This window comes from Bradyrhizobium sp. SZCCHNS3052 (assembly GCF_032484495.1).
Taxonomy (GTDB): domain Bacteria; phylum Pseudomonadota; class Alphaproteobacteria; order Rhizobiales; family Xanthobacteraceae; genus Bradyrhizobium.
Map to the genome: position 1 here is coordinate 56161 of NZ_JAUETB010000002.1, position 107895 is coordinate 164055.

Here is a 107895-nt window from a genome sequence, read left to right on the forward strand (position 1 = left end):
AGCCCTTGGCTTCCAGCGCCGCGCAGAAATTCCAGTAGTTCAAGCCCGCATCCATCTCGCCGTCGGCCAGCTTGGCGGCCAGCAGCGGCGGCGCGCCGTAGGTGATCGTCGCCTGCGATTTCAGATCGACGCCGTCGCGCTTGAGCGTGGCCTGCAGCAGCAGCCAGCTCTTGTCGAGCGGGCCGCCGGCCACCGCGAGCTTGCGTCCCTTCAGATCGGCAAGCGTCTTGATCGGTGAGGTCGCCGGCACCATCACGGCGCCGAGCGCGCTCGAATAGGGATAGAAGGTGAGCTTGGCGCCGAGCGCACGCTCGCGCGACACCCATAGCCAGTCCGACACCATGATGTCGGCGTTGCCGGCCCGCAGCGCGATCTTGCCGGCCTCCGGGCTCGCGAGCTCGACCGCATCGATCGCGATATCCGCCTGCTTGTCGAGCTGGCGGGCGCGGATCACGGCCAGCTCCCAGGCGAAGGTGCCGGTCTTTTGCACCGCAACCTTGACGGTCTCGGCGGCGCAGCATGCCGTGACCGGCAGCAGGGCGCAGGCGACAATCGCCATCAACAAACGACCGATCTGCGTCATGAGCCCGTCTGCATTTCCTCGAGAGGTGTTCTTTTCAGCCTCATTCCCTTAGCATAGCTTCGGCTGCGATGCCGCGGAGGACTGTGATGCGTAGTGCTGTTCCGGTAGGACCGATTGTCGCCACTCTCATTGCCACGATTGCGCTGTGCGGGCCGGCTCGTGCCGAGGAGCTCAACGACTATCCGACCTCGGCGCGGGCCGAATATGTGTTCGGCTGCATGAAGGCGAATGGCGAGACCAGGGAGGCGATCGCGCAGTGCTCCTGCTCGATCGACGTGATCGCTTCGATCATTCCCTATGAGCGCTACGTCACGGCCGAGACCGTCCTCAGCATGTCCCAGGTGCACAGCAATCTCGGCACCCAGTTCCGCACGTCCGAGCAGGCCGCCAACGCGCTGAACGATCTCCGCCGGGCGCAGGCCGAAGCCGAAGTGAGATGCTTCTGAAGCGCTGCCGCTCTGCCGCATCAAGTTCCTGAACCGTCGGCCGGCCAATCGTGCTCGAACACGTGGCCCTGCGTATCCTTCGCCTCCGCATGGAATTGCTTGGCACCGTTCGACACGTAGGTGAAGCGGATGTTGGGATCCTCAGAGATCGAGATGCCGCCTTCGACCGACAGCACCAGACTGCCGTTCTGCGACAGTGTCAGCCGGTCGATGAAGAAGGCCGGAATGTAGAGCTGCGTCACCTGATCCATCTGGAGCCCGGAATTGTTGGGATGCCCGACCATGACCTGCGCTTCGCGGATGCCGCTCGTGGCGCCGTCGCTGCTTTGCGTGAACTGCCGGTAGCGCATCTGGCCGATGCGCGCCTTGGCCTCGTCCGGATTCTTCGCCGCCGGCGCCGAGCAGCCTCCGGACGCCTTGACGAAGGTCTTGACCACATAGAGCTGACCATCCGTCAGCTCGGCCACGGCATGCACATCCGTGTAGTTGTTGACGCGGACCCGCGTCGAGATCGCGGTCACATTGGCGTCCGCGCCAAGCGTGAACTTGGCCGCCATCGGCGCGGGATTCTGGTCGATCACCAGCGTGATGGTCTTGATACGGCGCTCGTCGGCGGGCGACAGCTTGCTGCGCAGGGTGACCGGAACGACCGAGGCATCCTCGGCGCGCGTCGGCATCTCGATCGACAGCACATTGGTGCCGTCCTGCATCGCCTTGTTGTTGAAGATGTCCTGGACCAGTCCCGGCCAGGGATCGTAACCATCAGCGGCCTTCGCAGGTGCGAACGCAAACGCGAGGCAGGCCCCGAGAAGCAGGGTGGACGGCAGGTGGAGCCGGATCATGGCGCAATCCTCCTCGGGCAGTCGGGTGAATTAACAATCATAGCGCGTTGCCGCCCTCATTCCCATTCCATTTCCGAGAATGCCGCCGTTGCGTTGCGGGCATTGTAGTCGTCGAACAGCTCCCATTTGCCGCGCTCCGATCCCGCGGCCCCAGCGGCGTCCGCGATCGGCCTGCCTGCCTTGATCAGCCCGCGAACGTCGTGGGCCAATGTATCGAGGTAGCGACGCTCGTCACTGAGCGCCAGTGGCCACGGGCTGACAGGGCCATGGCCGGGAACGACGCGCTCGGCCGGGATGGTCGCGAGCGCGGCCATGTCGGCGATCCAGCCGCGCAGGCTGCCATCCATCACCGGGATGTGACGCAGGAATACGAGATCGCCGGCGAACAAGGTCCGGCTGCGGTCATCATAGGCGGACAGGTCGCAGTCGCTATGAGCGGTACTCCAGGCCTTGAGCGTGAGGGTACGGCCGCCGAGGTCGAGCATCATCTCGTCGTCCACGAGGATCGACGGGGGGACGAGACGGACCTCGTCGATCAGCTCGGCGCCCATCAGGCGCCGGAACGCCTCGATGTAGTGCGGTCCGCGCATTGCAAGCGCGCGCGGCAGGTTCTTGGCGCCGACGAAGCGCGTGCCGTCGCCCTCGAATGCCGCGTTGCCGAATGCGTGATCCGGATGGGCGTGAGTGTTGATGACGTAGCGCACGGGCTTGGCGGTACGGGCGCGGATCGCTGCCAGCAGCGCGCGGCCTTCGCGGACGCTGCCGCCGGTGTCGATCACGGCGACCGCGTCGTTGCCAACGATGAAACCGACATTGGCGATGGCGCCCTCGTTCGCCGCGTTCATCAGCGCGGTCTGGCCGATGTGAACGAACACGCCGGGCGCGATCTCGCTGACCTCGAGTTCCGGCGGCATGGCAAGAGCGGCGCTGCCGAGCGCCAGCGCCCCCCAGGCGGTGATCGCGATGATCAGTTGTCTCACCATCGGCTTGCCTTGCTCGCGTGAGAGGTGTGCGTCAGGCGATGGACGTTGCGGTGCAGCAATGGGTCAACTCTTCGCGATGACGGCGGCTGTTGCACCGGAGCGGCCGGCGGCCTAGCATTTTCAAAAATACCACGATGCGTTCGATAGGGATGAAAATACGGATGACGAAGCGTCACAACCTTGCCTGCTCGCTGGCCGTTGCCGCGGGGCTCACTCTGCTCGGACCGGCCGCCGCTTTCGCGCAGAGCAATGATGGCCTGGACCTGTCGATCGAGCTGGTCGATCCCAAGGTGCTCAGGGTCTGCGCCGATCCGCGCAACCTGCCGTTCTCGAACGAGAAGGGCGACGGCTTCGAGAACAAGCTGGCCGAGCTCTTTGCCGCCAAGCTGCAGAAGAAGGTGGACTACACGTTCTTCCCGCAGGCCACCGGATTCGTGCGCATGACGCTCGGCTCGCACCGTTGCGACGTGATCATGGGCTTTCCCCAAGGGGACGACCTGGTGCAGAGCACCAGTCCCTATTACCGGACGGCCTATGCGATCGTGACCAAGCCGGGCTCCGATCTTGCCGATGTGACGACGCTGGAGGATGCCAAGCTCAAGGGCAGGCACATCGGCATCGTGGCGGGCACGCCGCCGGCAACCAATATGGCGCTGGCCGGGCTGATGCCGACCGCAAAGCCCTATCCGCTGATGATCGACACCCGCGTCGATTCCTCGGCAGAGGCGATGATCAACGATCTGAAGTCCGGCGAGATCGATGCCGGCGTGCTGTGGGGGCCGATGGCCGGCTACTATGCCAAGCAGGCGAGCCCGCAACTGCATGTCACGCCGCTGGTGAAGGAGACCAGCGGGCCGAAGCTGATCTATCGCATCGCCATGGGTGTCCGTGGCGCGGACCAGAACTGGCGCCGTCAGCTCAACAAGCTGATCCAGGAGAACCAGGGGGAGATCAACAAGATCCTGCTCGATTTCGGGGTGCCGCTGCTGGACGAGAGCAATCATCTGATCACCGCCGAGGCTGCGGCGAAGCCATGATCGGTCGGCTCAGCGCTGCGGCATTGGCAGGCGTGCTGCTGATCGCCGCGGCGGTGCGGGCCGATGATCTCGTGCCGGAGCCGGACAGCTATCGCACCGAGAACTATCGCGCGCCGGTGCCGACGACCCTGAGCGGAGCGCGCGTGCTGTCGACGCGGGAGACCGAGGCGATCTGGCGCGCGAAGTCCGCCGTCTTCGTCGATGTGTTGCCGCGGCCGCCCAAGCCGAAGAACCTGCCGGCCGGGACGGTGTGGCGCGAGCAGCCGCGCCTGGACATTCCCGGCAGCATCTGGCTGCCCGACACCGGCTACGGGGTGCTGGCGCCCCAGACCGAGGACTATCTGAAGCGCGGCCTTGCCCGCGCTTCCGAGGGCGATTTGAGTCGTCTGCTCGTGTTCTACTGCCTCGAGGATTGCTGGATGTCGTGGAATGCCGCCAAGCGCGCGCTGACCTATGGCTACCGCAACGTCGCGTGGTATCCGGACGGGACCGACGCCTGGAGCCGCGCCGACCTGCCGCTGCAGCAGACGCAGCCCGAGCCGCGGCCTGAGGAGTGAGCGGAGAGGGCGGCGGTAGCGCATCAAATCAGCTACTCCATGTCCTGCTGGATCTCGCGCGCTAGGGCGAACAGGCGCTGGTCGATCGCGGTCGGGACCTCGCAGACGAACTTCATCACGCGACGCCGGTCCTCGAAGATGCGCGTCTCCCAGTTCAACTGGTTGGTCATCTCCTCGACCTTGGCCTGATCCGGGTTGGGGCCGCTGTGCATCTCCTGCAGCGCGATGGTGTCGCCGCGCACCTTGTCGACGGCCTCGCGCTGCTTGCGCATGACGCGCTCGAGGCCGTTCATCACCGATGTCCGCTGCGCGTTCAGCGTGTCGAACAGCCCGGCGAACAGCAGCTTGCCCTTGCGTATCTTCTCCTCGGCCGTACCGGTGAGGAAATCGGCGACGTCCTTCTGGGCCTGCTCCAGCGGGATACGGCGCGCGGCAAGCTTGGCGACGAGCTCGGCCACCTTCGCATCGTCCTTCCAGCTCGCGCCGACATCGTCGATCGGCGGGCCGGACCACACGGCGGCGATCGAGATCTCCGGCACCTTGGCCTGCGGGCAGGGCCAATCCGGATAGCGCGGATCGGCGGCCTGCGCAGCACCTGCCGACGCAGCGATGGCGACGGCCGCCAGTGTCGTTCTGAACCTCATGCCTCGCCTCCGGGACCGCGCCTGACAAACCCCCGCGACGGATCGTAGGCCAGGATCGCGCCGATCATGAAGACGGCGGTGCAGCCGCCGACCACCGCGAGCGAAACCCAGTTCAGCTTGCCATATAGCGCGAAGCGGATGAGCTCGACCGCGTGGGTGAAGGGATTGGCTTCGCAGAGATAAGCCAGCCAGGGACTGCCTTCCTCGACCCGCCAGAGCGGGTAGAGCGCCGATGAGGCGAAGAACATCGGAAAGATCACGAAGTTCATGACGCCGGCGAAATTCTCGAGCTGCTTGATGCCGGAGGAGATCAGCATGCCCAGCGCGCCGAGCATCAGGCCGGACAGGATCAGCGCCGGCAGCACCGTCAGATAGCCCATCGGCGGCGGGGTGATGTCCCAGAACCAGGCGATGGCGAGAAACGCATAGACCTGCAGCACCGAGACGGCGGTGCCGGCGAGCAGCTTGCAGAACAGCAGATAGCCGCGCGGCAGCGGGCTCACCAGCAAGGTGCGCATGTTGCCCATCTCGCGGTCGTAGACCATCGACAGCGACGACTGCATGCCGTTGAACAACTGGATCATCGCCATCAGGCCGGGCGCGATATAGACCTCGTAGGGGATATAGGTCTCGTAGGGCGGGATGATCGAGATGCCCAGCACCTGGCGGAAGCCGGCGGCGAAGATGAACAGCCAGACCAGCGGCCGTACCAGCGCCGAGACGAAGCGCTCGCGCTGATGCAGGAAGCGCAGGCCCTCGCGCCAGACGATGCCGGTGAGGCAGGTGATGTATTCGCCGGCCGAAAAGCCGCTGCGTGTGGGTGTGGGCGCGTGCACGGTGGTGACGGTCATGGCTCGGAGCTCCGCGCCGGACTGGCCTGGGTCGTCAGCCGCGCGAACGCCGCGTTGACGTCGGTCGCACCGGCCTCGGCGATGACCTGCGGGACGGGCCCGCGCGCCAGCACGCGGCCCTGATGCAGCACGACGAGATCATCGGTCGCGGCGATCTCGTCGAACAGATGCGTCGCCCAGAGCACGCCGATGCCCTGCTCGGCGACGAGCTGACGGACATGGCCGACGATGTCGGCGCGGGCCTTGACGTCGAGGCCGACGGTGGCCTCGTCGAGCAGCAGGAGGCGCGGCCGGTGCAGCAGGGCGCGAGCAATCTCCAGCCGGCGCATCTGGCCGCCGGAGAGGTCGCGCACCTTGCTGCCGGCGCGGTCGGCGAGGCCGATGCGCGCCAGCAGCTCCTCGCTGCGCGCGCGGGCCTCGCGGCGCGAGATGCCGTGCAGCGCGGCGTGGTAGAGCAGGTTCTGCGTCAGCGACAGATCGAGGTCGAGCGTGCGCGGCTGGAACACGACGCCGAGCAGCCGCAGCGCCTCGCCCGGCGTGCGGCCGATGTCATGGCCGAAAATGCCGATCTGGCCGGTCTGCACTGCGAACAGCCGGGTGATGAGCGAGAACAGCGTGCTCTTGCCGGCGCCGTTGAGACCGAGCAGGGCGGTGAAGCTCGCAGGCTGGACGGCGAAGCTGACGTCGTTGAGCGCCTTGCGTGCACCGTAGGAATGGCTGACGCCGGCGACCGACAGCGCCGGCACCTGGTCGGAGGCCGGCTGCGGGGTGGCGCCTGTGGCGTCGAGAGCGGGTGCGTTCTGCGTCGTCATGGCTGTGCAATCGTGATGCCCCAGGGCAGCTCGCCGACCTGGATGGTCTTGATCACCTTCTGCGCGGCGACATCGATCACCGAGACATCGTTGGAGACGCCGTTGGTGACCAGAAGATATTTCTCATCCGGCGTGAACTCCATGTGCCAGACGCGCTGGCCGACCAGGAGATATTTCTTCACCTCGTGGGTGGTGCCGTCGACGATGGCGACGCGATTGGCGGGGCCGAGCGCGACGAAGCCGGTCTTGCCGTCCTTGGTCAGGGCGATTCCGACCGGCTGGATCGCCTCGCTGCGCAGGCCGGGCACGGCGAACTTGATCTTGCCGGTGACCTCGCGCTTGGCGGGGTCGATGATCGAGACGGTGCCGCCAATCTCGGCCGAGACCCACAGCTCCGAGCCGTCGCTCTTGAACTCGGCAAAGCGCGGCCGCGCATCGACCAGCACGTTGGCGACGATCTTGCGGGTCGCCGTGTCGATGAAATGCGCCATGTTGGTGGTTTCGGAGGTGCAGATCAGGATCTTGCCGTCCGGACTGAGCATCATGCCCTCCGGCTCGACGCCGACCTGGACGTCGCCGATGCGGACGCGCTTCTCGAGGTCGAGCACCGTGACCGTGTTGTCGTTCTCGTTGGCGACATAGAGCGTCTTGCCGGCGGCGTCCTGCGCGAACAATTCGGGATCGGGGCCGGAGGGCAGGGTATCCACCACCTCCATCTTCTTGGCATCGATCACCTGGATGGTGTCGTCGTCGCCGACTGCCACCATCACGAACTTGCCGTCGCGCGTGAACGCGATCCCGCGCGGCCGCTGGCCGACCTTGATGGTCTTGGTGACCGTCCAGGTGTCGGTGTCGATGACGGAGACGGTGTTGCCCTTCTCGTTGGAGACGAAGGCGACGTAGGCGGAGGCGGAGGCTGCATGGGCCATGACGAGTGCGGCGATGAGCAGGCTGACTGCTGTGCCGAAGCGCTTGCAAAGCTGCGATCGCCCTTCGGGACGCGCGTGTGCGGAAGGCTCCACACCAGCACGCATGTCGGCCCGGCATATCGGACTAGGCATTCTCATCAGCATGGTTCGATCCGACATCATTGCAGCTTGCACTTGGTTTCGGGGCGGTCGACGCCGAGCGTGTCGAGTTCGGAGACCTGGTGCAGAAAGCCCTCCTGCGGCGAGACCGAGACGATCATGCGGCCGTCGGCCAGAAGGATCGGCTGGCGCAATTGCAGGTTCCAGTCGCGCAGGGAGAGGCGGGTGCCCTTGAAGGCGGCGATGGTGAAGTTCGGGCCCTTGAGGTAGTCGGCCATCGTCTTGGCGTCGCCGGAGTTGGTGCGCGAGGCGGCCTCGCCGACCATGCGCACGGCCATCCAGGCCTGCATGTCCAAGGCGTCCATGCGGCGCGAGGCGAGCTTCATGAAGCGGTTCTGCAACTGCGTCGCCCCCCACTGGTCCTGCGCCGGATCCCAGCTCGTCGGCCGCAGGCCGGCGGAGCCCGCGACGGGGCGCGGATCCCAGGTGCGGTAGGGCAGATAGTTGGCGAACACCTCGCTCTCGTCGGCGGTGACCAGCACGTCATAGGCCGGCGCCTTCTGCGTGAACACCGGCATCTGGCGCTGGATCAAGGTCACGCCGCTGTCGGTGCGGCGCGCGCCGCCGGTGTCCTCGAAGGTCCGCTCCTCGACGATCTTGGCGCCGAAGCGGGTGGCGGCGCGGCGCAGCGCGTCGGCGAACAGTCTGTCGCTGTCGTGCGAGCCGGTGACGAGCAGCCAGCGCTTCCACTGCTTCCAGACCAGATATTGCGCCAGGCCGTCGGCCAGCATCGAGCGCGTCGGTGCGACATGGATGACGTTGGCGCGGCAGTCCTGCTCACGCAGGCGGTCGTCGGTGGCGCCGACATTGAGCAAGGTGACGCCGCGGCCCCGCAACGCATCTGCGGCCTTCAGCACCGCATCCGCCGGCAGGTCCACGAGGACGAATCCCGTCTTGCCGGCGAGCTCATTGGCGGCCTGCGCGGCGTCCTCGTCATCCTTGACGCGGCGGTCGATCAAAGTGAAGCGCTGGTTGAGGAACTTGCCGGTGGTGTTGTTGTCCTCGATCGCGAGCTTCGCGCCGGCCACGCCATCATCGGCCGCAGGCTGGTCGAGCGGCGACAAGGTCTGCGGCAAGCTCGCGCGGCCGAGATAGCCGATCGCGATGTCGACCGGATCCGCCGCGCTGGCGGCGGTTGCGGCGGCGATGAGGCCGATCGCGCCCATCAGAGATCGGGCCAGAACTCCCAGGACCACACGTCCTCCCATTGTTCCCTCGTCCTTGTCCGGCGAGGTTTCGCCTTGCAAGATGAACGAATTGGCCTAGCTTTCAACCCCACTTTTGGCCGCTGTCGCGTCATTTCGGATCACGACCTTGAAACCTGCCGTTCTCCCCGCGTTCCTGATCCTGATGTCTGCGACATCAGTGCATGCCGAGCCGACCAAGGTGGCGGTGTTCGACTTCGAGCTGATCGACACCAGCCTGCAGGGCGAGGTGCAGGGCCCGCGCCAGGACGAGCAGAACAGGCTGGCGCATGCGGCCGAGCAACTGCGCGCGGCGCTGCAGGACTCCGGACGTTTTCGCGTGCTCGACATCGCTCCCGTCAACGATGCGGCGCACCACAGCAATCTGCAGGCTTGCGGCGGCTGCGACGTCAAGCTCGCGGGCGACATCGGCGCCGATCTCGCCATCACCGGGACGGTGCAGAAGGTCTCCAATCTCATCCTCAACATGAACATCTATCTGCGCGACGTTCATACCGGCAAGCCGGTCGCGGCGATGACTGCGGATATGCGCGGCAACACCGACGAATCCTGGACGCGCACCATGGCTTGGCTCGTCCGCAACCGCCTGCTGGCGCCGAACTACGGCGCGCCGCAGGCGCAGTAGCTGACGAGATATGACGGTGCATTCTCGCGGCGAATGACGCCCGAGCTTTGCGTGCCGGTCGCCCCTTGGAAAACAAGAGGCGCAGGGAAGGCCGGGAGCCTGCCGCCCCCATGGCCCGCCTGCGACAAGAAATGCAGGCGGCAGGTACCACAGGTTCGGCTGGGACATCCCGGCCCTCCCTGCGCGGATGGTCTTAACGGTTGCTTCGCGTTCTCCCCGGTGCGCCGGGCGTTCTGGTCACCGTGCGCGACGACGCGCTGTGAGCGCGCCGCCGCGGAGGCATCGGCATCGGGATGCCAGGACCACGCGACTTGGCCGTACGCCGTGACGCGTTCGTCCGCACGCTCTCACGGGGCATGTGATGCCCTGAGCATGCTGCGCGCCGCCGGCGTCCACCGCATCCCACCTCCACGTTCGTGACGACCGCGATACGCCCTCTCGACGAGGCGGGATGGCGCTAGACAATCACGATTTCCGGAAAAACGAAAGTGAAATTTTTGTTGCCGCCGGGCTGGACACTGGGATCGCCTTGTGGCGCCGAGCGAAATCCCCGTCGTCGCGCACGTGGAATCCGGGCGCCGGGCACGACAAGAACGCCTCGACGGGCGCGTCATCGCACCCGTCGGGCAAATCACGTCCGCGGCTGATATCAGCGTGCGAGCCGCGCCGCGTGCCAGCGCAGATGATCGGCCATATAGGTCGAGATGAAGTAGTAGCTGTGGTCGTAGCCCTCCTGCTTGCGCAGCAGCAGCGGGATGTGGGCCTTGTCGCAGGCCGCCTTGAGCAGCTCCGGGCGCAACTGCTGGGTCAGGAACTGATCGGCGGTGCCGACATCGACCAGCAGGTCGGAGACGCGCGCGCCGTCCTCGATCAGCGCCACCGCGTCGTGCTTGCGCCACGCCGCCTTGTCGGCGCCGAGATAGCCGCCCAAGGCCTTCTCGCCCCACGGCACCTGCGAGGGCGCGACGATCGGCGAGAACGCGCTGGCCGCGCGGTAGCGGTCCGGGTTGCGCAGCGCCACCGTGAGCGCGCCATGGCCGCCCATCGAGTGGCCCATCACCGACTGGCGGCGCGGATCGACCGGGAAGTTCGCCGCGACCACGCTCGGCAGCTCCTCGGTGACGTAGCTCCACATCCGGTAGTTCTTCGCGAACGGCGCCTCGGTCGCGTCGACATAGAAGCCGGCACCGAGGCCGAAATCATAGGCATTGTTGGGATCGCCCGGCACGCCGTCGCCGCGCGGCGAGGTGTCGGGCGCCACGAAGACCAGGCCGAGCTCGGCGCAGGCGGCACGAAACTCGCCCTTCTCGGTGACGTTGGCGTGGGTGCAGGTCAGGCCGGAGAGATACCAGACGACCGGCAGCTTCGCGCCGTCGGCATGCGGCGGCACGAACACCGAGAACGTCATCTCGGTCTTGGTCTCCTGGCTGGCGTGGCGGTAGACGCCCTGGACGCCGCCATGGGACTTGTTCTGGGAGACGGTCGTGAGGGTCATGGGATCACCTGTTCGGCAATGATGTCGGGCCGCTGGCGCGCGTGCCGCCAACGCGTGTCAGGCTGCGTCGTTCAATCGGGACGAGTCAAGCGACGCCGTTCTCGATCGCCAAACGCACCAACTCGCCGGATGTTCGCACGCCGAGCTTCTGGCGGATGATCGAGGAGGTGTTGGCGACGGTCTTGTAGGACGAGTGGATCAGCCAGGCAATCTCCGACAGGCTCTTGCCGGCGCTGAGCAGGCGAAGGATCTCGAGCTCCCGCGAGGTCAGTTTCGCCAGCGGGCTCTGCGCAACCGCGGCGCCCGCGAAGGCGATGCTGCGCGCGATCGCAGGCGGCAGATAGCTGCCGCCGCGGGCGACCTCGCGGATCGCCTCGGCGAGATCGTTCGGATCGCCGCTCTTCGAGACGTAGCCCTTGGCGCCGATGTCGATGGCGCGCGCGGCGAACACCGGATCGTCGTTCATGCTGAACATGATCAACCGGGCATTGGCATCGTGGGCGAGGATGCGCCGCGCGAGCTCGAAGCCGGAGACGGTCGGCAGGTTGATGTCGACGACGCAGACGTCCGGCCGGCGCGCGATGAAGCTGGCTTCGCCGCTCTCGGCATCGGCGGCTTCGAGCAGCTCGAGGTCCGGATCGGTCGAGAGCAGGGCCCGGCAGCCTGATGCCACAATGGGATGGTCATCGACGATCAGTACGCGCATGGCCTTGGGGTCCCGGACTTCCAACTCGCGTCATTGTTGCGATGCATCATGGATGCATGCTGCGCGATATTGCATGATGTTGCAATTAGATCGCCGGCGGATTTGTCTGTCAATGTGAGTGCGTATGAAACACGGTGGCCGTGAGGCGGAGAGAATGTGGCAGAATTGGTCGTTGCGGACCCGCATCAACGTGCTGCTGGCGCTGCTGCTGACGCTGGGCCTCGCCATCAACATCGGCCGTCTCGTGCTGGAGGCGGCGCCGCGCGTGCTGGCGGAGGACCAGAGCGTCATCCGCCTGACGCGGGCCTTTGTCGAGACCATCATGGACGAGGTCAACGACGCGCCGGATCCGAGCGCGCGCCTCGATCGGATCGTCGGCGATCTCCGACAGCTTCGTCACGTCAGCGTGAGACGGCAGGGCATGCCGGTGCAGACCCCGCCCTCTCCGGGCGTCGGCCGCGCGGCGCCGGCATGGTTCATCGCACTGGTGCATCCCGACAAGACCTCGGTGAGCATGCCGGTCATCGTCGCGGGGCGGAGCGAAACGCTGGTGATCACGTCGCACCCCGACGACGAGATCGCGGAAATCTGGGACGGCATCGTCACCCAGCTCGTCGTCGGCTCGCTGGTCGGGCTGGCGCTGTTTGCGATCACCATGCTCGTGGTCGGTCGCGCGCTGGCGCCGCTTTCGGATCTGTCGGACGCGATGAGCCAGATCGAGGCCGGCGCCTACGATACCCGCGTCAAGCCGGGCGGCGCGCCCGAGCTCGCGGCGCTCTGCGCCAAGCTCAACCATCTCGCCGGCGCGCTCGGTGAGGCGGTGGAGGAGAAGCGCCGCCTGGCCGAGCGCACGGTGTCGCTGCAGGACCACGAGCGCAAGGAGATCGCGCGCGAGCTGCACGACGAGTTCGGGCCGCATCTGTTCGCGCTGCGCGCCCATGCCAGCGCGCTGATGCGATTGCCGGACGCTGCGACGCTCGACGTCGCGGCGATGCGCCGTCACGGCCAGGCGATCCTCGACCAGGTCAACGCCGTGCAGCAGTTCAACCGCCGCATCCTCGAGCGGCTGCGGCCCGTGGGTCTCGCCGAGCTGGGCCTGCGCGAAGCGCTCGGCGCATTGGTGCGGCTGTGGCGGGAGTCGCGGCCCGAGGTCGCGATCGAGACCAGGTTCACCGACACGGTCGCGCGCAGCAATGAGACGGCGGAGCTGACGATCTACCGGGTGGTGCAGGAAGCGCTGACCAACGTGTTCCGCCACGCCGAGGCCACCACGGTCGACGTCACCATCGAGCCGCTGCAGCAGACGACGGCCGGTCATCGCCGCAGCTACACGCGGGTGCGCGTCCGCGACGACGGCCGCGGGTTCAGCCCGGAGCACAAGCTCGGATTCGGCCTCACCGGCATGCGCGAGCGGCTGCTGGCGCTCGGCGGCACGCTGACGGTGGCTTCTACCGGCACGGGCGTCACGATCGAGGCCATGGTGCCGGCGGATGCAGCGTGAGCCGTGGGCTAGGAACCAACGATCGGACGGCGCATTCAACGAGCTACTTGCAAGGGGCGTGAGCCGCAATCCGGAGCACGCGCCGGCAGCTCGCGGTGATCAGATGTCCAGAACCTTGCCTGTGCTGAGCGGCGCAGCCCTGCTGGCCGCGCTGTCGTTCCACAATGCCGTCGCGCGTGACGACGGCCGCTACGCCGACTCGCCGCTCAAGGGCTGGTTCGACAGCCTCAAGAGTGGTCGCGGCCCGTGCTGCTCGGACGCCGACGGCTTCGCGGTGTCCGATCCGGATTGGGACCTCGAAGGCACGCATTACCTGGTGCGGCTCGACGGTCAATGGATCGTCGTGCCGGACGATGCGGTCATCACGGAGCCCAACCGTGCCGGGCGCACCATGGTGTGGCCGATCAAGGGATCACTCGGCACTTCCATCCGCTGCTTCATGCCGGGCAATCTGAGCTGAAGAGGCGGTGCGCCGCGTTCTCTCGCCGCGCCGCTGCGGCGGATCGCCCGTGCGCGCCGTGCCTTGGAACTTCGTCTCGTTCGGATGATTGCCACGCAAGGTCATGCCACCGAGGCAGCCGCATGCGAGGGAGAACCATGGACCGGACCAGCGACACTGAACTTCAGGAGAGGATTCGCAGGCGCGCTCACCAGCTCTGGGAGCAGGCCGGCCGGCCCGACGGCCGCGAGGATGAGTTCTGGTATCAGGCCGAGCGTGAGATCGGCGAGATGAGCGAGCTTCACGACGAGGCGACGGCGCCGCCGCCGACGATCCTGCCGGGGTGAGTGCGAGCAGAAAAAGGACGAACTGATGAGCAAGGAAACGCCGAAGGACGATCCGCGCCAGGAAAGCGACTGGGGCTCGATGAAGCAGACCGACAAGCCCTGGGCCGAGAAACCCGAGAAGGAGCAGCGCTCGGAAGCGGCGAAGGACCTCGAGAAGTGGGGCGAGAGCAAAACGCATTGAGGTGGGCGGAGATGCGCCGCTCTCGCGCGATCGATGAACTCCAGGAGTGTTGAGGAAGGCCTCGTTCAACCCGGCCGTCGTTGCGGGCCGCAGCGCTGCCTCTCTCTGCCCTTCAAGGGAAGGAGGGAGGGGGCGGCCGCAGCCGGGACCATGGCCCGTATCGCCTCAGCAAGGATGAGATGAACAACGCCGAGATGAAGGCGTCTCTCCGTTGACGGGGACCCGTGCCGTCACGCGGTGTGACCCGGATCGACATCATCCGGCGTCTTCTTGTCGCGCTGCGGCGTCATCTTCGCCGGATCCGCTGCGCCCGGCACGCCGCGCGGGCCGAGCTGATCGCGCTGGATGTCGTCCTCTGAGCGGTCGGGCTCGCGTCCGTTGATGGGGAGGTCTTTTGCCATCGCCTGATCCTCTCGCTGTTCGCATCAGGGCAATGCGCGCGGTGTGCTCACGTTCCGAGCGATCCGCGCGCCGCGGCGGCAGGAACGCCGCCCCGGCGCTGCGATTGAAGCTGCAGCAACCTGCAGGAGATCAAGATGTCCGATCATCATCCCAAACCGCCGTTTCCGCCGCAGTCACAGGCCATGCCGGGAACGACCGCGGCGATGCAGCCGCGGCCCGACCATGGCGAGGCCAGCTACAAGGGCTCGGGAAAACTGACCGGCAAGAAGGCCGTCATCACCGGCGGCGACAGCGGCATCGGCCGTGCGGTCGCGATCGCCTATGCGCGCGAGGGCGCCGACATCCTGATCGCCTACCTGCAGGAGCACGATGATGCCAGGGAGGTGAAAGCGCTGGTCGAGAAGGAGGACCGCAAGGCGGTGCTGATGCCCGGCGACATCCAGGACCCCGCGCATTGCAGGGCCATCATCCGGCGCGCCGTCGATGAGCTCGGTGGCGTCGACATTCTGGTCAACAACGCCGCCCATCAGGCGACGTTCAGCGACATCGGCGACATCTCGGACGAAGAATGGGAGACGACGTTCCGCACCAACATCCATGCGATGTTCTATCTCGCCAAGGCGGCCGTGCCGCACATGAAGCCGGGGAGCGCGATCGTCAACACGGCCTCGGTCAATTCCGACATGCCCAATCCGACGCTGCTCGCCTACGCCACCACCAAGGGCGCGATCCAGAACTTCACCGCGGGTCTCGCCCAGATGCTGGCCGGTAAGGGCATCCGCGCCAACGCGGTGGCGCCTGGTCCGATCTGGACGCCATTGATCCCCTCGACCATGCCGGAGGAAAAGGTGAAGACGTTCGGCCAGCAGGTGCCGATGAAGCGCCCCGGCGAGCCGGCCGAGCTGGCCACCGCCTATGTGATGCTCGCCGATCCCCTGTCGAGCTACACGTCGGGGACGACGGTCGCCGTCACCGGCGGCAAGCCGTTCATCTGAGGACCGGTGCACATCGTCTGCTGTCGCATTTGTCCGACATCCGACAAGTCCGTACGTCGGCACGTCATGCGCGTGCCGGTGCTAAGCGGCGGACATCATCGCGCACGGCGCGGGCTCGGCCTGCACCGGCCACACCGCCGCAGCGGCCGTATCACCCTGCCGCTCGTCGAGAATCCGCTTCACCGAGCGCGAGCAGAGGCCGCATTGGACCATGCAGCCGAGACAATCATACACTTGCGCCGGCGAGCCGAAGACGATGTCGGCCGCCGTGACGATGTCGCGAATGGCCGTGTCGCTGATGACGTTGCAGGAACAGATGATCATGGCTGTTGCTCGCTCCTGCAAACGATAAGCAACCGGGATGCCAAGGTCGGCGCGCACGGCGCGGGCTAGTCAGAATCGTTCGAAGCGACCTGATGCGCGGGCACGCTTGCGGTCGTCCCGATGCGGTTCGCGGCATGCAGCCGTATTGCGGCCAACGTCGCCTGGGCGAGCGCCTGTCCCTGCGCATCGATCCCGGTCCACTGCGCATGACGGCCGCGGGAATCGATCTCGGCGAGCGCGACGCCGGCCGGCACGTCGCTGCCGTCGCGGACGATGCCGCGCAGGATGCCGTCATAGGGGGCCGTGACCGGTGCGCCGGAGAGATGGCCGATCACGAAGCCCTTGTAGATGCGCGTGCCGATCTCGATCGGGGTATGCCATCGGCCCTCATGCGGCGAATGCACCAGGCGCTCGACACCGACGAGCGCGCCGACGTCATCCGTTGCCAGCGTCCAGCCCTCGCGCACGATCTGGCCGAGCCGGCCCGGCCGAGTCTCGATTGCGATATCGCAATTGGCTGATGGCGAGAAGCCCGGACCGATGCCGATCGAGAGCCGCGTCATGCCGCGCAAATTCGGGGTCACCGCGCGCCGCTGCATCCGCGCGTCGATCAGGACGTCGATGGTACGGACCGGCAGGAGATCGAGCAACCCGAGTGGAGTGACAAGGACGTGCCGGGGATTGCCGAGCGCCTTGAACACCTCCATCGTGCTCTCGATGCGCTCGCCCGTCACGTTCTCGATGCGGACCGTGTCGCCGAACAGGGCGTCGTGAAACGCCATCTTACGGCGCATGACCGGCGGATTGGGATCATGCGACAGCACCACGCAGAAGCCCGCACGATGCAGATGCACGCCGATCGCCGACGCGACATCGTTGGTCCCGAGGACCACGGCGAAGCGCACTGCATTCGTCCCCATGTCCTGGTCCATACGGTGTTGGCGTCTCGTGGCTGTCGGTCGTGCGACTGACAAGCGGTCTTCCAGTTCGAATGATCAGATCCGTCGAGCAAGAGTTGGACCATCAGGCATCGTTCTGAAAACGATCGCTCTGTGAAGGTCCTGCAAAGGACGCGGCACAAAAGCCGACGCTGGATGTGTCCAGAACCCGCCAATCTGTCGCGAACCCGACAGGAAAAGCTGCTTTGCCCGCCGTTTTCGCTGGCCCGGAATCTGCACAGCCGGCGCATGGCGATACCCCTGGTATTTCCGATCGTTACGGAGCCTGCGCCCAGATCACGTCTGAGGTAAAGGCAGCAGCCGAAGCTTGGCAGCCGGCGTCCTGGTGGCGTTGCGGCGCAGGATCAGGACGGATGAGGTGAGCCTCGATCTCGACCAGGACGTCCGCGAACCCGTCATGGAGGCGGCTCAGACCATCACGGCGTGCCCGTTCCATCGAGACGTGGCGGCCGCCGAGCGGCCCGCGCGCGCCGAGCAGAAAACGCTCGTGCTGACCGGGGGCTCGCGCGGCATCGGTCATGCGACCGCAAAGCTGTTCTCCGACGCCGGCTGGCGCATCATCACCTGCTCGCGCCAGCCGTTCGACGGCGGCCGCTGTCCGTGGGACGCCGGTCCCGACAACCACGTCCAGGTCGATCTCAGCGATCGCAAGGCGATCCCGCGTGCGATTGCCGACATCAGGCAGCGGCTCGACGGCGCGCCGCTGCATGCCTTGATCAACAATGCGGCGATCTCGCCGAAGGCCGAGGACGGTGGCCGGCTGGATTCGCTCGCGACCTCGGTCGAGACCTGGATGACCGTCTTTCACGTCAACTTTCTCGGACCGATCCTGCTCGCGCGCGGGCTGTTCGAGGAGCTGAAGCGCGGGCAGGGCGCGGTCGTCAACGTGACGTCGATCGTCGGCACCCGCGTCCATCCGTTTGCGGGCACCGCCTATGCGACCTCGAAGGCGGCGCTCGCCTGCCTGACCCGCGAGATGGCGCACGATTTCGCGCCGCACGGCATCCGCGTCAACGCCATCGCCCCAGGCGAGATCAAGACCGAGATGGTGTCGCCGGAGACCGAGGCGCGGTTCTCGCCGCTGATTCCGATGCGCCGGATCGGCGCGCCGGAAGAGGTCGCCAAGGTGCTGTTCTTCCTGTGCTCGGATGCGGCGAGCTACGTGACCGGCGAGGAGATTCAGATCAATGGGGGGCAGCACCTCTAGGTTGATCACCGCCGCGCGCGGCCGACACGCGGATGTGAACGCGTCATGCCGTGGCTGGCCGCAAGGAGACGAGCGGCGGGCCGCAAGTGGAAAGTTGGTGTTCAGGTGTCGTCCGTTGCGATCCGGTCGCAAACAGGCCAGCGGATGCGCAGCTATCAGGTGTCGAGTAGACAACGCGAAATCGTCAGGCGCACCGTTTTGCCGCCCGTGCGGACGTGCAATGCACGCATCGCGACGGGTGTAAACTAATTTGTTAACATCATGAAAGCCTGCAGCTTTTCTGGCCTGTCCGTTGCACACTACTTCTGCGGCAATGCAGCAAAGTTAGGCACGACAATCATCTGCAGTTAAGGGAGGATGTTAGAACACCTACAATCACGGGCGGCTTCACCAAGGCGTTCGTGACGATCAGAGAAGCGACCATGGTCCAAACGGAAACACGTCAGGTCGAAGCTCAGGACGTCAGGTCCAACGCCGTGCCGATCCCGCTCAGCGAGATCGCGCTGACCGGAATTTTCGAAATCTCGAAAATCCTCGCCGCGCCGACGCGGCTGGAGATCACCCTCGCCAACGTCGTCAACCTGCTGCAGTCCTTCATGCAGATGCGCCACGGCGTGGTGTCGCTGCTCGCCGATGACGGCATTCCCGATCTCGCAGTCGGGGCCGGGTGGAGCGAAGGCAGCGATCAGCGCTATCGCGAACGTCTGCCGCAGAAGGCGATCGACCAGATCGTCGCCACCGCCGTGCCGCTGATCGCGGAGAACGTCGCCGATCATCCCGCCTTCAGCGCCGCCGACGCGGTCACGCTCGGCGCCTGCGCCGACACCCGCGTCTCCTTCCTCGGCGTTCCCATCCGCATCGACCAGCGCGTCGTCGGCACGCTGACGATCGACCGTGTCTGGGACGGCCGCGCCGTGTTCCGGCTCGATTCCGACGTCCGCTTTCTGACCATGGTCGCCAACCTGATCGGCCAGACCATCAAGCTTCATCGGGTCGTCGCGCGGGACCGCGAGCGGCTGATGGCGGAAAGCCACCGGCTGCAGAAGGAGCTGTCGGAGCTGAAGCCGGCGCCGAAGGATCGCAAGAAGGTGCTGGTCGACGGCATCGTCGGCGACAGCCCGGCGCTGCGCGCACTGTTGGAAAAGATCAACGTCGTCGCCAAGTCGAATGCGCCGGTGCTGTTGCGGGGCGAATCCGGCACCGGCAAGGAGCTGGTGGCGAAGGCGATCCATGAACTGTCCAATCGCGCGAAGCGGCCGTTCATCAAGATCAACTGCGCCGCATTGCCGGAGACGGTGCTGGAGTCGGAGCTGTTCGGCCACGAGAAGGGCGCCTTCACCGGTGCGATCAACGCGCGCAAAGGCCGCTTCGAGCTGGCCGACAAGGGCACCTTGTTCCTCGACGAGATCGGCGAGATCTCGCCGGCGTTCCAGGCCAAGCTCTTGCGGGTGTTGCAGGAGCAGGAGTTCGAGCGCGTCGGCGGCAACCAGACCATCAAGGTCGATGTCCGCATCGTCACCGCCACCAACCGCAACCTCGAGGAGGCGGTGTCGCGCAACGAGTTCCGCGCCGACCTCTACTACCGGATCAGCGTGGTGCCCATCAAACTGCCGCCGCTGCGCGAGCGTCGCAGCGACATTCCGCAGCTGGCGCGCGAGTTCCTGCGCCGCTTCAATTGCGAGAACGAGCGCGATCTGACGTTCGACGTCAGCGCGATCGAGGTGCTGATGCATTGCGGCTTCCCCGGCAACGTGCGCGAGCTGGAGAACTGCGTGCAACGGACCGCGACCATGGCGACGGGCTCGGCGATCGGTATGGACGACTTCGCCTGCAGCCGCAACGAGTGCATGTCGGCGATCCTGTGGAAGGGCAACACGGTGACCCCGCCGCCGCCGCGCGGCCAGCCGATCGTGCCGCTGCCGATCCTGCCGCGGACCTCGGCGCCGGTCGAGGCTCCCGTCGAGTTGCCGGCGATCGATGCCGATGACGGCGAGTATTCCGATAGTTCGGAGGGCGGCGCCGTGCCGGAGCGCGACCGAATCGTGCAGGCGATGGAGCGGTCCGGCTGGGTCCAGGCCAAGGCCGCCCGCCTGCTCGGCCTCACGCCGCGTCAGATCGGCTACGCGCTGAAGAAGCACAACATCGAGGTCAAGCGGTTCTGAGCGGCGCGGCTTGATGGGATCGAAGGGCGCGCAGTAGCGCGCCCTTCTTCGTTTGGACTTTGACGCTCCGGCGTTGCCCCAATCTCCTCCGTCATTCCGGGGCGACGCACGCGCGAAGCGCGACGAGCCGGAATCCATTTCGCCGCGCGATCTGCCGCACGGTGGATTCCGGGCTCGTGCTGCGCACGCCCCGGAATGACGGAGGAGCGACCTGGGTCACGACCGGCGTTCGCGCGCGAGGTGACATCGGACAATTGCGCAGTGAGACCTCGACTCCGACGACACGCTGCTCCCGCCCTGTCGCACTTGCGACATGCTGTCGGGAGAGCGACAGCTCGCCGCGACCTGCGACGTTTAGAATCCTCCTTAGAAATCAACCAAATGCTCTCTGGCACGGCGCTTGAAAGATATCGCGCGAATGACATCGCTCGATGTCGCACGGATCGCGGGGAGCTGCACATGGCCTACAAGATCATCGCCTCACAATGCACGGTCTGCGGGGCCTGCGAGTTCGAGTGCCCGAATGCGGCCATTCGGCTCAAGAACGACATGTACATCATCGATCCGAAGAAGTGCACGGAGTGCGAGGGCCACTTCGATGCGCCGCAATGCGCCGCCGTCTGTCCGGTGCCGGACACCTGCGTCCCCGCTTGACGCGGGCCGCGGCGGAAACATTGCAAGCGGAGTGAGAGATGGCAGCGGTTCAGGAGACCATTGATCGGGTCAAGGGCATCGACGTCGATCAATATCGCTACGGGTTCGAGACCGTCATCGAATCCGAGAAGGCTCCGAAGGGGCTGTCGGAAGACACCATCCGCTTCATCTCGGCCAAGAAGAACGAGCCGGCCTGGATGCTGGAATGGCGGCTGGAGGCGTATCGCCGCTGGCTGACCATGACGGAGCCGAGCTGGGCGCGTGTCGGATACCCGAAGATCGACTATCAGGATCTCTATTACTACGCGGCGCCGAAGCCGAAGAAGAAGGTGGCCTCGCTCGACGAGATCGACCCGGAGATCCTCAAGACCTACGAGAAGCTCGGCATTCCCCTGCGCGAGGTCGAGATCCTCGAAGGCGTCGAGCGCCCGGCTGGAGGCGCGGAAGCCGACGCCGATGGCGAGGCGGCCACGCCGCGCAGCAAGATCGCGGTCGATGCCGTGTTCGATTCGGTCTCGGTGGCGACGACCTTCAAGGAGGAGCTGAAGAAGGCCGGCGTGATCTTCATGCCAATCTCCGAGGCGCTGCGCGAGCATCCGGACCTGGTGCAGAAATATCTCGGAACGGTCGTGCCGACGACCGACAATTATTTCGCGACGCTCAACTCGGCGGTGTTCTCCGACGGTTCGTTCGTCTACATCCCGCCGGGCGTGCGCTGCCCGATGGAGCTGTCCACGTATTTCCGCATCAACGAGCGCAACACCGGCCAGTTCGAGCGCACGCTGATCATCGCCGACAAGGGTGCCTACGTCTCCTATCTCGAGGGCTGCACGGCACCCCAGCGCGACGAGAACCAGCTGCACGCCGCCGTGGTCGAGCTGGTCGCGCTGGATGATGCCGAGATCAAGTACTCGACGGTGCAGAACTGGTACCCTGGCAATTCGGAGGGCGTCGGCGGCATCTATAATTTCGTCACCAAGCGCGGCGACTGCCGCGGCACCAATTCCAAGATCTCCTGGACCCAGGTCGAGACGGGATCGGCGATCACGTGGAAATATCCGAGCTGCATCCTGCGCGGCGACAATTCCAGCGGCGAGTTCTACTCGATCGCGATCTCCAACGGCTTCCAGCAGGTCGACAGCGGCACCAAAATGATCCATCTCGGCAAGAACACGTCGAGCCGGATCATCTCCAAGGGCATCGCCGCCGGAAAGTCGCAGAACACCTATCGCGGCCTCGTCAGCGCCCATCGCAAGGCCTCTGGCGCCCGCAACTTCACCGCCTGCGATTCGCTGCTGATCGGCGACAAATGCGGCGCGCACACCGTACCCTACATCGAGGCCAAGAACTCGTCGGCGGTGTTCGAGCACGAGGCGACGACGTCCAAGATCTCTGAGGACGTGCTGTTCTACTGCATCCAGCGCGGTCTGTCGCAGGAAGAGGCGGTTGGGCTCGTCGTCAACGGCTTCGTCAAGGACGTGCTGCAGCAGCTGCCGATGGAGTTCGCGGTCGAGGCGCAGAAGCTGATCTCGATCTCGCTGGAAGGTTCGGTTGGATGACGGCGTCGCGCGGCGACAACATCACAAGGAGTGTTCGATGACGGCCTTGCTCGAAATCAAGGGGCTCCATGCCGAGATCGCCGGCGGACGGAAGATCATCCAGGGCCTGGACCTGACCGTGAACAAGGGCGAGATCCACGCCATCATGGGGCCGAACGGTGCCGGCAAGTCGACGCTGTCCTACGTGCTCGCCGGCAAGCCCGGCTACGAGGTCACCGCCGGTGAGGTCTATCTCAACGGCGAGGACCTCTTGGCAATGGAGGCCGATGAGCGCGCCGCCAAGGGCGTGTTCCTGGCGTTCCAATATCCGCTGGAGATCCCGGGTGTCGCGACCTTGACGTTCCTGCGGGCCGCCTTCAACGCCCAGCGGAAGGCGCGCGGCGAAGAGGAGCTGTCGTCGCCGGATCTTATCAAGCGCGTGCGCGAGATCGCCAAGACGCTCAACATCGACGCCGACATGCTGAAGCGGCCGCTCAATGTCGGCTTCTCCGGCGGCGAGAAGAAGCGCAACGAGACCCTGCAGATGGCGCTGCTGCAGCCCTCGCTCTGCGTGCTCGACGAGACTGACTCCGGTCTCGACATCGACGCGCTGAAGGTGGTCGCCAGCGGCGTCAATGCGCTGCGCTCGGCCGAGCGGGGCATGATCGTCATCACCCACTATCAGCGGCTGCTCGACTACATCGTGCCCGACATCGTTCACGTCTTCGCGGCGGGCCGCATCGTCCGCACCGGGACCGCGGACCTCGCGCGCGAGCTCGAGGCGACCGGTTACGCCCAGTATCAGAGCGAAGCGGCGTAGGGCGGAGCACGAGCATGGGCGTCGCGATCCGCAAGACCAAGGCCGAGCTCGGGCTGGCCGATCTGTACCAGGGCGCCCGCCGTTATCTGCCGGGCGGCGAGGAGATCACGGCGGTGCGCGCCGCCGCTTTTGACCGCTTCAACGCGGTCGGCCTGCCGCATCGGCGCGTCGAGGCGTGGCGCTACACCGATCTGCGCACGCAGATGAAGGAGGCCAAGCGGCTGGCCTCGCTGCCCGATGACGCCGCCAAGACCAAGGCGCGCGAGGCGAGCGACCTGTTCGCGGGCACTGGCTTCCGCAAGCTGATGATCGTTGACGGTGCCTTCGTGCCCGAGCTGTCCGACCTCGCCGATCTCGGGCCCGGCCTCACCATCCAGCCGATGGCCGACGCGCTCGCGGCCGACAAGCCGCTGCTGTCGCAGCGGCTCGGTCCGGTCGTGCCGGACGACGATCCGGCGCTGGCGCTCAACACCGCGCTGGCTGCCAATGGCGTCGTGATCCTGGTGGCGCCGGGCACGGCGCTGAGCCGGCCAATCCACGTCGCGTTCGTCACGACGAACTGGGTCGCAACCTCGATGTACACGCGGTCGCTGGTCAATATCGGAACTGGGGCCAGCGCCACCATCGTCGAGTCGCATCAGGGGCCCGACGGCAGCGAATATCAGGTCAACACCGCGATGCAGCTCGTCGTCGGCGACGAGGCGCGGATCGACCATGTCAAGGTGACCCGGGAGGGCAACAGCGCGCTGCACATCTCCTCGCTGCTCGCCAATATCGGCGCGCGCGCGACCTTCAATCAGCTCGGCTTCGTCGCCGGTGGCAGCCTGGTGCGCAGCCAGCTGTTCGTGCACATCGCGGGCGAGGGAACCGTAGCCGACATCCGCGGCGGATCGCTGCTGTCCGGCGCCCAGCATGCCGACACGACCTTGGCGATCGAGCATGCCGCCGAGAACTGCCAGAGCCGCGAGACCTTCAAGGCTGTCGTCGGCGACACCGCGCGCGCGGTGTTCCAGGGCAAGATCACGGTCAGCCCCGGCGCGCAGAAGACCGACGCCAAGATGATGTCACGGGCGCTGCTGTTGTCCGACGAGGCCGAAGCCGACAGCAAGCCGGAGCTCGAAATCTTCGCCGACGATGTGCAATGCGGCCACGGCACCACGACCGGCGCGATCGATGACGAGCTGCTGTTCTATCTGATGGCGCGCGGCATTCCGCCGAAGGAAGCCAAGGCGCTGCTGATCCAGGCCTTCGTCGGCGAGATCATCGAGGGCGCTGCCAATGAGAGCGTGCGGGCGGCGCTGACGGAGGCGATGCTGGGCTGGCTCGGACAACGGGAGTAGGTGATGCATGCAGCGGTGCAGGGAAGCGGCTACGACGTTGGCCGCATCCGCGCGGATTTCCCGATCCTCGGCATGCAGGTCCACGGCAAGCCGCTGGTCTATCTCGACAACGCCGCGTCAGCGCAGAAGCCGCAGGCGGTGCTTGACCGGATGAACCAGGTCTACACGTCCGAATACGCCAACGTGCATCGCGGCCTGCATTATCTCGCGAACGCCGCCACCGAGGCCTACGAGGGCGCCCGCGCCAAGGTCGCGGCGTTCCTCAATGCCGAAAGTCCGGAGCAGATCATCTTCACGCGCGGCGCCACCGAGGCGGTCAATCTGGTGGCGCAGACCTTCGGGCGCGAGCGGATCGGGCCGGGCGACGAGATCGTGCTGTCGATCATGGAGCACCACGCCAACATCATCCCCTGGCATTTCCTCCGGGAGCGGCAGGGCGCCGTGATCAAATGGGCTCCCGTCGACGGCGACGGCAACTTCCTGCTCGACGAGTTCGAGAAGCTGCTGACGCCGCGCACCAGGATGGTGGCGATGACGCAGATGTCGAACGTGCTCGGCACGGTGGTCCCGGTCAAGGAGGTCATCCGCATCGCGCATGACCGCGGCATTCCGGTGCTGATCGACGGCTCCCAGGCCGCCGTGCACATGGAGGTCGACGTCAGGGATCTCGACGCGGACTTCTACTGCATCACCGGGCACAAGATCTATGGCCCGACCGGCATCGGCGCGCTCTACGGCAAGCGTGAGCTGCTGGCGGCGATGCCGCCGTTCAACGGCGGCGGCGAGATGATCCGCGAGGTGTCGCGGGACCGGGTCACCTACGGCGATCCGCCGCACCGCTTCGAGGCGGGCACGCCGCCGATCGTGGAGGCCGCCGGGCTGGGCGCCGCGATCGACTACGTTGCCTCGATCGGCAAGCAGCGCATCGCGGCGCATGAGCATGATCTCGTCACCTACGCCACCGAGCAGCTGCGCGAAATCAACTCGCTGCGCATCATCGGCAACGCCGCCGACAAGGGCGCGATCGTCTCGTTCGAGATGCAGGGCGCCCACGCCCACGACTTCGCCACCGTCATCGACCGCTCCGGCGTCGCGGTCCGCGCCGGCACCCATTGCGCCATGCCGCTGCTGGAGCGTTTTGGCGTCACCGCAACCTGCCGCGCGTCGTTCGCGATGTACAACACGCGCGAAGAGGTGGATGTGCTGGTCCGTGCGCTGAAGAAGGCACAGGAGTTTTTTTCGTAGAGGCGCCGTTTCCTACGCGTAGTGATCGCGAAGAAGCGCTGCTAGTTGATGCGCCCTCTCCCCTTGCGGGAGAGGGCAGCACCGCTACCAGCCCTAGAATTGCTCGGGTGAGGGGTTGTCTCCGCGAGCCATGACTTTCTGAGTGCGCCGAGAGAACCCCTCACCCGGCGGCCTTCGGCCGCCACCCTCTCCCACAAGGGGAGAGGGTGCAGCGAGTTCGCCGCGATACGCGCGATCAATCAAAGCAGCAATCAACCAACTAAACCTATGCCGCCGCAGCCATCGCCGCCTGCGCATCGGCCTTGATGCGGCTGACCATCGAGCGGAAGCCGTTGGAGCGCTGGGGCGTGAGATGCTCGCGCAGGCCCAGCTTCTCGAACAGGGCGATCGGATCGGCGGCGAGAACGTCCGGCGCGGTGCGGCCGGAGACCATCGCCAGGAGGATCGCGACCAGGCCACGCACGATGTGCGCGTCGCTGTCGCCGACGAACTGCAGCACCGGCGTTGCGGCGTCGTGCCGCACGGTGGTGGCGAGCCAGACCTGGCTGGTGCAGCCTTGCACCTTGTTGCCATCATTGCGGTCGATGTCAGGCAGCGGCGGCAGGCCGCGGCCGAGCTCGATCACGTAGCGGTAGCGGTCGTCCCAGTCGTCGAGCAGCGCGAAATTCTCGACGATGTCCTCGATGTCCGGTATCCCCGGCGTCGCAGTCTGGGTCATCCTCAACATCATCCTCTCCTCGTCATCGGCCGATCTCCGTAGATGCGGGGCCAGCTATGCCGTCATGTCAGGCTCGCTGCCGCGCCGCGCCAGCACGGAATCGACCGCGTGCGTGACCCCGTCGAAGGTGATTGGCTTGGCGATGATGGCTTCCGCGCCCTGCCGCAGGCCGGCCAGCGCGAGCGGCGACCGGGGCGATCCCGCGACCACGATGATGCCGGCCTGATGCATCTTCCGGGCGAGCATGCCGACCGTCTCGGCGCCGTCGTCCTCCAGGATGCTCATCCCGATGAGGACGGCGTCGGGCGAGGTCCGTGCCGCCTTGGTCAAAGCGTCGGCGGTCTCCGCGAAGGTGAAGGTCTCGTGACGCTCACTGAGAATGTAGCCGAGCGCCGAGCGGATCACCTGATCGGCTTCAATGACAAAGACGCGCGCCTTGCTCGCCATCAAAAGTACTCCTGCTGGCCCGTTCGAAAGCGGGTTTGATCTGCATCAAGCAAACTCCGTACCGCCGCTCCTGACCGGCCCCCCGCGAGCGCTCCGCGGTGTTCTCTACGGAAGCGCCGCTCGGAGCCGCGGCGGCATGTGTCGTTTCGGACAGCACGGCGCGGGAGCGTCGGGTGGAAACCCCCGATGTCGGATTTGCAACAAGTCCATCCTAGCGCCGAGCTTGGCCGCATCTCTTTCAAAACATGGCCTTTTTAACGATTCCAAAGCTCTGGCACAGCCGTTGCAAAACTGGGCTCAGGCAATGGTTGAGGGCTGAGTGCACGCCGACGCTTCGGACGAGCGATGCTCTCCTTCCCAATAACCCGTCTGCCGGTTCTGGAGAGAGGACGCGGTCTCGCGATGCAAGGCGCATGCGGGACATTGGCAATCGGTTGATGGAGAGCAGAATGTCATCACTTCGACAAATCGCATTCTACGGCAAGGGCGGCATCGGCAAATCGACGACGTCGCAGAACACGCTCGCGGCGCTCGCCGAGATGGGTCATCGGATCCTGATCGTCGGCTGCGACCCCAAGGCGGATTCGACCCGCCTGATCCTGCACGCCAAGGCGCAGGACACGATCCTGAGCCTGGCCGCTGCCGCGGGCAGCGTCGAGGACCTCGAGATCGAGGAGGTCATGAAGGTCGGCTATCGCGACATCCGCTGTGTCGAGTCCGGCGGTCCGGAGCCCGGCGTCGGCTGCGCCGGCCGCGGCGTCATCACCTCGATCAACTTCCTGGAGGAGAACGGCGCCTACGAGGACATCGACTACGTGTCCTACGACGTGCTCGGCGACGTCGTGTGCGGCGGCTTCGCGATGCCGATCCGCGAGAACAAGGCGCAGGAGATCTACATCGTGATGTCCGGCGAGATGATGGCGATGTATGCCGCCAACAACATCTCCAAGGGCATTCTGAAATATGCGAACTCCGGCGGCGTGCGCCTGGGCGGCCTGGTCTGCAACGAGCGCCAGACCGACAAGGAGCTGGAGCTGGCGGAGGCTCTCGCCAAGAAGCTCGGCACCCAGCTGATCTACTTCGTGCCGCGCGACAACATCGTGCAGCACGCCGAGCTGCGCCGCATGACCGTGCTGGAATATGCGCCGGATTCGGTCCAGGCCGGGCACTACCGCTCGCTGGCGCAGAAGATCCACAACAACGGCGGCAAGGGCATCATCCCGACCCCGATCACGATGGACGAGCTCGAGGACATGCTGATGGAGCACGGCATCATGAAGGCCGTCGACGAAACCCAGATCGGAAAGACTGCCGCCGAACTCGCCGCAACGGCGTAACCGCCACCGGTGCTCCGGCCCTTCATCTCCAAGGGCCGGATCACCTCCGCAACCGATCATCGAGGAAAGCCAGATGAGCGTCACCGAGAAACAAAGCGTCGCCGAGATCAAGGCGCGCAACAAGGAACTGATCGCCGAGGTCCTGAAGGTCTATCCGGAAAAGACCGCCAAGCGCCGCGCCAAGCATCTCAACGTGCATGAGAACGGCAAGTCGGATTGCGGCGTCAAGTCGAACATCAAGTCGATCCCCGGCGTCATGACCATCCGCGGTTGCGCCTACGCCGGCTCGAAGGGCGTGGTGTGGGGCCCAATCAAGGACATGATCCACATCAGCCATGGCCCGGTCGGCTGCGGCCAGTACTCCTGGGCGGCGCGCCGCAACTACTACATCGGGACGACCGGCATCGACACCTTCGTGACGATGCAGTTCACCTCCGACTTCCAGGAGAAGGACATCGTCTTCGGCGGTGACAAGAAGCTCGCCAAGATCATGGACGAGATCCAGGAGCTGTTCCCGCTGAACAACGGCATCACCGTGCAGTCGGAATGCCCGATCGGCCTGATCGGCGACGACATCGAGGCCGTCTCCAAGGTCAAGTCGAAGGAGTATGACGGCAAGACCATCGTCCCTGTGCGTTGCGAAGGCTTCCGCGGCGTCTCCCAGTCCTTGGGTCACCATATCGCCAACGACGCGATCCGGGACTGGGTGTTCGACAAGCTCCCGGCCGATGCCGCGCCGCGCTTCGAGCCGTCGGCCTACGACGTCGCGATCATCGGCGACTACAACATCGGTGGCGACGCCTGGTCGTCCCGCATCCTGCTCGAGGAGATGGGCCTGCGCGTGATCGCCCAGTGGTCGGGCGACGGCTCGCTGGCAGAGCTCGAGGCGACGCCGAAGGCGAAGCTCAACGTGCTGCACTGCTACCGCTCGATGAACTACATCTCGCGCCACATGGAAGAGAAGTACGGTATTCCGTGGTGCGAATACAACTTCTTCGGACCGAGCAAGATCGCCGAATCGCTGCGCAAGATCGCCAGCTATTTCGACGACAAGATCAAGGAAGGTGCCGAGCGAGTCATCGCCAAGTACCAGCCCCTGATGGACGCCGTGATCGCCAAGTACCGGCCGCGCCTCGAAGGCAAGACCGTGATGCTGTTCGTCGGCGGTCTGCGTCCGCGCCACGTGATCGGCGCCTACGAGGATCTCGGCATGGAGGTCGTCGGCACCGGCTATGAGTTCGGCCACAACGACGACTATCAGCGCACCGCTCAGCACTACGTCAAGGACGGCACGCTGATCTACGACGACGTCACCGGCTACGAGTTCGAGAAGTTCGTCGAGAAGGTCCAGCCGGACCTGGTCGGCTCGGGCATCAAGGAAAAGTACGTGTTCCAGAAGATGGGCGTACCGTTCCGCCAGATGCATTCCTGGGACTACTCGGGTCCCTACCATGGCTATGACGGGTTCGCGATCTTCGCCCGCGACATGGACATGGCCATCAACTCGCCGGTCTGGAAGATGGCCAAGGCGCCCTGGAAGCAGGCGCCCAAGCCGTTGCTTCAGGCAGCCGAGTAAGCACCGCCGCCCACGGCCTGGCTCTCCTTCGGCGGAGAGCCAGTGCTCCCTGATCGACACAGGAACATAGAGAGGGTTATCCCATGACGCAGAGTGCCGAACATGTGCTCGATCACTTCGAGCTTTTCCGTGGTCCCGAATACCAGCAGATGCTGGCGAACAAGAAGAAGATGTTCGAGAATCCGCGCGATCCCGCCGAGGTCGAGCGCATCCGCGAATGGGCCAAGACACCCGAATATCGCGAGAAGAATTTCGCCCGCGAGGCGCTGACCGTCAACCCGGCGAAGGCCTGCCAGCCGCTCGGCGCCGTGTTCGTTGCCGTCGGCTTCGAAAAGACGCTGCCGTTCGTGCACGGCTCGCAGGGCTGCGTTGCCTACTATCGCAGCCATCTGTCGCGCCACTTCAAGGAGCCGAGCTCCTGCGTGTCGTCGTCGATGACCGAGGACGCAGCCGTCTTCGGCGGCCTCAACAACATGATCGACGGCCTCGCCAACGCCTACAACATGTACAAGCCGTCGATGATCGCGGTCTCCACCACCTGCATGGCGGAAGTCATCGGCGACGACCTCAACGCCTTCATCAAGACCTCCAAGGAGAAGGGCTCGGTTCCCGCCGAGTTCGATGTGCCTTTCGCCCATACGCCTGCCTTCGTCGGCAGCCATGTCACCGGCTACGACAATGCAATGAAGGGCATTCTCGAACACTTCTGGGACGGCAAGGCCGGCACCGCGCCGAAGCTGGAGCGCGTTCCCAACGAGAAGATCAACTTCATCGGCGGTTTCGATGGCTACACCGTCGGCAACATCAAGGAAGTGAAGCACATCTTCGAGGCGATGGGGATCGAGTACACGATCCTCGGCGACAATTCGAACGTGTTCGACACGCCGACCGACGGCGAGTTCCGTATGTATGATGGCGGCACCACGCTGGAGGACGCGGCCAACGCGATTCACGCCAAGGCGACGATCTCGATGCAGCACTTCTGCACCGAGAAGACCCTGCCGTTCATCAAGAACCACGGCCAGGAGGTCGTCTCCTTCAACCATCCGGTCGGCGTAACCGGCACCGACGCCTTCGTGATGGCGCTGTCACGCATCACCGGCAAGGAGATTCCGGAGCAGCTCGCGCTCGAGCGCGGCCGCCTGGTCGACGCGATCGCCGATTCCAGCGCCCACATCCACGGCAAGAAGTTCGCGATCTACGGCGATCCGGATCTCTGCCTCGGCCTCGCCGCGTTCCTGCTCGAGCTCGGCGCCGAGCCGACCCATGTGCTCGCCACCAACGGCAACAAGGATTGGGCCGAGAAGGTGCAGGCCGTGTTCGACTCGTCGCCGTTCGGAAAGAACTGCCACGTGTATCCCGGCAAGGACCTGTGGCACATGCGCTCGCTGCTGTTCACCGAGCCGGTCGATTTCCTGATCGGCAACACCTACGGCAAGTATCTGGAGCGCGACACCGGCACGCCGCTGATCCGCATCGGCTTTCCGATCTTCGATCGTCACCACAAGCACCGCTATCCGGTGTGGGGCTATCAAGGCGGCCTGAACGTGCTTGTCACGATCCTCGACAAGATCTTCGACGAGATCGACCGCAACACCAACGTGCCCGCCAAGTCGGACTACAGCTTCGACATCATCCGCTAGGACACGGCGCGCGGCGGTCCCTCAAGGGCCGCCGCGTCTCGATCTGGACGACGAGGCTCATGGGGAAGGCACTGAAAGCCTGAGCCTCCTCGGCCAAAAGACGCGCAGAAGGTCCGCCAACAGGAGAAGCCGATGAGCTCGCTGTCTGCCACGATCCAGAACGTCTTCAACGAGCCGGGTTGCGGCAAGAACGCCAACAAGTCCGAGGCCGAGCGCAAGAAGGGCTGCACCAAGCAGCTGCAGCCGGGCGGTGCGGCGGGCGGGTGCGCGTTCGATGGCGCCAAGGTCGCCTTGCAGCCGCTGACCGACGTCGCGCACCTCGTGCACGGACCGATCGCCTGCGAGGGGAATTCCTGGGACAACCGCGGCGCGGCCTCGTCTGGCTCGCAGATCTGGCGCACCGGTTTCACGACCGACATCAACGAGACCGACGTCGTGTTCGGCGGCGAGAAGCGGCTGTACAAGGCGATCAAGGAAATCATCGAGAAGTACGATCCGCCGGCGGTCTTCGTCTACCAGACCTGCGTGCCCGCCATGACCGGCGACGACATCAATGCCGTCTGCAAGGCGGCCTCGGCCAAATTTGGCAAGCCCTGCATCCCCGTCAACTCGCCCGGCTTCGTCGGCCCGAAGAATCTCGGCAACAAGCTCGCCGGCGAGGCGCTGCTCGACCACGTCATCGGCACCGTCGAGCCGGAGGTCACAACGCCCTACGACCTCAACATCATCGGCGAATACAATCTCTCCGGCGAGCTCTGGCAGGTGAAGCCGCTGTTCGACGAACTCGGCATCCGCATCTCCGCCTGCATCTCCGGCGACGGCCGCTACAAGGACGTCGCCTCGTCGCACCGCGCCCGCGCCGCGATGATGGTGTGCTCCAAGGCGATGATCAACGTCGCCCGCAAGATGGAGGAACGCTACGGCATTCCGTTCTTCGAGGGATCGTTCTACGGCATCCAAGACTCCTCGGACTCGCTGCGCGAGATCGCGCGCCTCCTGGTCGAGCGCGGCGCGCCGGCCGATCTGCTGGACCGCACCGAGGCGGTGATCGCGCGCGAGGAGGCCAAGGCCTGGGCGGCGATCGAGCCGTTCAAGAAGCGGCTCACCGGCAAGAAGGTGCTGCTGATCACCGGCGGCGTGAAGTCGTGGTCAGTCGTAGCGGCGCTGCAGGAGGCCGGCATGGAGCTGGTCGGCACCTCCGTCAAGAAGTCCACCAAGGAGGACAAGGAGCGCATCAAGGAGCTGATGGGCCAGGACGCGCACATGATCGACGATATGGCGCCGCGCGAAATGTACAAGATGCTCAAGGACGCCAAGGCCGACATCATGCTCTCGGGCGGCAAGTCGCAATTCGTGGCGCTGAAGGCGGCGATGCCCTGGCTCGACATCAACCAGGAGCGCTCCCACGCCTTTATGGGCTATATCGGGATGGTGAAGCTGGTCGCGGAGATCGACAAGGCGATCTACAACCCGATGTGGGAGCAGCTGCGCAAGCGGGCGCCCTGGGAGCAGGCCGACAGCAACTGGCAGGCCAGGGCGATTGCCCAGGTCAATGCAGAAGCGGCGGCGCTGGCGGCCGATCCGGTCGCCGCGGAAGCCGCGCGACGCGCCAAGAAGATCTGCCACTGCAAGTCGGTCGATCTCGGCACCATCGAGGACGCGATCAAGGCCCATGGCCTCGCCGATGTCGCCGGCGTTCGCGAGCACACCAACGCCTCGGGCGGCTGCGGCGCCTGCGCCGGCCGGGTCGAGGACATCCTGGCGACGTTCAAGGCGCCGGCCGAGCTGCTGCAGGCGGCGGAGTAGGGCGGCGCTCATGGCCAAGGTCACCATTGGAAAGAAGGCCTGCGCGGTCAATCCGCTCAAGATGAGCCAGCCGATCGGCGGCTCGTTCGCCTTCCTCGGCCTGCGCGGCGCGATGCCGCTGCTACACGGCTCGCAGGGCTGCACCTCGTTCGGCCTGACCTTGTTCGTGCGCCACTTCAAGGAAGCGGTGCCGATGCAGACGACGGCAATGAGCGAGGTCGCCACCGTGCTCGGCGGCTATGAGAATGTCGAGCAGGCGATCCTCAACATCCATAAGAAGCAGAAGCCGGAGATCATCGGCATCTGCTCGACCGGCGTCACCGAGACCAAGGGCGACGACGTCGACGGCTACATCAGGTTGATCCGCGAGAAGCATCCAGAGCTCGCGAATTATCCGCTGGTCTACGTCTCGACGCCGGACTTCAAGGACGCGTTCCAGGACGGTTGGGACAAGACGGTCGCCAAGATGGTCGAGGTGCTCGTCGACAAGCCGACCTCGACCCGCCGCGATCCGGCGCGGGTCAACGTGCTGCCGGGCTGCCATCTGACGCCGGGGGATATCGAGGAGCTGCGCACCATCATCGAGGATTTCGGTCTGGAGCCATCGTTCCTGCCGGATATCGGCGGCTCGCTCGACGGCCACATCCCCGACGAGTTCACGCCGACAACGATCGGCGGCATCGGCCTGGAAGAGATTGCGACCATGGGCAGCGCGTCCTGGACGATCGCGATCGGGGCGCAAATGAAGCGAGCGGCGGAAGCGATGCAGGCCAGGACCGGCGTGCCGTATCGGCTGTTCGAGCGGCTCTGCGGGCTGCTGCCGAACGACGAGTTCATGACGTTCCTCAGCGAGATCTCGGGACGCCCGGTGCCGGCGAAATATCGCCGGCAGCGCGGCCAGCTCGCAGACGCGATGCTGGATGCGCATTTCCACATTGGCGGCCGCAAGCTCGCTGTTGGCGCCGAGCCGGATCTGTTGTTCGACGTCGCGAGCATGCTGCACGACATGGGCGCGCATGTGTCGGTGGCGGTCACCACGACGCAGTCGCCGGTGCTCGAGCGGATGCCCTGCGATGAAGTGCTGATCGGCGATCTCGAGGATCTCGAAAACCTGGCAAAGGAGCGCGACTGCGGCTTGATGCTCACGCATTCGCACGGCCGCCAGGCCGCCGCCCGCCTCAAGATCCCGTTCTACCGGATCGGCTTTCCGATGTTCGATCGGCTCGGGGCAGGGCATCTCCTGACGGTGGGCTATCGCGGCACGCGCGATCTGATCTTTGCGCTCGCCAATCTGATCATCGCCGATCGCGAGGACAACCATCAGCCGACGCCCGACACCTGGCTCGATCCCTGGAAGGACCTCGAACAGGCATCGATCGACACCGCCGTCGTGGCGCCACTGCATTGACGTTTCAGGAGAAAGGACCGACGACATGAAAGTCGCATTCGCTACCCAGGATCTGAAGCGCGTCGACGCCCATTTCGGCTGGGCCAAGAACATCGCGATCTACGATCTCGATCCCGAGGGCTACCGCTTCATCGAGAAGGTCGAGTTCGACGGCGATCTCAAGGAGGATGGCAACGAGGACAAGCTGGCGCCGAAGATCGAGGCGATCAAGGATTGCGCGATCCTCTATGTCGCCGCGATCGGCGGCTCCGGCGCAGCGCGCGTCGTCGCCAACAACATCCATCCGATGAAGGTCACCCAGCCCGAGGAGATCACCGATCTGCTCGGCAAGCTGCAGGCGGTGCTCAAGGGCACGCCGCCGCCCTGGCTGCGCAAGGCGCTGGCCAAGGGCCAGGAACGCGCGCTCGATTTCGAGGAATGAGGAAACCATCATGTCCGATACCGCGGTAGCCGTCGAAACCGTCCCCGCCGAGCAGCGGCCCTTCGTCAAGGAGCTGATCAAGGTGTGGCGCGCTCAGGACACCCATGGCGCATGGGAGGGCAAGAAGGACATCGACCTGCTCGAGCCCTACATCCTGGACAAGGAGAAGCGGCGGGCGCTGCCGATCATCGGCGATCCCGATCCGGAGACGATCTGGCGGCTGGAGCTGTTCTTCAATGCGGTCGCGCTGTCGATCGAGAAGGCCACCGGCGTCATGATCTCGCCGATGCTGAAGATGAGTCACGAGGGCTTCGGCCGCATGGTGCTGATCGGCGGCCGGCTGATCGTCGTCAACAAGCAGCTGCGGGACGTGCACCGGTTCGGCTTCGACAATCTCGGCAAGCTGGCCGACGAAGGCGACAAGTTCGTCAAGGCCGGCGTCGAGATGATCGAGAAGTTCAAGGACGTCGCGAACTACTGAACGGCGAGGATGAGAGAGATGAGCGACCTGGATACCCTGAAGGCCGAGATCAAGAAGCTGTCGGCACGCGCCATGGATGCCAAGATGAACCTGCACGACCTGTCGGAGGAACTGCCCATCAACTGGGACCAGATCCTGCCGACGGCGCAGAAGGCGCATGACGCGTTCGCCGAGCTGGAGAAGAAGCGGGCCGAGCTGAAGAAGCTCGAAACCGCGTAAGCCCGATTTGAGGATCCGTCATCATGTCCAACGCAACCCGTGACGGTCGCGACTGGCGGCCGGACTATCTGGTCGCCATCGATCCGGCCAAGTGCATCGGCTGCGGCCGCTGCTACAAGGTGTGTGGCCGCGAGGTCATGACCCTGAAGGGCATCAACGACGAGGGCGAGTTCGTCGAGCTCGACGACGACGAGGATGATGAGATCGAGAAGAAGATCATGGTCATGAACGACACCGGCGCCTGCATCGGCTGCGGCGCCTGCGCCCGGGTCTGCCCGACCAACTGCCAGACCCATTCGGCGGCGGCCTGAGATTGTCGAGCGTGCTGCCATGATGCGGATGGAGGCGAAATTCACGATCGGCCAGGTGACCCGGCACCGCGTCTACGATCTGCGCGGTGTCGTGTTCGACGTCGACCTGTCGTTCTCCGAGGAAGAGGGCTGGCGCGCCATCACCATGGACGCCAGGCTCGACAAGGAGCAGCCGTTCTACTACCTGCTCGCCGAATGCGGCGACAGCAGCTACATCGCCTACGTTCCCGAGCAGAACCTGGTGGCTGATGCCTCGGGCGAGCCGGTGAAGCATCCCGATATCGGCGAACTGTTCGATGTCGACGATGAGGGCAGCTATCGCTACCGCGGGCGGATCTTTCAGTAGATCTTGCCACTGCCGTCATTGCGAGGAGCCGCAGGCGACGAAGCAATCCAGAGTTCCTTGTGCCGCCCTGGATCGCGTCGCTGCGTTCGCGATGACGGAGACTTGTGTTGGCCACGATCTATCCGCTCGTCATTCCGGGGCGCGCGCCTCGCGCGCCCCGGAATGACGGTCGAGAGATGAGGGCCAGGCCGAAAGCGGGGACTTTTACTCGATCCCCTGTTCCCTGGCCTTCCACATCGCCGCGATCCGGAAGCGCTCGTTGATCGCGGCAGGGTTGGCGAGGATCTCGGCCTGGGCGGCGGCGAACGCGCTCTCGACGATCGCTGCCTCGTCCTTGGTCAAAGTGATGCGGCCGGCCATGTGAGTCGCGTCGGGCGCGGCCTCCCAGATCTTGCGCCGGTTCGGATGCAGCTTGACCTCGACCAGCTCGAACGCCTCGAGCTCGCCTTCGAGGCAGATGGCGAGGCCAATCACCTCGACCTTGCGGCCGTCCTGCGTGGTCTTGACCAGAGTCTTTGCCATGCTCGTGCTCCCGTCGTTGAAATCACGCCGCGACCGGCGTGTCGTCGAGCTGGCTCCATTCCGCCCAAGCGCCGTCGTAGACGGCGGCGTTCGGAACGCCGAGCCGGTAGAGCGCCAACGCCAGCATGCAGGAGGTGATGCCCGAGGCGCAGGTGGTAACGATCGGCTTGTTCAGATCGACGCCCGCGGCCGTAAAGCGTGCGGTGAGCGCGTCGGGCGCCAGCAGCACGCCGGAGTCCGGATCGACCAGATCGGCCCAGGGCAGGTTGATGGCACCTGGAATGTGGCCCTGGCGCTTGAAGGTGAACACGTCTGCCTGCGTGCCGTCGAACTTGCCGGGCCCGCGCGCATCGATGAGTTGGCCGCCGGCCTGCAGCAGGCGACGCACGTCGGCCGAGGTCGCGACCAGGCCGGGCTGGAAGCTGGCTGTGAAGCTCGCGGGTTCCGGGCGCACCGGCGTCATCTCCGCCGGCCTCTTCTCCTTGGTCCATTTGCCGAAGCCGCCGTCGAGCAGGGCGACGTTGTCGTGCCCGAATACGCGGAACATCCACCACACGCGGCCCGCGGCCGAGCCGCCATAGTGACGGTCGTAGACGACGACGCGATCGGCATTGCTGATGCCGAGCAGCCCGACCTTGTGGGCGAAATCGCCCGCTGACGGCAGCATGTGCGGCAGCGGGTTGGACTTGTCGGCGACCTGGTCGATATCGAAATGCACTGAGCCCGGCAGGTGCCGGCCGCGGTATTGCGTACGGCCGTCCAGGTTGGTGCTCGGATGGTGCCAGGTGCAGTCGAGGATCTTGGTGGCGGGATCGGAAAGATGTTGTGCCAGCCAGTCGGAGCTGACCAGGGTGCTCGAGGGATCCGTGCTCATGCATGCGCTCGCGATTTGAAGAGCCAACAGGATGACTGACGCGCTTGCGGGCGTCAGAGCGTCTTCGGCATCGGATAGCCCGGGCGTGGATGCGTGTCGTAGTATTCCGGACGCTCCGGCCAGCCGCCTTCGGCGACGATCTTGAAGGTCGCGACCGTGACCGGCGCGCCGGGCGAGCACGACACTTCGGTGAACTTGATTTCGCGCTCGCCTGGGCCGGCGGAGAAATCGGCGACGGTAGTACCGTCCGCCTTGCGCGCCCGCGCAAAGCCGGGCGTGCCGACGGTGGCCGCCGGCACGGACGTCGCGACGAAGTTCGGCTGCTCGAGGCCATCCACCGCGGCGCCGAAGGCGGGCGAGCCGAACGTGAAGGTCGCGAGCACGCCGCTGCGGTCGACCGGCTTGTCCGCGGTGATCGGACGCGCCACCGAGTAGACCGTCAGCGTGCCACCCTCCATTGCCGCCTTGATGTCGTCGAGCGAGCTCTCGACGAATTCCAGTGCCACGTTCATGTCGATCTCCTTACAAAGAGGCGCCTTTGCAGGAGAAATTTTCAAGTTCTGTGCCAGTCTATCGCAGCAGCAAAGAAGGCGAGGCGGACAGGCGGAGTTGCGCGAATCTTGCAACGCGGCTCGCAAGCGAGCCGACCGTCGCTCCTGCTGCGCCGAAGCGGCCGTGTCGGAGATGCGCCAGACATCGATGAGGCCCGACATGACGACCGACGTCGCCTACGCCATCTGCAGCTTCAACGACATTCCGAGCCGCCGCGCCATGGGCTTCCAGCTCATGATCGTCGCGGAGGACGGCAGCCACCGCCCGTGGCCGATCTTCGTGATCCGCTGGGGCAAGCAGGTGTTCGGCTATCTGAACATGTGCCCGCACGACAAGGTCAATCTCGACTGGGAGCGCAATCAGTTCCTGGACGGCAACGGCCTTCGCATCCTCTGTGGCAAGCACGGCTCGCTGTTCGAGATCGGTACCGGGCTCTGCGTCGATGGCCCGTGCAGGGGCGAGAGCCTGACGCCGGTCGCGCTGAGCGTGCTGGATGGCGACATCTGCGTGACCGGCGTGACCCTGGTCGAGGATGACGAGGAAGAGGGTGAGACCGGCCTGCAGTGTGAGGACGGCTGAGGCGGCGATCGCGGTGAAGTCCCGACGGCAACTGCCGGGACTTCATCTTGAATTTGAAGAAACGGACGGTCTCAGACTGGCCGGTTCTCGTTGCGGTTCTTGACCGGCTCCATCCTTGCCAGTGCATCCGCGTAGGGCACGAGATCGTAGTTCTCGCTGAAGTCCTTGGCGGCGTCGAGCACGTAGTCGAGCTTGCCGGCGGTATCGAGCTTCTTGATGTCGTTCTTGTCGATCGACAGCAGCTCCAGCATCTCCTTCCAGACCGTGGATTCGTCGCAAGGCAGCACGTAGAAGGTGATGTCGTCGATCTTGATGCGGTACTTCGCCAGCAGATCGATGTTGTTGCAGAACATGAAGTACTTGCCGTCCGGCGTCAGCAGGCCCTTGAGCACCTCGGCCGCGGTCTCGAGATAGGCCAGCGAGTGGATGTAGCCGACGAGCACCGGGATCGTCGATGCGCCGTCCTGCGCGATCGTCAGCACCTGCTCGATCGAGAAGTCCGGCGGACGCTTCTCGTCCGCAACCTGGGTCTGGAACTTCAGCGCGATATCGCCGCGGAAGCCGAACCGTCCCGGCTTGGTGGTCGGCGCCTTGAGAACGGCGTTCAGCAGCCGCCCTTCCTTGTCGAGCTGCGCGAGCGCGGTGGTCTCGATCGCAACCGTCTTCTCCAATGTCGTCATCAGCAATCCCCTCGCATGTCCTTGTCAGCCGTTCGCCGCACGGCGCGGTCGAAAGGGACGTGATGCAAATTGTCTGCCGGTGTGTGTGGCGGCTTCATTTGCTTGGTTCTTTTGCCTCTCGCGCCGGTGATTGTCGGGTTTGCGCCCCGACATCGCGCCGACTCCCGCGCGACACGGCGTGAACAGCGCCTGTCGGAAAGCCGACACGCGTCGGAAACGCCACAGCGACAACATGAAAAGTTGAGGTCTTTCAGGCGATTGCTGCATGGCATGAGACTTGCCAATTCCGTTCACAACAGCCGAATGGGAAAGGCGAGACGATGATGATCAACCTGACCGACAGCGCCATCAATGCGGTCCGCAACGCGATCACGACCTCCGACAAGCCGGTCGACGGCCTCAGGATCATGGTCGAAGCCGGCGGCTGTGCCGGGCTCAAATACAACATGGGCCTCGTCAGCGGCAGCGAGCCGGAGGACACCGTGATCGAGCGCGAGGGCGTGCGCGTGCTCGTCGATCACAAGAGCCTCGAATATCTCGAAGGCACGACGATCGATTTCGTCATCGCGCTGGAGGGCTCCGGCTTCACCTTCGAGAACCCGAATGCCAAGTCGAGCTGCGGCTGCGGCAAGTCGTTCGCTTGAGTCTTCGCTCGATCATCCAACACGCGAGAAGTGAAACCATGCTGGTCGAATCCCAGGGCATCGTCGAAGCGCCGTCGCAGATGAGCGAGCGCGAGCGGATCATCCGGGCCGTGATCGAGGAGGTCCGTCCGAACCTCAAGCGCGACGGCGGCGATTGCGAGCTCGTCGAGATTGACGGCAACAAGATCATGGTCAAGCTCGCCGGCGCCTGCATCTTCTGCAAGCTCGCCAGCGCGACGCTGGAGGGCATCCAGGCGCGCATGATCGAGAAGCTCGGCGAATTCGTTCGCCTCGTTCCGGTGGCCGGCGCAGCCAAGGCGCGGCATTAAGGAGCGGCCTTGCGTCCGGTCTATCTCGACAACAACGCGACGACACGAGCCGATCCGGAGGTCGTCGCGGCGATGTTGCCGTTCTTTACGGACCAGTTCGGCAATGCTTCGTCCTCGCATGCCTTCGGCAGCGAGGTCGCCGGGGCCGTGAGGCATGCGCGCAAGAGCCTGCAGGCGCTGCTGGGCGCCGCCTTCGACCACGAGATCGTCTTTACCTCCGGTGGGACGGAATCCGACAACACCGCGCTGCTGTCGGCGCTTGAGACGCAGGACGGTCGCGACGAGATCGTCACGACGGCGGTGGAGCATCCCGCAATCCTGTCGCTCGTCGAGTATCTCAGCGGCAAGCGCGGCCTCACGGTGCATCTGATCGGCGTCGATGCGGCCGGCCGGCTCGATCTCGAGGCTTACAAGCGCGCGCTCGGCCCGCGCACGGCGATCGCCTCGGTGATGTGGGCCAACAACGAAACCGGCACGCTGTTTCCGGTGTCCGATCTGGCCAGGCTCGCGCATGAGGCCGGCGCGCTGTTCCACACCGACGCCGTGCAGGCGGTCGGCAAGATCGCGATCGATCTGAAATCCGCTGGCGTCGACATGCTGTCGTTGTCCGGCCACAAGCTGCACGGCCCCAAGGGCATCGGTGCGCTTTATGTTCGGAAGGGCACACCGTTCGCGCCGCTGCTGCGCGGCGGCCCGCAGGAGCGCCGCCGGCGCGGCGGCACCGAGAACGTGCCGGGCATCATCGGGCTCGGCAAGGCGGCCGAGCTGGCGGCAAAGCATCTCGCGGACGAGCAGGGCCGCGTCCGCGCGCTGCGCGACCGGCTGGAGCAGGGCATCCTCCAGAGCGTCGGCCATTGCGTCGTGCTCGGCGACCTCGCTGCGCGGCTGCCGAACACCTCCAACATCGCCTTCCAGCATCTCGAGGGCGAGCCGATCGTCATGCGGCTGAACCAAGCCGGTATCGCCGCCTCGCTCGGCTCGGCCTGCGCCTCCGGCTCGATGGAGCCGTCGCACGTGCTCCGCGCGATGAACGTGCCGCCGGACCTGCTGCGCGGGGCTGTCCGGTTCTCGCTGTCGCGCGACACCACGGACGACGACATCGATCGCATGCTGCAGATCCTGCCCGACATCGTCGGCCGGCTGCGCGAGACCTCGCCGGCCTGTCTGCAGCATCGTCAATCGCCCTCGACGGACGCCCTTCGCCCTACGGAGCTCACGCAATGAAAGTCATGATCCGCCGCTCGCCGGAAACGGGCTTGTCGATCTACGTCCCCAAAAAGGATCTCGAGGAGCCCATCGTCGAGTCGGAGCACGAGTCCTTGTGGGGCGGCTGGATCCGCATCGCCAACGGATGGGTCCTCGAACTGCCGCAGATGGCCGCCGACACGCGGCTGCCGATCACGATCAACGCGCGCAAGCGCGGTGGCGAAGGGGACGAGTGATGAATGCGCCGCTTCCTCATATCGACATCGTCAAGCAGGCCGATGCCGAGGCCCTGCTCAAGGACGTCGTCGCCGGACTGAAGGCCGGCAAGGTCGTCCCGTTCCTCGGTCCCGCCGTGTCGGAGCAGTCCGGCGCCACGGTGCCGATGAATCCCGAAGCGCTGGCTGCGTTCTTCGGCACCAAGGTGGCGCTGCCGCGCCGAGCCAAGGGCAATGCGTGGGCTTCAGCCCAGCACATCGAGAGCACGCGCCACCGCTCGACGGTGACGGCGCTGATGGCCGAAGCCTTTGCCGCGCCCGTTGCACCGACACCGCTGCAGCAGCATCTGGCGTCGCTGCCGCTGCCGATGATCGTCGACAGTTGGTATGACGGCGCAATGCGAGCCGCGCTCGCCGGGCGCGGCGATTGGGGCGAGGTGCAGGGCATCACGCGGGCCGGAATCGGCGAGGACCGCTGGTATCGCTTCTACGACGCCGCGGGCGCCGAGAGCGATCGTGAGAAGGCCGCAAGCTGGACTACGCTGCTCTACAAGCCGCATGGCGGGACCACGCCAGCCAGGAACTTCCTGATCACCGACGCCGACTATGTCGAGGTGCTGACCGACATCGATATCCAGACACCGATACCCGACACGGTCAAGGACCGGCGCACCGACCGCACCTTCCTGTTCATCGGCTGCCGCTTCAACGACCAGTTGCTGCGCACCTATGGCCGCCAGGTCATCAAGCGCTCCGGCGCCCATCACTACGTCCTGGTCGAGCCCGACTCATTGTCGAAGAACGAGCTGAAGTTCTTCATCGCCGAGCGGTTGACGCCGATCGCGATTCCGCTGGCCCGCGCGAGCGAGATCATCATCGGCGGCTGAGCGAGACCACGACACCGGAAATCGAACAGCGTGGCCGCAAGCTGCGCTGTTTTGCCGTTCGTCCTGTGTCCCAATTCGAGTCTGTAACGTTTCTAACAACGCCCGAAACGAGAGCCTTTCGCATGTTGGCAAGGCGACAGGCGCGATGATTTGGCTAAGGCGTTGATAGTCTGACGAAATGATCTTGTCCGCGGCGTGGCACGCGAGTTGCTGAACCCTAGCCCAAGGCGGTTTGCGGCTCGCCAGCAACGTTAAGGAGCGGACATGGACGCGTCAGTGCAGCACGAACAGGCGACGATACCGGACGGCGACAAGCTGAGCTCGGTGATGCAGACCATCGCGGAACACAAGGGTTGCGGCACCTCGGGCGGCAGCGGCAAGGCGAGCTGTGGCTCGGGCGCCGGCGAGAACGACCTGCCGCCGGAGATCTGGGAGAAGGTGAAGAACCATCCCTGCTACAGCGAGGAGGCGCATCATCACTACGCGCGCATGCACGTCGCCGTCGCGCCCGCCTGCAACATCCAGTGCAACTACTGCAACCGAAAATATGACTGCGCCAACGAGTCGCGTCCGGGCGTCGTCAGCGAAAAGCTGTCGCCCGAGCAAGCCGCCAAGAAGGTGCTCGCCGTTGCCTCGACCATTCCGCAGATGACCGTGCTGGGCATTGCCGGCCCTGGCGATCCGCTCGCCAATCCCGAGAAGACGTTCAAGACCTTCGAGCTGATCGCGCGCACCGCCCCCGACATCAAGCTCTGCCTGTCGACCAACGGTCTCGCGCTGCCCGACCACGTCGACACCATCGCCGGCTTCAACGTCGACCACGTCACGATCACCATCAACATGGTCGATCCCGAGATCGGCGCCAAGATCTATCCCTGGGTTTTCTGGAAGCACAAGCGCTACACCGGCGTCGAGGCGGCCAAGCTGCTCACCGACCGCCAGTTGCAGGGCCTGGAGATGCTGACCGAGCGCGGCATCCTCTGCAAGGTCAACTCGGTGATGATCCCAGGGGTAAACGACAAGCACCTCGTCGAGGTCAACAAGGCGGTGAAGTCGCGCGGCGCGTTCCTGCACAACATCATGCCGCTGATCTCGTCGCCGGAGCACGGCACCGTGTTCGGCCTGACCGGCCAGCGCGGTCCGACGGCGCAGGAGCTGAAGGCCCTGCAGGACGAGTGCGAAGGCGAAATGAACATGATGCGGCATTGCCGCCAGTGCCGCGCCGACGCCGTGGGCCTGCTTGGCGAGGATCGCTCGGCCGAATTCACCACCGACAAGATCATGGCCATGGAGGTGAACTACGACATCGACAGCCGCAAGGCGTACCAGGAGGCGGTCGAGAGCGAGCGCGTCGCCAAGGTCGTCGCCCGGCAGGAGGAGCTTGCCTCGCTCGCCGGCCAGTCGAGCGACATCAAGCTGCTCGTCGCGGTCGCGACCAAGGGTTCGGGCCTGATCAACGAGCATTTCGGCCACGCCAAGGAGTTCCAGGTCTACGAGCTCTCCACCGCCGGTGCCAAGTTCGTCGGTCACCGCCGCGTCGACCTGTACTGCCAGGGCGGCTATGGCGACGAGGACAGCCTGGAGACCGTCATCCGCGCCATCAACGACTGCCATGCGGTGTTCGTGGCCAAGATCGGCGGCTGCCCGAAGAGCGACCTGCAGGCCGCGGGCATCGAGCCGGTCGATCAGTTCGCCCACGAGTTCATCGAGAAGTCCGCGATCGCCTGGTTCAAGGACTACCTCGACAAGGTGAACAGCGGCGAAATCCAGCACGTCGTGCGCGGTGACGCCGAAATTCGCCAGGGCGCCCTGATTTCGGCGGCGTGACACCAGACCCCGGCGACGCTGTTGCGTCGCCGGGCCCCTTCGACAGGAGCCTTTGATGACCTTGAAGATCATTGCCTCGCAGTGCACGAGCTGCTCGGCCTGTGAACCCGAATGTCCGAACGTGGCGATCTCGGAGAAGAACGGCACCTTCGTGATCGATCCGAAGAAGTGCACAGAATGCATCGGCCATTTCGACGAGCCGCAATGCGCGGCGGTCTGCCCGGTCGACAACACCTGCGTGATCGACAATTCGTTCCCGCGCTACCAGCCGCCGGCTTGAGGGAGACCGAGATGAACTTCACCCTCACGCCTGCCGCGCAGAAATTCATGCGAATGATGCTGCGAACCGACGGTACCGCGGGCTCCGGCTTCCGTCTCGCGGTGTCGCCCGGCGGCTGCTCCGGCCTTGCGGCCGATATCAGCGTGCTCGCCACGCCGCAGCCCGGTGATGCCGTGGTCGAGCGCGACGGTGTCAGGCTGTTTCTGCCAGCGGAAAGCCGCCTGCTGCTCGACGGTGTGACCATCGACTTCGCGGATACTGCGACGCAGACCGGCCTCGTGTTTCACGATCCGAAGCAGGTTTCGTGCTCGACCCACGCCTTGAAGGCGCTGGAGCACTAGGACAGCTCGCCATGCCCACCGATGCCCGGCCCAGCTCTCAGACCGCCATCGAGGACGCGTTGCTCGCCGACGCGCTGCTCGGCGGCGGCCTGCCGGAGGAGGCCGAGTATCATCTGTGGCAGGCGGGCCAGAGCTATCATCTCGACGAGGTCGCGGAGACGCACCTGAAAGAGGCGGAAGCGCTGGCGCCTGGGCATGCAGCGGTCCTGATCGGCTTCTACCGGTTCTATTTCTACAAGGGACGGCTCGCCGACGCGCTGCGCATCGCCAAGCGATGCCTCGCCAAGGCGGCCGCCGAAAACTGCTTGCCGCCGCACTGGCGCGACGTTCGCGCCGGTCATGCCGAGTTCGGCAGTTATGACAACATGCTGCCGCGCTTCTTCATGTTCACCTTGAAGGGATACGCCTATTTGCAGATGCGCCTCGGCAATCTCGTCGAGGGACGGCTCGCGGTGCAAAAGCTGCTCGAGCTCGATCCCAGCGATAAGATCGGCGCACGCGTCCTGCTCGAGGTGGTCGACCGGGTGGAGCTCGACGATGAATGACGACATCGACGAGGCCATCGACTGGCAGGGCAACGAGATCAGTTGCACGGGCTGCGAACACGCGCAGCTCAACGCATCCGGCGGCTGTCGCCTTCGGCACGCCTGCGTGCACGACCGCTACGCCCGCCGCATCGACCGCTTCTTCAACTGGAATCCGGCGCTCGCCAACGGCTACGTCAAGCATCCGCATTTCGAGGTGCGGGCTATCGCGGCGAAGCATGCCAGCCCGTTCTTTCTGCCTGCGCTGCTCGACGATCCCGAGGAGACGGTGCGCTGGAACGCCGCGCGGCGGTTGCCGAAGCGGCTGGTGCTCCGGCTGCGCCATGATCCGCATCGCGAGGTCCGCATTCGAATCGCGACCGTGCTCGATCCGGAAGACCTGATGCCGATGATGATGGACGACGACTATTACGTCCGCCTGGTCGTGGCGCGCCGTATCGTGCCGTCCGTGCTTGGCCGCATGATGGGGGACCCGGAGGCCGAGGTACGCCGCGTCGTCGCGCGGCGCATCCCCAGCGACTGGCTGCTCGGCATGATCAGTGACCCAGATCCACGGGTGCGGCTCGAGATCGCCGAGCGCCTCGCGCCGGATCTCCTCACCGCGATGCGCAAGGACGCCGACTGGCGGGTGCGTCACGAGGTTGCGAGCCGGATCGCGCTCAGTGAACTCGCGGAGCTTGCACGCGACGAGGACCCGCTGGTGCAGGAGATGGCGCGCGACCGGCTCGCGAACCGCTTCGGAGCTGCCATGGAGAAACCGGCATGAGCAACATCGTTCGTGACAGCGAGGTCGTGGAGTTGTCGGCGCCGCCGTACTTCACGTTCGGCGAGAAGGTCAAGGCCAAGCGCACGATCCGCAACGACGGCACCTACGCAGGCAAGGAAATCGGCGAGATCCTCGCGAAGAAGGGCGAGATCGGCTACGTCGTCTCGATCGGAACCTTCCTGCAGCAGTTCTACATCTACGGCGTCGAGTTTCTCGAAAGCGGGAACCGCGTCGGCATGAAACGCAAGGAGCTCGAATCCACCGTGCCCCGCGGGGAGACCGAGGACGAGCTGCCACTGCCGGGAGCATACAAGTCATGATCGAGCCACGCCTGCCGAAATATCAATGGGGCCAGCGTGTCAAGGCGCTGATCGACCTCGTCAATGACGGCTCGTTCCCGAACGCGCCGGCCGAAGCCAAGCTGGTCGGAGTCGGCGATATGGGTGAGATCGTCCAGGTCGGCACCCACACCGAGGCGAACATGCCGATCTATCTCGTCGAGTTCGGCGAGCAGCTCGTCGTGGGCTGTCTCGAAGAGGAGATCGTCCCGGTTGAGGTGCGATGATCCACGATGGCTGCAACCGCGCTCAAGCCCAGCTTTGTCCTGCCCGCGCATCCCAATGAGTTGGATCGCAAGCGGATCGCGCGCGCGCTGAAGTCACGCAAGCGCTACCGCTATGTCGAGCCGACGGTGTCGCCGGTCGACGAGGGTTATCACGTCCGCAGTCCTTGCTGCTCGCGGAACATCGACAAGGACGGCGGGGTGATCGACGTCGCGCTGCTGCGTCATGATCCCGCGAATGCGATGTGGAAGCTGTTCTGGAGAGATCACGCGCAGGGGACGTGGGAGCTGCATAGTCTGCATCGGCGGTTGACCGCAGCGGTCGACGAGCTGAACGCCGACCCTGAGCGGATCTTCTGGCAGTAGAGCGAAGAGGACGGTTGACATGGCATTGGCCGAACAGGAATTGAATGAGATCGCGCAGGTCCTCGAGCGACCCGACGCCTGCAGCGCGGCCTTCGGCGAGCTGCGCCGCCGCTTTCCAAGGCTGGTACTGACACGTTGTGACGCGTCCGATGTCACGGAAGCGCCGTTCCGCAGCTATCCGGCATTCGACCTGCATCTGCTCGACGCCAGCGACCACTGCGCGGGTGTGACCGATGACCTTGCCAAAGCCACCGGCCTGATCCTGGCCAAGCGGAGCTGAGCATGACCAAGCCCTATCTGGTGCATGACGCCGATCGGCAGGAGCAGGATGAAGCGGAGCTTACGCCGGTCGAGGCGAGCTTCATTCCGCTCTCTGATCCCGACATTACCACGGCGGAGATTGCCGCCGTGGACGCCGCGCTGCGATCGCCGCGGCTGTCCTGCGGTCCGCTGGTCGAGGAGTTCGAGGCGGCATTCGCAAGCTATCTCGGGCGCAGATACGCCATTGCCGTCCCGAGCGGAACGCTTGGCCTGGTCCTGGTCCTGAAAGCGATGGGCATCGGATCGGGCGACGAGGTGATCGCGTCGTCGTATTCGTTCCGCGAGATCGCGCATGCCATCAGCATTGTCGGCGCCAAGCCGGTGTTTGCGGATATAGATTACTACTCGGGCACGCTGGCGCCGAGCAAGATCGAGGCGCGCATCACGGAGCGGACAAAGGCGATCCTGGCCGGCAACACCAACGGCCATCCGGCCAAATGGTCGGAGCTGCAGGCGATCGCGAAGACCCGCAATCTGCCTGTCATCGAGGATTCGACCGAGGCCATCGGCTCGAAATACAGGGGGGCGCTGGTCGGTACATTCGGTACGGCCGCGGTGTTCGATTTCTCGCAGCCTTTCGCGCTCACCTGTGGTGAGGGTGGCATGGTCGTCACCGACGACGTCGACATCGCGGTGGCCGTGCGTCGGCACCGTTCGCACCGGCTCGACGAGCGCGCATCGGTCGTGGTCAGCAGCAGCGCGTCGCACCAGGCGGTGATGAGCGACGTGACCGCCGCGCTCGGGTTGGCGCAATTGCGGCGGATCGACGAGATCCTCGAGCGGCGCAAGCTGATCGAGCAGATCTATTACAGCGAGGTGCAGTCGTTCGAGGGCATCAAGGACCCCTATGTCGGGCCCGATGTCACCGAGGTGAACTGGTTTCTCTACCAGGTGCATCTGGGCACGCGGTTCTCGAAGTCGAGCCGGGATTCGATCGTCGAGGATCTCAGGGTCGAACAGGTCGAGGCCGTGGCCTATTCGAATCCCCTGCATCTGCAGCGGCATTATTTCGACATGGGCTATCGCCGAGGCGATTATCTCGTGACCGAGAAGGTCGCCGATCGTGTGGTGGCCCTGCCGTTCCACGTTCATCTCGCCACGGATCAGATCGCCTTCATCGTCGCGACCATGAAGGACGCCTCGGTCAATGTCGGGGCGGGCGCCGCGATCTACTGAGAAGTTCTAAGTTCAAACCGAAAAGGAGAATCCAAGTGGCGACATTGACGGTAATGCCCTCCGGCAAGACGATCGAGGTGGGCGAGGGCACCACCATTCTGGCAGCGCTGCTCGGCGCCGAGGTCGAGATCCCGCACAAATGCGAGGGCCAGGCAAAGTGCGGTTCCTGCCACATCTTCCTGCAGGAGGGACGCAAGGGCGTGTCGAAGGTCACCAAGCTGGAGAACGAGAAGCTCGACACCATCGTCGGCGTCGGCTCGAAGTCTCGCCTCGCCTGTCAGGCGACCATTCTTGGCACCGAGAACGTCAAGATCGAACTCCTGGGCTTCGGCTCGGGCCTGTAACAGGAGGATCACATGGACAAATTGACGCTTCATGTCCGCTTTGCCAATGATGGCACGGTCGCCGAGATCAGCGAGCGGCCGGTCGAGCTGACGCCGCAGCAGTGGTTCGACAAGCTCAGCGAGGCCATCGGCATGAAGGCCTATCAGACCTTCGCCGGCGGCCGCGGCGTGTTCAAGGTGGCTCGTGAGCAGATCGAGGCCCTGAAGACCGCGGCTGTTTCGTGACGCGGTTGGCAGCATGAGCACCGATGCGGGACAGGCGTGCCGATTCTTCGTCTCCTACACGGGCGTCAAGCTGCCGCTGCGGCTGGTGACTGCGATTGCGCCGGAGCAGCTGTCGAACCGCAACACGTTCATCCGCGGCTATTTCGATGCCGCGGGCGTGCTGACCGGATTCGAAAAGATCGTCTATGGCGAGATCGAGCTCACGCACAGCTACAGCTACCATGCCAGCGGGGCGTTGAGCCGGGCCGAGATCGTCATGCTCGACGAGGATCCGGTGACGCTGAATTTTGACGAGACCGGCGCGCCCATCGCCGGTCAGGATGCGTCGGTGAAGGAGGCCTCGTGACTGTCGCCAAGCTGATCGAGGCTCTTGCCAGCATGCCGAAGGACGCTATCGTGCTGATGGACAGCGGCGGCGGATTGTCGCGTGTCGATGCGCTTCAGCTTGTGGACGAGCAGGGCCCGGGCGCTCCGGCCGAGGTGATCCTGCAGCCGAGCTTGGATGAGTAGAGGGCGGACTGGTCGGATGGCGGACGCTGGGACTTCAGAGACCGGAACTCCGGACGCAGGGCCGGTCGCGACCCCCTATGAGCGGATCGGCGGAGCGGTTGTCGTGGACCGTCTCGTCGAATCCTTCTACCACCGAATGGATACGCTGCCGGAGGCCAAGGGCATCCGCGACATGCACGGCCGCAATCTCGGGCCGATCAAGCACATCCTGAAGCGCTATCTCTCCGAATGGCTGGGCGGCCCCAAGCTTTATTCGCCCGAGAAGGGCCATCCGCGGCTGCGCCAGCGTCACATGGGCTTTGCCATCGGCAATGCCGAGCGCGACGCCTGGCTGCTGTGCATGCGCGGCGCGCTCGAGGAGACTGTCAGCGACGTCAAGGCCCGTCAGGATGTCGACGCCGCCATGACCAAGCTCGCCGACTGGATGCGCAACCACGCCGGCAACCCGCACGATGCTCGGGCCGCGCGGCCGTGAGCCGGCGGTGACGTCATCGCGAGGAGACGAAGGCGACGAAGCAATCCAGAGTCGCCCGCGTTACCCTGGCTTGCTTCGCTGCGCTCGCAATGACGGAGAGGGCGTGACACGTAGGCTGGACCAAGCGAAACGCGCCCACCGGCGGTCTCGCCTGCAAGATGGACCAGAAAAAGATGGACCAGAAAGGTGGGCACGGCGATCTTCCGACGGTGCAATTCACTGCCGTCCGTGGCGCCTTTGCCCACCTTACGCAATCCAGCTAATACAACGGCACGCCGAAGAAGGTCTCGTCGTCGCCGCCCCAGGCGCGGTGCAGCGCCAGGGCGTTCTGCCATTGCATCATCTCGACCTCGCTGGCATTGCGATGCGTGATTCTGCCGTCCGGCACCTCGGCAAGCAGAAAAGGCTTGCCGTTGCGGATGAAGCGGTTGAGATCCTTGGTGTCGTTGGGGCGCACGACGCAACGTGGCCGCTCGTCGATCAGGATGGTGGTCGGCAGCATCGCGGTGCTCTCACTCCATCGGATTGTCAATCGGCCAGCGGTCCCATGTCGTCGTCGGCTTTCTTCTTCTTTTTCTTGTCGGTCTTGGCGAGCGCATAGGCGCCGGCGTTCTTCAGCGTGATCGGCGGCTGCCCGACGACATATTGCGAGATCCACGCCAGGGTCCGGTCATGTGCCAGCGCAGCTGCAGATTCATCATAGGTCTCGCCGTCACCGTCGAACGCATGCGCGGCATTCGGATAGGAGAACGCGCTGACCTCGGGATGATAGGCGCGGAACATGGTCACCTCCGCGAACGGCACGACGATGTCGGCCTCGCCGAAATGGAGCAGCGTCGGAATCTTGCGCTTGGCGCCGGCCGCGTTGACGACACCGGTCGCGTAGTAGCTCACTGCGCAGGCCACGCCGGAGACGCGGTTGGCCGCGTCATAGGCGAGACCGCCCCCGGCGCCGAAGCCGACCACCGCCACCTTGCCGCAGTCCTTGACGCTGTCGACCGTTGACTGGATCTCGGCGAGCAGCGGTGCTGCCGGATCCGGCACGCTCTCGGCCGGCTCGCCCTCCGTTGCCGCTTCGATCGCGGTGGGAGGCGACAGCTCCGGCGCGATCACGACATAGCCGCTCGCGGCGAAAGTATCGGCGACCTTGCGTAGTTTGCCGGCAGCGTCGGCGCCGTCCGGCAGGACGACGATCGCCCCCTTTGGCGCGTCGGCGGGATCGGCACGAAACGCCTGAAAGGTATGGCCGTCGCTGGCGGTCAGCTTGATCGTGCTCGCCGTAGGCATGTGATGCTCCTGCTTCCGTTGCGCGGTTGGCGCGCGTTACAACAAACCCAGCTCCAGGGCGGTCTCTTCGGACATGCGCGACTTGTCCCATGGCGGCTCGAAGACAAGGGTGACCTTGACCGACACCACACCGTCGACGGCCTGTACGGCGTCCTCCACCATTCGGACGATCTCGCTTGCGACCGGACAGCCGGGCGCCGTCAGGGTCATGTCGATCTCGACCGCGCCGCCGCCCTCGTGCGCGATTCGATAGACCAGCCCGAGATCGTAGACGTTCACCGGAATCTCCGGGTCATAGACCGTTCGCAACGCTGCAATCACGCTCTCGGCTGCACTCTGGGAGCCGGTCGCTACGGCGTTCTGCGCCGGGGAAGGAGGGGGCGGGGCGTGCATGGTCATCATGCGTTGGTTCCTCTCATGATCCTGGTTCGCACCGGGGGATGGTCGTTGGAATTCGAGTCATGTTTCGCTCATGCATGGCGTCGCCTCATTCCGAACCGAGCCCCTCGGCCAGCGCGGCGACGACCGGCCATCCGACGGCGCCGGTGGGATCGAGTCGCCGCAGCGCCGCGAGCATTTCGGCTGCTCCGTCGGAATCAGTCTTGCGCAGATGGATGAAGGCTAGGGCCTTCAGCGTGTAGAGCGCGAAGCGGCCGGCGCCATCCGGCAGCGGATCATGCGGCGTCCAGTGCCGCCAATCCCGTGGCCAGCCGGCCTGGCGCGCCGCTTCCGCAAGGCCCAGCTCGGCGACCGCCTCTGCCTCGTCGAGATGGCCTTGATAGGTGTGAATCTTGTACAGACAGAAGTAGGTCGGAAGCTGCTGCGGAGCGGCCGCCAGCGCCTGGCGAAACAGCCGATCCGCCTGCGCGTGGTCGCGGCGATACGCCGCCACGCCCTGTTGCAAAAGCGCATCGATCTCTTGCGGCAGATCGCCGAAGTTGATCGTGTCGGGTTCGCTGACGAGTTCGAGCATCTGCATTGACCTCGATCAAATCACTGCAAGACGCGGACCGTTTTCGCGCGGGTGCAGCAGCGCCGGAGCCGGTACGAGGCGGGCGGAAGAGCGGGCCGATGTTGGATTTTGCACGTCGCCTCTTCGCTCCGCCGCGGCCGATGTCGCAAAGACGACGCAACGCTTGGCGAATTGGCGTGGACGCGTCGTCAGATGCCGGCGAGACGGCGATTGCGGCGAGCAAATCACTGGTTCGGAGCTTGCATGAGGCCTTCATCAATCCAGCGGGAGTGGCAGCGATGGCGATGGCAGCAACGGACATCGAGCGTCTGATCAAGGAGGCGTTCCCGGATGCCGTCGTCGTGATCGAGGATCTGGCGGGCGATGGCGACCATTATTCGGCGCGCGTCACCTCACAGGCTTTCGCCGGGAAGAGCCGGGTGCAACAGCATCAGATGGTCTATTCGGCTCTCAAGGGCCAGATGGGCGGCGTGCTGCATGCGCTGGCGCTCGAGACGTCATTGCCGAAATGATCGTTGCGGCCGGGCTGATCGGTCGCATTCAGGGAAAGGATCCAGTCTATGTCGACATCCGAACGCATTCAGAAGCTGATCGACAGCAATGACATCGTGCTGTTCATGAAGGGCGTGCCGGCGGCGCCGCAATGCGGCTTCTCCGCCGCGGTGGCACAGATCCTGGCCAAGCTCGACGTGGCCTACGAGAGCGTCAACGTGCTCGCCGATCCCTTCATCCGCGAGGGCATCAAGGAGTTCTCCAACTGGCCGACCATTCCGCAGCTCTATGTGAAGGGCGAATTCGTCGGCGGCTGCGACATCGTGCGCGAGATGTTCCAGGCCGGTGAGCTCGCGACCCTGCTCGCCGACAAGGGCATCAAGGCGTCTGCGTCATGAGCGATGCCGATGTCGCCGAGGCGGATGACGCATTCGAGATTCCGCAGCTCTACAAACATCACGCCTTCGTCTGCCTGACGCAGCGCCCGCCCGGGCATCCGCGCGGCAGCTGCGGCGCGCTCGGCGTGCAGCCGCTGTGGGACCGGCTGACCAAGACCATCGAGGCGCAGCGGTTGACGGATATCGGCGTCACCGCCGCCGGCTGCTTCGGCTTCTGCAGCGCCGGACCGATGATGGTGGTCTATCCGGACGGCGTCTGGTATCGACCGACCAAGCCGGAGGATATCGACGAGATCGTCGAATCCCACTTCAAGCAGGGCAAGCGTGTCGATCGCCTGGTCATGGTGTTGAAGCGCTGAGCTTGCAGAATGGAGCCGCTCAACGCGGCTCAGGACAAGGTGTCGACCCATCCGGACGCGTGCAGCCCTGGACATCCTCCAGACCGTCGCCCTGCCGAAGCAGCGAGATCACGGGTTCACGATCGAAGCCGGCGCAGCACCGGCCGCCGGCTTCGATCAATGGCCGGCGGATCAGCAGCGGATCCTCGAGCATCAGGTCGATGGCCGCGACGGCTTCGATCGTCTCTGGCTCGATCTCTCCCGATCTCACGCGCGGCGAGGCCGGATTGAACCAGGCCCAGACGGGGGTCCCGGCGAAATATGTGCGCAGCCTCTCGCCCGTCCAGGGTTCGGTCAAGAGGTTCCTGGCGATGACATCGTGGCCTGCTCGCGTCAGCATCAGCTTCTGCCGGGCGTTGGTGCCGCAGCCCGGCTTCTCGTAGAAGACGACGGTCGTCACGTCAGGCGCCGCCGAGCTGGACCAGCTGCGCGCCGCCGGCGCGGCCGAGAATGGTGTCGACCTTCTTGCGCACCGACTCGATCGTGAGCGGCTTGACCACGGCGCCATGCGCGCCGGCCTTGAGACCTTCGATCGCGATCGCCTCGTCGGCCTTGGCGGTCACGATCAGAATGCGCACGCCCTTGAACTTCGCCAGGATCTCGCGGACGAGCTCGGGGCCGCGTTGCTTCAGGAAGGAAACCCCGAGCAGCACCACGTTCGGTGCCAGCCAGTCGACGCCCTTCTCGTACGCCTCCTCCGGCGTCGCCAATTCGTGGGTCTCGATTTCATCGTGCAACATGAACTGCAGGGCCGCGCGCGTGATCTCGTCGTCGTCGATCACGAACACGCGCCGCTGGTCCACTGCCTTGGCCGTCTCCACTCCGATCTGCATTGCATCCTCCTCAACGTTGTCAGCGTCTGTGCCGCAGGGCTGCAGAGGGGATCTAGCAAATCTCGTTCCGGGCACCGCCCGGCTGAAAAGCTACCGCTGTTGTGTCGTTTCGGACAGCGCCGCGCGTCGTCGCATCTTGCGAAGCATTCCGATGTCGGGTTTGCAACAACTCGCAATCGCGCCCGGATTGCTCCGCATCTCCTTTAAAACATGATCGTTTTGGCCCTGTGCGCGTGCTGGCACAGCCGTTGCAAAACCGGGTTCAGGCAATGGTTGAGGGCTGAGTGCACGCCGACGCTCCGGACGAGCGATGCTCTCCTTCCCAACAACCCGTCTGCCGGTTCGTACACACAGAGGACGCGGTCGCGCCTCGCGAGCAGCGCGGGCGCGACATTGGCAATCGGTTGATGGAGAGCAGAATGTCATCACTTCGACAAATCGCATTCTACGGCAAGGGCGGCATCGGCAAATCGACGACGTCGCAGAACACGCTCGCGGCGCTCGCCGAGATGGGTCATCGGATCCTGATCGTCGGCTGCGACCCCAAGGCGGATTCGACCCGCCTGATCCTGCACGCCAAGGCGCAGGACACGATCCTGAGCCTGGCCGCTGCCGCGGGCAGCGTCGAGGACCTCGAGATCGAGGAGGTCATGAAGGTCGGCTATCGCGACATCCGCTGTGTCGAGTCCGGCGGTCCGGAGCCCGGCGTCGGCTGCGCCGGCCGCGGCGTCATCACCTCGATCAACTTCCTGGAGGAGAACGGCGCCTACGAGGACATCGACTACGTGTCCTACGACGTGCTCGGCGACGTCGTGTGCGGCGGCTTCGCGATGCCGATCCGCGAGAACAAGGCGCAGGAGATCTACATCGTGATGTCCGGCGAGATGATGGCGATGTATGCCGCCAACAACATCTCCAAGGGCATTCTGAAATATGCGAACTCCGGCGGCGTGCGCCTGGGCGGCCTGGTCTGCAACGAGCGCCAGACCGACAAGGAGCTGGAGCTGGCGGAGGCTCTCGCCAAGAAGCTCGGCACCCAGCTGATCTACTTCGTGCCGCGCGACAACATCGTGCAGCACGCCGAGCTGCGCCGCATGACCGTGCTGGAATATGCGCCGGATTCGGTCCAGGCCGGGCACTACCGCTCGCTGGCGCAGAAGATCCACAACAACGGCGGCAAGGGCATCATCCCGACCCCGATCACGATGGACGAGCTTGAGGACATGCTGATGGAGCACGGCATCATGAAAGCCGTCGACGAAACCCAGATCGGAAAGACTGCCGCCGAACTCGCCGCAACGGCTTAAGCAGTCTTGGTACCGGCCTTCCTCCCGTCGGAAGGCCGGTACCTCATCGCATGTCCCGCCGGCAGGCGGCAGGGGATCACGCTATGACCATCGCAATCGTGGGCGTCTCGGAGTCCGTTGCCGCTGGCCTGCAACCGTCGCCGCGCAACGGCTCCTTCGAAGAGGACAGGCGGCACCACGGCCGCCAGATTTACCGCCTGCTGACCGGCGTCGATCCCGACGATGCGCTGATCGACAGCGACATCGGTTTCGACCGTCACGTCATCGCATCGATCCTCGCCGTTTCAGCGATGGAGCACGGCGCGCTGGCGGAGCGAGCCGGGCTTTCGACCGTCGAGCTGATCGCACTGCTGGCGCAGCTGTTTCCTGCAGCCTCGATCGACTCCTCATGGCTGCCGATCACCGGGGCCGTGGCCGCGCCGGACGACGACGAAATCGCGATGGTGCGCGATCTGCTCGCCGCGCAGCGCTCCACGGACGGCGAGGTCGGCCGCTGGCTCGCAGCCATGGTGGCGCGTCGCGCGATGGAGCCCAACCATCTCTGGGAAGACCTGGGCCTGCGCGAGCGCTCCGAGCTGTCGCGGCTCCTGACGCGTCATTTCGCGCCGCTCGCAAGCCGCAACACCAAGAACATGCGCTGGAAGCGCTTCTTCTACCGCATGCTGTGCGAGGACGACGGCTTCGTCATGTGCACGACGCCGGTCTGCACCCAGTGCAACGATTTCGCGCTCTGTTTCGGCGAGGAGAGCGGCGAGAGCCGGATGGCCGAGCGGCGACGCGATGTGGCGCTGCAGGAGGCGGCGGGCGCCGCGATGTGAGTTCGAGGACCGTGACGATGTTGATGGACAGCCAGCTTCGATCCCCGTGCAACTCCGATGGCGGACCTTGTCCCCAGGCAGAGACCTGCGAAGCTGGCGAGATCCTGATGCGTCGATGCGAGGACGCGCTGCGTCGGGCCGGGTTGCGTCCCACCCAGCAGCGCCAGCAACTGAGCCGGATTCTGTTCGGCAGCGGTGACCGCCACATCACCGCCGATGCGCTCTATGGCGCCGCCGTCGCCACCGGCATGAAGATCTCGCAGGCCACCATCTACAACACGCTCAATCAGTTCGTGGAGCTCGGGCTACTGCGGCAGATCGGCGTGGACGGCTCGAAATCGTTCTTCGACACTAATACGACCGTGCATCCGCACTTCTTCTATGAGGACGAAGGCGAGCTCGTCGATGTGCCCGAGCATGTCGCGTTCGAGCAGCTGCCGGAGCCGCTGCCGGGCTATCGCATGGAGCGGATTGACATCGTCATCCATCTGCGCCGCAGGCGCCACGCCTGACGGCAGCGCAGGTCGCCGCGGCTTGGCGCTGGGCGACCGAGTCACTTCACCTCGACGTCCGATTCCCGACCCTGTTACGAATCCGACAATCCGTCTTCACGCAAAAAGTGAAGTAAATTCAATTGATTAGATTCGGGTCCGGCGATGGCATGGCCGTTGCTGAGTGAATTGCTGGCCGTGATGGAGCGTCGTGCTTCTGGCGGCCTCACACAGGTTGCGACGGAGCGAGTGAATGCCAGACGTCTCCGGACAGCGCGGGCCCAGGAATGCCCGAGAGGCCGGCTCTGCCCACGGGGGCACGGTCTCGGGGAGCCCGATGCCCCGGGTCATCCTGAACGATACCACGCTCCGCGACGGCGAGCAGGCGCCGGGCGTCGCCTTCGCCCTCGGAGAGAAGGTCGCGATCGCCCGTGCGCTCGCCCGTGCCGGTGTTCCCGAGATCGAGGCCGGCACGCCGGCGATGGGGGTCGACGAGATCGCTGCGATCAGGGCGATCGTCGAGGCCGGTCTGCCCGCGACCATCATCGGCTGGTGCCGGATGCGCGAGGCGGATGTCGATGCGGCGATCGCGGCGGGCGTCTCGATGGTGAATGTCTCCGTCCCGACATCCGATGTGCAGATCGCCGCCAAGCTCGGCGGCAGCCGCAGCGCCGCGTTGGAGCTGGTCAAGCGCGTGGTCGGCTATGCGCGGAGCCGCGGACTGGCCGTTGCCGTCGGCGGTGAGGATTCGTCGCGCGCCGATGTCGGCTTTCTCGCCGAGGTGATCGCGACCGCGAAGTCGCTCGGCGCCCGGCGCTTCCGCGTCGCCGATACCCTGAGCGTGCTCGATCCCGACGCGACGTCAGCGCTGGTCGGCGCCTTGCGAGCGGCCACGGACCTGGAGATCGAGTTTCACGGCCATGATGATCTCGGTCTTGCCACCGCCAACACGCTGGCGGCGGTCAAGGCGGGCGCGACCCATGCATCGGTCACCGTGATCGGCCTCGGCGAGCGCGCCGGAAATGCTCCGCTGGAGGAGGTCGCGGTCGCGCTGCGGCAGCTCTACCGGCGCGAGACCGGCATCGTGCTGGCCGAACTCGATCACGTCGCCAATGTCGTGGCGGCCGCCGCGGCGCGCGCCATTCCACTCAACAAGGCCATTGTCGGCGAGCACGTCTTCACCCATGAATCCGGCATTCACGTCGACGGGCTGCTGAAGGATCAGCGCACCTATCAGGCCCTCGATCCGGGACTGTTCGGCCGCTCCAACCGGATCGTGATCGGGAAGCATTCCGGGCTGTCGGCGATCACCTCGCTGCTGTCGGATCTACGCCTGCCGGCGAGCGTCGACCAGGCCCAGCGCATCCTGGCGCGCGTGCGCAGGCATGCCGTCACTCACAAGGGGCCAGTGCCGAAAGAGGCCGTTGCGGCCATCTGGCGCGAAGTCTGCGATCACCCGCTGGCGAGCTTTGCCTGATCATGAGCGACATCGTCGACACACCCATTGCAAAGCCGATCGTCGCCGAGCTGAGCCGGCCCTCGCTGCTCCGCCTGATCCGCGAGGACATTGCGTGCGTCCGTTCGCGCGATCCGGCGGCGCGCAGCGAAATCGAGACGCTGCTGACCTATCCCGGCATTCACGCGCTGATCTGGCACCGCCTGGCGCATCGGCTGTGGATCCGCGGCTGGCGTTTTCCGGCGCGCTTGTTGTCGTGGCTCGGACGTTTCCTGTCGAATGTCGACATTCATCCGGGCGCCGAAATCGGCCGCCGCTTCTTCATCGATCATGGCGCCTGCGTCGTGATCGGCGAGACCGCGGAGGTCGGCGACGATGTCACGTTGTATCACGGCGTCACCCTGGGAGGTACGTCGTGGTCGCCAGGCAAGCGGCATCCGACGCTGGACAGCGGTGTCGTCGTCGGCGCCGGCGCCAAGATTCTCGGACCGATCACCATCGGTCCGCGGACCCGCGTCGGTGCCAACTCCGTCGTCATCCAGAGCACGCCGCCCGACGTCACGGTGGTCGGGATCCCCGCCAAGGTGGTGCGGCCTGAGTTCACCCATCGGCGGACCGTCGGACGGATCGATCTGGACCATCATTTGATGCCTGATCCGGTCGGTGAAGCCCTTTCCGTGATGCTGGACCGGATCGAATTCCTCGAGGCGCAGCTCGCTCACACCAGGCAGAGGATGCGTCAGGGACCGCCGCCTCCGGCGCCGACCTCTCTCTGCGAGGTTGATCCGATTTCGAGTCAAGGAGCAAAGCAATGACTGCGGCAACGCCGAACGTTCTGGACGAACTGAAGAAGACCTCCGCGGCCGAGGAGTTCTTCAAGCTGCTCGGTGTCGACTACGATCCCAAGGTGCTCAACGTCTGCCGGCTGCATATCCTCCGCCGGATGGGGCAGTACCTCGTCAGCGAGGACTTCTCCGGCGTTTCCAGTGAGGACGTCGCAGCCCGCTGCAAATTGTTCCTGGAGCAGGCCTATCAGGACTTCCTCGTCTCGACGCCGCTCGATCAGCGGGTGTTCAAGGTGCTCAAGGAGGCGGTGGCGCCGCCGAAGCCGGCTCCAAAGCCGTTCGTGTCGCTGACGACGCTCAAGTAGCGCATGAACTGACGATCGCTCCCGCGCGCGCCGCCAGCACGACTGGCGGCGCTTCTGCGTTCAAGCGAGCCGTGCGCTTTCAAGTTCCTGTCGCATTCCCGACGCGTGTTGCTTGCGACGTGTCGGACCTCGTCGGCAAGTTTTCAGAAGCAGATCGGGTTCATGCGCCAAGGTGTTGAATCCGTGCCAATAATCATCGCGGCCGAAACTGGTACGACAATTGCTGTCCTGATCGCAGGACTACACACCCGGAGTGATCGCATGCATATCGTCGTCTGCATCAAGCAGGTTCCGGACTCCGCGCAGATCCGCGTTCATCCGGTGACCAACACCATCATGCGCCAGGGTGTGCCGACCATCATCAACCCTTACGACCTGTTTGCGCTCGAGGCGGCGCTGCAACTGCGCGACAAGTTCGGCGGCGAAGTGACGGTGCTGACCATGGGACCGCCGTCCGCCGAGGACTCGCTGCGCCGGGCGCTGACCTACGGCGCCGACCGCGCCGTGCTGCTGACCGATCGCTTCTTCGCTGGCGCCGATACGCTGGCAACCACCTATGCGCTGGCGACAGCCATTCGCAAGGTCAGCGAGACTTTTGGCGCGCCCGACATCGTGTTCACCGGCAAGCAGACGATCGACGGCGACACCGCCCAGGTCGGCCCGGGCATCGCCAAGCGGCTGGGCCTGCTGCAGCTGACCTACGTGGCGAAGATCCGCGAGGTCGATCCTGTCGCGCGCACCATCGAAGCCGAGCGCCGCTCCGAGGGGGGCGTTCAAGTGCTGAAGACCAAGCTGCCGTGCCTGGTGACGATGCTCGAGGCGACCAACGAGATCCGCCGCGGCGCCATGGCCGATGCGCTCCGTGCGGCGCGCGCTCAGATCGTCACCTGGAGCGCCAAGGACGCCGGCGTCGAGGACATCTCGAAGTGCGGCTTGAAGGGCTCGCCGACCATCGTGAAGCGGGTCTTCGCGCCGTCGGCCCGGGCGGAGAAGGCAACCATGGTCGACTTCTCGAACCGCGCGCCGGCCGACGCGCTGATCGAGGAATTGTTCAAGCGGCAGCCGAAGCTCGAAGCCGAGCTGACGACGTCAGCGCACGGCTTCTGATCCAAACGGCTTTTGACGGACCAAGGGACGACGACCATGAGCGAACCCACCAAAGCACCGCCCGCCGCAGCCGGTCGCGCCGCGACCAAGAAGGAGCTGCCCGAGCATTTCAAGGCCTACAAGCACGTCTGGGTGTTCATCGAGCAGGAGCGCGGCCAGGTCCACCCGGTATCCTGGGAGCTGATGGGCGCCGGACGCAAGCTCGCCGACAAGCTGAAGGTCGATCTCGCGGCCGTCGTGATCGGTCCTCCCGGAGAAGCCGTGCAGCACGCTGCCGCGGAGTCGTTCTGCTATGGCGCCGATCTCGCCTACATCGTCGCGGACGGCGTTCTCACCGACTATCGCAACGAAGCCTACACCAAGGCGCTGACCGACGTCGTCAACACCTTCAAGCCGGAGATCCTGCTGCTCGGCGCCACCACGCTCGGCCGCGACCTCGCCGGCTCCGTCGCGACGACGCTGCTCACGGGTCTGACCGCCGACTGCACCGAACTCGACGTCGATGCCGACGGCTCGCTGGCTGCGACGCGTCCGACCTTCGGCGGCTCGCTGCTCTGCACGATCTACACGCTGAACTATCGGCCGCAGATGGCCACCGTCCGCCCGCGCGTGATGTCGATGCCGGACCGCGTCGAGAAACCCGCCAGTCGCATCATCGAGCACAAGCTCGGTCTCGTCGAGGAGGACATCGTCACCAAGGTGCTGTCCTTCATTCCGGATCGCGATTCCGCCAAGTCCAATCTCGCCTATGCCGACATCGTCGTGGCGGGCGGGCTCGGGCTTGGCTCGCCGGAGAACTTCCAGCTCGTCAAGGGGCTCGCCGCGGTGCTCGGCGCCGACTTCGGCTGCTCGCGGCCGCTGGTGCAGAAGGGCTGGGTGACCTCGGATCGCCAGATCGGCCAGACCGGCAAGACCATTCGGCCCAAGCTCTACATCGCCGCGGGCATCTCCGGCGCGATCCAGCATCGGGTCGGTGTCGAGGGCGCCGACCTGATCGTTGCCATCAACACCGACAAGAACGCGCCGATCTTCGACTTCGCGCATGTCGGCATCGTCACCGATGCGATCCGGCTGCTGCCCGCGCTGACGGAGGCATTCCGCGCGCGTCTGTCGCCGCATTCGCGCGATCGCATCGCAAGCTAGGCACCAGAGAGGGAGCAGGGCAGTGATCGAGGAACGTTTCGACGCGATCGTCGTGGGTGCCGGCATGGCCGGTAATGCGGCTGCGCTGACCATGGCCAAGCGCGGCATGAAGGTGCTGCAGCTCGAGCGCGGCGAGTATTCCGGCTCCAAGAACGTGCAGGGCGCGATCCTCTACGCCGACATGCTGGAGAAGCTGATTCCGGACTTCCGCGAGGAAGCGCCGCTGGAACGCCATCTGGTCGAGCAGCGCTTCTGGATGCTCGACGACAAGTCGCATGTCGGCCTGCACTACAAGTCGGACGACTTCAACGAGGAAAAGCCGAACCGTTACACGATCATCCGCGCCCAGTTCGACAAATGGTTCTCGTCCAAGGTCAAGGAGGCTGGCGCCACCGTGCTGTGCGAGACCACCGTGACCGAGCTCGCGCAGGATGCCTATGGCAAGGTGATCGGCGTCAGAACCGATCGGCGCGATGGTGAGATCCATGCCGACGTCGTCGTGCTGGCCGAGGGCGTCAACGGCCTGCTCGGAACCCGCGCCGGCCTGCGCGAGCGGCCGAAGCCGGAGAACGTCGCGCTGGCGGTCAAGGAGATGCACTTCCTGCCGCGCGAGACGATTGAGGCGCGCTTCAACCTGAAGGGCGACGAGGGGGCTGTCATCGAGGCCGTCGGCACGATTTCCCGCGGCATGACCGGCATGGGCTTCATCTATTCCAACAAGGAGTGCATTTCGCTCGGCATCGGCTGCCTCGTCTCCGACTTCCAGAAGACCGGCGAGACGCCCTACGGCCTGCTCGAGCGGTTCAAGCAGCATCCGTCGGTGGCGCCGCTGATCGAGGGGTCGGAAGTCAAGGAGTACTCGGCGCACCTGATTCCCGAGGGCGGCTATAACGCGATCCCGCAGCTCTGCGGCGATGGCTGGGTGGTGGTCGGCGATGCCGCCCAGCTCAACAATGCCGTCCACCGCGAGGGATCCAATCTCGCAATGACCTCGGGGCGTATCGCGGCCGAGGCGATCTTCCAGGTCAAGTCGCGCCGCGATCCGATGACCAAGGAGAACCTCGCGCTCTACAAGAAGATGCTGGAGGACTCCTTCGTCATCAAGGACCTGAAGAAATACAGGGACATGCCGGCGCTGCTGCACAACCAGTCGCAGAATTTCTTCCTGACCTATCCGCAGCTCGTCTCCAAGGCGATGCAGAACTTCGTGCGCGTCGACGGCACGCCGAAGAAGGAGAAGGAGAGCAGCACCGTGCGCTCCTTCGTGAATGCAAGGTCATGGACCGGCCTGTTCGGCGACGCCTTCAGGTTTGCTCGGGCGTGGCGATGATTGGTGAATGAACGCAACAGCTCAGGCGAGGGAGATCAGACATGAGCACGGACGTCGCAGTCAGGGTCGAAGACAAGCTATTCTACAATCGCTATCAGGTCGATCCCGGCCGGGCCCATATCAAGGTCCGTCCGCATACCACGCCGACGCCGCAGTTGAAGGCGCTTCTCAAGGCCTGCCCGGCACGCTGCTACGAGCTCAACGACAAGGGCCAGGTCGAGATCACAGTCGACGGCTGCATCGAATGCGGCACCTGCCGGGTCATCGGCGAGGCCAGCGGCGACATCGAGTGGAGCTATCCGCGCGGCGGCTACGGCGTGCTGTTCAAGTTCGGCTGACGCCGTCGAATCACGCCGGTCGACGGGGTGCCGCAAACGCAGCGCCGGATCATCAATCCTGTATTGTGTTTGATATAGGTCATTGAGTTCTGGCACGCGTTCTGTTTACATTGAGCGGCAGCAACGAGGCTGCAACGGATGAGGAACAGCACGTGAAGCTGAGCGCGCGAAATGTCTTGCCGGGACGAATCATCTCGGTTGAAAAGGGAACGACCACCGCCCACGTCAAGGTGGAGCTCGCCCCGGGACTAACAGTCTTCTCGGCGATCACCAACGAGGCGGTGGACGACCTCGCGCTTGCCGTCGGCGACAGCGTCTCCGCCGTCATCAAGTCGTCGGATGTGATGATCGGCAAATAGGAGCGTAGCGCCGAATTGCTGCGCCGATCAGCCGCGCGACGCCTGTCGCGCGCGCAGGTCGAGCCACCAGGTTTCCATCGCGGAACGCGACGGCTGGAGCAGCGTGCCGAAATCGCCCGCAAAGGTCCGCCAGTCGTCGATGCATTTCTGAGGCACCGCCGTCAGCACCGGGATCCCGGACGTGATTGCGTCGGCCAGCTCGCCGCGCAACCCGCTTCCGGAAGCCTCCTGCTTGGAGAACTTGTTGATCACGATGAGGTCGGCATGGGCCGCGATGGCGCGGTGAACGGCCATGCCGGCTTCGGCAAGGCCCGCGGTGTCGAGCTTGCAGGCCGTCGATCCGGTGCCGAGGTCCTGACAGATCGAGATCGTGTCGCCATTGGCGAGATCGATCACGTCCATTCCGCTTTTCTTGCCGACTTCGTCTCTCGTATTGCGCTGAACGATGCCTCCGACGCGGACGCCCCGTTGCAGCAGCTCCTGGGCAAAGGCGTCCAGCAAGGCATCGGCGTCGTCGCCCGGTCCGTAGAGAATGGCGGCGAGACGGGGCTGATTGGGCTCAGCGGAAGCAGGAAGATCATGCGGGATCATGCGGGGCCTGGCGATCGGGGGCGGGCGGCGACCAGGGTTTATATAGAGGATGCAGCCTGTGGAGAAAGAGCAGATGTCGCGCGCGCCGACCACCGCTACGCACCATGATCTGGAAGCGCTGCTCCGCGACGATGTCCCCTATGGCGACCTGACGACGGAGACGCTCGGAATCGGCGCCGAGCCGGGCCTGATGCACTTCGCTGCGCGCGGTCGCATGGTATTGGCCCTGGCCGAGGACGCGGCGGCCTTGATCGAGCTCACGGGCTGCCATGTCGAATTGTTCGCCGGCAGCGGAATGGTGCTGGAGGAGGGGGCCCCGATCCTCCGTGCAGAGGGCACGGCGGCCGGCCTGTTGCGGAGCTGGAAGGTGGCGCAGACGCTCATCGAGATCTGGTCAGGCGTCGCCACCGGGGCGGCTGCGATCGTCGGCGCGGCGCGTGCGATCAGGCCTGGCATTGCGGTCGCCTGCACGCGCAAGAACGTCCCCGGAACCAAGCCGTTCGCCGTTGCCGCGGTGAAGGCGGGTGGCGCGGTGATGCATCGGCTCGGCCTGTCGGAGACGGTGCTGGTGTTTCCGGAACACCGGGCGTTTCTCGGCGATGCGCCGCTTGCCGATGTCGCCGAGCGGTTGCGGCGGAGCGCGCCGGAGAAGCGGCTCGTGATCGAGGTCACCACGGTCGAGCAGGCCGTCGCCGCCGCCGTGGCCGGCTTCGACGTCATCCAGGCCGAGAAATTTCCGCCTGCCGAGATCGCTGCGCTGGCGGAGCGGATCGCCATCAGCGCGGCGCTGCCGCGGCGGCCGATCATTGCGGCCGCGGGGGGCGTGAATGCGCAGAACGCCGCCGCCTATGCTGCGGCGGGGGCGGACATGCTGGTCACCTCGGCGCCCTACCTCGCGTGTCCCTGCGACGTGCAGGTGCGGATCAGCCCTGCCTCGGCCGCGGCTTGACCGCACGACCCGGCTACTGCGGGTGCCGCGGAGCGGCGCGCTTCTGGCGGTTGGCTCGCCATTCCATGAACTCACGGAACAGCCGCGGATCGGCCGAAACGCCGCTCGCCTGCAGATCATTGGCCTGCGCGTTGGCCCCCAGCATCTCGGGAGGCGGCGTATTGCGATCGAGCCAGTCCTGTGCCGTCTTGAACCGTGTCCAGCCGGCGATCGGCGCCAGCGGCGCCACCTCCTGCCATTTCGGATGATAAGGCGGCCGTTGCAGCGTCTGCATGTTGCTGAAGAAGGCTTCGACCAGCAGAGACAGCCGGCGGTGACGGTCGCTGCCCGCCGGCCAGTTGAACGACGCCAGCACGGCCTCGGCCGCGATCGTGTTCACCGGCGCCGAGGCGCCGACGAGGTTCGGATAGTCCTCGGCGGACAATTGCGCCGGCAGATAGTCGTCGTGCAGAGCCTTGTCGTAGTCGACGGGCACCAGATGCAGATTGGGATCGCTGACCTGGCTCAGCCATTGCACCGGCTTGCCCTCGACCGTGATGATGGCGTCGATGTCGCCCTTGCGCAGCATGTCCAGCGCCAGCCGCGGCTCGATATAGAGCAGATGTGGCCTGATCCCGAGGCGCTCGAACACGTTGATCGAGGTGACGAAGGTGCCGCCGTCGGGCAGGTCGACGGCGATGGTCTTGCCGTCGAGCTCGCTCAGGCTGGCGATCGATCTCGGCGCCAGCACGTGCATCTCCTCGTTGAACAGCTTGGTGACATAGACCAGTTGTTCGCGGATGTTGTTGGCGAAGTCCTTGCGCTCGAGAAAGGCCAAGGTGTCCTTGCGGATGATGCCGGCGTCGACGCCGCGCAGCAGCAGGATGTCGGCGACCGATTGCACCGAGCCGCGGCCGATCACGGGAAGGATGCGCAGCTCCGTCCCCTTGTCGAGCGCGGATGCGAGGTCCGCGCCCATGTTGGCGTAGGTGCTGCCAAACGAGCCGGTCATCAGCGTGACGGTATTGGCATTCAGCTGGTTGGCCAGATCGCGCTTCGCCGTGCCGTAACGGAAGATGGTCTTGAAGGAATCGCTGACGCTGCCGGGATCGATACCGCTCCGGACCGGACCGAAGCGCTGCCACTTGCCGCCGGTGAACTGCATCATCTGCATCTGCTCCAGCGGCGCGTGATCATGGGGGCTGGTGTTGACGGTGATGCCGGGCGTCAGCATCGGCAATTTGAGGCTCTTCAGGGATGCCGCCTGCCTCATGATGTTGTCGCGCGACAGGTCGTCGCCGCAATTCCGCAACACTGCGACCATCGCGTTTGCCGCGAGGTAGCCGAAGGTCGCAAGACCATTGCTTCTAGGTACGTCGGGCAGATAGCGGTCCATGAATGCGGACCATTCGCGGTAGGATGGATCGCCTGCGGCCGCGGCCTCCTCGCCCTCGTAGTAGTAGCCCGCGGACAAGATGCCTTCGGCATTCTGCAGGCCGGCCGGCTGCATCACGGCGGAGACCGATTCCGAGACCGTCGAGATGATGTGGTCCGGACGCCAGCCGAGCTCGGCCGCGCGGCGGATCGCCATCACGGCGAATTTGGGCGTGGTCACGTCGAAGAAGATGTCGGCGCCGGATGCCTTCAACGTGGCGATCTGCTGATTGACGTTGGCGTCCGTCACCTTGTAGGTGACTTCCGCGACGATCGGAAGCTTGCCACCCAGGCCGTCCTTCAATCCCTTGACGTAATCCTTGCCGAAATCATCGTCCTGATAGAGAATCGCGATCTTGCCGCGGCTGTGGGTCTCCAGCAGGTACTGGGCATAGACGTGCGCCTCGGCCTGGTAGCTCGGCTGAAAGCCCATGGTCCACGGAAAGTCGTGGGGCTGGTCCCATTGCGAGGAGCCTGATGCCACGAACAATTGTGGGACTTTGTTGGCGTTGAGATAAGGGCGGACCGCCAGGTTGGGAGCCGTGCCCAGACTGGCGAACATCAGGAGGACGTTGTCCTCCTCGACGAGCTTGCGGGTCATCTCGACCGTCCTCTGCGGCGCATAGCCGTCGTCGTAGGAAATGAAGTTGACGCGCCGGCCGTTGATGCCGCCCTCGGCATTGATCTTGTTGAAGTAGGCCGCGATCGTCTTGCCGATGACGCCATAGGCGAGAGCCGGGCCGCTATAGGGCATGGTGTTGCCGATGCGGATCTCGTTGTCCGCGGCGACCGCTTGATGTCCGGTCAGCGCCAGCGGAGCGGACAGAGCCAGGGCGAGGCATGCGGCTGCTCGAGGGTGGCTGTTCTTTGCATCCCGCGGTTTGCGATGTCGGCTCCATCTGGCGGCCAAGCAGGCGCGAACTGCAGCATGGATGCCGTGCATCATCAGTCCTCCCATCGATATTTGGTTCTTGGGCGCAGCAGATCGCGGCCGACCGTCTCGCAGGGAGCGGTCCGGGTCGCGTCTCGAGCGCTCCGAGATGTATGCGTTAGCGCGCAGCCGAGATGCGTCGGCTGGCTTCCGGCGATCCTTGCTCCGCAGCCCTGAGATACCAGGCACGCGCCTTGGCTGCGTCGGGAACAGCACCGAGCAACCGCGATTTCGTCAGTTCGGCCGGGTCATAGGTGCGCGCGAGCAGAAGGGAGGCGTCCGCAATTCCGGCGTCGGAAAGCCGCGTCAGGATCAGGCGCGCGCTGGCGACGTCCCCCGCGGCGAGCAGGTCGCGTCCGCGCTTCATCAGAGCATCGACCTCGTCTCGCGGCAGTGGAACGGTCGGGCGAGGCGAGGCCATCGGGAGCGCAGCGGAGGGCGGCGAGACCGCCGGTGCCGCGGCGGCCGGCGCTGGCGACGTCGGCGTCGAGGGCCATGGCCGCATCGCCAGTTCTGTACCGCTGGGAGCCGCGAGCGCGGCGACCGTCTGCGGCGGGTCGTCCTGGGCGACCTTGGCTTCCGCAGGATCGATCTGGGCCAGGCTTTCCAGCACGGCGGTTGGCATGATCGGGCTCTTGCCACCCGGTGTCGCTGCGCCGTTGTCGAAGGAGACCATGTTGACCACCATCATGGCGATGGAGGCCGCGATGCCGACGGCGGCACCGATCTTGACGATGCTGCTGAGCCGCAACGATCTGTCCGGATCGTCCGGCGGCAGGGGCATCACCACGGGATCGAGCTTCGCGCTCCAGGCGCGGTGGGCCTCCTCATCGTCGAGGTCAAGGGCCGCTGGCCGCGCCGGCAGGGAGCTTGGCCGGGACACCAGATGATGCGGCAGGGGGATGCCGTCGGCGGGCGGATCGAATGCCGTCGGGCCGGCCTCCGTCTGGCGGCGGCGCGGCGCATATCTGCGGAGCTCTTCGTTCGCCCAGGGCGGCGCTGGTTTCGCCGGATCGTTCTGATCTGGAGCACTCATCACTAGCCTCCTGTCTCCGACGAACGGGTCGTGGGAGATAGCTTCAGGACGTCGGGCGCGCGCGGTCCAACCGAAGCGCACATGATGCGACATCGGGGACATTGCATCAACGCTTCCGTCGAGACCGACAGGTCCGGTTTCCTTCCGACATGCACGCCATTGTTTTCGCGCGCCCTGGTCACAATCGATGTTGCTTGGTCCCTAAGCTGATCAATGTTCTTGTCGGGAAGGGTGAGTAGGTAAGGCTATTTGATGGAAATTTCCCGGCGCGCCGCATCGGTGATTACGCGCAATGCGCGAGATCGGGGGCGAGTTCTGCGCTTTGCGGAAAGATCGGTTGGAGTATCAGGATGCCGCAGCCATCTCGACTTTGCCGCGAGGTCAGGGGCTTAGCGGACCGAGGAGTTGCAGGCGCGCCGGGAAATTCTGCAACTCAGGCGAGAAATGGCGAAAAACAAATGCGGCCGGACAATGCCGGCCGCATTCACATATCCGATCGATTCTTATTCCGCCGCCAGCGCGACGGACACACCAGCGGCTTCGATCGCAACGGCAACCGACTGGATGATGGCGGCAAAGCGCACGGCGGTCTGGATCGTGGCCGCGGGCACGCCCGCATCCTGCAGGACCTTCTCGTGCGAATCGATGCACGTGCCGCAGCCGTTGATGGCGGACACCGCGAGCGACCACAGCTCGAAATCGGCCTTGGCGACGCCGGGGTTGGCGATGACGTTCATCCGCAGCCGGGCCGGCATCGTCGCGTACTCCTTGTTCGAGGCAAGGTGCACGAAGCGGTAGTAGACGTTGTTCATGGCCATGATCGCGGCGGCCGATTTCGCCGCCGCCAAAGCGGCGGGCGACAGCTGCGCGGCCGCAACCGATTCGAAGGCCGCAACGACGCTCGGATTGCGAGTCGCAATCGCGCAGGCGACGAACAGGCCGTACTTGGCCTGCGGCGACAGCGTCTCGTCGGAGACCATGGACGACAGGTTGAGCCTGACGTCCTTGGCGAAGTCCGGGATCTGGTCCTTCAGCTGCTCGATCGACATGATCAGGCGACCTTCAGGGTCTCGCCGCCGACTTCGCGGTTGCACGGGCAGAGCTCGTCGGTCTGCAGCGCGTCGAGGACGCGCAGCGTATCCTTCGGAGCGCGGCCGACATTCAGGTTGGTCGCATAGACGTGCTGGATGGTGTTGTCGGGATCGACGATGAAGGTGTAGCGGTAGGCGACACCGTCGGGCGAGCGGACGCCGAGGCCGTCGATCAATGCGCCCTTGGTGTCGGCGAATTGCCAGATCGGCAGCCTGTGCAGATCCTTGTGGTCGCGGCGCCAGGCGAGCTTGCAGAACTCGTTGTCGGTCGAGCCGCCGAGCACGACGGCATCGCGGTCCGCGAAGTCCTTCGCCAGGCGCGCGAACTCGGCGATCTCGGTCGGGCAGACGAAGGTGAAATCCTTCGGATAGAAGAAGATGATCTTCCACTTTCCAGGGAAGCTGGTCTCGGTCAGGGTCTCGAAGGCGCTCTCGCCCTTCTCCTCCTGAAGATGAAAGCCGGGTTTCACGCCGACGATTTCAAACGATGGCAGCTTGCTTCCGATTCCGAGCATTGGGGCACTCCAAGAAAATTATTGCGCTGCAATAGCGAGGCGCATTGTGCATTGCAAGCGATATGCCATTCGTTTTTAGTATCAGTGGATTGTCGAAAACCCGACACGTGGCGGCAACATGCTGCGAGTGCGAGGCCGTGGCGATGGGGAGCTTTTGGATGGAGCTGGCTTGGAGCGTCGGCTTCGTGACGTTGCGATCGGACATCGGGCGACGACAGCCGGAGCGCGCGCGTCGTCGCCACGGCAAAATGAGGTTGATATCCGCTTGGTCGAAGCGCCATGCGACGTCGTGTTGACGGTCTCGACGACGCCCGACGTGCAATTTCTTTGTGCGGCCGAAGTGGCAAAATTGACATTATCGCCTTCGTCGCGATGCACGTTTGACCACGGCGACTCGCTAAGCGGCATCAAGGCGACAAGCCGTCGGCAGATCACGGCGCGGCACGGTGCAAGGTGTCGCGCGGCGCACAGTGTTGTCAGCTTTTCGGCAGATCGCGTCTGTTATTTCGCCTTGCTGCGCGATGACCCGACCATAGTCTCCTCGCAGATTTTCATCGGCCTGGGAGGAGTTCATCACCATGAGCGAAACTGTCTCGGCACCAAATGCAAGCGCGAGCCTGTCGATCGATCGACGATTTCTCGCGACCTCAGCCGCGCTCGCGGCAGGATGGGGAGCCCTGCCGCGGGAGCGCGCCGACATCTCGCCGCCACTCTCGGTCTTCGACCGCGAGGCGCCGCCGCACTATGCAGGCCATGCCGAGCTGACGCCGCTATCCCCCCTGGACGACCGTGAGCGGCCAGTCTCCGATGATGCGGAAACGTTCGTGGGCATTGGCCTGGCGGAACAGCACAATCCTGTCGATCCGAAGCTCTGTCAGTGACAGTGCCGCGAATCTCTCCTGCAACATCGTCAGGATCGGCCGGCGCCGTTCGTCGGACAGCCGGCAGGTCAGCGTCATGTGGAAGCGGAAATCCTCCATGACATAGGGATAACCCCAACGATCGAGATGATCGCGCTGCCGTGGTGTCAGCAGATCCGGCTTGCGCCGAGCACGGTCGTCGGCCGTCATCGGAGCGCGAAATGGCTCAAAGGCCTGGACACAATCGGCCGCGAGCTGTTGCAGCGCCGGCGACGGCTCGCCGGGGATCATCGCGATGAAGCCGCTGATCGCGTCCACGATCGGACGGATGGCCGGGACGGCTCGCGGCGTGGCCGCGAACGCGGCACAGGCGCTGCGGAGCGCGGCTTCGTTCTCCGCATCGGACAGCTCGAACGGAGCCTTCAAGGTCGCGTGAAAGCCGTATTTGCGCGGGTCTGCGGTCAGCTCAGCCCAGTCTGGAACCGCGCGGACGATCTCGCTCGGAAAGCTGCGGTCATCGCCGCTCCACGCGTCGTATCCGAGCAGGCTCGCGCCGAATTCCGTCAGGTCGGCTGTTGCTGGTGGAGCATAGTAGATCGCATAGCGCGGAAATTTGGCCATGGTTCGCTACTCCGCCGCCATGGCACGCGCCGGCCGGGCGTTCAGCCGGTCGGTCTCGGTGAGATAGACCAGCCGGCCGGACGCGATCACGGCGACGACATGGGGGCGCAACGGCACGCGGTCGTCGACCAGAATGATATCGGCGCGGCGGCGCTCGGCGAGCATGCCGCGGTCCGCCAGCCCGGCTGCGCGTGCAGGGCCGCCCGAGATCAGATCCCAGGCGCGCGCCAGCGGAAGAACGCCGTCGGCTGCAAGCCGGTACGCTGCCAGCAGCGGCGCTGGATAGTAGTAGTCGGAGGCCAGCACCGAGCAGAGGCCCTTGGCGATCATGTCGCTGGCCTTCGTCCACCCGGTATGGCTGCCGCCACGGACGACGTTGGGCGCGCCGAATACGATCGCGTCGCCGCCCTGGGCGGCCTCGCGCGCAGTCTCCTCGTTGACCGGAAACTCTGCGATGGTCACGCCCTGGCTGCGAAACGCCTTGCGCATGGCCGGGCTGTCGTCGTCGTGCGACAGCATACGGACACCAGCCTTGCGAGCGATCTCGGCCAGCCGCGCGATCGAGGCCGGAACGGCATCGGCGCGAGAGGCGATGCGCGCGACCAACTGGTCGAACTCCGCGCCGGGCAGGCCGGCGCGGTCGACCATGCGCTGGCGCTTGTGCGGCTTGTCCAGACTCGCCACCGTCGAATCCATGTGGTCGTTGAAGGCGAACAGGTCGACGCGCCGGTCGGCGAGCCACCTCCCGATCTCCTCCTCGTCGTCGAGATTGAAGGTCTCGTGGCGCAGATGGAAGCGCGTGTCGGCTGCGAGCCGCGGGCGCAGCGCTTCGATCGATTCGAGCAGGCGCCGCGCATTGTCGGCGCTGCGCAGGCCCGGCTCCCACGACCAGGTCGTCGCGTGAAAGACCGTGGTGATGCCATTGCTGATGGCCTGGCGGTCGCTGTCGATCAGCGCAACGTCAGTCGGGAAATCGACCCCGGCGCGCGGCATCATCTGGCGCTCGAACGCATCGCCGTGAATGTCGACGATGCCGGGGAGCACGGTGAGTCCCTCCGCATCGAGTTCGAGACCCGACCGGCGTCCCGGTGTCCCGACGCCGGCGACGATGCCGCCGGATATGATCAAGGAGGTGTCGACGAGGTCAGTATCGACGAGGCAGCGGCCCCGCGAGATGGAGATATCGGTCATGGGGCGGCACTCTGCCGCACCGCGACGCGCGCGTCGAGGGCAGGCTCGTATTTGTCGAGAAACGCGGTGATCGCGAGCTTGCGGAAATCCGGCAGCGCCGCGCGCAGCGCCTCGTGATTCCAATTCCACCACGCCAGATCCAGCAGCCGCTGCTCGACCTCGCGCGGAAACCGGCGCTTGATCGGGCGCGCCGGATTGCCGGCGACGATGGTATAGGCCGCAACGTCCTTGGTGACGATGGCGCCGGCCGCCACGACCGCGCCGGTGCCGATGTTGCGGCCCGGCAGCACGATCGCGCCATGGCCGATCCAGACATCGTGTCCGATCTGGACATGATGCTCTCTCCGCCAGGCGAAGAACTCCGCATCGTCCGGCTCTCCTGGGAAATAGGCGCTGGCGCGATAGGTGAAATGGGCCTGCGTCGCCCGCTGCATCGGGTGGTTGCCCGGATTGATCCGGGTCATCGCCGCGATCGAGCAGAACTTCCCGATCCTCGTGTAGGTGATCTGGGAATCGTTGACCACATAGGAGTAGTCGCCCATCGTCACCTCCTGCAGGATGGTGCGGGCGCCTATCTCGCAATAGGCGCCGAGCGTCACGTCCTGGAGCTTGGCCGAAGGGTCAACTGTAGGTTCAATCGAAAGCGACTTGCCGGCCATCTCGCGTCCTGTCTCTACGCCTGTGAGGGTGTTGGATCTCCCTTATGACAGAGGCGTGACATCTGCATGACTGCGGCCAGCGTGTGGACGGATGTGGCGCCGCAGTGTCCTTGTCACATAACTGTAGAATCCAGACGTTAGCGATAGGCCAAAGCGAGGCGTCTGGAGAATTCAATGCTGGTGGTGGATGGCCTGACGTGCCGTTTTGGCATGAAAGCCGCAGTCGACAATGCATCCTTCTCTGTTGCACCGGGCAGCTTCGTCGGCGTGATCGGGCGTTCCGGCGCCGGCAAGTCGACCCTGCTGCGGTCCATCAATCGCCTGAGCCCGGTGAGCGGCGGCCGCATCCTCTTCAAGGATCTCGACGTGACGGCGCTGCGCGGCCGTGACCTGCGGCAGTGGCGCGCGCGCTCGGCGATGATCTTCCAGCAGTTCAATCTGGTCGGCCGATTGGACGTGCTGACGAACGTGCTGATGGGGCGACTGGCCGAAATCCCGTCGTGGCGCTCGCTGGCGCAGCTCTGGCCAGCGGAGGATGTCGCCATGGCGCTGTCGGCGCTCGAGCAGTTCGACATGGCCTCCCTCGCCGCGCAGCGCGCCGATCAGCTCTCGGGCGGGCAGCAGCAGCGCGTCGCGATCGCGCGCGCGATGGTGCAGAACCCCGAGATCATTCTCGCAGACGAGCCGATCGCCTCGCTCGATCCCCGTAACACCAAGATCGTGATGGACGCGTTGCTGCGCATCAACAAGCATTTCGGCATCACCGTCGTCTGCAATCTGCATTCGCTCGATCTGGCGCGCAGCTATTGCGATCGCCTGATCGGCATGGCGACCGGACGGATCGTGTTCGACGACGTGCCGTCGGCGCTGACGGCGCAGATCGCACGTGAACTCTACGATCTCGAGGCGGACGAGGTGATGGGTTCGATCCATCCGGCACCGGCGGCAACGGTGCCGGTACTCGGCGAAGCGGCCGTGGCCTGAGACGCGGATTTCTGCAAGCTCGAGCTTCCGCATGGCGCGGGGGCGAGACCTGTTACTTACTGCAACAAGAGGGCATGTTATGATCAATCGTCGCATCGTTCTGGCGGGCGTCGCTGCGCTGGCTTTCACGGCCTCGGCGTCAGCCGAGGACTGGAAGGCGAAGTATCCTGAGCTGACCTTCGCCGTGGTCCCGGCAGAGAACGCCTCGGGTGTCACCGAGCGCTGGACGCCTTTCGTGAACTATCTCTCGAAAGAGCTGGGCGTGAAGGTGACGCTGCGTATCGCCAACGATTATGCGGCCGTGATCGAAGGCCAGCGCGCCGGCAACATCCACATCGCGAGCTATGGCTCGGCGTCGTTTGCCCGCGCCCGGCTCACCGGGGTCAAGACCGATGCCTTCGCCAACGACATCAACTCCGACGGCAGCACCGGCTACTATTCGGTGTTCTTCGTCAAGGCGAGCAGCCCGTACCGGAAGGTCGAAGACCTCAAGGGCAAGAATCTCGGCCTCGTCGATCCGAACTCAACGTCGGGCAACAACGTGCCCCGCTTCGAGCTCAACAAGATGGGCGTGACCGACGCCGAGACGTATTTTGGCAAGGTTGTCTTCACCGGCAGCCACGAGAACGCGGTGCTGGCCCTGTCCCAGGGGACTGTCGACATCGCGGCCAACCAATGGACGAGCGACAACGATTCGACGTTGGCCCAGATGCTGACCAAGGGCATGCTGAAGAACGCTGACGGTTCGCCGATGAAGAAGGACGACTTCCGCATCATTCACAAGTCGGCGCCGATCATCAACGGCCCCTACGCCTACAACACGGACCTGCCGGACGATCTGAAATCGGCGATCGCCAAGGCCTTCTTCGATGCGCCGATCAAGGACAAGGCCGCCTTCGACCGTCTCTCCGACGGCCAGAAGAAGGGCTTCCACCCTGCCACGACGAAGGACTGGGATGGCACGATCGACCTGATCAAATTCGTCGACAGCCTGCGCAAGAAGGCGTCCTGATCGACGATCCATCGATGGTGAGCCGGGTCTCGTGGGGCCCGGCTCGTCCGTTGAAGAATCCCTCACACGTCCGAACCAAGAGCAGCACGAAGCCGATGGCTGTTGCCGTTTCGATCCTTCCGAGCCAGCAGCTTGCGGCTCTGAACGAGACCTATCGGCGGGCCGTTTCGCGCCGTCGATTGCGTCTTGCCCTGTCCGCCATGGTATTCCTGGCGGTGCTCTTCGCCGCGGCCATCGGTGCCGAGGTCAATCTGCGGACGTTCTATACCTACTTCGGCAACTTCATCAGCTACTTCGATCGCATCTTCACGCTCGACGACGGGCAGCGGGTCTGGACCAATCTGCCCGAATGGTTCTGGGGCTTCAAGAAGTGGATCAAGCTTCTGGCAGAGACGCTGCTGATCAGCTACGTCGGCACGATGGCCGGAATGCTCGTCGCATTCGGTCTCAACTTCCTCGCCGCCGAGAACACCTCGCCCGCGCCGTGGATCCGCTTCACGGTGCGCCGGCTCCTGGAATTCGCCCGCACCGTTCCGAGCGTCGTGTTCGCGCTGATCTTCGTCATTGCTTTCGGGCTTGGGCCGATCCCGGGCGTCCTCGCCATCGCCCTTCATTCGAGCGGTGCGCTCGGCAAGCTGTTCTCCGAGGTCGTCGAAAACGCCGACATGAAGCCGGTCGAGGGCGTGCGCGCCACCGGCGCGAGCTGGCTGTCCTGCATGCGCTTTGCCGTGCTGCCCCAGGTCATCGCCGGCTTCTCCAGCTACACGCTGCTGCGGTTCGAGATCAACGTGCGCGAGGCGTCCGTGATGGGCTTCGTCGGTGCCGGCGGCATCGGCCAGGAGCTCGTGGTCGCGATCCGCAAGTTCTACTATTCCGACGTCAGTGCCATTCTTGTCATGATCGTGGTCACCGTGTTCCTGATCGACATCGGTACCGGCTGGCTGCGCGGCCGCCTGTTCGGCTCGGAGGCCCGCACATGAGTATCTCCGGCTCACCCGACCCGAAGCAGCTCGCCGAGCGCTATCCGCAGATCTTCAATCGGCCGTTGTCCGCACGCCTTGCAACGCCGCTCGTGCTGGCGTTGGCCGTGGCGATCTTCGTCTTCGGTCTGGTCGATCTCGACTTCTCGCCGTCGCGGATGCTGTCCGGCCTCGGCCAGCTCGGCTGGATCGCGCGGATGATGCTGCCGCCGGATCCCGGCTCATCGCTTCCGATTTATCTCAAGGCGCTCGGCGAGACGCTCTCGATCGCGGTGCTCGGCACCACCTTGGCGGCCGTGTTCGCTCTTCCGGTCAGCCTGCTTGCAGCCAGGAATATCATCCCGTCGGCGATCTTCCGTTTTCCGGTGCGTCGCCTGTTCGACACCATTCGTGGCGTCGACACACTGATCTGGGCGCTGGTCTGGATCAATGTCGTCGGCCTCGGGCCGTTCGCCGGAGTGCTGGCGATTGCGGTCTCGGATTTCGGAGCGCTCGGCAAGCTGTTCTCGGAGGCGATGGAGAGCGCCGACCGGCGGCAGGTCGAGGGCGTTCGCGCTGCCGGCGGCAGCCCGCTGCATGAGATCCGCTTCGGCCTTCTGCCGCAGGTTCTTCCCGTGATTGCCGGCCAGGTGCTCTACTTCATCGAATCCAACACGCGCTCGGCGACGATCATCGGCATCGTCGGCGCGGGAGGCATCGGGCTGCAGCTGGCGGAGCAGATCCGCGTGCTGGAATGGCAGAAGGTGTCGTTCCTGATCCTGATGATCCTCGTGGCGGTGGCTGTGATCGACTGGATCTCAGGCAAGCTGCGCTTTGCGATCATCGGCCGCCGCGCCATTGCTTGAACAGCGCGGCATCCGAAGGTTGCGATCGTTCGCCTACGAACGATCAGGATGCAGTGCCGGCTGTGTGTGCTGCACCGACTGTCGCAAATCCTTCACGTGCCGCCTTTAGGGGAAGCTCCGGAACTGGCTGCCATGCCAGGACATACGGAGTCCGTCTTCATGAAGCTTACTCGCCTCGTTCTCGCGCTGCTCGCGCTATGTGTTGCCGCATCATGGCAGCCGGCCAAAGCCGCGGACGTCATCTGCTACAACTGCCCGCCGGAATGGGCCGACTGGGCCTCGATGCTCAAGGCGATCAAGACCGATCTCGGCTACGACATTCCACACGACAACAAGAACTCCGGCCAGGCGCTGGCGCAGATCCTCGCCGAGAAGAGCAATCCGGTCGGCGACATCGGCTATTTCGGCGTCACCTTCGGCATGAAGGCGAAGACGCAGGACGCGCTGGAGGCCTACAAGCCCGCAAACTGGGATCAGGTCCCCGCCGGCCTGAAGGATGCGGACGGCTACTGGACCACGATCCACTCCGGCACGCTCGGTCTGTTCGTGAACAAGGACGCGCTCGGCGGCAAGCCCGTTCCGGCCTGCTGGAAGGACCTGCTCAAACCCGACTACAAGGGCATGGTGGGCTACCTCGATCCGAGCTCTGCGGCCGTCGGCTATGTCGGCGCCGTTGCCGTCAACCTCGCGCTCGGCGGTTCGCAGGCCAATTTCGAGCCAGCCCTTACGTTCTTCAAGGATCTGCGCAAGAACGATCCGATCGTGCCGAAGCAGACGTCCTATGCGCGTGTCGTCTCGGGCGAGATCCCGATCCTGTTCGACTACGACTTCAACGCCTACCGCGCGAAATATACCGAGAAGGGCAATTTCGAGTTCGTGATTCCCTGCGAAGGCTCGGTGGTCTTTCCCTATGTCGTCGGCCTTGTGAAGAACGCGCCCGACAAGGACAAGGCGAAGAAGGTGATCGACTATCTGCTCTCCGACAAGGGGCAGGCGATCTGGACCAATGCCTATCTGCGTCCGGCGCGCCCGATCGAGCTGCCGGACTCGGTGAAGAACAAGTTCCTGCCGGACAGCGACTACGCCCGCGCCAAGAGCGTGAACTGGGGCGATATGGAAGCTGCGCAAAAGGGCTTCGTCGATCGCTATCTGTCCGAAGTCCGCTGAAGGAGCACCGCGCCTCCGCCGGAGACGATCCGGCGGAGGTGCACTTGATCACATGTCGCACAAATCCTTCGTCCGGCTCTGCCTGCTGCCCCTGGCGGCCGTCACCGCGGCATTCTTCCTGTTGCCGATGGCGAGGCTGCTCGCGACCGGCGCCGAGGGACCGCACGGTCTGACCGAATATCTCGCGATCATTCTCGAACCGCGCTACCGCACGACTCTCCTCAACACGCTGGCGCTGGCGGCGGCCACCACGATCGCGACCCTGATCATCGCGACGATCGCCGGCCTGTTTCTGCAGCGTCACCGGTTTCCGGGCCGCGCGATCCTGGTTGCGATCCTGACGTTTCCGCTCGCTTTTCCGGGCGTCGTGGTCGGCTTCATGATCATCCTTCTGGCTGGCCGTCAGGGGCTGATCGGCGAGGTCTCGTCCCGGCTCACCGGCGACAAGCTCGTATTCGCCTATTCGATCTACGGGCTGTTCCTCGGCTATCTCTATTTCTCGATTCCGCGGGTGATCCTCACGATCATGGCTGCCGCGCAGAAGCTGGACCCGGGGCTGGAGGAGGCCGCGCGCTCGCTCGGCGCAAGCCCCTGGGCCGTGCTGCGCGACGTGATTCTGCCGGCACTGACCCCGGCGCTGATCGCATCCGGCGCAATCGCGTTCGCGACCGCGATGGGCGCGTTCGGAACGGCATTCACCTTGGCCACGAACATCGACGTGTTGCCGATGCTGATCTACACGGAGTTCACGCTGGCCGGAAACCTGGCCACCTCGGCGGCGCTCTCGGTCGGCCTTGGCCTGATGACCTGGCTGATGCTTGCATTGGCGCGCTCCTTCGCCGGCAGCTCGGTGGCAGCGGCAGGGTAGGCACGTGCGCGACAGAGCCATCTTCATCCTTCAACTGCTGTTCACACTGCTGGTCGCCGCCTTCCTGGCCGTGCCGGCCGGCCTTTCGATCGCCGCGGGCGTGACCGTCAACTACTTCCGCGGCATTCAGTCCGGCGTGACGCTGCAGTGGGTGGCCCAGGTCTGGGAGCTCTACGCGGGCACGATCATGGCATCGATCCTGATCGCGCTGGGCACGCTGGCGGTCACGCTCGTGGTCGGTGTTCCCGCTGCCTATGCGCTGCACGTTCGCGGCGGACGGCTGGCGCGGCTGGTCGAGGAAATCATCACCTTGCCGCTCGCGATTCCCGGGCTCGCCATCGCGCTCGCGCTGTTGCTCACCTATGGCGGGGCGGGAAGCTTCCGCCGCTCATGGCTGTTCATCCTCGCCGGCCATGTGATCTTTACGATGCCATTCATGGTGCGGTCCGTCATGGCGGTGTTCTCGACGATCGACGTGAAGTCGCTCGACGAAGGTGCCGCATCGGTCGGAGCCGCGCCATGGCACCGCTTCATCGACGTCATCGTTCCCAACGCCGCGCCCGGCATCCTGGCGGGCAGCCTCATGGTGGTGACACTATCTCTCGGAGAGTTCAACCTGACCTGGATGTTGCATACGCCGCTGACCAAGACACTGCCGGTCGGCCTCGCCGACAGCTACGCATCGATGCGGCTCGAGGTCGCATCCGCCTACACGCTGATCTTCTTCGTGATGATCATTCCGCTGCTCGTGGCGATGCAGTGGATCGGCGAGAGAGGAAGGTTGCGGTGAGCACGATGACCCGGCATGGAGCCGCCCTGAAGGTGGAGAATTGCGGCAAGACCTTTGCCGACGGGACCTGCGCGCTCGCGCGCGCCACGCTCGACATCGCGCAGAGCGAGACGCTGGTGCTGTTGGGGCCGTCCGGCTGCGGCAAGACCACGCTGCTGCGGATCGTGGCCGGGCTCGAAACACCCGATGCAGGCGGGCGCGTGCTGTTCGGCGGCAAGGATCTGACGAGGCAGCCGATCGAGAAGCGCAATGTCGGCATGGTGTTTCAATCCTACGCGCTGTTCCCCAACATGACCGTCGCGGACAATATCGGCTACGGGCTCAAGATCCGCGGCGTGCCCAAGCCGGAGCGCGCCGCGCGGGTCGCAGAGCTGGTCACGCTGACCAACCTCGCCGGCCTCGAAGATCGGCGAATCGATCAGCTCTCGGGCGGCCAGCGCCAGCGCGTCGCGCTGGCGCGCGCGGTCGCGATACGGCCGAGCGTGCTGCTGCTCGACGAGCCGCTCACCGCGCTCGATGCGGCCTTGCGAGAGCGCCTGCGCGGCGAGCTCAACGGCTTGTTGCGCACGCTCGGCATCACGGCGATCTACGTCACGCATGACCAGGCCGAAGCCATGGAGCTCGGCGACCGCATCGTCGTGATGCGCAAGGGCGCCATCGCCCAGATCGGGACGCCGCGCGAGATCTATTTCTCGCCCGCCGATCGATTCGTCGCGGAGTTCGTCGGCGCGGCCAACATCATCGAGGCGCCGATCGACGGAGCCCAGCTCGTTCTGCCGGGAGGTCGGCAGCCGATCGCCGATCCCGGTCCACGTAACCTGGCGGTGGCGATGGTTCGGCCGGAAACGATCGGGATCGTCGATGCCGCGGCATCGAGTCTGACTGGCGTCGTCGACAGCGTCCGCTTTGTCGGCGACCGGCAGCGGATCATCGTCCGCGACGCCGCCTCAATTGCACTGACCGTGGACGCGCCGAATTCGATCAGGGTCGCTGCGGGAGAGCGGATCGGCCTGCGGATTGCACCGGACTCCATTCGGCTGTTGCCGGAGAAAGGCTGATCTGCTGATGACCAAGAGCCCCGTCGTCATCGCCCAGATATCCGACCTGCACATCAAGGCGCCCGGCCGGCTCGCCTACCGCCGCGTCGATACGGCGCGCGCGTTGACCCGTTGCATCACGGAGCTCAACCGGTTCGAGCCGAAGCTCGATCTGGTGATGATCTCGGGCGATCTCGTCGATACGCCGTCGTCGGCCGAGTACGATCATCTCAAGGATCTTCTCGTCGAGCTTGGAACTCCATTCGTCGCCGTGCCCGGCAATCACGATTCACGCGAGCTGATGCGCGCGGCGTTTCCGGACGCTCTGCATGGTCAACCCACCGGTCCGCTGAACCGGTGCGTGGAGTTGGCCGATCTCGATCTGCTTCTGCTCGATTCCAGCGTGCCCGGCCATCCGCATGGCGAGCTCGATGAAGCGAGTCTGCAATGGCTCGACGCCGCGCTGTCCGGATCCAGCGAAAGGCCGGCCCTGCTGTTTCTGCACCACCCGCCGTTCGCCACTGGCATCTGGCACATGGACCGGCAGAACCTGCGCAACGCCGACGATCTCGCGGCCGTCCTCACGCGCCATCCGCGGGTGCAACTGATCGGGTGCGGTCACGTTCATCGCGCGACGCTGACCCGGTTTGCGGGCATCCCCTGCACGATCTGCCCGGCACCGAACCATGCCGTCGCGCTCGACCTGGCCGAGCTTCGTCCGCCATCCTTCCGGATCGAGCCACCGGCCTTTCACCTTCATGCCTGGTTTCCAGGACCGGGATTTGGAACGGTCGTCACGCATCAGGTGCCGATCGGGGATTTCGACGGGCCGCATCCGTTCTTCAATCAGGACGGCACGCTCATCGACTGAGGGCGCAAGAACGAAGCGAGGCGGCGGGGTCTGGTCTAGCTCTCGACCTCGAACGTCACGCGCTCCGCCGCGAAGCGCGAGCGCTTGCTGACCAGCGGCGTCCCATCGGCATCGATGTCGGTGCTGTCGACCACCAGCACCGGACGGCCCAGCGCGAGGTCGAGCCGTGCGGCGTCGCTCGCGTCGGCGATGGCCGCCGTGATCCTGGTCGCGCCGCGGCGATAGTCGCGAATGCCGTAATGCGCAAGCAGCGCCGTCATCGAGCGGAGCGATGCGAAGATGTGGCCGGCCTCGGGAAATCGCTCGGACGACAGCCAGGACGTGCTGACGCAGATGGGGGTCTTGTCGGCAAGACGCAGTGCCTCGATTCGGACCAGCGGCGCCCCCGTCTTCAGTCGGAGCGCGTGCGCGAGTTCGCGCGTCGCCGACTCTTCGGACGCTGCGATCAACTGTCCGCGCGGCTCGCGCCCGCCGGCGCCCACGATCTCGGAGAACCTGGTTCGCGATCTCAGGGGATATGACAGACGAGGCGCTTCGACATAAGTGCCGCTGCCGCGCTCGGCGCGCACGAGGCCGCGCTCGGCCAAGGTCGCGAGCGCGCGACGCACCGTATGACGGTTGACGCGGTAGGTTTCGGCGATATCGGTCTCGCCGGGGAGGCGGGTGCCGGCCGCGAAGCGGCCGTCGGCGATGTCGCGCTCGATGCCGTCGGCCACCCGGCGCCACAGTGCCACGCCCGAGTCGGCGCCCTGCATGCTCATCTGCGGTTCTCCGCTGCGCGACCTGAAAATCACGCCCATGTCATCAAACAGTCATGGCGCTTCGTTACGAAGTTGTCTATTAACATAGACAACTTCGCGATAGCAAGTTCGGGGTGAAGATGGAAGGCGAGACCGCGATGCAGGACCGGCGCAGGACGGCGATGCGGGTATTGGCGCATGCCTCGCATGCGGACATCCGCGCCAGGCTCGACGGACTGGCGCTGCCTGAGTATCGCGACCTGCGTCCGGCGGAGAATGGTCTCGTGATGCTGCGGGGCCGGATCGGCGGTGATGGCGCGCCGTTCAATGTCGGCGAAGCGACGGTGTCGCGCGCCGCGGTACGGCTGGAGAGCGGCGAGGTCGGGTTCGGCTATGTGCTCGGACGAGACGCCGGCAAGGCGCGTCTGATGGCGCTGTGTGACGCGATGATCCAGTCGTCGAGCCATGCGCGATCGATCGAGACTCAGGTGGTCGCGCCGCTGCAGGAGCTGATGCGCGCATCGCGGGAGCATCGAGCGGAGGAGGCTGCGGCCACGCGTGTCGATTTCTATACGATGGTGCGAGGAGAAGGCTGATGGCTGCTGCCGCTTCCGATCTGCAGCCTGGTTTCGCCGACAATGTCCTGTCCGCGCAATCGACCTTCCGTACCGTCATGGAGGCCATGGCGCGTCCGGGCAATGTGCGGCAGGTCGAGGGCGATGTCGGCCGCCCCTCGTCCATGATGATCGGTGCCGCCGCGATCGCGTTGACCTTGTTCGATCACGATACGCCGATCTGGCTCGATGCGCTGCTCGCCGGTACGGCCGAGGTCGGCGCCTGGCTCAAGTTTCACACCGGGGCGCCGATCGTCGCCGATGCCGCGCTCGCCTGCTTTGCGGTGGCGGCGGACCCCGAAGCGCTGCCCGATCTGGATTCATTCGCGCTCGGCAGTGCTGAATACCCTGATCGCTCGACGACGCTGATCCTGCAGGTGCCGAGCTTGTCCGAGGGGCCGGCGTTCAAGCTGCGCGGTCCAGGCATCGACGGGGCGACATCGTTCCGTGCAACGGTCGCGCCCGCCGATCTGTTCGAGCGGCTGTCGATCAATGAGAAGCTGTTTCCGCGTGGTGTCGATGTGGTGCTGGTCGATGGCTCGTCCATCGTCGCCATCCTGCGAACGACCCGACTCGTTTCCGCAGGAGAGTGAGGCATGTATGTTGCCGTCAAGGGTGGCGAGCGCGCCATCGAGAACGCGCACCGGCTGCTGGCGCATGAACGCCGGGGTGATCGCGATGTGCCCGAACTTTCGCTGGCGCAGATCTCCGAGCAGTTGGGGCTTGCCGTCGATCGCGTGATGGCCGAGGGCTCGCTGTACGACCGCGAGCTCGCGTCGCTCGCAATCAAGCAGGCACGCGGTGATCTGATCGAGGCGATCTTCCTGGTGCGTGCCTTCCGCGCGACCCTGCCGCGCTTCGGTGCAACCGAGCCGGTCGACACCGGTGCGATGCGGGTGCAGCGGCGCGTCTCGTCGACCTTCAAGGACATTCCGGGCGGCCAGGTGCTCGGGCCGACCTTCGACTATACGCATCGGCTGCTCGATCCGCAGTTGGCGGCCGCCGCCGAGCCGGAGCCGCCGGCCCGTGCCGAGGCGCCGAATGCGCCGACGCCACGTGTCACCGACATTCTCGGCCAGGACGGGCTGATCGAGCCGTCGCCGCAAGCCGATGTTGGCGCGCCGGTCGGCGATCTCACCCGCGATCCCCTAGGCTTTCCCGCCGATCGTGATCTGCGGTTGCAGAATCTCGCACGCGGTGACGAGGGCTTTCTGCTCGCGCTCGGCTACTCCACCCAGCGCGGCTACGGCCGCAACCATCCCTTCGCCGGCGAAATCCGCTTCGGCGAAGTCGAGGTCGAGTTCGTGGCCGAGGAGGTCGGGTTCGCGGTGCCGCTCGGATCGGTCGAGCTGACCGAATGCCAGATGGTGAACCAGTTCAAGGGGTCGGCAACCGAGCCGCCGTGCTTCACGCGCGGCTATGGCCTCGCCTTCGGCCAGAGCGAGCGCAAGACCATGTCAATGGCCCTCGTCGACCGCGCCTTGCGGGCGCGCGAGCTCGGCGAGGACATGGTCGCGCCGGCGCAGGATGAGGAGTTCGTGATGTCGCACTCCGACAACGTGCAGGCGACCGGGTTCGTCGAGCATCTGAAGCTGCCGCATTATGTCGACTTCCAGTCCGAGCTCGGCCTGCTGCGCAAGCTGCGCCAGGAGTTCGCCGAGGCCAATGCCGCTCCCGAATTGAAGGAGGCTGCGGAATGAACGCGCCGACCTACAATTTCGCCTATCTCGACGAGCAGACCAAGCGGATGATCCGTCGCGCGATCCTGAAGGCGATCGCGATTCCCGGCTATCAGGTGCCGTTCGCGAGCCGCGAGATGCCGATGCCCTATGGCTGGGGCACCGGCGGCGTACAGGTCACCGCCGCCATTCTCGGTCCCGACGACGTGCTCAAGGTCATCGACCAGGGCTCGGACGATACGACCAATGCGATCTCGATCCGCAAGTTCTTCGCCAAGACCGCGGGCGTTGCGACCACGACGTCGACGGAAGAGGCGAGCGTGATCCAGACCCGGCATCGCATTCCCGAGGCGCCGCTTCACGAGGGGCAGGTGCTGGTCTATCAGGTGCCGATCCCGGAGCCGCTGCGCTTTCTCGAGCCGCGCGAGACCGAGACCCGCCGCATGCATGCGCTGGCCGAATATGGCCTGATGCACGTCAAGCTCTATGAGGACATCGCACGCTTCGGCCACATCGCGACGTCCTACGCCTATCCGGTCAAGGTCAATGCGCGCTACGTGATGGATCCGTCGCCGACGCCGAAGTTCGACAATCCCAAGATGGACAATTGCCCGGCGCTGCAATTGTTCGGTGCGGGACGCGAGAAGCGAATCTATGCCATTCCGCCCTATACGCCGGTCGTCTCGCTGGATTTCGAGGACCATCCGTTCACGCGCTACAAGTTCGATGCACCCTGCGCGCTGTGCGGCGCGGAGGATTCCTACCTGGACGAGATCGTGACCGACGACAAGGGCAGCCGCATGTTCGTCTGCTCCGACACCGATTACTGCGAGGGCCGCCAGGCGTCCGGACATCGTGGCGAGCAGAGCGCCGCCCCGCACAAGGAGAGCGCCCATGGCTGAGATGATCAGCGCATCCGATCAGCCGCTGCTCGTCGCGGAAGGGCTTGCGAAGAGCTACGGCCGGTTGGCAGCCTGCCGCGACGTCTCCTTCGTGCTCTATCCCGGCGAGGTGCTCGCCATCGTCGGCGAGTCCGGCTCGGGCAAATCGACACTCTTGCAGATGCTGTCGGCGCAACTGGCGCCGACGTTGGGCCGCGTGTCCTATCGGATGCGGGACGGGGTGCTGCGCGATCTTGCCGGCCTTGGCGAGGTGGAGCGCCGTTTTCTGTTCCGCACCGATTGGGGCTATGTCCATCAGGACCCGACGCAAGGCCTGCGCATGGCGGTCTCCGCCGGCGCCAATGTCGGCGAGCGGCTGATGGCGGTCGGCTGGAATCACTACGGTCAGATCAGGCAGACCGCCTCGTCCTGGCTCGCGCGCGTGGAGATCGACGTTGCCCGCATCGACGATGCGCCGCGGACCTATTCCGGCGGCATGCGGCAGCGGCTGCAGATCGCGCGCAATCTCGTGACCGAGCCCAGGCTCGTGTTCATGGATGAGCCGACCGGAGGACTCGACGTGTCCGTGCAGGCGCGCCTGCTCGATCTGATGCGCAGCCTCGTCAACGAGCTCGGCCTCGCCGCCATCGTCGTGACCCACGATCTGGCCGTGGCGCGGTTGCTGTCTCATCGTGTGATGGTCATGAAGGAGGGGCGGGTGATCGAGACCGGCCTCACCGACCAGGTGCTCGACGATCCGCGCGAGCCTTACACGCAGCTACTCGTATCCTCGATCCTGCCGCCATGATGCAATGAGCCCAATGCGATGACCGTGATGATCGATGTCGAAAGTGCAGAGAAGACCTTCACCATGCATCTGCAGGGCGGCATATCGCTGCCCGTGGTGCGCGGCGTGTCGTTCCAGGTCAAGGCCGGCGAATGCGTCGTGTTGTCGGGACCGTCGGGTGCCGGCAAGTCGTCGATCCTGAAGATGATCTTCGGCAACTACCGTTGCGATGGCGGACGCATCGGCGTCCGGCACCTCGGCGAGATGACCGATCTCGCCGGCGCCGAGCCGCGCCTTGTCCTCCATGCGAGGCGGCAGACCATCGGTTATGTCAGTCAGTTCCTGCGCGCGGTGCCGCGTGTCCCTGCGCTCGATGTCGTTGCCGAGCCGCTGCTCGCGGCCGGCCTGCCGCGCGACGATGCGAGGGTGCGGGCGGGAGGACTGCTGCGGCGGCTGAACATTCCCGAGCGGCTGTGGTCGCTGCCGCCATCGACCTTCTCGGGCGGCGAGCAGCAGCGGGTCAACATCGCTCGCGGCTTCATCTCCGACGTCCCGGTGCTGCTGCTCGATGAGCCGACCGCGTCGCTCGATGCGGCGAACCGTGCGGTCGTGGTCGACCTGATTGCGGCGAAGAAGAAGGACGGGGTGGCGATGCTCGCGATCGTGCATGATGACGATATCCGTGCGCAGATTGCGGATCGTACGGTCGACGTCACGACATTCGCTGCGGCGGCATGAGGTACACATTGCAGATGAGCGCGAACATGTCCGATATCGTGATAGGCAATGCCAGGCTGGTCCTCGCCGACCGGGTCGTCGAGCAGGGCTGGGTGGCGATCGCCGGAGGCCTGATCGCGGAACTGGGCGAGGGGGCGGCGCCGGCCGGCAGCCTGGATGCCGGCGGCGACCTGCTGATGCCCGGGCTGGTCGAACTGCACACCGATCACCTCGAGGCGCATTTCGTGCCCCGCCCCAAGGTCTATTGGGATCCCGTTGCTGCGGTCATTTCCTATGACGGGCAACTTGCGACCGCGGGCATCACGACGGTGCTGGATTCGCTGCGGGTGTGGAGCGAGGAGGGCGCCGAGGGCGTCGACGGCCAGGCCAATGTGCTCGCGGAAGCGATCGCGACGGCGCGCGACGGCGGGCTGCTGCGGTCCGATCACTTCCTGCATCTGCGCTGCGAGGTGCCGATGCCGACCGTGGTCGAGGAGGCGCGGCAACTGGCGGGGCGTCCGGATGTGCGGCTGATGTCGCTGATGGATCATACGCCCGGGCAGCGCCAGTTTCGCGACGAAGGCAAGCTGCGCGACTACTATCGCGGCAAGAGCGGCGGCAAGACCGATGCGGAGCTCGACGTGATGTTCGCACGCCGCTTCGCCTATCAGCAGGCCTATGCGGCGCCGAACATGCGCGACATCGTTGCACTGGCGAAGACCCATGACGTGCCCCTGGCCAGTCACGATGACACGACGGAGGAGAACGTCGCCGATGCAATCAAGGACGGCATCGCCGTCGCGGAGTTTCCAACCACGATGGAAGCCGCGCGGGGCCTTCACCAGGCGGGCATCAGCATTCTGATGGGCGCTCCGAACGTGGTGCGCGGCGGGTCTCACTCCGGCAATATCGCCGCCGTGGACCTGGCGCACGAGGGCCTGCTCGACATTCTGTCGTCGGACTACGTCCCGTCGAGCCTGCTGATGGGCGCGCTGCAATTGCCGCAGCGGGTGCCGTCCATCGGTCTTGCGGCGGCCGTCCGCACCGTCACCAAGGCCCCTGCGGACGCCGTCGGCCTGCATGATCGCGGCGAGATCGCGGTGGGCAAGCGTGCGGACCTGATCCGCGTCCATGTCGCGGGCCAGTTGTCGGTCGTGCGCAGCGTCTGGCGGGAAGGACAGCGGGTGGCATGAGCGAAACCGAGGTTGCATCGGCGAAGACGCCCGCGAAGCTCGGTCCCGGCCGCCTGATCCTGGTGGTCGGGCCGAGCGGCGCGGGCAAGGACACCTTGCTCAATGTGGCGCGCCGCGAATGCGCTGGCGACGACCGGATCGTTTTTCCGCGGCGGATCGTCACGCGCGAGGCCTCGGCTTTCGAGGATAATCTCGAGATGAGCGCGTCCGCTTTTCGTGAGGCGCTCAGCGCCGGTGAGTTCGCGCTGCATTGGGAGGCCCACGGACACGACTACGGCGTGCCGCGCGCGATCAAGAATGACATCCTGGCCGGCCGCATCGTGGTCGTGAACGTCTCGCGAACGATCATTCCCGCCGCGCGGCGGGACTATGCCGACGTCGTCGTCATCGCCATCACTGCGCCGGCGGATGTTCTCGCCGAACGGCTCGGCAAGCGGCACCGCCCGAGTGACGGCGATATCGGTGAGCGTCTTCACCGGGCGGTGAGCGAGGACGCCGCAGCGGACGTCACGATCGTCAATGTCGGCGATCCCGAGCCGCACGGTCACAGGCTGGCGAACATCATCAAGCGACCGATCGACGCAGAACCGATCGGATCCGAGGGAGGAAGCGGCCATGTCGATCATCACCACGATTGAGCAGCTCGAGGCGATCTATGGCGAGACGGGGCTGGCATCGACGGCGAAGGTGGCTGATCGCGTGACGCCGCACTACCGGATCATGATCGAGAAGTCGCCTTTCGTGGCGCTGGCGACGTGTGGTCCCGAAGGTCTCGACTGTTCGCCGCGCGGCGATCTTCCCGGCTTCATCCGCATCCATGACGACAAGACGCTGATGATGCCGGATCGCCGCGGCAACAATCGCGTGGATTCCTTGCGCAACGTCGTGCGCGATCCGCGGATCGCACTGCTGTTCCTGATTCCGGGATCGGGCAACACGCTGCGTGTGAACGGGCACGGTCACCTGTCGACCGCTCCCGATCTGTTGGAGTCGTTCCGGATGGAAGGCAAGCTGCCGCGCTCCGTCCTGGTCATGACGGTGGGAGAGATCTACTTCCAATGTGCGCGCGCGATCGTTCGTGCCGATCTCTGGAACCCGGACAAGCGGGTCGACCCGCAGCAACTGCCTACGCCGGGACAGATCCTTGCGGCGATGACGGCCAACGACATCGACGGCGCGGCGTACGATCGCGAGTGGCCCGAGCGTGCGCGGAAATCGATGTGGTGAATTCGGAGCGCGGCTCTTCAAAAAAGGGGAGGCCGCGCTCCTAAAGATCAGGCTGCGACATCGAGCAGGCGTGAGGATCCCCTGACGAGCGCCTTGCGGCCGGCCATTGTGAGTGTTGCCGCGCCATTGTCGATGGAGGCGAGTCCAAATGCAGTGAGCTCGTCGACAATCATGCCGTTCAGCCTGCGGCGTTCACGCGCGGGAATGCGAAGCGCCTTCAGCGTCTCCCATTGGTCCGGCGTGAGTTCGTGTTCGAATTCCGCGTTCATGCTGCCTCGAATGTTGACGTCCGGCACTCGTCTTAGAAAGTCCGCGTGACGAAGATGCGACCTTCATGCATCCGTACTGATACGGTCCACGTCATTACGCTCGAACCCGCCCGCGATTAATTCAAATTTGAATGATCGCGAATGTGGTGCTGCATTGCAGCTCGCCGTGTTGGTAGCGGTGAACGATCGTCCGTCGTTAACAGATAATTAAGCGATGTGGGCAGCGCACAACGGTAACGCCGCTGTCACATCGGTGTGTCAAACGGCGCCATCGTCCTGCTCGAATCGGCCGGCGCATGTTTGAAGCGAAACACGTTGAATGGCTGACCTGACCGACGTTCCGCCGCTGCGATCGAACCGCAGAATCTGGTTGCGCAGTCTGGGCGGACTGGCCTTGAGCCTCTCGATTGCAGCTGCGGCCGTGTATGTCCTGGCACGCGCCGTCAAGAAGCTCGACCTTGCTCATGTTCTGTCGATCGTCGAGGCCACGGACCTTCATCTGATCGCGATGGCGCTGGCGTTCATCGTCCTCTCCTACGCCAGCCTCACGCTCTACGACCTGTTCGCGTTGCGGACGATCGGCCGCCGGGACATTCCCTATCGCGCCGCCGCGCTCGGCAGCTTCACGAGCTACCCGATCGCGCACGGCATCGGTGCGGTCGCGCTGGTCTCGCCACTGGTGCGATATCGGATCTACGCGCCGTACCGGCTCGGTGCGATCGACATTGCCAATATCAGCTTCCTGACCGGCCTGACCTTCTGGCTCGGAAATCTCACCGCGCTCGGCCTGAGCTTGATGATCGATCCGGATGCCTTCGGATGGATGGAATATTGGCCGCCGGCGATCAACCGTCTCGTTGCCGCGGCACTGCTTTGCGCCGTTGCCGCCTTCGTCGTGTGGAGCTGGCCCGGGCGGCGAAGTGCGCGCTGGCCCGTTCGACTGCCGTCCGGGCCCGCCGTGCTGCTGCAGATCGTGGTCGGCCTGTTCGAGCTCAGCGCCGCGGCGCTGGCAATGTACGTCCTCATGCCGCCGGAACTCGGCATCGACCTCGCGCGGCTGATGGCGGTCTTCATTGCCGCGACCTTGCTTGGATTTGCCAGCCATGCCCCAGCCGGCATCGGCCTGTTCGACGCAACGATCCTGCTGGGCCTGGGCGGCGTTGACCAGGAGCGCCTGCTGGCGGCGCTGCTGATCTTCCGCGCGCTCTATCACCTGTTGCCGTTTGTGCTCGCCCTGGTCGTGTTCGGCAGCGTCGAGCTGTCGCGCTCCTGCCGGAGGTCGTCGATGGTGTCAGACCGGCGAGTTCAGCTTCAACCCGATCATGCCGGTGATGATCAGCGTGAGGCAGATCAGCCGTGTCGGGTCCGCCGGCTCGCTGTAGAGGATCATACCGGCGAGGATGCTCCCGGCCGCGCCGATCCCGGTCCATACCGCATAGGCGGTGCCAAACGGCAGTGAGCGCAGCGCGAGCGACATCATCGCGAAGCTGAGCAGAATGGCGATCACGGTGGCGACGCTGGGCCAGAAGCGCGTCAGGCCGTCGGAATGCTTCAGGCCAAGCGCCCAGATGATCTCGAGAGCTCCGGCCGCGAACAGAGCTAGCCAGCCGTTCATGAGGGCCGCGCGCCCAACGGTGTAACATCGCCCACAGATCCGAGGCGGGCCTCGCGAAGCCGCGGATCGCCTGCACCGAGCAGTCCGGCCATTTCGTCATCTCCGCGCCGGTCGAACCTGCCGTCCATCTGCATGGTTTGCGCGACGCGCATATGACAAGCTGGGCGCGCGTCGGGTCTATCTCTCCTCCATCATCGTGAATACGAATCCTGTCAGCGTTGCGCCGACAGCAAAGGACAGCGTCAATACACCGACGAAGATCACGAGCGTCGCGTGCGGATCGACACTGTGGGCGATCAGGGTCGAGATGCCGAACGCATCCAGTTGGGTCAGCCCGAAGGCGAAGCCGAGCCCCATGGCGATGCCCATCAAGGTGTGGCAGGCCAGCTCGATCAGCATGGCCGGATTGACTACTGCGCTGCGTCGTTTGGGCGGCATGGGCTCGGACTCCACGCTATGGCCGATGAACGCTGGAACGGTGAACGTTGTTCCTGTGCCGGCTGGCAAAGCCGATTGCCAAACCGAGCCGACAGCGGCTACGGATGACCGAGGTTCGGTCGCGGAAAAACAAAGCTCGAACGGCCCGCAAGGGGGGCCGGCGCGCGGCCGAGCGGCGCAGCGTCGCGCGATCCGACAGGGAGGATAACCCATGACGAACGCCATTCGTTTCCACAAGACCGGCGGTCCCGAGGTTCTCGCTTGGGAGCAGATCGAGGTCGGCAAGCCCGGCCCCGGCGAGGCGCGTATCCGCCACACGGCGGTCGGGCTCAACTTCATCGACATCTACAATCGTTCCGGGCTCTATCCGGTCCAGCTTCCGAGCGGACTGGGCAGCGAGGGCGCGGGTGTGATCGAGGAACTGGGCGAAGGGGTGACGGACCTGAAGGTGGGCGACCGGGTCGCCTACGGCTCGTCGCCGCTCGGCGCCTATTCAGAGGCGCGGCTGATGCCGGCCGCGCTGCTGTTGAAACTGCCCGACGAGATCGACGACAAGACCGCCGCTGCCATGATGCTCAAGGGCCTGACCGCCCAGTACCTGATCCGGCAGACCTACCGCGTCAAGGCGGGCGAGACCATCCTGCTGCATGCCGCCGCCGGCGGCGTCGGCCTCATCCTCAGCCAGTGGGCCAAGCATCTCGGCGTTCACGTCATCGGCACCGTATCCAGCGATGACAAGGCGCAGCTGGCCAAGGCCCACGGCTGCGAGCACACCATCATCTATACGCGGGAGGACTTCGTCGCGCGCGTCGGCGAGATCACCGGCGGCAAGAAGGTGCCCGTGGTCTATGATTCCGTCGGCAAGGACACGTTCCTGAAATCGCTCGATTGCCTCGCGCCGCTCGGCTACGCCGTGCTGTTCGGCCAGTCCTCCGGCACGGTCGATCCGCTCAATCTCGGGCTGCTCGCCCAGAAGGGCTCGCTGTTCGTGACCCGGCCGACGCTGTTCACCTACGCCGCCAAGCGCGAGAGCCTGGTCGCGATGGCCAACGAGCTGTTCGACGTGGTCAAATCTGGCGCGGTGAAGATCGAGGTCAACCAGACCTATCCGCTCAAGGAGGCGGCCCGGGCTCACGCCGATCTCGCGGCACGCAAGACGACCGGCTCGACGGTCTTTCTGGTCTGATCTGGCGCGTCCTCCGGTCGCGAGATCCCGATAGGGCCGGCGCAGCCGGGTCAAACCCGCTCGTGCTTGCGCAGGTCGCGGAGGTGATCGGACCGGGCGGCCTGCAGGTCGGCGTCCCGCCCATCGATCTCGGGCAGGGCGGCTTCGGACATGATGTCGGCCGTGACGTCGGCAACCGACCGGTCGACGATCTCGTGGATGAAGCTGACGTTCGAATATTCCCCCGACGCGATGCGCGCAACGACGTCGCGCCGGGTCATCTCAGGATCGACCACGGCCTCGCGTCCGCGCCGGCCGTAGTCGATCATCACGACGAAATACTGCATGGAGCGCCGGTTCGCCTTCGGCTGACTGTGATCGCTCCATTATTTCTTTAAATCAGAATTTTGTCAAGACTGATTCGGTCCACCCTCGTCTCACCGACTCCATCCCCAGCCTGCGCGGCCGCGACCACGCCGGTATCAGCGCAGAGATAGTCCAGGCGATGTGACGTGGCGTGCGGAAGCATGTTCCCGCACGCCATGAGGACCGCGTCATCGCCCATCACTGCACGTTGAACGTCGCGCCGGGACATTCGGTGGTCACGCTGATCGGGATCGCCTGCGCCGCCGCCGCGGTCGGCTTCGGCTTCGCAACCACCTTCCAGCGGCCGGGCTTGTTCAGCCAATATCTGTGCCTCGATGTCGCAATGCGGCGCTCGGTATAGGTCGTGCCCTTCCAGATCAAAGGGCCCTTCGGCTTCGGTGCCGCGACCTCATGCCACGGTCCGAACTCGCCGAAGTCCATGAACCACAGATGCCATTCGAGCTTCTGATATTCATGATGGGACGCGACCACCTCGACGATGGGGCGACCGTTCAGCCACGACACCTCGTCCTCGAGTGGCTTGATCTGCTGGCAACGGGTATGCAACGGCTCCTGAACGCGAAGCAGATCGTCTCGCTGGCTTTGCGTGAGCATCGCCGAGGTGACGGGCAGTCCCACGTTCGGATCATCGGCCGGATATGAGCAGATCGGCACCGTCGGCGGCCCCTGGCCCGTCCAGGGATTGTTGCTGCAATAGACGCGCCTCGTCACCGACGAAATGCCGGTGGTCGCCGTTTCCTCCGCCTTTCCGGTTTCCCGGTCCCAGACACCGCTGAACGTCGTCTTTTGATTCGGCGGACAGGCCACGGTCTTGTGGGCCGTCCACCAGTGCGAAACCTCGAATTCATAGTACGAGTAGCGCGGCTCTGGATACAGCACGGCTCTGACGCTGGTCAGCGCGTGGTGCGCTTCGCACGCCGTTCCATAGGTATCCAGCCAGCACACGAGGTGGAAGTTTTCGTTCGGCCAGCATCCCGCACGCGCCGACGACGTAAAGCCGAGTGCGGCGATCACCAAGGTAAAGGCAAGAAGATATCTCCGCATGGCGTTTCCCATGATGGCGTTTCCCCCATGTCCTGCCTGTGCAGCCACAGGTTGAAGATGAGTTTGCTCCGGCGCGGCGCCTGGTCGTTGATCGGGATCAATCCGCTTGCGCGACGCCGTCAACGCCGGCCGGACGTCGGCGATGACGCGATGGCACAGCGGGTCCGCTCGCTGGCGGCCCGTGGATCGTCGGGGCGGGTCACCGCTTGGAGCCGAGATAGCGGAAGACCAGCCTGTCCCACCGCCGCCTCCGAATGCCGACTGCTACGTCCATCGCGATGAGCTGCGGGTCGAGGACTGATCCGGGCGCCGGGCGCGGCTGGTGGCAAGGCGTCACGCCCGTCGGGCGAATCAGGGTCGATGCGCCCGCACGATGGTCCGTTCATGGCCTTCGATCGCCTGCAGACGACGTGTGCGGAAACGCTTGTTTTGGGCGAGGCTTCAACGCATTGCCCCGGTCTGGCCCGCCGGGCCGAAAGATTCTTCTTTCTCTTTTTCAGAATTCATGATTGTCTACGCGCATCCCGCCTCATGGAGAGGGGCGTATCGCGGTCGTCACGACACGTGGAGGCGGGGAGTGATGGGCGAGCCGGTTTGCAGCGTGGTCATTCGCGCCGACGAACAACACCGGCTCGTACGGTCAAGTCGCGTGGTCCTGATACCCCGATGCCGGTATCAAGCCTGCGCCGGCGCTGACAGCGCCGCGTGGGTGACGGTGACCAACAAGCCCGGCGCACCGGGGAGAACGCGAAGCAGCCGTGAAAACCATCGCGCAGGGAGGGCCGGATCGTTCCGGCTGGACCTGTGGTACCTGCCGCCTGCGTTTTTTGAGCAGGCGGGCCACGGGCCTCAGTCGAGGTCCGGCCTTCCCTGCACCCTCTCGTTTGAAGAGGGTGAGACCACTGTATCACTCGGACGCCTGGGCGCCGCGAGGCTAAGGACGCACATCCCCATATGTCGCTCAGAATTGTTGATCACGACGGCGCCACAGGCGCGGGGCCTACCCTCCCTTGGAGGCGGGATGCAGGGAGAACGCCGCGGCGTTCCCCCTGCATCCGGCGTCGAGTCTTACTTGTTCGCCGCGCGGGCGCGCGACTTGGCGGCCGCCTTGGCGCGGATCCGCGAGATCTGGCCGCGTGGCAGGGTGACGAAGATCTCGCCGATCCAGTCCAGCTTGACCCCCACGATCGGCTTGGCGTTGAAGCTCTTCAGATTGACCACGGACGGCGATTTGCCGCGTTCAATCGTCTTCAGGTAGCGCTCGCCGGACTTGAGGCGTACCACCGCCTCCTCGCCGTAGAAGCTCGACAGCGGGTGCCGCTGCTCGCGGTAGACCACGATCACGTCGCCATTCTCGTATTTCGGCAGCATCGAATCGCCCGTGACCTCGAAGGCGATGGTCTCCTCGGAGATCGGGAAGGGCAGGGCGACCTCGCCGAGGCCCTCGACGGGCACCTGCTCGTAATCCGGCTCGATCACCGAGCCGGCGCCGACCCGCCCCATGATGGGGACGGAATTGAGCTCCAGATATTCCGTGATGAGCGGAATCTCGGCCGCCTTGATCAGGCGCTGGCCGCCGAGGATCTCGGAGACCGCGCCCGGCCGCACGCCCATGGCGCGGGCCAACCCTCCTTTCGTCTTTCCCGGCTTCTCGAGTGCACGCTCGATCATGGCAACGTCCAACATGGCTTTGACCTCTTTTGCGAATCTCGGAAGGGATTATATGTTTCGAATAATCAGAACTCAAGCTTGACTTTTTCTTCGGAATATCGGAAGATTTGGCCGTCGGGTGAGCCGGCGGATCCGGCGGCCCCGACCCAGAAGGAAGAGGCGAGAATGCAATCCACAGATTGGCCAGACCAGCATTCCAAGATGCTGTGCGAGCTTCATGCCCAGGGGCGGTCCTATGCCGAGATCGCGCGCGCCCTCAATGCGCAGTTCGGAACCGCCTATACGCGGAACGCGACGCTTGGCCGCGGCAAGCGGATCGGGCTGGCCGCGCCGGGCGGGCCGAAAGCCGCGCGATCCGCGCCCCGGTCGATGTCCGCGGCGCCCCGAACCGGACGGCGAGGCGCCGACGCGGCGGTGCGGCCGATGCCGTCCCCGGCGAAGCCCGCCGCGGCCGTCAAGCTGCGTTGCGTCGGCATCAGCCCGCGCCTGCTGTCCCTGGACCAGCTCGAGCGCAACGATTGCCGCTACCCCTATGGCGGTGACCGGGACGACGATCCCATCACCTTTTGTGGTCATCCGCGCCAGCCCGGCTCCTGCTACTGCACGCCGCACTACCATCTCACGCGGCTTCCGCCCGAGGAGGCCGCCGTGCGCTCCGCCGGCCCTTTGATCCTGCGGCTGGTTGCCGCCGCGTAGAGCGCGGCAAACCCGACCCGAACCGACCCCATCCATTTTCCGGAGACGAGACATGGTGCGCCCCAGACGCAGCAAGCCCCATCGCATGTCCAAGACCCACGACCGGAGAGCTCACGACCTGCCGCGAAATGCAGACGTGATTCCCGTGGAGATCGACGATCCGCTGGCGCTCGAGCCCGGCGATAAGATCGTCGCGTTGCGATCGGTCCGCAGCGACCCGCTCGGCCGGCTGCACGCGCACAAGCAGCTGGATGACGCCCAATACCGGGCCGGACGGGCGTTCCAGAACGATTGGGAGCGGGCCGAGCGAGGCCCGCAGGCGGTCGATCCCTCGCGCGAGCACGTTGACGGCGCCCGCGGGCGTGAGCCGGTCACCGAAGGCCAGAGGCAGGCGGTGCTGCGGCTCAACCGCGCCGAGCGCGAGCTCGGCGCCGACGGCGCGGCGATCACCCATGACGTCCTGGTGCACGGCCTGACCATGGAGCAGGTCGGACACAAGCGGGGGCTCGCCAGCCAGCGCTGGAATGATTATTTTGCCCGGCGCTTCAAGGAGTGCCTGGACCGGCTGGCCGTGGTCTACGGGTTGTCCACCGACAGGGTCTCCAGGAAATGCGATGGGGCCGTGCGATCGGGCCATCGGGGCGAGAGCTAACGGCCGGTACGACCGGCACTCGTTCCGTCGTCGACGGGTACGAGCGCCGGTCGGACAATCGTTTTCCCTCAGGGATGCGGCGTCACGACATAAGTGGTGCTGTAGGGCTCGACGCGCAGCGAGGCATGCGACAGCAGACCGATCTTGGCCGAAGGTGCCATCTGCAGCTCGCCGTTCGGGCCGCGATGAACGTTGTACTGCCAGGCTGAGAGGTCGCCTTTCTGCGCCAGTGCGCGCGCAACGGCGCTGGCATCGCTGCCGCCGATCGTCGCCAGCTCGTCGCTATTGAGACCGATGACGATCTCGTCCTTGACGGTCACCACCTTGAACAGCGAGGTCGCGCTGTCACCGGCGCTCGCCATCGAAGCGGTGAGCGCCAGCGTGGCGACGGCGCTGAAGAATGGGCGTGTCAGTCTGGAAGGCATGAGGACTCCTGTTGCCGACGGCATGATGGACGGCGTCGGCGTGCAGCCATTGGTTCCCGACGGGGGGCCGTCGGTTCGAAGAAATCGATGCGGCGGTGGGCTGAACCAGGGGGCGTGACGTCGCGTCTAAGCACGATTGCGGGATGCGTACGTGCCGCCGGACGGCCGGGTTGGTCCTGAGTTGACACAGGTCAAGCTGCACGCCCGGGCATGTCGTATTTGGGAACGAGTGAAGTGAAGGGTGATGCCATGTTCAGCGGGAAATATCGATCTCCTTCGGCCGGTGGAAAAATCGCGATTGCGGCCGTCGCGGCCATCGCCGCGGTGGCGAGCGCGCCGGCGCCAGCCCATGCGGGGGCGGCGGGTCCGGCCAACAAGTCGGCGGTCGCGACGGCGACATCCGGCGATTTGACCGATCTCAGCGCTCGTCGGCGCTATCGCCGCGTCTACAGGGGCAATCCGGCCGCCGGCTTGGCCATCATGGGTGCAATGATCGGCACCATCGGCGCAATCGCCGCGCAGCACGACGACTATTATTACTATGGACCCGGCTATTATCCCGGACCCGTCTATTACGGGCCGCCGCGGGTGTACTACGCACCGCGGCCATATTATGTTCGTCCGTATTACGGCCCGCCCGGTTACTACTACAGTCCGTACTGACCGTACTGACGTGACGCGGCGCTCCGTCCATGTTGCGGTGTCGGCTCAGAAGCCGCCGGCGCTGAAACGGAGCGGCTGCACGACGTCGTACGCCGCCTTGCTGATCGGGACCGCATAGTCGACCGTGAGCGGTCCGAACGGCGATGCCCAGGTCATGCCGACGCCGACCGAGGAGCGCAGCACGTTCCTGTTCGCCACTTGGACATTCTGGGTCGGGCCGCGATAGCCGAACACGGTTCCGGCGTCGACGAAGGCCGATGCACGCAGGCCGTATTCCTGCGGCAATCCGGGAATGTTGCCCTGCAGCTCCGCCGTGGTCGCCCAAAACAGGCTGCCGCCGACATTGTCCATCGTCGATCCCGGCGTCAGATCGCGCGGTCCGAAGCCGCCCGGCGCGAAGCCGCGCACCATGGTGGGACCGCCGAAGAAGCTGTTGAGCAGCGGCGCCTGCTGGCCGCCCCATCCGGTGATATAGCCGCCTTGCGCGCGCACCATGCCGGTCAGGTCGCTGTTGATCGACCGATAATAGCGGACGTCGCCCGTGGTCCGTAAGAAGCGAACGTCGCCGCCGAGACCGGCGAGATCCTGCGTCAACTGCGAACGAATGCCGCTGGTCGGCACCTTGTTGTTGTCGAGCGAACTGTAGGTGACGGTATTGCCGAGCGAGGACACCGTCTGCCGTCCGGCTGCGACCGCCTGGCGAACCGGCAGGGACACCGCCGCCGGCGAGATTCCCGGCGCGAGCACCACCCTTTGGTCGTAGAGCGAATAGCGCCACAGCATGGCAGTCTGCTCGCTGACCGGCATGCCCAGGGTGAGGGCACCGCCATAGGTGTTGCTGCCGAACGATTGGAATGTGCTGACCATGCTCTGTCGCGCGAACAGCTCCATGCCGGGTGTCGTTCGACCGAGGGCGTAGGGCGAGGTGAAGGACAGGCTGGCGCCTCGCGCGAACTGGCCGTAGGTGAAAGTGGCCTGCGCAGTGTTGCCGGTGCCGAGTACGTTGCGGTCACCGATCTTCACCTCGGCGAGCAATCCGTCCGTGGACGAATAGCCGCCCGAGACGTTGAAGTCCCCGGTCGCCTGATCGACTGCCTCGACATCCAGCACCACGCGATCCCTGGCCGAGCCCGGCCGCGTCGAGATCTTGACGGTCTTGAAGTAGTTGAGGTTGCGCAGGCGACGTTCGGCGCGGTCGATCAGCGTCCGGTTGTAGGCGTCGCCCTCGCTGACGTCGAACTCGCGTCGAATCACGTCGTCATGCGTGCGCGTGTTGCCGTGGATCTCGATGCGCTCGACATAGCTGCGCCGTCCCTGCTCGATCTGGAAGGTGACGTCGGCCTGCCGATCCTGCGCATGCCGATTGATCCTGGGCTCGACCTGCGCAAACGGAAAGCCGAGCTTGCCAAGTTCGGCCGTCAGGACGTCCGAGGTCTTGTCGATCTTGCTCTGGTCGAAGGTGTCGCCCTGCTGCGTCAGCAACAATGTGCGCAGGCGGTCGCAGGCCAGCCCCTGCACGTTGCAGGAGACGTCGACTGCGGCGAATTTATAGAGGCCGCCTTCCTCGATCGCAAAGGTGAGGTTGTAGCCGCCATTTGCCGCGTCATAGTCGACGCTCACGTTCGTGACCTCGGCATCGGCGTAGCCGTGGTCACGGTAATATCGCCGCAGCAGCTCGCGGTCCTCGTTGACACGATCTGCGTCGTAGACGTTGCCCCCGGTCACGAAGCTCAGCACGTTGGTGGCCGAGGTCTTGATCACCGCGTGCAATTGTCGGGCGCCATAGGCGCGGTTGCCTGTGAAGTTGATCGCCCTGACCGGCGTCTTCCTGCCTTCGGTGATGGTGAAGACGAGATCGACGCGGTCGTTTCCGCGATCGATGATCTCCGGGACGACGCGGACGTCGTCGCGTCCCGCACGATGATACGCCTGGATGATGCGGGCGACGTCGCCCTGGACAGTTGCGCGTTGCAGGCCGGCTCGCGGCTTTGATAGCACCGCGCCCGTGAGCTCCGCGTCCTTCACCTTCTTGTTACCTTCGAAGGCGACGCGATCGAGCACTTTTGCTTCCGAGACGCGGACCACGGTCCGTCCGTCGGCGCGGCTGATCTTCACGTCGTCGAACAGTCCGCTCGCAACCAGCGCCTTCAAGCCGGCGTCGAGCGCGGCGGCGTCGTAGCGCCCGTTGGCGTCAGCGCGAAAATAGGATCGCACGGTGTCGGCATCGACGCGCCGATTGCCCTGTACTGCAAGGGCTTCGCCCGCCACCGCCGGCGGCGCGGACGTCAGCACCGACAGCGTCGCAACGATCAATGCGACGTGTCGCGATCTGCTGTCTCCGCGGTGACGGCTGTTTTGGGTCAACATGCGCGCGTCTGCCTGCTCGTCATGCCGGGATGCAAGAGCCGGTGGGCGGCCAAATCATGTCGAGGCCGTGGAGACTCGGGGGCCTGCGATCACGCCTGCGAAGGGTGGCCGGCAGGGAACCGAGCGCGGCCGCAGAATCGACGCAGAGTCGATTCAAACGGCGTGCAGCATCGTCCTCATCCGTACGCGCCAGCAGATGCTGATGCGGCGAACGTTTGTCGGGAGCAGACCATGCGCGCGATCGCCTTGGCCCTCATCGCTTGCACTTTCGTTCAATCAGCCCTTGCTGCTGCGGTCGTCCCAGAGATCGACCCACGCGCGTCGCTCGGTGTCGTCCAGAATTGGATCTACAACTATCGCACCAAACCCGACTACGCCCATGTGCCGGCGGCGGTCCGGGTGCTGTTTCATTCGCAGACGTTCAAGGAGCCGGAGAACGCGGGCATCTATCTCGGCTTCATCGCGGGGGCGATCGGCTCCAATCCCGCCAAGGCCGAACAACTCGTCAACAGCTTCTTTCCCGTGCCTCCCGAGGAGGAGTGGGTGGTCGTGCGTGCCATCGCTTATTCGGGTCTGCCGGATTGGCGCAATCTCATGCGCAGGGTCGCGCCGAAGATGCCGGGCCGCCGCGTGATGATCGACGGCTATCTGAGCGGCGCACAGCCGACCTTGATGGACATCCCCTTGGAGGAAACGAAGCCTGGCGTGATGGACAAGCTGCGTGGCGCATTGACGCAGAATCCGTTCAAGAAGGAGGAGCGCAAGCTCGACACGCGGCTCAGCTACGCGACCCACCAGGATCTGCTCGACATCCTCTGGGGTTATTACTTCGCAACCGGCTCGCGCGTACCGATCCAGCGCATCGTGCAGATGCTGCCGTGGTCGAAGAGCCGCGACACGGTCGACAAGCTGACGATCGGCAGCATGGCGCGCTATACGCTTGCCAGCTATTCGGTGCGCGATGCCAGCCTGCGCGACTATCTCCGGGAGGAGCTGGCGCGGCAGTCGGGACCGGTCAAGGAGCCGCTCAGGGAGGTGGTTGAGGCCGCCGATACGGTGCAGCTCGGCGCCGTCCGCAAGGATGCCGTCGCCGCCGTCGAGGAGCTGAAGACCAGGGGCTCTGACGCCCGGCGCAACATGGATTTCTGGGGACAGCTCGGCGTCGGCGCCCTTGCGCTCGGTTGTGTCTCGGCCGCCGCGCTGGGGCAGGTCGCCGTCGGCATCCCTTGCGTGATCGGCGGCTCGGCCTCCCAGGGCCTGCTCTCGTTCTGGGAGAAGCAGCAATAGACCCTCGGTGGCGCAGCGGAGGCGTTCGTTGGCGGCCGAGGGAAGGGGAGAGCCGGTGGAGTGGATCGGCGGGGCGTCTAGCCCTCAAGGTGCTCTTGCTGCGGAAGCGGCCCGATCGCGTGCCCGATATGCACACTCAAGAGTTGTTCGGCTTTTCGTTTCCTCTACGAAAAGTAGAAAAGGCAGTCAGCGCGCAGTCACTGCCGGCACGCCTATGAAAAAATCAGGACAGGCTGACTTTCACTGCAGCCGGATAAACCGGCTCGCGGTGAACCTCCGCGCCAGATTCGTCGACGACGACGATGGACAGCCTGCGGTCGGTGATGCGCGGGTCGTGCCGGAGGCGCCGGGCCAAATCCCGGCTGTGCTCGATCGCCCCTGCACTCGTCGCAAATTCCAGGCCGGTCCGGTCTCTGGTCGGTATGCCATCCTTCATATCGAAATAATAAGTGCGCATGGTCTTCCTGCAGCCGCTGTGTCGCGGGAGTGGGCACGGATCCCGAGCGAGATCCGCAACCCATTCTTCCCCCCAAGCAAACTATAGAAGACCTCTAATGTGGAGGACAAGCTTACCGCTGCCGTAATCCCCCCGCCTCGTTCGGTAAACGACCGTTTCCACTGGTATCGTCAGCCGGAAACTGCCAGAAGGCTCAAATTGTGACGCCGAAATCAACCAACCGGTCAGTTCGGCTTGCTGCAAGAGTTGTTCGCTGGCATACTTTCAACCTCGTCGGGTTCCGCACGGTCGATTTCCAGGCGGGCCATCCTGAGGATCAGGGTCGCAGTCGTCAGACCGAGACTTTCAGCCTCGATTGCTGCAGTATCTACCTTGCGTGCAAGGCCTTCACGTTTGCTAAGGACTGGCATTACTGTTTCCTGCCAAAGGTGCGAGATGAAGAATTCAACATTCATCGCGGAGCTGCACACGAAGCTCGGAGCCCCATCGAGCGAAGCCGTGGAAAGCCTTCGTCTGCTGAAGGCATTCCTGAAGCTGGCTCCGGGCCAGCGCATCGAGGTGATCGAGATGGTTGAGCGGTTGACCGCGGAGTCCCTTTCGGAGACCGATCGCCCTCTGTCCTGAGCTCATCCCTCCCGATTACCTGCAATGGTTGCGGGAGGTCGCGTCGCAATCGCATAGATTGCATCATCCAGCGCTTCCGATTCGTGCAGCGTCCCGGCCGGCAGCAGAATCTTGTCGCCGGCCGTGCAGATGCGCTCGCCACCTTCCCAACGAAACGTGAGTCGTCCCTGGATCACGACGAGGATTTCGTCGACGGGGTGGGTATGGAAGGCGTGAACCTTGCCGGCCGCATCGTGCTGCAGCTCGATGCAGCCCTGCGTCGGCAACAGCGCCAGGATGTCGGGATCGATCGCGAAGCTGGTCTTCGTTCCAGCGATGATCTGGGTCATGCGGCCTGCTCCTTGTCTGCAATGGACGATGGCTTGGTCTGCGCCAGCTTGTGGAAGGGACAGGCGGGCGGCGGCTGGTTGTCGTCGTAGAGGAAGTACTGTTTGAACTCCCGGCCCTCCGGATTGCCGTAGCGTCCGAGCTGGGGCGAAGGCGCCGTCGTGTCGAATGGGACCAGCCGTTTGCGCACCTCGCCGAAGGCCTTGGCGGCGGCCTCCTCCGTGCCGAGCATCCGTTCGAACACCCAGCGCGGCTGGAAGGTCAGCATGAATGCGCTCGAGCGGCGGCTTTGCCGCATCACATGCGCGGGCGTGCTGCAGACGACGAAGATCGGCTCTCCGGCAAACGAAAACTCCCACATCGGATGATCGACGGTCTCGGGAATTTCGGCGGGCCACGGCTGGCTGTCGACGCGCGCCAGCTGATCGAGGATGTGCCAGAACTTCTTGTAGTAAGAGTTGATGGTCTGGACCGGGCGCGGGCGCGTGAACAGCACCAGCGAGGTGTTGGGTCCGTGCGAGCGGCTCTCCGAGACGAACAAGGCGAGCTGCTGGCCGAGCACGTCGATGTCGATGGGGTCGAGAAACAGATAACGAAGCTGATCGTGACGATAGCCCGCGACGCCGAATACGCACGGAAAGGGTCTTGCTTCGCTGCTCATCTGAGCCTCGAATTCCGAAAACAGGACACTTTGCCAGGTGCCGGCCTGATGGCCGGATCGGGCTTCGTCCCTTCTCAAATACAAACGCGACATACTGACCCTCTCTGTTCTTATGCTTAAGTACGAAGTATCAATTTGCGCCTCATCATCAGCGGCCCAAGGAGTCCAGGAAGCGACATCAGAACGAGAATTTCGATCAGGGCTGCGTAGCCGGAATCGCTGGCGGCACTGCGCAGGCTTGATCCGATGTCGGGGTTGAGGCCGCTCGCACTCACCATGGCAAAGGCGATCACCGGCTGAGCCAGTCCGGCAAAAATGCCGGCGGCCGTCGTATTGATCGATGCGCCGACGCCGATGCGCTCCGCCGTGTAGAGATGCTTGGTGCTTTTCAGGATCAGCGGCACGGTGCCCCCGGCCATCAGACCGAGCACGGCGAACACCGCGCCGACATAGAAGAAGCCGAAGCTGTGCGCCAGTGCCGGCAACAGCATCACGACGAGCAGCATGCGCAGCAAGGTGATGGAGATCAGAGCTGCATTGAGCGACTGCATCCGGTCCGCGGCATGGCCGAGAAAGATCGATCCGATGGCGTTGCCGACCATGAAAGCGAGCAGGGGACCGCCGGCCGCCGAAGGCGAGATGCCGAAATAATGCGCGACCATCGGGATGCCCCATACCCCGGCGAGCGTGGTCACGACCGCGAAATGGGCAGCGAAGCTCATGGCGCAGCCCCAGGTCGCGGCCGATCCGAGCGCATGCCAGCTTGTGACCAGGACGCTCTTCAGCGTCCGGCTGGTGTAGTTCGCCGGTGCCGATTTCAAGGTCGCGAACGCGCAGGCAAAGTTCGCGACGCCGACGCAGGCGATGAAGAGAAAACAGGCGCGCCAGCCGAAGCCGCTGACCGCAGCGGCGAGCGGGGTCGTGGCGAGGACGCCGCCGACATAGCCCGACACCTGGGAGATGCCGGACATCAAGCCGAAACGCTGGTCGGAAAAGCTCTGCGCGACGAGCTTCAGCAGCGCCGTGAACACCAGCGCGTCGCCGCAGGCCACGACCACGCGCGCGACGAAGACGTCGAGCAGGCTGGGCGACAGGGCGAAGGCGGCACTGCCGAGCACCGACGCCGTCATGCTGCACAGCACGACGCGCTTCACACCGTAGCGGTCGACCAGAACGCCCGCGGGGATCTGCATCAAGGTGTAGCCCCAGAAGTAGCTGGAGGCGAGCATCGCGACGCCGGAGGCGTCGGTGCCGAAGTCGCGCATGAAGTCGAGGCCCACGGTCTGCGGCGACATCCGCTGCAGGAAGGCGACGGCGTAGGCGAGCGCGACCGTACCCCACGCAACATAGGCGCGATCGAGGAACCGGAGCGGAGAGGATGCGACCGCTTGTTGTCCGAGCGCCGCCATCACACCCTCGCATAGCCGACGGAGAACAGGGCGTCGGCGGAATCCGGGATGATCCGCGACATCGCGGTCTCGACCAGCGAGGCTCTGCCGTGATAGTCTTGCCTGATGTGCTGGATGTGTCCGTAGGCGCCGCGCATGATCATGCGGGGCACCTCGAGCGGCTTGCCCGGATAGATCGTCGCGCACATCTCGACGCAGGCGGCCTGCAACTCGGCATCCGCCGTCTCATCGAGCAGCGACGGCGCGACTCTCTCGCAGATCTTGGCGTTGGCAGCCCACACGATCGGGTTGCGCGTACGCCATCCGTAAAGAATTTCTTCGCCGGGTGTGGCCGAGCCGTGATGCTTGAGGATCTGCGACGTAAAGAACCCATACAGGCCACGACCCTGATGTGCGGGTAATACTTCGGTCCCACTGCGATAAATGGCCGGCCGCTGCGCGATGGTCATCACGCGATAGACTGAGAACGCGACCAGTCCGACGTGATCGTAGACCAGAACGAGGCCGTATTTGCCGGTGAATGGCGACGAGGCCGCGGTCCAATGCGGTTCGATTGCTTTCCAGTTAATGGCAATGATCGAATTCATTGCATCCATGATCGGCTGCCGATCAGGCAGCTCGATCTCCGACGCGTCGGAAAAGCTGTAGACGGTGTAGTCGTCCCAGGGCGAGGCGATGGTCC

General features: G+C 65.0%; 134 protein-coding genes (2 of these 134 cut by a window edge). 86 read left to right on the top strand and 48 right to left on the bottom strand.

Features of this window, described 5'->3' with window-relative positions:
* Nucleotides 1-583: the 5' portion of an ABC transporter substrate-binding protein gene (locus tag QX073_RS08340; protein ID WP_315752810.1), read on the bottom strand. It extends 398 nt beyond the left edge of the window; only the first 583 of its 981 coding nucleotides appear in the window; the start codon lies at nt 581-583; the stop codon falls past the left edge of the window.
* An 86-nt stretch (nt 584-669) separates the two neighbouring features.
* On the opposite strand from QX073_RS08340, the gene QX073_RS08345 reads away from it, so the two are divergent.
* Nucleotides 670-1029, top strand: coding sequence for a hypothetical protein (locus tag QX073_RS08345; protein WP_315713197.1), 360 nt, complete (start codon nt 670-672; stop codon nt 1027-1029).
* 20 nt (nt 1030-1049) lie between these two features.
* On the opposite strand, the gene QX073_RS08350 is transcribed toward QX073_RS08345, so the two are convergent.
* Both QX073_RS08350 and QX073_RS08355 read right to left on the bottom strand, forming a co-directional pair.
* Nucleotides 1050-1871, bottom strand: coding sequence for a quinoprotein dehydrogenase-associated SoxYZ-like carrier (locus tag QX073_RS08350; protein WP_315752811.1), 822 nt, complete (start codon nt 1869-1871; stop codon nt 1050-1052).
* A gap of 56 nt (nt 1872-1927) precedes the next feature.
* Nucleotides 1928-2854, bottom strand: coding sequence for a quinoprotein relay system zinc metallohydrolase 2 (locus QX073_RS08355; protein ID WP_315752812.1), 927 nt, complete (start codon nt 2852-2854; stop codon nt 1928-1930).
* A gap of 161 nt (nt 2855-3015) precedes the next feature.
* On the opposite strand from QX073_RS08355, the gene QX073_RS08360 reads away from it, so the two are divergent.
* Both QX073_RS08360 and QX073_RS08365 read left to right on the top strand, forming a co-directional pair.
* A complete protein-coding gene (locus QX073_RS08360) occupies nt 3016-3891 on the top strand; it encodes a substrate-binding domain-containing protein (RefSeq protein WP_315752813.1) in 876 nt (291 codons plus the stop codon).
* A complete protein-coding gene (locus tag QX073_RS08365; RefSeq protein WP_315752814.1) occupies nt 3888-4448 on the top strand; it encodes a PQQ-dependent catabolism-associated CXXCW motif protein in 561 nt (186 codons plus the stop codon). The genes QX073_RS08360 and QX073_RS08365 overlap by 4 nt, the downstream gene beginning before the upstream one ends.
* Before the next feature lie 32 nt (nt 4449-4480).
* Here QX073_RS08365 and QX073_RS08370 read toward each other — a convergent pair whose 3' ends face one another.
* The 5 genes from QX073_RS08370 to QX073_RS08390 all read right to left on the bottom strand — a co-directional run bounded on the left by QX073_RS08370 (nt 4481) and on the right by QX073_RS08390 (nt 9051).
* Nucleotides 4481-5092: a hypothetical protein gene (locus QX073_RS08370; protein ID WP_315752815.1), complete on the bottom strand. Its 612-nt coding sequence runs from the start codon at nt 5090-5092 to the stop codon at nt 4481-4483.
* On the bottom strand, nt 5089-5943 hold the full coding sequence (locus QX073_RS08375; RefSeq protein ID WP_315825186.1) for an ABC transporter permease: 855 nt from the start codon (nt 5941-5943) through the stop codon (nt 5089-5091). Before QX073_RS08375 ends, QX073_RS08370 begins: the two co-directional genes overlap by 4 nt.
* Nucleotides 5940-6755, bottom strand: a complete 816-nt coding sequence (locus tag QX073_RS08380) for an ABC transporter ATP-binding protein (protein WP_315752817.1) — start codon at nt 6753-6755, stop codon at nt 5940-5942. The genes QX073_RS08375 and QX073_RS08380 overlap by 4 nt, the downstream gene beginning before the upstream one ends.
* The gene (locus QX073_RS08385) at nt 6752-7684 is read right to left on the bottom strand and encodes a YVTN family beta-propeller repeat protein (RefSeq protein ID WP_315752818.1); all 933 of its coding nucleotides are present in this window, start codon (nt 7682-7684) and stop codon (nt 6752-6754) included. The genes QX073_RS08380 and QX073_RS08385 overlap by 4 nt, the downstream gene beginning before the upstream one ends.
* Nucleotides 7685-7842: 158 nt before the next feature.
* Nucleotides 7843-9051 (bottom strand): ABC transporter substrate-binding protein, encoded by a 1209-nt coding sequence (locus tag QX073_RS08390; protein WP_315752819.1) that lies wholly within the window; start codon nt 9049-9051, stop codon nt 7843-7845.
* A 142-nt stretch (nt 9052-9193) separates the two neighbouring features.
* On the opposite strand from QX073_RS08390, the gene QX073_RS08395 reads away from it, so the two are divergent.
* The gene (locus tag QX073_RS08395; RefSeq protein ID WP_315752900.1) at nt 9194-9673 is read left to right on the top strand and encodes a DUF3280 domain-containing protein; all 480 of its coding nucleotides are present in this window, start codon (nt 9194-9196) and stop codon (nt 9671-9673) included.
* 649 nt (nt 9674-10322) lie between these two features.
* Here QX073_RS08395 and fghA read toward each other — a convergent pair.
* Nucleotides 10323-11168, bottom strand: a complete 846-nt coding sequence (gene fghA / locus QX073_RS08400) for an S-formylglutathione hydrolase (RefSeq protein ID WP_315752820.1) — start codon at nt 11166-11168, stop codon at nt 10323-10325.
* An 85-nt stretch (nt 11169-11253) separates the two neighbouring features.
* On the bottom strand, nt 11254-11874 hold the full coding sequence (locus QX073_RS08405) for a response regulator transcription factor (RefSeq protein ID WP_315713180.1): 621 nt from the start codon (nt 11872-11874) through the stop codon (nt 11254-11256).
* Between the two features lie 154 nt (nt 11875-12028).
* Here QX073_RS08405 and QX073_RS08410 point away from each other — a divergent pair, with 154 nt between their 5' ends.
* The 4 genes from QX073_RS08410 (at nt 12029) to QX073_RS08425 (ending at nt 14342) form a co-directional block, all read left to right on the top strand.
* Nucleotides 12029-13375 carry an ATP-binding protein gene (locus tag QX073_RS08410; protein WP_315825182.1) on the top strand — a complete coding sequence of 449 codons (1347 nt, stop codon included), beginning with the start codon at nt 12029-12031 and terminating at the stop codon, nt 13373-13375.
* 103 nt (nt 13376-13478) lie between these two features.
* Nucleotides 13479-13835, top strand: a complete 357-nt coding sequence (locus QX073_RS08415; RefSeq protein ID WP_316187009.1) for a hypothetical protein — start codon at nt 13479-13481, stop codon at nt 13833-13835.
* 137 nt (nt 13836-13972) lie between these two features.
* Complete coding sequence (locus QX073_RS08420; protein WP_315713177.1) at nt 13973-14161, top strand: DUF2934 domain-containing protein; 189 nt, start codon at nt 13973-13975, stop codon at nt 14159-14161.
* Nucleotides 14162-14186: 25 nt separating this feature from the next.
* Complete coding sequence (locus tag QX073_RS08425) at nt 14187-14342, top strand: hypothetical protein (RefSeq protein WP_008961662.1); 156 nt, start codon at nt 14187-14189, stop codon at nt 14340-14342.
* Between the two features lie 230 nt (nt 14343-14572).
* On the opposite strand, the gene QX073_RS08430 is transcribed toward QX073_RS08425, so the two are convergent.
* Nucleotides 14573-14743 (bottom strand): hypothetical protein, encoded by a 171-nt coding sequence (locus QX073_RS08430; RefSeq protein WP_316225612.1) that lies wholly within the window; start codon nt 14741-14743, stop codon nt 14573-14575.
* A gap of 135 nt (nt 14744-14878) precedes the next feature.
* On the opposite strand from QX073_RS08430, the gene QX073_RS08435 reads away from it, so the two are divergent.
* The gene (locus QX073_RS08435; RefSeq protein ID WP_316225613.1) at nt 14879-15739 is read left to right on the top strand and encodes an SDR family oxidoreductase; all 861 of its coding nucleotides are present in this window, start codon (nt 14879-14881) and stop codon (nt 15737-15739) included.
* An 81-nt stretch (nt 15740-15820) separates the two neighbouring features.
* Here the strand turns inward: QX073_RS08435 and QX073_RS08440 are convergent, their stop codons facing one another.
* Together QX073_RS08440 and QX073_RS08445 are read right to left on the bottom strand one after the other, a co-directional pair.
* Nucleotides 15821-16063 carry a bacterioferritin-associated ferredoxin gene (locus QX073_RS08440; protein ID WP_316225614.1) on the bottom strand — a complete coding sequence of 81 codons (243 nt, stop codon included), beginning with the start codon at nt 16061-16063 and terminating at the stop codon, nt 15821-15823.
* Nucleotides 16064-16128: 65 nt separating this feature from the next.
* Nucleotides 16129-16983: a xanthine dehydrogenase gene (locus tag QX073_RS08445; protein WP_315752826.1), complete on the bottom strand. Its 855-nt coding sequence runs from the start codon at nt 16981-16983 to the stop codon at nt 16129-16131.
* Nucleotides 16984-17380: 397 nt separating this feature from the next.
* Between QX073_RS08445 and QX073_RS08450 the strand changes: the two genes are divergently transcribed.
* The 7 genes from QX073_RS08450 to QX073_RS08480 all read left to right on the top strand — a co-directional run bounded on the left by QX073_RS08450 (nt 17381) and on the right by QX073_RS08480 (nt 25988).
* Nucleotides 17381-18229 carry an SDR family oxidoreductase gene (locus QX073_RS08450; protein ID WP_316225786.1) on the top strand — a complete coding sequence of 283 codons (849 nt, stop codon included), beginning with the start codon at nt 17381-17383 and terminating at the stop codon, nt 18227-18229.
* A 422-nt stretch (nt 18230-18651) separates the two neighbouring features.
* Nucleotides 18652-20391, top strand: a complete 1740-nt coding sequence (nifA, locus tag QX073_RS08455) for a nif-specific transcriptional activator NifA (RefSeq protein ID WP_315752828.1) — start codon at nt 18652-18654, stop codon at nt 20389-20391.
* A gap of 459 nt (nt 20392-20850) precedes the next feature.
* Complete coding sequence (locus QX073_RS08460) at nt 20851-21045, top strand: 4Fe-4S dicluster domain-containing protein (RefSeq protein WP_008961670.1); 195 nt, start codon at nt 20851-20853, stop codon at nt 21043-21045.
* 38 nt (nt 21046-21083) lie between these two features.
* Nucleotides 21084-22604, top strand: coding sequence for a Fe-S cluster assembly protein SufB (gene sufB / locus QX073_RS08465; RefSeq protein WP_315768880.1), 1521 nt, complete (start codon nt 21084-21086; stop codon nt 22602-22604).
* Nucleotides 22605-22641: 37 nt separating this feature from the next.
* Nucleotides 22642-23403, top strand: coding sequence for a Fe-S cluster assembly ATPase SufC (gene sufC / locus QX073_RS08470; RefSeq protein WP_315752830.1), 762 nt, complete (start codon nt 22642-22644; stop codon nt 23401-23403).
* A gap of 14 nt (nt 23404-23417) precedes the next feature.
* Nucleotides 23418-24743 (top strand): Fe-S cluster assembly protein SufD, encoded by a 1326-nt coding sequence (gene sufD, locus QX073_RS08475; protein WP_316183909.1) that lies wholly within the window; start codon nt 23418-23420, stop codon nt 24741-24743.
* A gap of 3 nt (nt 24744-24746) precedes the next feature.
* The gene (locus QX073_RS08480) at nt 24747-25988 is read left to right on the top strand and encodes a cysteine desulfurase (RefSeq protein WP_316183908.1); all 1242 of its coding nucleotides are present in this window, start codon (nt 24747-24749) and stop codon (nt 25986-25988) included.
* A 265-nt stretch (nt 25989-26253) separates the two neighbouring features.
* On the opposite strand, the gene QX073_RS08485 is transcribed toward QX073_RS08480, so the two are convergent.
* Together QX073_RS08485 and QX073_RS08490 are read right to left on the bottom strand one after the other, a co-directional pair.
* Nucleotides 26254-26715 carry a SufE family protein gene (locus QX073_RS08485; protein WP_316225615.1) on the bottom strand — a complete coding sequence of 154 codons (462 nt, stop codon included), beginning with the start codon at nt 26713-26715 and terminating at the stop codon, nt 26254-26256.
* Nucleotides 26716-26760: 45 nt separating this feature from the next.
* Nucleotides 26761-27153: a response regulator gene (locus tag QX073_RS08490; protein ID WP_315752834.1), complete on the bottom strand. Its 393-nt coding sequence runs from the start codon at nt 27151-27153 to the stop codon at nt 26761-26763.
* A 449-nt stretch (nt 27154-27602) separates the two neighbouring features.
* Here QX073_RS08490 and nifH (QX073_RS08495) point away from each other — a divergent pair, with 449 nt between their 5' ends.
* The 10 genes from nifH (QX073_RS08495) to hspQ all read left to right on the top strand — a co-directional run bounded on the left by nifH (QX073_RS08495) (nt 27603) and on the right by hspQ (nt 36701).
* On the top strand, nt 27603-28490 hold the full coding sequence (gene nifH, locus QX073_RS08495) for a nitrogenase iron protein (protein ID WP_315713086.1): 888 nt from the start codon (nt 27603-27605) through the stop codon (nt 28488-28490).
* Between the two features lie 73 nt (nt 28491-28563).
* Nucleotides 28564-30066 carry a nitrogenase molybdenum-iron protein alpha chain gene (gene nifD, locus QX073_RS08500; RefSeq protein WP_315713160.1) on the top strand — a complete coding sequence of 501 codons (1503 nt, stop codon included), beginning with the start codon at nt 28564-28566 and terminating at the stop codon, nt 30064-30066.
* Nucleotides 30067-30149: 83 nt separating this feature from the next.
* Entirely contained in the window at nt 30150-31709 is a 1560-nt protein-coding gene (nifK, locus tag QX073_RS08505) for a nitrogenase molybdenum-iron protein subunit beta (protein ID WP_315768870.1), read from the top strand.
* Between the two features lie 132 nt (nt 31710-31841).
* A complete protein-coding gene (nifE, locus tag QX073_RS08510) occupies nt 31842-33515 on the top strand; it encodes a nitrogenase iron-molybdenum cofactor biosynthesis protein NifE (RefSeq protein ID WP_315768868.1) in 1674 nt (557 codons plus the stop codon).
* A gap of 10 nt (nt 33516-33525) precedes the next feature.
* Nucleotides 33526-34923: a nitrogenase iron-molybdenum cofactor biosynthesis protein NifN gene (gene nifN / locus QX073_RS08515; RefSeq protein ID WP_316174158.1), complete on the top strand. Its 1398-nt coding sequence runs from the start codon at nt 33526-33528 to the stop codon at nt 34921-34923.
* A 25-nt stretch (nt 34924-34948) separates the two neighbouring features.
* The gene (gene nifX / locus QX073_RS08520) at nt 34949-35344 is read left to right on the top strand and encodes a nitrogen fixation protein NifX (protein WP_315713153.1); all 396 of its coding nucleotides are present in this window, start codon (nt 34949-34951) and stop codon (nt 35342-35344) included.
* Between the two features lie 10 nt (nt 35345-35354).
* Nucleotides 35355-35825, top strand: coding sequence for a NifX-associated nitrogen fixation protein (locus QX073_RS08525; protein WP_316225616.1), 471 nt, complete (start codon nt 35355-35357; stop codon nt 35823-35825).
* Nucleotides 35826-35843: 18 nt separating this feature from the next.
* On the top strand, nt 35844-36044 hold the full coding sequence (locus QX073_RS08530; protein WP_315713150.1) for a CCE_0567 family metalloprotein: 201 nt from the start codon (nt 35844-35846) through the stop codon (nt 36042-36044).
* A gap of 23 nt (nt 36045-36067) precedes the next feature.
* Complete coding sequence (gene fdxB, locus QX073_RS08535; protein ID WP_316225617.1) at nt 36068-36355, top strand: ferredoxin III, nif-specific; 288 nt, start codon at nt 36068-36070, stop codon at nt 36353-36355.
* Nucleotides 36356-36374: 19 nt separating this feature from the next.
* Nucleotides 36375-36701 carry a heat shock protein HspQ gene (gene hspQ / locus QX073_RS08540; protein ID WP_316183906.1) on the top strand — a complete coding sequence of 109 codons (327 nt, stop codon included), beginning with the start codon at nt 36375-36377 and terminating at the stop codon, nt 36699-36701.
* A 204-nt stretch (nt 36702-36905) separates the two neighbouring features.
* Here the strand turns inward: hspQ and QX073_RS08545 are convergent, their stop codons facing one another.
* The 3 genes from QX073_RS08545 to QX073_RS08555 are packed head-to-tail and all read right to left on the bottom strand — an operon-like array spanning nt 36906 to nt 38609.
* Complete coding sequence (locus QX073_RS08545) at nt 36906-37223, bottom strand: hypothetical protein (RefSeq protein WP_315713146.1); 318 nt, start codon at nt 37221-37223, stop codon at nt 36906-36908.
* A 22-nt stretch (nt 37224-37245) separates the two neighbouring features.
* A complete protein-coding gene (locus QX073_RS08550; RefSeq protein ID WP_316225618.1) occupies nt 37246-38097 on the bottom strand; it encodes a sulfurtransferase in 852 nt (283 codons plus the stop codon).
* Nucleotides 38098-38150: 53 nt separating this feature from the next.
* Entirely contained in the window at nt 38151-38609 is a 459-nt protein-coding gene (locus tag QX073_RS08555; protein ID WP_315752841.1) for a hypothetical protein, read from the bottom strand.
* A gap of 199 nt (nt 38610-38808) precedes the next feature.
* Between QX073_RS08555 and QX073_RS08560 the strand changes: the two genes are divergently transcribed.
* Entirely contained in the window at nt 38809-39228 is a 420-nt protein-coding gene (locus QX073_RS08560; RefSeq protein ID WP_315825172.1) for a Rieske (2Fe-2S) protein, read from the top strand.
* 71 nt (nt 39229-39299) lie between these two features.
* Here QX073_RS08560 and QX073_RS08565 read toward each other — a convergent pair whose 3' ends face one another.
* Nucleotides 39300-39908 carry a hypothetical protein gene (locus tag QX073_RS08565; protein ID WP_315825171.1) on the bottom strand — a complete coding sequence of 203 codons (609 nt, stop codon included), beginning with the start codon at nt 39906-39908 and terminating at the stop codon, nt 39300-39302.
* Nucleotides 39909-40231: 323 nt separating this feature from the next.
* On the opposite strand from QX073_RS08565, the gene QX073_RS08570 reads away from it, so the two are divergent.
* The 20 genes from QX073_RS08570 to QX073_RS08665 all read left to right on the top strand — a co-directional run bounded on the left by QX073_RS08570 (nt 40232) and on the right by QX073_RS08665 (nt 50927).
* Nucleotides 40232-40552, top strand: a complete 321-nt coding sequence (locus QX073_RS08570; RefSeq protein WP_257170758.1) for a HesB/IscA family protein — start codon at nt 40232-40234, stop codon at nt 40550-40552.
* Between the two features lie 38 nt (nt 40553-40590).
* Nucleotides 40591-40881 (top strand): NifU family protein, encoded by a 291-nt coding sequence (locus tag QX073_RS08575; protein WP_315713137.1) that lies wholly within the window; start codon nt 40591-40593, stop codon nt 40879-40881.
* A 9-nt stretch (nt 40882-40890) separates the two neighbouring features.
* Nucleotides 40891-42105 carry a cysteine desulfurase NifS gene (gene nifS / locus QX073_RS08580; protein ID WP_316225619.1) on the top strand — a complete coding sequence of 405 codons (1215 nt, stop codon included), beginning with the start codon at nt 40891-40893 and terminating at the stop codon, nt 42103-42105.
* Complete coding sequence (gene nifT, locus QX073_RS08585; RefSeq protein WP_315713133.1) at nt 42102-42323, top strand: putative nitrogen fixation protein NifT; 222 nt, start codon at nt 42102-42104, stop codon at nt 42321-42323. The genes nifS and nifT overlap by 4 nt, the downstream gene beginning before the upstream one ends.
* Complete coding sequence (locus QX073_RS08590) at nt 42323-43189, top strand: SIR2 family protein (RefSeq protein WP_316225620.1); 867 nt, start codon at nt 42323-42325, stop codon at nt 43187-43189. The genes nifT and QX073_RS08590 overlap by 1 nt, the downstream gene beginning before the upstream one ends.
* A gap of 264 nt (nt 43190-43453) precedes the next feature.
* Nucleotides 43454-45016, top strand: a complete 1563-nt coding sequence (nifB, locus tag QX073_RS08595; protein ID WP_315825168.1) for a nitrogenase cofactor biosynthesis protein NifB — start codon at nt 43454-43456, stop codon at nt 45014-45016.
* A gap of 55 nt (nt 45017-45071) precedes the next feature.
* Entirely contained in the window at nt 45072-45296 is a 225-nt protein-coding gene (locus tag QX073_RS08600) for a YfhL family 4Fe-4S dicluster ferredoxin (protein WP_006609676.1), read from the top strand.
* A gap of 11 nt (nt 45297-45307) precedes the next feature.
* Nucleotides 45308-45637: an iron-sulfur cluster assembly accessory protein gene (locus QX073_RS08605; RefSeq protein WP_315713125.1), complete on the top strand. Its 330-nt coding sequence runs from the start codon at nt 45308-45310 to the stop codon at nt 45635-45637.
* 11 nt (nt 45638-45648) lie between these two features.
* The gene (locus tag QX073_RS08610) at nt 45649-46182 is read left to right on the top strand and encodes a hypothetical protein (RefSeq protein ID WP_315752847.1); all 534 of its coding nucleotides are present in this window, start codon (nt 45649-45651) and stop codon (nt 46180-46182) included.
* The gene (locus tag QX073_RS08615) at nt 46175-46948 is read left to right on the top strand and encodes a 4Fe4S-binding leucine-rich repeat protein (RefSeq protein ID WP_316225621.1); all 774 of its coding nucleotides are present in this window, start codon (nt 46175-46177) and stop codon (nt 46946-46948) included. The genes QX073_RS08610 and QX073_RS08615 overlap by 8 nt, the downstream gene beginning before the upstream one ends.
* On the top strand, nt 46945-47268 hold the full coding sequence (locus QX073_RS08620; protein ID WP_316225622.1) for a nitrogen fixation protein NifZ: 324 nt from the start codon (nt 46945-46947) through the stop codon (nt 47266-47268). The genes QX073_RS08615 and QX073_RS08620 overlap by 4 nt, the downstream gene beginning before the upstream one ends.
* Entirely contained in the window at nt 47265-47513 is a 249-nt protein-coding gene (locus QX073_RS08625; RefSeq protein WP_315752850.1) for a nitrogen fixation protein NifZ, read from the top strand. Before QX073_RS08620 ends, QX073_RS08625 begins: the two co-directional genes overlap by 4 nt.
* A 6-nt stretch (nt 47514-47519) precedes the next feature.
* The gene (locus QX073_RS08630) at nt 47520-47876 is read left to right on the top strand and encodes a DUF3024 domain-containing protein (RefSeq protein WP_315713117.1); all 357 of its coding nucleotides are present in this window, start codon (nt 47520-47522) and stop codon (nt 47874-47876) included.
* 19 nt (nt 47877-47895) lie between these two features.
* A complete protein-coding gene (locus QX073_RS08635; protein WP_316225623.1) occupies nt 47896-48156 on the top strand; it encodes a hypothetical protein in 261 nt (86 codons plus the stop codon).
* A 2-nt stretch (nt 48157-48158) separates the two neighbouring features.
* The gene (locus tag QX073_RS08640; protein WP_316225624.1) at nt 48159-49373 is read left to right on the top strand and encodes a DegT/DnrJ/EryC1/StrS family aminotransferase; all 1215 of its coding nucleotides are present in this window, start codon (nt 48159-48161) and stop codon (nt 49371-49373) included.
* Nucleotides 49374-49408: 35 nt separating this feature from the next.
* Entirely contained in the window at nt 49409-49717 is a 309-nt protein-coding gene (locus tag QX073_RS08645) for a 2Fe-2S iron-sulfur cluster-binding protein (protein ID WP_315752853.1), read from the top strand.
* A gap of 12 nt (nt 49718-49729) precedes the next feature.
* Nucleotides 49730-49942 (top strand): hypothetical protein, encoded by a 213-nt coding sequence (locus tag QX073_RS08650; RefSeq protein ID WP_315752854.1) that lies wholly within the window; start codon nt 49730-49732, stop codon nt 49940-49942.
* A 13-nt stretch (nt 49943-49955) separates the two neighbouring features.
* A complete protein-coding gene (locus QX073_RS08655; protein WP_315752855.1) occupies nt 49956-50288 on the top strand; it encodes a DUF6156 family protein in 333 nt (110 codons plus the stop codon).
* On the top strand, nt 50285-50452 hold the full coding sequence (locus QX073_RS08660; RefSeq protein WP_315752856.1) for a hypothetical protein: 168 nt from the start codon (nt 50285-50287) through the stop codon (nt 50450-50452). The genes QX073_RS08655 and QX073_RS08660 overlap by 4 nt, the downstream gene beginning before the upstream one ends.
* Before the next feature lie 16 nt (nt 50453-50468).
* Nucleotides 50469-50927: a group II truncated hemoglobin gene (locus tag QX073_RS08665; RefSeq protein ID WP_315752857.1), complete on the top strand. Its 459-nt coding sequence runs from the start codon at nt 50469-50471 to the stop codon at nt 50925-50927.
* 259 nt (nt 50928-51186) lie between these two features.
* Here the strand turns inward: QX073_RS08665 and QX073_RS08670 are convergent, their stop codons facing one another.
* From QX073_RS08670 to QX073_RS08685, 4 genes are all read right to left on the bottom strand, one after another.
* A complete protein-coding gene (locus tag QX073_RS08670) occupies nt 51187-51429 on the bottom strand; it encodes a hypothetical protein (RefSeq protein WP_315752858.1) in 243 nt (80 codons plus the stop codon).
* Nucleotides 51430-51455: 26 nt separating this feature from the next.
* The gene (locus QX073_RS08675; RefSeq protein WP_315825165.1) at nt 51456-52214 is read right to left on the bottom strand and encodes a dienelactone hydrolase family protein; all 759 of its coding nucleotides are present in this window, start codon (nt 52212-52214) and stop codon (nt 51456-51458) included.
* Nucleotides 52215-52250: 36 nt separating this feature from the next.
* Nucleotides 52251-52613 (bottom strand): iron-sulfur cluster assembly protein, encoded by a 363-nt coding sequence (locus QX073_RS08680; protein ID WP_315752901.1) that lies wholly within the window; start codon nt 52611-52613, stop codon nt 52251-52253.
* 88 nt (nt 52614-52701) lie between these two features.
* On the bottom strand, nt 52702-53193 hold the full coding sequence (locus tag QX073_RS08685) for a hypothetical protein (RefSeq protein WP_316169744.1): 492 nt from the start codon (nt 53191-53193) through the stop codon (nt 52702-52704).
* A 272-nt stretch (nt 53194-53465) separates the two neighbouring features.
* Here QX073_RS08685 and QX073_RS08690 point away from each other — a divergent pair, with 272 nt between their 5' ends.
* From QX073_RS08690 to QX073_RS08700, 3 genes are read left to right on the top strand one after another with little or no spacing between them, the layout of a single operon-like run.
* The gene (locus tag QX073_RS08690) at nt 53466-53699 is read left to right on the top strand and encodes a BolA/IbaG family iron-sulfur metabolism protein (protein ID WP_006609694.1); all 234 of its coding nucleotides are present in this window, start codon (nt 53466-53468) and stop codon (nt 53697-53699) included.
* Nucleotides 53700-53747: 48 nt separating this feature from the next.
* A complete protein-coding gene (gene grxD / locus QX073_RS08695) occupies nt 53748-54077 on the top strand; it encodes a Grx4 family monothiol glutaredoxin (RefSeq protein WP_315752861.1) in 330 nt (109 codons plus the stop codon).
* Entirely contained in the window at nt 54074-54436 is a 363-nt protein-coding gene (locus QX073_RS08700) for a (2Fe-2S) ferredoxin domain-containing protein (RefSeq protein ID WP_315752862.1), read from the top strand. Before grxD ends, QX073_RS08700 begins: the two co-directional genes overlap by 4 nt.
* Before the next feature lie 19 nt (nt 54437-54455).
* Here QX073_RS08700 and QX073_RS08705 read toward each other — a convergent pair whose 3' ends face one another.
* Both QX073_RS08705 and QX073_RS08710 read right to left on the bottom strand, forming a co-directional pair.
* Entirely contained in the window at nt 54456-54983 is a 528-nt protein-coding gene (locus QX073_RS08705) for an ArsC/Spx/MgsR family protein (RefSeq protein ID WP_410052363.1), read from the bottom strand.
* On the bottom strand, nt 54877-55308 hold the full coding sequence (locus QX073_RS08710) for a response regulator transcription factor (protein WP_315741025.1): 432 nt from the start codon (nt 55306-55308) through the stop codon (nt 54877-54879). The genes QX073_RS08705 and QX073_RS08710 overlap by 107 nt, the downstream gene beginning before the upstream one ends.
* 419 nt (nt 55309-55727) lie before the next feature.
* Between QX073_RS08710 and nifH (QX073_RS08715) the strand changes: the two genes are divergently transcribed.
* From nifH (QX073_RS08715) to QX073_RS08765, 11 genes are all read left to right on the top strand, one after another.
* Entirely contained in the window at nt 55728-56615 is an 888-nt protein-coding gene (nifH, locus tag QX073_RS08715; protein WP_315713086.1) for a nitrogenase iron protein, read from the top strand.
* Between the two features lie 83 nt (nt 56616-56698).
* Complete coding sequence (locus tag QX073_RS08720; RefSeq protein WP_316163559.1) at nt 56699-57433, top strand: nitrogen fixation protein NifQ; 735 nt, start codon at nt 56699-56701, stop codon at nt 57431-57433.
* 17 nt (nt 57434-57450) lie between these two features.
* Nucleotides 57451-57945: a Fur family transcriptional regulator Irr gene (gene irr / locus QX073_RS08725; RefSeq protein ID WP_315756201.1), complete on the top strand. Its 495-nt coding sequence runs from the start codon at nt 57451-57453 to the stop codon at nt 57943-57945.
* A 316-nt stretch (nt 57946-58261) separates the two neighbouring features.
* On the top strand, nt 58262-59401 hold the full coding sequence (nifV, locus tag QX073_RS08730) for a homocitrate synthase (protein WP_316225625.1): 1140 nt from the start codon (nt 58262-58264) through the stop codon (nt 59399-59401).
* Nucleotides 59402-59403: 2 nt separating this feature from the next.
* Nucleotides 59404-60195 carry a serine O-acetyltransferase gene (gene cysE / locus QX073_RS08735; protein ID WP_316225626.1) on the top strand — a complete coding sequence of 264 codons (792 nt, stop codon included), beginning with the start codon at nt 59404-59406 and terminating at the stop codon, nt 60193-60195.
* Nucleotides 60192-60530, top strand: coding sequence for a nitrogenase stabilizing/protective protein NifW (nifW, locus tag QX073_RS08740; RefSeq protein WP_316225627.1), 339 nt, complete (start codon nt 60192-60194; stop codon nt 60528-60530). Before cysE ends, nifW begins: the two co-directional genes overlap by 4 nt.
* Before the next feature lie 261 nt (nt 60531-60791).
* Nucleotides 60792-61637 (top strand): electron transfer flavoprotein subunit beta/FixA family protein, encoded by an 846-nt coding sequence (locus tag QX073_RS08745; protein WP_315752866.1) that lies wholly within the window; start codon nt 60792-60794, stop codon nt 61635-61637.
* Nucleotides 61638-61673: 36 nt separating this feature from the next.
* Nucleotides 61674-62780, top strand: a complete 1107-nt coding sequence (locus QX073_RS08750; protein ID WP_316195024.1) for an electron transfer flavoprotein subunit alpha/FixB family protein — start codon at nt 61674-61676, stop codon at nt 62778-62780.
* Nucleotides 62781-62802: 22 nt separating this feature from the next.
* Nucleotides 62803-64110: an FAD-dependent monooxygenase gene (locus QX073_RS08755; protein ID WP_316225628.1), complete on the top strand. Its 1308-nt coding sequence runs from the start codon at nt 62803-62805 to the stop codon at nt 64108-64110.
* Nucleotides 64111-64151: 41 nt separating this feature from the next.
* Complete coding sequence (locus tag QX073_RS08760; RefSeq protein WP_172112536.1) at nt 64152-64448, top strand: ferredoxin family protein; 297 nt, start codon at nt 64152-64154, stop codon at nt 64446-64448.
* Between the two features lie 152 nt (nt 64449-64600).
* The gene (locus tag QX073_RS08765; protein ID WP_316225629.1) at nt 64601-64807 is read left to right on the top strand and encodes a molybdopterin-binding protein; all 207 of its coding nucleotides are present in this window, start codon (nt 64601-64603) and stop codon (nt 64805-64807) included.
* A gap of 27 nt (nt 64808-64834) precedes the next feature.
* Here the strand turns inward: QX073_RS08765 and QX073_RS08770 are convergent, their stop codons facing one another.
* Complete coding sequence (locus QX073_RS08770; protein WP_315713639.1) at nt 64835-65398, bottom strand: DUF2478 domain-containing protein; 564 nt, start codon at nt 65396-65398, stop codon at nt 64835-64837.
* A 73-nt stretch (nt 65399-65471) separates the two neighbouring features.
* On the opposite strand from QX073_RS08770, the gene modD reads away from it, so the two are divergent.
* Entirely contained in the window at nt 65472-66347 is an 876-nt protein-coding gene (modD, locus tag QX073_RS08775) for a ModD protein (protein ID WP_316225630.1), read from the top strand.
* 13 nt (nt 66348-66360) lie between these two features.
* Here the strand turns inward: modD and QX073_RS08780 are convergent, their stop codons facing one another.
* The 7 genes from QX073_RS08780 to QX073_RS08810 form a co-directional block, all read right to left on the bottom strand.
* Nucleotides 66361-68592 (bottom strand): ABC transporter substrate-binding protein, encoded by a 2232-nt coding sequence (locus QX073_RS08780; RefSeq protein ID WP_410052365.1) that lies wholly within the window; start codon nt 68590-68592, stop codon nt 66361-66363.
* Nucleotides 68593-68809: 217 nt separating this feature from the next.
* On the bottom strand, nt 68810-69727 hold the full coding sequence (locus QX073_RS08785; RefSeq protein ID WP_316225632.1) for a sel1 repeat family protein: 918 nt from the start codon (nt 69725-69727) through the stop codon (nt 68810-68812).
* A gap of 503 nt (nt 69728-70230) precedes the next feature.
* Nucleotides 70231-70776, bottom strand: coding sequence for a carboxymuconolactone decarboxylase family protein (locus QX073_RS08790; protein WP_316225633.1), 546 nt, complete (start codon nt 70774-70776; stop codon nt 70231-70233).
* Between the two features lie 2 nt (nt 70777-70778).
* Nucleotides 70779-71333, bottom strand: coding sequence for a peroxiredoxin (locus QX073_RS08795; RefSeq protein ID WP_316225634.1), 555 nt, complete (start codon nt 71331-71333; stop codon nt 70779-70781).
* 770 nt (nt 71334-72103) lie between these two features.
* A complete protein-coding gene (locus QX073_RS08800; protein ID WP_316225635.1) occupies nt 72104-72814 on the bottom strand; it encodes a DUF1045 domain-containing protein in 711 nt (236 codons plus the stop codon).
* Between the two features lie 6 nt (nt 72815-72820).
* The gene (locus QX073_RS08805) at nt 72821-74005 is read right to left on the bottom strand and encodes an alpha-D-ribose 1-methylphosphonate 5-triphosphate diphosphatase (protein WP_316225636.1); all 1185 of its coding nucleotides are present in this window, start codon (nt 74003-74005) and stop codon (nt 72821-72823) included.
* Nucleotides 74002-74664 (bottom strand): DapH/DapD/GlmU-related protein, encoded by a 663-nt coding sequence (locus QX073_RS08810; protein WP_316201795.1) that lies wholly within the window; start codon nt 74662-74664, stop codon nt 74002-74004. Before QX073_RS08810 ends, QX073_RS08805 begins: the two co-directional genes overlap by 4 nt.
* 174 nt (nt 74665-74838) lie before the next feature.
* Here QX073_RS08810 and phnC point away from each other — a divergent pair, with 174 nt between their 5' ends.
* The 9 genes from phnC to QX073_RS08855 all read left to right on the top strand — a co-directional run bounded on the left by phnC (nt 74839) and on the right by QX073_RS08855 (nt 83218).
* Nucleotides 74839-75648 (top strand): phosphonate ABC transporter ATP-binding protein, encoded by an 810-nt coding sequence (gene phnC, locus QX073_RS08815; RefSeq protein WP_315713048.1) that lies wholly within the window; start codon nt 74839-74841, stop codon nt 75646-75648.
* Between the two features lie 79 nt (nt 75649-75727).
* Nucleotides 75728-76660: a phosphonate ABC transporter substrate-binding protein gene (gene phnD, locus QX073_RS08820; RefSeq protein ID WP_315741002.1), complete on the top strand. Its 933-nt coding sequence runs from the start codon at nt 75728-75730 to the stop codon at nt 76658-76660.
* Nucleotides 76661-76755: 95 nt separating this feature from the next.
* Nucleotides 76756-77640 carry a phosphonate ABC transporter, permease protein PhnE gene (gene phnE, locus QX073_RS08825; RefSeq protein ID WP_315741003.1) on the top strand — a complete coding sequence of 295 codons (885 nt, stop codon included), beginning with the start codon at nt 76756-76758 and terminating at the stop codon, nt 77638-77640.
* Complete coding sequence (gene phnE / locus QX073_RS08830; protein ID WP_315713042.1) at nt 77637-78485, top strand: phosphonate ABC transporter, permease protein PhnE; 849 nt, start codon at nt 77637-77639, stop codon at nt 78483-78485. Before phnE (QX073_RS08825) ends, phnE (QX073_RS08830) begins: the two co-directional genes overlap by 4 nt.
* 159 nt (nt 78486-78644) lie before the next feature.
* Nucleotides 78645-79652 (top strand): ABC transporter substrate-binding protein, encoded by a 1008-nt coding sequence (locus tag QX073_RS08835; protein WP_315752875.1) that lies wholly within the window; start codon nt 78645-78647, stop codon nt 79650-79652.
* A gap of 52 nt (nt 79653-79704) precedes the next feature.
* Nucleotides 79705-80520, top strand: a complete 816-nt coding sequence (locus QX073_RS08840) for an ABC transporter permease (protein ID WP_315713039.1) — start codon at nt 79705-79707, stop codon at nt 80518-80520.
* Between the two features lie 4 nt (nt 80521-80524).
* Entirely contained in the window at nt 80525-81310 is a 786-nt protein-coding gene (locus QX073_RS08845) for an ABC transporter permease (protein WP_316201796.1), read from the top strand.
* A gap of 5 nt (nt 81311-81315) precedes the next feature.
* Complete coding sequence (locus tag QX073_RS08850; protein ID WP_315713035.1) at nt 81316-82368, top strand: ABC transporter ATP-binding protein; 1053 nt, start codon at nt 81316-81318, stop codon at nt 82366-82368.
* A gap of 7 nt (nt 82369-82375) precedes the next feature.
* A complete protein-coding gene (locus tag QX073_RS08855) occupies nt 82376-83218 on the top strand; it encodes a phosphodiesterase (protein WP_316225637.1) in 843 nt (280 codons plus the stop codon).
* 35 nt (nt 83219-83253) lie between these two features.
* On the opposite strand, the gene phnF is transcribed toward QX073_RS08855, so the two are convergent.
* Nucleotides 83254-83979 carry a phosphonate metabolism transcriptional regulator PhnF gene (phnF, locus tag QX073_RS08860; RefSeq protein WP_316201798.1) on the bottom strand — a complete coding sequence of 242 codons (726 nt, stop codon included), beginning with the start codon at nt 83977-83979 and terminating at the stop codon, nt 83254-83256.
* 119 nt (nt 83980-84098) lie between these two features.
* Here phnF and phnG point away from each other — a divergent pair, with 119 nt between their 5' ends.
* Genes phnG through QX073_RS08905 form a run of 9 tightly spaced genes read left to right on the top strand, consistent with a single transcriptional unit; the run spans nt 84099 to nt 91056 of the window.
* Nucleotides 84099-84554, top strand: a complete 456-nt coding sequence (gene phnG, locus QX073_RS08865) for a phosphonate C-P lyase system protein PhnG (protein ID WP_316166194.1) — start codon at nt 84099-84101, stop codon at nt 84552-84554.
* Nucleotides 84554-85165 carry a phosphonate C-P lyase system protein PhnH gene (gene phnH / locus QX073_RS08870; protein WP_316201799.1) on the top strand — a complete coding sequence of 204 codons (612 nt, stop codon included), beginning with the start codon at nt 84554-84556 and terminating at the stop codon, nt 85163-85165. The genes phnG and phnH overlap by 1 nt, the downstream gene beginning before the upstream one ends.
* A 3-nt stretch (nt 85166-85168) precedes the next feature.
* Complete coding sequence (locus tag QX073_RS08875; protein ID WP_316225638.1) at nt 85169-86272, top strand: carbon-phosphorus lyase complex subunit PhnI; 1104 nt, start codon at nt 85169-85171, stop codon at nt 86270-86272.
* Nucleotides 86269-87153, top strand: coding sequence for an alpha-D-ribose 1-methylphosphonate 5-phosphate C-P-lyase PhnJ (locus tag QX073_RS08880; protein ID WP_315752883.1), 885 nt, complete (start codon nt 86269-86271; stop codon nt 87151-87153). The genes QX073_RS08875 and QX073_RS08880 overlap by 4 nt, the downstream gene beginning before the upstream one ends.
* A complete protein-coding gene (gene phnK, locus QX073_RS08885) occupies nt 87146-87940 on the top strand; it encodes a phosphonate C-P lyase system protein PhnK (RefSeq protein WP_315752884.1) in 795 nt (264 codons plus the stop codon). Before QX073_RS08880 ends, phnK begins: the two co-directional genes overlap by 8 nt.
* 18 nt (nt 87941-87958) lie before the next feature.
* Nucleotides 87959-88657, top strand: a complete 699-nt coding sequence (gene phnL / locus QX073_RS08890; protein WP_315752885.1) for a phosphonate C-P lyase system protein PhnL — start codon at nt 87959-87961, stop codon at nt 88655-88657.
* Between the two features lie 14 nt (nt 88658-88671).
* Nucleotides 88672-89829, top strand: a complete 1158-nt coding sequence (locus QX073_RS08895; protein WP_315752886.1) for an alpha-D-ribose 1-methylphosphonate 5-triphosphate diphosphatase — start codon at nt 88672-88674, stop codon at nt 89827-89829.
* Nucleotides 89826-90467 carry a phosphonate metabolism protein/1,5-bisphosphokinase (PRPP-forming) PhnN gene (gene phnN / locus QX073_RS08900; RefSeq protein ID WP_315752887.1) on the top strand — a complete coding sequence of 214 codons (642 nt, stop codon included), beginning with the start codon at nt 89826-89828 and terminating at the stop codon, nt 90465-90467. Before QX073_RS08895 ends, phnN begins: the two co-directional genes overlap by 4 nt.
* Nucleotides 90445-91056, top strand: a complete 612-nt coding sequence (locus QX073_RS08905) for a pyridoxamine 5'-phosphate oxidase family protein (protein WP_315752888.1) — start codon at nt 90445-90447, stop codon at nt 91054-91056. The genes phnN and QX073_RS08905 overlap by 23 nt, the downstream gene beginning before the upstream one ends.
* 47 nt (nt 91057-91103) lie before the next feature.
* Here QX073_RS08905 and QX073_RS08910 read toward each other — a convergent pair whose 3' ends face one another.
* The 3 genes from QX073_RS08910 to QX073_RS08920 form a co-directional block, all read right to left on the bottom strand.
* Nucleotides 91104-91325 carry a hypothetical protein gene (locus QX073_RS08910; RefSeq protein ID WP_315752889.1) on the bottom strand — a complete coding sequence of 74 codons (222 nt, stop codon included), beginning with the start codon at nt 91323-91325 and terminating at the stop codon, nt 91104-91106.
* Nucleotides 91326-92616: 1291 nt separating this feature from the next.
* A complete protein-coding gene (locus QX073_RS08915) occupies nt 92617-92940 on the bottom strand; it encodes a multidrug efflux SMR transporter (RefSeq protein WP_315713012.1) in 324 nt (107 codons plus the stop codon).
* A gap of 177 nt (nt 92941-93117) precedes the next feature.
* Nucleotides 93118-93378 carry a hypothetical protein gene (locus QX073_RS08920; RefSeq protein WP_315825146.1) on the bottom strand — a complete coding sequence of 87 codons (261 nt, stop codon included), beginning with the start codon at nt 93376-93378 and terminating at the stop codon, nt 93118-93120.
* Nucleotides 93379-93589: 211 nt separating this feature from the next.
* Between QX073_RS08920 and QX073_RS08925 the strand changes: the two genes are divergently transcribed.
* A complete protein-coding gene (locus QX073_RS08925) occupies nt 93590-94564 on the top strand; it encodes a quinone oxidoreductase (protein ID WP_315752890.1) in 975 nt (324 codons plus the stop codon).
* A 50-nt stretch (nt 94565-94614) separates the two neighbouring features.
* Here QX073_RS08925 and QX073_RS08930 read toward each other — a convergent pair whose 3' ends face one another.
* From QX073_RS08930 to QX073_RS08940, 3 genes are all read right to left on the bottom strand, one after another.
* Complete coding sequence (locus tag QX073_RS08930; RefSeq protein WP_315713008.1) at nt 94615-94890, bottom strand: hypothetical protein; 276 nt, start codon at nt 94888-94890, stop codon at nt 94615-94617.
* A gap of 217 nt (nt 94891-95107) precedes the next feature.
* Nucleotides 95108-96097 carry a hypothetical protein gene (locus tag QX073_RS08935; protein ID WP_316192889.1) on the bottom strand — a complete coding sequence of 330 codons (990 nt, stop codon included), beginning with the start codon at nt 96095-96097 and terminating at the stop codon, nt 95108-95110.
* Between the two features lie 945 nt (nt 96098-97042).
* Nucleotides 97043-97660, bottom strand: coding sequence for a helix-turn-helix transcriptional regulator (locus tag QX073_RS08940; RefSeq protein WP_315713004.1), 618 nt, complete (start codon nt 97658-97660; stop codon nt 97043-97045).
* 150 nt (nt 97661-97810) lie between these two features.
* Here QX073_RS08940 and QX073_RS08945 point away from each other — a divergent pair, with 150 nt between their 5' ends.
* Together QX073_RS08945 and QX073_RS08950 are read left to right on the top strand one after the other, a co-directional pair.
* Nucleotides 97811-98341: a GcrA family cell cycle regulator gene (locus QX073_RS08945; RefSeq protein WP_315825144.1), complete on the top strand. Its 531-nt coding sequence runs from the start codon at nt 97811-97813 to the stop codon at nt 98339-98341.
* A 52-nt stretch (nt 98342-98393) separates the two neighbouring features.
* Complete coding sequence (locus QX073_RS08950; RefSeq protein ID WP_315825143.1) at nt 98394-98993, top strand: DUF6456 domain-containing protein; 600 nt, start codon at nt 98394-98396, stop codon at nt 98991-98993.
* A 68-nt stretch (nt 98994-99061) separates the two neighbouring features.
* Here the strand turns inward: QX073_RS08950 and QX073_RS08955 are convergent, their stop codons facing one another.
* On the bottom strand, nt 99062-99418 hold the full coding sequence (locus tag QX073_RS08955) for a hypothetical protein (protein WP_315825142.1): 357 nt from the start codon (nt 99416-99418) through the stop codon (nt 99062-99064).
* A gap of 249 nt (nt 99419-99667) precedes the next feature.
* On the opposite strand from QX073_RS08955, the gene QX073_RS08960 reads away from it, so the two are divergent.
* Entirely contained in the window at nt 99668-100081 is a 414-nt protein-coding gene (locus tag QX073_RS08960; protein ID WP_315753476.1) for a hypothetical protein, read from the top strand.
* A gap of 45 nt (nt 100082-100126) precedes the next feature.
* Here the strand turns inward: QX073_RS08960 and bamA are convergent, their stop codons facing one another.
* Nucleotides 100127-102448, bottom strand: coding sequence for an outer membrane protein assembly factor BamA (bamA, locus tag QX073_RS08965; RefSeq protein WP_316225639.1), 2322 nt, complete (start codon nt 102446-102448; stop codon nt 100127-100129).
* Between the two features lie 231 nt (nt 102449-102679).
* On the opposite strand from bamA, the gene QX073_RS08970 reads away from it, so the two are divergent.
* Nucleotides 102680-103735, top strand: coding sequence for a hypothetical protein (locus QX073_RS08970; RefSeq protein WP_315825140.1), 1056 nt, complete (start codon nt 102680-102682; stop codon nt 103733-103735).
* A gap of 223 nt (nt 103736-103958) precedes the next feature.
* Here QX073_RS08970 and QX073_RS08975 read toward each other — a convergent pair whose 3' ends face one another.
* Both QX073_RS08975 and QX073_RS08980 read right to left on the bottom strand, forming a co-directional pair.
* Entirely contained in the window at nt 103959-104192 is a 234-nt protein-coding gene (locus QX073_RS08975; RefSeq protein WP_316174114.1) for a DUF6894 family protein, read from the bottom strand.
* Nucleotides 104193-104416: 224 nt separating this feature from the next.
* Nucleotides 104417-104647, bottom strand: coding sequence for a hypothetical protein (locus QX073_RS08980; RefSeq protein ID WP_315712990.1), 231 nt, complete (start codon nt 104645-104647; stop codon nt 104417-104419).
* On the opposite strand from QX073_RS08980, the gene QX073_RS08985 reads away from it, so the two are divergent.
* Nucleotides 104628-104816, top strand: a complete 189-nt coding sequence (locus tag QX073_RS08985; RefSeq protein ID WP_315712988.1) for a hypothetical protein — start codon at nt 104628-104630, stop codon at nt 104814-104816. The genes QX073_RS08980 and QX073_RS08985 overlap by 20 nt on opposite strands.
* Before the next feature lie 2 nt (nt 104817-104818).
* Here QX073_RS08985 and QX073_RS08990 read toward each other — a convergent pair whose 3' ends face one another.
* The 4 genes from QX073_RS08990 to QX073_RS09005 form a co-directional block, all read right to left on the bottom strand.
* Nucleotides 104819-105145 (bottom strand): cupin domain-containing protein, encoded by a 327-nt coding sequence (locus QX073_RS08990; RefSeq protein ID WP_316166115.1) that lies wholly within the window; start codon nt 105143-105145, stop codon nt 104819-104821.
* A complete protein-coding gene (locus QX073_RS08995) occupies nt 105142-105804 on the bottom strand; it encodes a YqcI/YcgG family protein (RefSeq protein WP_409977957.1) in 663 nt (220 codons plus the stop codon). The genes QX073_RS08990 and QX073_RS08995 overlap by 4 nt, the downstream gene beginning before the upstream one ends.
* A 116-nt stretch (nt 105805-105920) precedes the next feature.
* Nucleotides 105921-107213: an MFS transporter gene (locus tag QX073_RS09000; protein WP_316192892.1), complete on the bottom strand. Its 1293-nt coding sequence runs from the start codon at nt 107211-107213 to the stop codon at nt 105921-105923.
* Nucleotides 107213-107895, bottom strand: the 3' portion of a protein-coding gene (locus QX073_RS09005; protein ID WP_315825136.1) for a hypothetical protein. 28 nt of this gene lie beyond the right edge of the window; 683 of the gene's 711 nt are visible here — the last part of the coding sequence; the start codon falls outside the window, past its right edge; its stop codon occupies nt 107213-107215. Before QX073_RS09005 ends, QX073_RS09000 begins: the two co-directional genes overlap by 1 nt.

Coding starts and splice junctions, on each gene's coding strand:
- phnF (WP_316201798.1), bottom strand. CDS start 83,979: ATGAGCATGCAGGGCGCCGACTCGGGCGTGGCACTGTGGCGCCGGGTG.
- cysE (WP_316225626.1), top strand. CDS start 59,404: ATGAGCGACATCGTCGACACACCCATTGCAAAGCCGATCGTCGCCGAG.
- QX073_RS08530 (WP_315713150.1), top strand. CDS start 35,844: ATGAGCGACCTGGATACCCTGAAGGCCGAGATCAAGAAGCTGTCGGCA.
- QX073_RS08910 (WP_315752889.1), bottom strand. CDS start 91,325: ATGAACGCGGAATTCGAACACGAACTCACGCCGGACCAATGGGAGACG.
- QX073_RS08440 (WP_316225614.1), bottom strand. CDS start 16,063: ATGATCATCTGTTCCTGCAACGTCATCAGCGACACGGCCATTCGCGAC.
- grxD (WP_315752861.1), top strand. CDS start 53,748: ATGTCGACATCCGAACGCATTCAGAAGCTGATCGACAGCAATGACATC.
- QX073_RS08915 (WP_315713012.1), bottom strand. CDS start 92,940: ATGAACGGCTGGCTAGCTCTGTTCGCGGCCGGAGCTCTCGAGATCATC.
- QX073_RS08955 (WP_315825142.1), bottom strand. CDS start 99,418: ATGCCTTCCAGACTGACACGCCCATTCTTCAGCGCCGTCGCCACGCTG.
- QX073_RS08985 (WP_315712988.1), top strand. CDS start 104,628: ATGAAGAATTCAACATTCATCGCGGAGCTGCACACGAAGCTCGGAGCC.
- QX073_RS08430 (WP_316225612.1), bottom strand. CDS start 14,743: ATGGCAAAAGACCTCCCCATCAACGGACGCGAGCCCGACCGCTCAGAG.
- phnE (WP_315741003.1), top strand. CDS start 76,756: ATGGCTGTTGCCGTTTCGATCCTTCCGAGCCAGCAGCTTGCGGCTCTG.
- nifA (WP_315752828.1), top strand. CDS start 18,652: ATGGTCCAAACGGAAACACGTCAGGTCGAAGCTCAGGACGTCAGGTCC.
- QX073_RS08410 (WP_315825182.1), top strand. CDS start 12,029: ATGTGGCAGAATTGGTCGTTGCGGACCCGCATCAACGTGCTGCTGGCG.
- QX073_RS08445 (WP_315752826.1), bottom strand. CDS start 16,983: ATGGGGACGAATGCAGTGCGCTTCGCCGTGGTCCTCGGGACCAACGAT.
- sufD (WP_316183909.1), top strand. CDS start 23,418: ATGGGCGTCGCGATCCGCAAGACCAAGGCCGAGCTCGGGCTGGCCGAT.
- QX073_RS08525 (WP_316225616.1), top strand. CDS start 35,355: ATGTCCGATACCGCGGTAGCCGTCGAAACCGTCCCCGCCGAGCAGCGG.
- nifB (WP_315825168.1), top strand. CDS start 43,454: ATGGACGCGTCAGTGCAGCACGAACAGGCGACGATACCGGACGGCGAC.
- QX073_RS08590 (WP_316225620.1), top strand. CDS start 42,323: ATGAATGCGCCGCTTCCTCATATCGACATCGTCAAGCAGGCCGATGCC.
- QX073_RS08920 (WP_315825146.1), bottom strand. CDS start 93,378: ATGCCGCCCAAACGACGCAGCGCAGTAGTCAATCCGGCCATGCTGATC.
- QX073_RS08355 (WP_315752812.1), bottom strand. CDS start 2,854: ATGGTGAGACAACTGATCATCGCGATCACCGCCTGGGGGGCGCTGGCG.
- phnH (WP_316201799.1), top strand. CDS start 84,554: ATGGCTGCTGCCGCTTCCGATCTGCAGCCTGGTTTCGCCGACAATGTC.
- QX073_RS08805 (WP_316225636.1), bottom strand. CDS start 74,005: ATGACCGATATCTCCATCTCGCGGGGCCGCTGCCTCGTCGATACTGAC.
- QX073_RS08690 (WP_006609694.1), top strand. CDS start 53,466: ATGGCGATGGCAGCAACGGACATCGAGCGTCTGATCAAGGAGGCGTTC.
- QX073_RS08545 (WP_315713146.1), bottom strand. CDS start 37,223: ATGGCAAAGACTCTGGTCAAGACCACGCAGGACGGCCGCAAGGTCGAG.
- QX073_RS08675 (WP_315825165.1), bottom strand. CDS start 52,214: ATGCCTACGGCGAGCACGATCAAGCTGACCGCCAGCGACGGCCATACC.
- QX073_RS08980 (WP_315712990.1), bottom strand. CDS start 104,647: ATGAATGTTGAATTCTTCATCTCGCACCTTTGGCAGGAAACAGTAATG.
- QX073_RS08650 (WP_315752854.1), top strand. CDS start 49,730: ATGGACAAATTGACGCTTCATGTCCGCTTTGCCAATGATGGCACGGTC.
- sufC (WP_315752830.1), top strand. CDS start 22,642: ATGACGGCCTTGCTCGAAATCAAGGGGCTCCATGCCGAGATCGCCGGC.
- QX073_RS08395 (WP_315752900.1), top strand. CDS start 9,194: ATGTCTGCGACATCAGTGCATGCCGAGCCGACCAAGGTGGCGGTGTTC.
- QX073_RS08880 (WP_315752883.1), top strand. CDS start 86,269: ATGAACGCGCCGACCTACAATTTCGCCTATCTCGACGAGCAGACCAAG.
- QX073_RS08625 (WP_315752850.1), top strand. CDS start 47,265: ATGATCGAGCCACGCCTGCCGAAATATCAATGGGGCCAGCGTGTCAAG.
- QX073_RS08970 (WP_315825140.1), top strand. CDS start 102,680: ATGCGCGCGATCGCCTTGGCCCTCATCGCTTGCACTTTCGTTCAATCA.
- nifX (WP_315713153.1), top strand. CDS start 34,949: ATGAAAGTCGCATTCGCTACCCAGGATCTGAAGCGCGTCGACGCCCAT.
- QX073_RS08370 (WP_315752815.1), bottom strand. CDS start 5,092: ATGAGGTTCAGAACGACACTGGCGGCCGTCGCCATCGCTGCGTCGGCA.
- nifE (WP_315768868.1), top strand. CDS start 31,842: ATGAGCTCGCTGTCTGCCACGATCCAGAACGTCTTCAACGAGCCGGGT.
- QX073_RS09000 (WP_316192892.1), bottom strand. CDS start 107,213: ATGGCGGCGCTCGGACAACAAGCGGTCGCATCCTCTCCGCTCCGGTTC.
- QX073_RS08905 (WP_315752888.1), top strand. CDS start 90,445: ATGTCGATCATCACCACGATTGAGCAGCTCGAGGCGATCTATGGCGAG.
- QX073_RS08655 (WP_315752855.1), top strand. CDS start 49,956: ATGAGCACCGATGCGGGACAGGCGTGCCGATTCTTCGTCTCCTACACG.
- sufB (WP_315768880.1), top strand. CDS start 21,084: ATGGCAGCGGTTCAGGAGACCATTGATCGGGTCAAGGGCATCGACGTC.
- QX073_RS08895 (WP_315752886.1), top strand. CDS start 88,672: ATGAGCGCGAACATGTCCGATATCGTGATAGGCAATGCCAGGCTGGTC.
- QX073_RS08795 (WP_316225634.1), bottom strand. CDS start 71,333: ATGCTCGGAATCGGAAGCAAGCTGCCATCGTTTGAAATCGTCGGCGTG.
- QX073_RS08575 (WP_315713137.1), top strand. CDS start 40,591: ATGCTGGTCGAATCCCAGGGCATCGTCGAAGCGCCGTCGCAGATGAGC.
- QX073_RS08610 (WP_315752847.1), top strand. CDS start 45,649: ATGCCCACCGATGCCCGGCCCAGCTCTCAGACCGCCATCGAGGACGCG.
- QX073_RS08385 (WP_315752818.1), bottom strand. CDS start 7,684: ATGGCCCATGCAGCCTCCGCCTCCGCCTACGTCGCCTTCGTCTCCAAC.
- hspQ (WP_316183906.1), top strand. CDS start 36,375: ATGATGCGGATGGAGGCGAAATTCACGATCGGCCAGGTGACCCGGCAC.
- QX073_RS08770 (WP_315713639.1), bottom strand. CDS start 65,398: ATGATCCCGCATGATCTTCCTGCTTCCGCTGAGCCCAATCAGCCCCGT.
- phnC (WP_315713048.1), top strand. CDS start 74,839: ATGCTGGTGGTGGATGGCCTGACGTGCCGTTTTGGCATGAAAGCCGCA.
- nifD (WP_315713160.1), top strand. CDS start 28,564: ATGAGCGTCACCGAGAAACAAAGCGTCGCCGAGATCAAGGCGCGCAAC.
- QX073_RS08950 (WP_315825143.1), top strand. CDS start 98,394: ATGGTGCGCCCCAGACGCAGCAAGCCCCATCGCATGTCCAAGACCCAC.
- QX073_RS08560 (WP_315825172.1), top strand. CDS start 38,809: ATGACGACCGACGTCGCCTACGCCATCTGCAGCTTCAACGACATTCCG.
- QX073_RS08710 (WP_315741025.1), bottom strand. CDS start 55,308: ATGCAGATCGGAGTGGAGACGGCCAAGGCAGTGGACCAGCGGCGCGTG.
- nifH (WP_315713086.1), top strand. CDS start 55,728: ATGTCATCACTTCGACAAATCGCATTCTACGGCAAGGGCGGCATCGGC.
- QX073_RS08425 (WP_008961662.1), top strand. CDS start 14,187: ATGAGCAAGGAAACGCCGAAGGACGATCCGCGCCAGGAAAGCGACTGG.
- QX073_RS08720 (WP_316163559.1), top strand. CDS start 56,699: ATGACCATCGCAATCGTGGGCGTCTCGGAGTCCGTTGCCGCTGGCCTG.
- QX073_RS08930 (WP_315713008.1), bottom strand. CDS start 94,890: ATGCAGTATTTCGTCGTGATGATCGACTACGGCCGGCGCGGACGCGAG.
- nifH (WP_315713086.1), top strand. CDS start 27,603: ATGTCATCACTTCGACAAATCGCATTCTACGGCAAGGGCGGCATCGGC.
- QX073_RS08365 (WP_315752814.1), top strand. CDS start 3,888: ATGATCGGTCGGCTCAGCGCTGCGGCATTGGCAGGCGTGCTGCTGATC.
- QX073_RS08800 (WP_316225635.1), bottom strand. CDS start 72,814: ATGGCCAAATTTCCGCGCTATGCGATCTACTATGCTCCACCAGCAACA.
- QX073_RS08490 (WP_315752834.1), bottom strand. CDS start 27,153: ATGGCGAGCAAGGCGCGCGTCTTTGTCATTGAAGCCGATCAGGTGATC.
- QX073_RS08685 (WP_316169744.1), bottom strand. CDS start 53,193: ATGCAGATGCTCGAACTCGTCAGCGAACCCGACACGATCAACTTCGGC.
- QX073_RS08960 (WP_315753476.1), top strand. CDS start 99,668: ATGTTCAGCGGGAAATATCGATCTCCTTCGGCCGGTGGAAAAATCGCG.
- QX073_RS08840 (WP_315713039.1), top strand. CDS start 79,705: ATGTCGCACAAATCCTTCGTCCGGCTCTGCCTGCTGCCCCTGGCGGCC.
- QX073_RS08630 (WP_315713117.1), top strand. CDS start 47,520: ATGGCTGCAACCGCGCTCAAGCCCAGCTTTGTCCTGCCCGCGCATCCC.
- nifT (WP_315713133.1), top strand. CDS start 42,102: ATGAAAGTCATGATCCGCCGCTCGCCGGAAACGGGCTTGTCGATCTAC.
- QX073_RS08480 (WP_316183908.1), top strand. CDS start 24,747: ATGCATGCAGCGGTGCAGGGAAGCGGCTACGACGTTGGCCGCATCCGC.
- fdxB (WP_316225617.1), top strand. CDS start 36,068: ATGTCCAACGCAACCCGTGACGGTCGCGACTGGCGGCCGGACTATCTG.
- phnG (WP_316166194.1), top strand. CDS start 84,099: ATGGAAGGCGAGACCGCGATGCAGGACCGGCGCAGGACGGCGATGCGG.
- QX073_RS08975 (WP_316174114.1), bottom strand. CDS start 104,192: ATGCGCACTTATTATTTCGATATGAAGGATGGCATACCGACCAGAGAC.
- QX073_RS08835 (WP_315752875.1), top strand. CDS start 78,645: ATGAAGCTTACTCGCCTCGTTCTCGCGCTGCTCGCGCTATGTGTTGCC.
- QX073_RS08620 (WP_316225622.1), top strand. CDS start 46,945: ATGAGCAACATCGTTCGTGACAGCGAGGTCGTGGAGTTGTCGGCGCCG.
- QX073_RS08785 (WP_316225632.1), bottom strand. CDS start 69,727: ATGAGTGCTCCAGATCAGAACGATCCGGCGAAACCAGCGCCGCCCTGG.
- QX073_RS08760 (WP_172112536.1), top strand. CDS start 64,152: ATGAGCACGGACGTCGCAGTCAGGGTCGAAGACAAGCTATTCTACAAT.
- phnK (WP_315752884.1), top strand. CDS start 87,146: ATGGCTGAGATGATCAGCGCATCCGATCAGCCGCTGCTCGTCGCGGAA.
- nifV (WP_316225625.1), top strand. CDS start 58,262: ATGCCCCGGGTCATCCTGAACGATACCACGCTCCGCGACGGCGAGCAG.
- phnE (WP_315713042.1), top strand. CDS start 77,637: ATGAGTATCTCCGGCTCACCCGACCCGAAGCAGCTCGCCGAGCGCTAT.
- phnL (WP_315752885.1), top strand. CDS start 87,959: ATGACCGTGATGATCGATGTCGAAAGTGCAGAGAAGACCTTCACCATG.
- QX073_RS08420 (WP_315713177.1), top strand. CDS start 13,973: ATGGACCGGACCAGCGACACTGAACTTCAGGAGAGGATTCGCAGGCGC.
- QX073_RS08745 (WP_315752866.1), top strand. CDS start 60,792: ATGCATATCGTCGTCTGCATCAAGCAGGTTCCGGACTCCGCGCAGATC.
- QX073_RS08810 (WP_316201795.1), bottom strand. CDS start 74,664: ATGGCCGGCAAGTCGCTTTCGATTGAACCTACAGTTGACCCTTCGGCC.
- fghA (WP_315752820.1), bottom strand. CDS start 11,168: ATGACCCTCACGACCGTCTCCCAGAACAAGTCCCATGGCGGCGTCCAG.
- QX073_RS08350 (WP_315752811.1), bottom strand. CDS start 1,871: ATGATCCGGCTCCACCTGCCGTCCACCCTGCTTCTCGGGGCCTGCCTC.
- QX073_RS08415 (WP_316187009.1), top strand. CDS start 13,479: ATGTCCAGAACCTTGCCTGTGCTGAGCGGCGCAGCCCTGCTGGCCGCG.
- nifK (WP_315768870.1), top strand. CDS start 30,150: ATGACGCAGAGTGCCGAACATGTGCTCGATCACTTCGAGCTTTTCCGT.
- QX073_RS08635 (WP_316225623.1), top strand. CDS start 47,896: ATGGCATTGGCCGAACAGGAATTGAATGAGATCGCGCAGGTCCTCGAG.
- modD (WP_316225630.1), top strand. CDS start 65,472: ATGTCGCGCGCGCCGACCACCGCTACGCACCATGATCTGGAAGCGCTG.
- QX073_RS08390 (WP_315752819.1), bottom strand. CDS start 9,051: ATGGGAGGACGTGTGGTCCTGGGAGTTCTGGCCCGATCTCTGATGGGC.
- QX073_RS08375 (WP_315825186.1), bottom strand. CDS start 5,943: ATGACCGTCACCACCGTGCACGCGCCCACACCCACACGCAGCGGCTTT.
- QX073_RS08360 (WP_315752813.1), top strand. CDS start 3,016: ATGACGAAGCGTCACAACCTTGCCTGCTCGCTGGCCGTTGCCGCGGGG.
- QX073_RS08945 (WP_315825144.1), top strand. CDS start 97,811: ATGCAATCCACAGATTGGCCAGACCAGCATTCCAAGATGCTGTGCGAG.
- QX073_RS08550 (WP_316225618.1), bottom strand. CDS start 38,097: ATGAGCACGGATCCCTCGAGCACCCTGGTCAGCTCCGACTGGCTGGCA.
- QX073_RS08995 (WP_409977957.1), bottom strand. CDS start 105,804: ATGAGCAGCGAAGCAAGACCCTTTCCGTGCGTATTCGGCGTCGCGGGC.
- QX073_RS08435 (WP_316225613.1), top strand. CDS start 14,879: ATGTCCGATCATCATCCCAAACCGCCGTTTCCGCCGCAGTCACAGGCC.
- QX073_RS08855 (WP_316225637.1), top strand. CDS start 82,376: ATGACCAAGAGCCCCGTCGTCATCGCCCAGATATCCGACCTGCACATC.
- QX073_RS08850 (WP_315713035.1), top strand. CDS start 81,316: ATGACCCGGCATGGAGCCGCCCTGAAGGTGGAGAATTGCGGCAAGACC.
- QX073_RS08670 (WP_315752858.1), bottom strand. CDS start 51,429: ATGCTGCCGACCACCATCCTGATCGACGAGCGGCCACGTTGCGTCGTG.
- QX073_RS08700 (WP_315752862.1), top strand. CDS start 54,074: ATGAGCGATGCCGATGTCGCCGAGGCGGATGACGCATTCGAGATTCCG.
- irr (WP_315756201.1), top strand. CDS start 57,451: ATGTTGATGGACAGCCAGCTTCGATCCCCGTGCAACTCCGATGGCGGA.
- nifN (WP_316174158.1), top strand. CDS start 33,526: ATGGCCAAGGTCACCATTGGAAAGAAGGCCTGCGCGGTCAATCCGCTC.
- QX073_RS08875 (WP_316225638.1), top strand. CDS start 85,169: ATGTATGTTGCCGTCAAGGGTGGCGAGCGCGCCATCGAGAACGCGCAC.
- QX073_RS08605 (WP_315713125.1), top strand. CDS start 45,308: ATGAACTTCACCCTCACGCCTGCCGCGCAGAAATTCATGCGAATGATG.
- QX073_RS08925 (WP_315752890.1), top strand. CDS start 93,590: ATGACGAACGCCATTCGTTTCCACAAGACCGGCGGTCCCGAGGTTCTC.
- QX073_RS08940 (WP_315713004.1), bottom strand. CDS start 97,660: ATGTTGGACGTTGCCATGATCGAGCGTGCACTCGAGAAGCCGGGAAAG.
- QX073_RS08570 (WP_257170758.1), top strand. CDS start 40,232: ATGATCAACCTGACCGACAGCGCCATCAATGCGGTCCGCAACGCGATC.
- QX073_RS08405 (WP_315713180.1), bottom strand. CDS start 11,874: ATGCGCGTACTGATCGTCGATGACCATCCCATTGTGGCATCAGGCTGC.
- QX073_RS08680 (WP_315752901.1), bottom strand. CDS start 52,613: ATGACCATGCACGCCCCGCCCCCTCCTTCCCCGGCGCAGAACGCCGTA.
- phnN (WP_315752887.1), top strand. CDS start 89,826: ATGAGCGAAACCGAGGTTGCATCGGCGAAGACGCCCGCGAAGCTCGGT.
- QX073_RS08640 (WP_316225624.1), top strand. CDS start 48,159: ATGACCAAGCCCTATCTGGTGCATGACGCCGATCGGCAGGAGCAGGAT.
- QX073_RS08565 (WP_315825171.1), bottom strand. CDS start 39,908: ATGACGACATTGGAGAAGACGGTTGCGATCGAGACCACCGCGCTCGCG.
- QX073_RS08750 (WP_316195024.1), top strand. CDS start 61,674: ATGAGCGAACCCACCAAAGCACCGCCCGCCGCAGCCGGTCGCGCCGCG.
- QX073_RS08990 (WP_316166115.1), bottom strand. CDS start 105,145: ATGACCCAGATCATCGCTGGAACGAAGACCAGCTTCGCGATCGATCCC.
- QX073_RS08600 (WP_006609676.1), top strand. CDS start 45,072: ATGACCTTGAAGATCATTGCCTCGCAGTGCACGAGCTGCTCGGCCTGT.
- QX073_RS08555 (WP_315752841.1), bottom strand. CDS start 38,609: ATGAACGTGGCACTGGAATTCGTCGAGAGCTCGCTCGACGACATCAAG.
- QX073_RS08615 (WP_316225621.1), top strand. CDS start 46,175: ATGAATGACGACATCGACGAGGCCATCGACTGGCAGGGCAACGAGATC.
- QX073_RS08345 (WP_315713197.1), top strand. CDS start 670: ATGCGTAGTGCTGTTCCGGTAGGACCGATTGTCGCCACTCTCATTGCC.
- phnD (WP_315741002.1), top strand. CDS start 75,728: ATGATCAATCGTCGCATCGTTCTGGCGGGCGTCGCTGCGCTGGCTTTC.
- QX073_RS08665 (WP_315752857.1), top strand. CDS start 50,469: ATGGCGGACGCTGGGACTTCAGAGACCGGAACTCCGGACGCAGGGCCG.
- QX073_RS08460 (WP_008961670.1), top strand. CDS start 20,851: ATGGCCTACAAGATCATCGCCTCACAATGCACGGTCTGCGGGGCCTGC.
- bamA (WP_316225639.1), bottom strand. CDS start 102,448: ATGTTGACCCAAAACAGCCGTCACCGCGGAGACAGCAGATCGCGACAC.
- nifW (WP_316225627.1), top strand. CDS start 60,192: ATGACTGCGGCAACGCCGAACGTTCTGGACGAACTGAAGAAGACCTCC.
- QX073_RS08485 (WP_316225615.1), bottom strand. CDS start 26,715: ATGTTGAGGATGACCCAGACTGCGACGCCGGGGATACCGGACATCGAG.
- QX073_RS08380 (WP_315752817.1), bottom strand. CDS start 6,755: ATGACGACGCAGAACGCACCCGCTCTCGACGCCACAGGCGCCACCCCG.
- QX073_RS08705 (WP_410052363.1), bottom strand. CDS start 54,983: ATGGCGCCGTGGTCAAGCCGCTCACGATCGAGTCGGTGCGCAAGAAGG.
- QX073_RS08790 (WP_316225633.1), bottom strand. CDS start 70,776: ATGTCGATCGAGCAGCTGAAGGACCAGATCCCGGACTTCGCCAAGGAC.